The following is a 113,962-nucleotide window of genomic DNA, read 5'->3' as shown; positions in this document are numbered from 1 at the left end:
ACCGCCGACGACCTCGACGCCGGCCTCGCGCAGGCGTGCGCCGCCGCCGGCCGAGTGCGAGCCCGGGTCGGTGACGCCGTAGACGACGCGGGAGATGCCCGCGCCGATGAGGGCGATGCTGCACGGCCCGGTGCGGCCCCAGTGGTTGCACGGCTCGAGCGTGACGACGGCCGTGAGCCCGCGGGCGTCGCCGCCGACCTTCGCGAGTGCGTCGATCTCGGCGTGCGGGGTGCCCGCACCGCGGTGCCACCCCTCGGCGACGGTGCGGCCGTCGGCATCCAGCAGCACGCACCCGACGCGCGGATTGCCACCGGTCAGCGGGCCGAGCTCGGCGAGCTCGAGGGCGCGACGCATCGCGGCGAGCTCGTGCTCATTCGCTGTCGCCTGGCTGCTCATCCCGGTCTCCGTCACTTCAGAGGACGGTCCGGGATGCCGCGACAACCGGAAAACGGCTGCCGCCGCCATGCTCCTCTCATCCGGACTCTGACCGTCGGTCCCGGAATTCCACCGGATCGGCCCCGCGTCCTCCGGACCTCTCGGCCCAGCGACGCCGGGTTCGCGGACTTTCACCGCCGGTGCGGAATTCCACCGCCCCCGGAGCACGTGCTCTGCATCCGAGTGTAACGGCGCGCGCGCAGCGGTATTCCCGGCACGATGGAGCCATGACACGGATCGTCATGCTGGCCACGGGTGGCACGATCGCGTCGCGTGCGGCGGCCGGTGCCGAGGCATCCGCCGGAGCCGTCGCGCGGGACGCCGCGGCCGACCTGCTCGCCGACCTCGCGCCCGCGGGTGTGGAGGTCGAGGCGGTCGACGTGCTGCGCCGCAACTCGTTCGCGATCACGCCGGCCGACCAGCGGACGATCGCGGAGGCCGTCCGCGCCCAGCTCGACCGCCCGGAGGTCGACGGCATCGTCGTCACCCACGGCACGGACACGCTCGAGGAGACGGCGTTCCTGCTCGACATCGCCCACGACGACCCACGGCCGGTCGTGTTCACGGGCGCCCAGCGCGCTGCCGATCATCCCGATGCCGACGGCCCCGCGAACCTGGCCGGCGCCCTGGCGGTGGCGGCCGCGCCGACCGCGCGCGGCCGCGGCGTGCTCGTGGCCTTCGGCGGTGCCGTGCTCGCCGGGCGGGGAGTGCGCAAGGTGCATACGCTCGCTCCCCAGCCCTTCGCCGATCCGGAGGCCGGGCCGATCGGCACCGTGACCTCCGGCACCGTCGACCTCTGGGGCCGGCGCGACCGGCCGCTGCTCGGCCCGCCCGACGAGCGCTACGACGCGACGGTCGTCGAGATCGTGAGCGCGTTCCCCGGCGCGGGCGACGGCCAGCTGCGGTCCGCGGTCGATCGGGGCGCGCACGCGATCGTCATCGCCGGCTTCGGCGCCGGCAACCCGACCCCGGGCATGACCGGGGCGATCGCCGAGCTGTTCGAGGCCGGCGTGCTCGTCGCGCTCGGCACCCGGGTCGCCGCCGGTCCGGTCGCCGCGATCTACGGCGGAGGAGCGGTCGACGCGGTCGCGGCCGGTGCCGTTCCGCTCGGCACCCTGGGCCTGTCGCAGGGTCGGGTGGCGGCGGCGCTGCTGCGGTCGCGGCATCCGGCGCCGGAGGCCGCCCGGCGGCTCGCGGCGTTCGTCGCCGGCGGCGCTTCCTAGGCTGGAGGTCGTGCCGCCCGACGTCTCCGCCCGCGCGCGGATCGGCGCGGGCATGCTGGTGCTCGGTGAGCTGATCGTGCAGGACGGCGGCGCGGCCATCGCCGTGCGGATCTTCCCGTCGGTGGGCGTCTTCGGCGTCATCGCGTTGCGCGTCGCGTTCTCCGCTCTCGTCCTGCTGCTGGTCGCCCGCCCGCGCCCGCCGCGACGGCTCGCGGAGTGGGGCGTGATCGCGGGATTCGGGCTCGTCATCGCGGTGATGAACACGTCGTTCTACCTGGCGGCCGCGCGCATCCCGCTCGCGACGACGGTCACGATCGAGGTGCTCGGGCCGCTCGTGCTGTCGGTGGTCATGGCCCGTCGGCCGATCGCCTGGCTCTGGGCGGGGCTCGGCGTCGCCGGGGTCGTGCTGCTCTGGGGGCTCGACCTGCACCGGCTGGACCCCCTCGGCGTCGCGTTCGCGGCGGTGTCGGCGCTCTCGTGGGCGGCGTACATCCTCGCGTCCGCGGAGTCCGGGCGGCGCTTCCCCGTCCGCTCGACGGCCTCGCCTGGGCGATGGCGATCGCCGCGGTGCTGACCCTGCCGGCCGGGATCGCGACGGCGGGTGCGCGGATCGTGCTCCCCGTGAACCTGGGGCTCGGCCTCCTCGTCGCGGTGCTGTCATCGGCGATCCCGTACGGCGTCGAACAGGTCGCGCTCCGCCGGCTGCATCCGTCGCCGTTCGGCGTGCTCATGAGCATGTCGCCGGGCATCGCGGCGGGGGTCGGCTTCGTCATCCTGGCGCAAGCGCTGACGATCGCCGACGCCATCGCGATCGTGCTCGTCGTGGCCGCCTCGGTCGGCGCGGTGCTCACCGCTCCGCGCCGGCGCCCCGCGATCGCCGAGCCCGTCGCCTGACGCCCGCGGCCCCTCCTGCCCCCGCCGCCCCACGTCGCGCCGCCGCCCGCGTCACCCCGCCGCCCCGCGTCGCCCCGTCCGCACCGCGGCATGTCGAAACTCCAGGAGCTCGTCGCGGGTCCCGTCGGATCTGGCCATGACGCGCGGTTGGGTTCCTGCTCTTTTGACGGGCAGCGGGCCTCGGGCGGGCGGGAGCGCCCTCCTGCCAGGCCGACCGCGACCCCCGGATGCCGTGGCGTCCCCCGAGGGTCCGTGTCGCGCGTCCCGCGTTGGCCCCGCGACTCCTCCACTGCCGCGTCGGCAGCGTCGACACCACCGATGCACCCGCCACGGAGGCATGGCCGCGGTGCTGGCGGCAGCGTCATCGGGATGGATGAGCGATTGGCCCGTCGTTTCTCACGGGATGTCGTGGTGACTCGCGCTGAGATCGTCGCGTTCGGTGGAAGCGACCGATGGATCCGGAGCGCGGTCCGCGTCGGGGAGATCGTTCGCCTTCGTTACGGCGTCTTCTGCCTCCCCGGCCTGGATGCGCTGACGCGTCGGGCCGTTGCTGCCGGGGGACGGCTCGCCTGCGTCTCGGAACTGCGACGGCTGGGCGTGTGGGTGATCGAGAGGAACGTCGTTCACATCCAATTCGCTCCACACGGGTCGCGACGTGCTCCTTCGTCGGCCATCTGCCATTGGCGCACGCCGGATTCCTCCGCCACGCGCACGGCGGTGTCCCCGGCCGAGGCGATCACCCAGGCGGCGTCCTGCATCCCATTCGGCGAGCTCGTGGCGGCCATCGACAGTGCCCTCCGGCAGGATCTCGTCCAGGCGGGCCAGCTCGCCGGACGCTCGACGACGATCGACCGCGCGCTCGCCATGGCGGATGCCCGCGCGGAGTCGGGGCTCGAGTCGCTGATCCGGATGCTGTTGGTCGAGCTCGGGCTCGGATTCCGCCTCCAGGCGGTCATCACCGGAGTCGGCCGCGTCGACTTCCTCGTCGAGGAACGGGTCGTGGTCGAGGCGGACGGGGACGAGTTCCACGGCTCGGCGCCGGCACGCGCACGTGATCGCATCCGCGATGCGGCGGCTGTCGCCGCGGGATACTCGGCGCTCCGATTCGACTACGCGCAGATCGTCTTTCAGCGTGAACTCGTCGCCCGCGCGATCGTGAACGCCGTCCGCATTCATCGCGGCGTCAAAGGTGCAGGACGACGCACGCGATCCGGGCAGAAACGGATCGATGTGCGGCGATTCTCCTGAACTTTTGACCGGGGCCGGGCCGGGCACCGGGGGCGGGGCGGGGATGCCGGCACGTGGTGGGCCGGGGGAACGGCGCGCGGGTCAGATCGGCCAGCCGGGGCGCGGCATGCGGGGCGCGATGGGGGTGAGTTCCGCGTGCCAGGCCGGCGGGCGGGTGCCGTCACGAGCGATGACGTCGGCGGGCGCCTCGCCGGTGAAGCGGAAGCCCGCCGCGCGCGCGGTCGCGGCAGAGGCGGCGTTGCCGACGACGCATTCCCACCGGATGACGGGAACGTCGCGCGCGAACAGCCAGTCCGCGACCGTCCCCAGTGCCTCGCCCATGAACCCCTGCCGGCGATGCGGGGCGCCGAGCCAGAACCCCACGTCGCTGCGCGCGCTGCGCCAGCCGATCACGCCGAGCAGAGGACCGCCGTCCGAGCGGCGCAGCGCCCAGGTGTACTCGCGCTCGGTCTCCCAGCCGGAGGGCACGTACTCGCGCACGAACCGCTCCGCGTCGGTGCGGCGGTACGGCCAGGGCGTCGTCAGGTACAGCGCGAACACCCGCTCGCGGCAGTACCGCACGATGTCGTCGACGTCGGTCTCGACCGGCTGGTCGAGCACGAGCCGGGCCGAGCGCAGTTCGACGGGCTTCACGCGCGTGACAGGAATCCGACGCGGTCGTACACCCGTGCCAGGGTCGCGTCGGCCACCTCGTTGGCCCGGTCCGCGTTGACGCGCAGCACGCGGTCCAGCTCCGCGGGGTCGGCGAGCAGTTCGAGCGCGCGCTCCCGCACGGGGAGAACGCCGCGACCACGGCATCCGCCGTCGCGCTCTTGAGGTCGCCGTAGCCGCGACCCGCGAACTCGTCGACGAGCGCCGGGATCGCCGTGCCGCCGAGCGAGGACAGCAGGGTGAGCAGGTTCGAGACGCCGGGCTTGCGCTCCGGGTCGTACGCGACGACGCCGTCGGTGTCGGTGACCGCCGACTTCACCTTCTTGGCGATCGCGCTCGGCTCGTCGAGCAGCCACAGGATGCCGCGGTCGTTCGGCCCCGACTTCGACATCTTGGCCTCGGGGTTCTGCAGGTCGTGGATCTTGGCCGTCTCGGGCAGGATCGACAGCTCCGGGATCACGAAGGTCTCGCCGAAGCGCTGGTTGAACCGCTGCGCGAGGTCGCGGGCGAGCTCGAGGTGCTGGCGCTGATCCTCGCCGACGGGCACGATCTCGGTGTCGTAGAGCAGCACGTCGGCGGCCATGAGCATCGGGTAGACGAGCAGGCCAATGGAGGCGGCGTCCGAGCCCTGGCGTGCGACCTTGTCCTTGTACTGCGTCATCCGGCGCGCCTCGCCGTCACCGGTGATGGTGTCGAGCACCCAGGCGAGCTGGGAGTGCGCCGGCACGTGCGACTGCACGAACAGGGTGGATGCCGACGGGTCGATCCCGGCGGCGATGTACTGCGCGGCGGTGCGCCGGGTGGCCTCCCGGAGCTTCGCCGGTTCCTGCGGCACCGTGATCGCGTGCAGGTCGACGACGCAGAAGAAGGCATCGTGGTCGCGCTGCATGGTCTTCCACTGCAGCAGGGCGCCGATGTAGTTGCCGGCGTGCAGCGAGTCGGCGCTCGGCTGCATGCCCGAGAACAGCACGGGCTTGGTCATGAGGAGGTCCTTCGCGGATCGGGAGGTCAGAGCTGGTAGTCGACGACGACGGGCGCGTGGTCCGACCATCGCTCGCTGTAGCTCGGGGCCCGGTCGATCTCGTAGCGCACGGCCTTCGCGGCGAGGTCGGGGGTCGCGAGCTGGTAGTCGATGCGCCATCCGGTGTCGTTGTCGAACGCCTGCCCGCGCTGCGACCACCAGGTGTACGGGCCCTCCACGTCGGGGTGGAAGCGCCGGTGGATGTCGACGTAGCCGAGCCCGGCGCCGTCGTTGTAGCGCGGGTCGTCCTCCGCCCCGACGAAGCGGTCGAAGTAGGCGCGCTCGCGCGGCAGGAACCCCGCGCGCTTGACGTTGCCCTTCCAGTTGCGGATGTCGAGGGTCCGGTGCCCGACGTTGAGGTCGCCCACGACGACGGCGAGCGGGTTGTGCTCGCGCAGCTTCGGCAGCCGGGCCTCGAACGCGTCGAGGAAGCGCCACTTCTCGTCCTGCTTCGGGGTGTCGGCCTCGCCCGAGTTCACGTAGCACGACACGACGGTCACGATCGTGCCGTCGACGTCGTAGTCGGCCTCGAGCCAGCGGCCTGCGGTGTCGTGATCCTGCTCGATCGCGAGGTCGACGCGGTGGATCTCCGCCTTCCGTCGCGACGCGATCGCGACACCGGCGCGGCCCTTCGCGGTCGCGGGGTCGTGCAGCAGCGCCCACTCGTCGCCGAGCAGGGCGGTCACGTCGTCGGAGCTCGCCCGCACCTCCTGGACCGCCAGGATGTCGACGTCGCGCCGCGCGAGCCACTCACCCATGCCCTTGCGATACGCCGCACGGATGCCGTTGGCGTTCACGGACGCGATGCGCAGGGGGCGGGCCACGCCTCCAGGCTAGCCAACGACGAGGGGCGGGGATCTCCCGGAGCGACCGGGTGACGGAGCAGCCTGCGGCGCGCGAGGCGGAGCCGTGGTCGAGCAGGGTGTCGTCGAGGTCGAACAGGACGAGGTCGGTCGCCGTCATCCGCGGGGGTCGGAGGGCGTCGGCGCGGTCGGGATGGCTCCCGTCTCGTCGTCCGCCCCTCCTCGATCCGCCGGTGCCGCCGTCGCACGAACCAGCGCACCCCGGGCGGCAGCGCCTCCTCGACCTCGCGGCGGATCTGCCGCTCGAGCTCGATGCGCAGCCGCACCTCGGTGTTGCGGGCACGGCGCTCGCCGATGGGATCCAGCGGCACACCGCGGTCGGTCGCCGTGACGATGACCCAGGACGCCGCGATGAGGATGACCTGACAGATCAGGTTGAACCAGATGAGCAGCCCGACGATGACGGCGAACGACGCCAGCAGCGGATTGCGGGTCGCGCCGCCGAGCAGGCTCGAGCCGAGCACCTTGAGCACGCCCAATGCGAGCGCGCCGAGCAGCGCCCCCTGCCAGAGCGGCCCGCGCGGGATGGGCACCCCGGCCAGGACCCGGTACAGCGCCGCGAGCACGCAGGCGTCGAGCGCGAACATGAGCAGCAGGCCGACGGCGCGCGCCGCGAGAATCGCGCCGAGCGAGCGGCGGTCCACGTCCAGGAGGTCGAGGGTGGCATCCATCGCGGCGGTGCTGAAGACCGACAGGGTCGCCGAGACGATGAGGGCTGCGCCGAACGCGATCGCGAGTCCCAGGTCCTTCAGCTTCAGCAGGGCGAAGTTGGTGGCCGGTGCGGCGAGGCCCGCCAGGTCGCGCACCGCGTCCCGGGCGGAGCCGAGCCAGCCGACCGCGGTGAAGAGCGTGCCGGCCAGGGCGATCGCGCCGGTCCAGCTGAGGGCGGGCGTGGACAGCAGGGCTTTCTCGCTGATCGCCCCATCCGACCCGGCCCGGTCGATGAGGCCCGGCACCGCGGTGCCGATGAGGTCGAACAGCGCGTTGCGCAGCGCCGGATTCGCCTCGAGCGCGAGCCCGGCGATCGAGAACGCGACCCAGATCGCCGCGAACACGGCGAACACCGCCTGGAAGGACAACCCCGCCGCGAGGAGCGCCCGCGCCGGTCGCTGTAGCGCCGGAACACGCGGACGGGCTTCCAGGTCTGCACCCGATCCACGATGCGGTGCACGCGCGCCATCAGCGGGCCGGGCGCCTTCGCCGGGGCAGCGGCGGGGCGGGGCGGGCGGTCGCCACGGGGACGATCCTGCTGCGACGCGGTCCGGGTCCTGCGGGCCATGCGCTCAGCCTAGGGCGGGGTCAGGGCGGGCTAGGCTCGCGTACGGCAGGCATCCAGATGACGTGGAACGGGATCGGCATCGGCGAGGGCGTCGCCGTCGGTCCGGTGCGGTGGATGCCGTTACCGGCATCCACGCCGCGCGCGGTCCAGGGCGATGCCGCATCGCGTGTCGCCGCCGCCGTGGACGCGGTCGCCGAGGAGCTGCGGCGTCGTGTCGCGATGGCGCGCGGACCCGGGCGGGGCATCGTCGAGGCGGGTGCCGCGATGGCCCGCGACCCGATGCTCCGTGCGGAGATCGATGCGCACCTCGCCGCGGGTGCCGAGGCGGGGAGGCCGTCACCCGCGCCGTGCACGCGATCGCGGAGCGCCTCGCCGCCGCCGGGCCGCCCGCCGCGGACCGGGTGACGGATCTGCTCGACGTCGGGCGACGCCTCGTCGCCCGGGTGCGCGGCGTCGATCTGCCGACCCTTCCCGACTCCGACGCACCGTACATCCTGCTGGCCGACGATCTCGCGCCGGCCGACGCGGTGCTGCTCGACCCGTCCCGGGTGCTCGGGCTGGTGTGCGCGCGGGGCGGGTACACGGGGCACACGGCGATCATCGCGCGAGCGCGCGGGATCCCGGCCGTGCTCGGCGTCGGCCCGATCGACGCGCGCGACGGCGAGATGCTGCGGGTGGATGCCGCGGCCGCAACGGTCGCGCGCGACGCCGGCCCGGCGACCGCTCCCCGCACGATCCCGCACCGCGGCCCGGCCGCCCTGGCCGACGGAACGCCCCTCCCGGTGCTCGCCAACGCGGGCGGAGCCGACGAGGTGGTGGTCGCGGTGGCGCAGGGCGCCGAGGGGTGGGCCTGTTCCGCAGCGAGCTGCTATGGCTCGAGGCCGGCACGGCTCCGGCACGCACCGAGCAGGCGGCGGCCTACGCGGCCGTCCTGCACGCGGCGGGCGGGCGGCCCGTCGTGATCCGCACGTGGGATCCGAGCGAGGACAAGCCGCTCGCGTTCCTGCCGGCCGGCGTGCGCGGGCCGCGCGCCGACGAGCGGCTGTTGCGCGAGCAGCTCGCGGCGCTCGCCGACGCGCAGTCGCAGGGCGATCTGCACGTCATGGCTCCCATGGTGCGCGACGCCGCGGAGGCGGCCTGGTTCGCCGACCTCGCCCGGAGCGTCGGCATCCGGTCGGTGGGCGTCGTCGTGGAGCTCCCGTCGCTCGCCCGCGAGATCTCGCTCCTCGAACACGTCGTCGACTTCGTCTCGGTCGGCACCAACGATCTGACGGCGCAGGTGCTGGGTGTCGTCCGCACGCGCTCGCGCGCGACCGACGCGGGCGATCCCCGGGTGCTGGAGCTGGCCTTCCGGGCGATCCGGGATGCCCGGGCCGCCGGCCTGCAGGTCTCCGTGTGCGGCGAGGCGGCCTCCGATCCCCGTCTCGCCGTGCTGTTCGCGGGCATGGGGGCGACGAGCCTCTCGGTCGCCCCGCCGGCCCGCGCCGCTGTGCACGCGGCGCTCGCGGCCGTGACGGCGCAGCAGGCGCGCACCGCCGCGGAATCCGCGATCGCGCACCGCTGAGCCCGGATCTCGACCGAACTCACCCGTGCGCTCGCGCCCGGAGGGTGTCACCATGGGTGGACTGCGTGCCGGAGGGGTCCGGCCGCCCCCGAATGGGGGTGAGGACCGGGTGATTCCGGCGTCATAGTGAAATGAATCGGGCGTCTCTATCAATGAGGACGTCACTGAGGGGCAGCATCTTCCGCCGCTCGGCCGTCTTCGATTCCCACAGGGAGAGAGGCCCGGGAATGGATCAGGGGATGAGCAGCCAGGAATCGAAGCTCACCACTTCGGATGCGGAGCTGATCGAGAGCGCGCGATCGGGGGATACGCGCGCCTTCGGCGAATTGTGGCAACGCCACTACCGCTCGGCTGCTCGCGTCGCCCGTCAGTGCACGTCGTCGATCGACGCGGATGACCTCGTCAGCGAGGCCTACGCGAGGATCTTCCAACGTGTGCTGGCGGGCGGCGGGCCTGATGGCGCCTTCCGCCCCTACCTCTATACGACGATCCGCAACCTCGCGGCGACCTGGGGCGCCCAGCAGTCGCGCGACATCCAGGTCGACCTGATCGACGACTTCGAGGACGAGCGGATCCCGGATGACCCGGCCGCTTGGGCCCTCGACCGCACGCTCACGGCGCGTGCGTTCCGCAGCCTCCCCGAACGCTGGCAGACGGTGCTCTGGTACACCGAGGTCGAGGGCATGGACCCGCACGAGGTCGCGCCCCTCATGGGCATGACCGCCAACGGTGTGGCCGCGCTCTCGTACCGTGCCCGCGAGGGGCTCCGGAAGGCGTGGCTGCAGGCGCACATCAACGACGCCCAGGCCTCCGGCGAATGCCAGTTCGTCATGGGCAAGCTGGGCGAGCACAGCCGCAACGGTCTCGGGGAGCGCGACCGCCGCCGCGTCGAGGAGCACCTGCTCACCTGCACGAAGTGCGCCATCGTCTCGGAGGAGGTGGAGGAGGTCGGTTCGCACCTGGCGTTCATCCTTTTGCCGCTCATCCTGGGCGGCGCGATCGGCGGGGGCTCCTCGCGGCGATGTCCGCTCCGGCGCCGGCGACGGCGGCCGCCGCGACCATCCCGGCTCTGCCCGCCGCCGTCAACACGGTGGGCGCGGTCGCCACGGCGGGGTCCACCGTCGCGGGCCCCGCCGTCGTCGGCGGCCTCTCGTTCGCGGCGGGCACGTCCGCTCTGGTCGGTTCGCTCGCGGTCGCCGCCGTGCTCGGCGGGGGACTCGCCGCCGGGGTGAGCGCGTCCGCGCCGGATCCGCACACCATCACCCCGCCGAGCGCCTCGCAGGTGCTCGATCCGCAGCAGGCGAGGAACTCCTCTCGGCGCCGGCAGTCGGCACGGGCTCCGGTGCCCGCTCGGACGGCAGCCTGCTCGCTCCCGTCGTCGGCTCGGGCTCAGCCCTCGGCGGCGTGGGTGACACGGTCTCGCAGGTCGTGGACGGCGTCGGGGGCACTCTCGGCGGTACCGTCGGCGGCCTCGGTGACGCCGTGGGCGGCCTGGTGGGCGGCGGACTCGGCCAGACCCTCGGCGACACGGTCGGCGGTGTCGGGCAGACGGTCGACGGCGTGGTCGGCGGTGTCGGGCAGACGGTCGGTGGCGTACTCGGCGGCTCCGGGCCGGCGCCCGTGACGATGAACCTCGACCTGTCCGGGAAGGGAACCCCCGGCGCCACGGTCTCCGCGCAGGTCGCCGGCGCCGTCTACACCACGGTCATCGCCCAGGACGGCACCTGGTCGCTGCACCTGCGCGGCCTGCCGCAGGGAACCGACTCCGCGAAGCTCAGTCAGTCGCTCGGCGGCCTGGTGGGCGGTCTGCTCAGCACTCTCGGGATCAACGTGCCGCTGTCGCTCGACCTCGCGCCCCTCGGAATCTCTGTTTCGCTGCTCGACTGAAAATATTCGCGGAAGTCGCGTCATAGCCGGGCACCTGCGCCGTCTCTTCTGGTGAGGCCGCGAGGTCTCCGCCCCATGTGACGTCCAACTAATTGGGGCGACAGGCCGGTGCCCGTGGTGATTCCCAGCCGCTGCGAGCACCGGCCATACTCATCTTCCGGCGCGCCAGCGGCCGGGCGCTTCGAGCTGTGCAGGGCTGCGCGGGCGTTACGCGCGCTGCGGCGTGGGGGCGAGGTCGGAGACGGGGATGTCGGCCGATCCCCGCATGATCGCGTTCTTGACCTCGGCGATCGCCTTCGTGACCTGGATGCCGCGCGGGCACGCCTCGGTGCAGTTGAAGGTCGTGCGGCAGCGCCACACGCCCTCCTTGTCGTTGAGGATGTCCAGGCGCACCTGGGCGCCCTCGTCGCGGCTGTCGAAGATGAAGCGGTGCGCGTTGACGATCGCGGCCGGGCCGAAGTACTGGCCGTCGGTCCAGAACACGGGGCACGACGAGGTGCACGCCGCGCACAGGATGCATTTGGTGGTGTCGTCGAATCGCTCGCGCTGGGCGGCCGACTGGATCCGCTCCTTCTCGGGCTTGTCGCTCGCGATGAGGAACGGCTGGATCTCGCGGTACGACTCGAAGAACGGCTCCATGTCGACGATGAGGTCCTTCTCGAGCGGCAGGCCCTTGATCGCCTCGACGTAGATCGGCTTGCTGATGTCGAGGTCCTTGATCAGGGTCTTGCACGCGAGCCGGTTGCGCCCGTTGATGCGCATCGCGTCCGAGCCGCACACCCCGTGCGCGCAGGAGCGCCGGAAGCTCAGCGAGCCGTCCTGCTCCCACTTGATCTTGTGCAGGGCGTCGAGCACGCGGTCGGTGGCGTACAGCTCCACGTCGAAGTCCTGCCAGTACGGCTCGGCGTCCTTCTCCGGGTCGAACCGGCGGATGATCAGCGTGACCGTGAAGGCCTGGATGGGCGCGGGCGCCTGCGCGGCGGACGATCCTTCGGCGACGGCGGTTGCCATGACTAGTACTTCCGTTCCACTTGGTGACCAGCCTGGTAGTTCGTGACCCGCATGTCAGTACTTCCGTTCCATGGGCTGGTAGTTCGTGATGACGACCGGCTTCCAGCCGAGCGAGATGTGGTCGGCGGCGTCGGCCGAGTGCGGGTCGCCCGTGAGGTAGGCCATCGTGTGCTTCATGTACGTCTCGTCGTCGCGCTTGGGGTAGTCGTCGCGCTGGTGGCCGCCGCGGCTCTCCTTGCGGTTGCGGGCCGAGTACACGACGACCTCGGCGAGGTCGAGCAGGAAGCCGAGCTCGATGGCCTCGAGCAGGTCGGTGTTGTACCGGTGCCCCTTGTCCTGGATCGAGATGTTCTGGTACCGCTGGCGCAGCTCGTGGATGGTCTCGGTGACCTTCGCGAGCGACTCGTCGGTGCGGAACACCTGGGCGTTGCGATCCATCTCGTCCTGCAGCTCCTTGCGCAGGGCGCCGATGCGTTCGGTGCCGGATGCCGTGCGCACCTGGTCGACGAGTCCCGTCACGAACGCGGCCGGGTTCTCGGGCAGCGGCACGAACTCCGCGGTCTTCGCGTACTCGACCGCGTTGTTGCCCGACCGCTTGCCGAACACGTTGATGTCGAGCAGCGAGTTGGTGCCGAGGCGGTTGGAGCCGTGCACGGAGACGCACGCGCATTCGCCGGCCGCATAGAGGCCGGGCACGATCGTGTCGTTGTCGCTCAGCACCTCGCCCTTGACGTTGGTCGGGATGCCGCCCATCGCGTAGTGCGCGGTCGGCATGACCGGCACGGGCTCGTAGACCGGGTCGACACCGAGGTAGGTGCGCGCGAACTCGGTGATGTCGGGCAGCTTGGTCTCCAGCACCTCGGCGCCCAGGTGCGTGCAGTCCAGCAGCACGTAGTCCTTGTTCGGACCGGCGCCGCGGCCCTCCGCGACCTCCTGCACCATGCAGCGCGAGACGATGTCGCGCGGTGCCAGGTCTTTGATCGTGGGGGCGTAGCGCTCCATGAACCGCTCGCCGGAGGCGTTGCGCAGGATCGCGCCCTCGCCGCGCGCCCCTCGGTGAGCAGGATGCCGAGCCCCGCCAATCCGGTCGGGTGGAACTGGAAGAACTCCATGTCCTCCAGCGGCAGGCCCTTGCGCCAGATGATGCCGACACCGTCGCCCGTCAGGGTGTGGGCGTTGGAGGTGGTCTTGTAGATCTTGCCGAAGCCGCCGGTGGCGAAGATGATCGACTTCGCCTGGAAGATGTGGATCTCACCCGACGCCAGCTCGTAGGCGACGATCCCGGCCGGCTTGCCGTCGTTCATGATCAGGTCGAGCGCGTAGTACTCGTTGAAGAAGTTGACGCCGAGCTTGACGCAGTTCTGGAACAGGGTCTGCAGGATCATGTGGCCGGTGCGGTCGGCGGCGTAGCAGGCACGGCGCACGGGCGCCTTGCCGTGGTCGCGCGTGTGGCCGCCGAAGCGCCGCTGGTCGATCTTTCCCTCGGGCGTGCGGTTGAACGGCAGGCCCATGTTCTCGAGATCGAGGACCGCGTCGATGGCCTCCTTCGCGAGGATCTCGGCGGCATCCTGGTCGACCAGGTAGTCGCCGCCCTTGACCGTGTCGAAGGTGTGCCACTCCCAGCTGTCCTCCTCGACGTTCGCGAGGGCGGCGGCCATGCCGCCCTGCGCCGCGCCCGTGTGGGAGCGGGTCGGGTAGAGCTTGGTGATGACGGCGGTGCGGGCCTTCGGCCCGGCCTCGATCGCGGCGCGCATGCCGGCACCGCCGGCTCCCACGATCACGACGTCGAACCGGTGGTAGTGGACGCCGTCGATGACGTCCCCGTCTTCGAATTCCACGCTCAGCTCGCCTTGCACTGCGGGATCTGGGACGCCACCGAGGCGTCGAGGCACGGGTCGAAGGTGGTCAGCACGAGGGTCCCCAGGATGAGCAGGACGACGGTCACGGCGACGAGCAGCACGAGCAGCACGATCCGGAACCGACGTCGGGTGTAGTCGTTGATGAGCGTGCGCATGCCGTTGGAACCGTGGATGAGGGCGAGCCACAGCAGCAGCAGGTCCCACACGATCCAGAACGGGTTGGCCCACTTGCCGGCGACGAACGCGAAGTCGATCGCGCGCACCCCTGGCCGAGGAACAGGTTGGTGAAGAGGTGGCCGAAGATCAGCACGACGAGCACGACGCCCGACGCCCGCATGTAGATCCAGCCCCACTTCTCCCAGTTGGTGGTGCGGCGGGCGGCGCGGGCTGAGCGCGGCGGCTCGATGGTCTGGGTGGTCATGCGTTCGGCATCCCCTGGAACTCGAGGGCGATGTTGACGAACTGACGCGGCAGGAATCCGGCCAGCAGGATCACCCAGAGCACCAGCACGATCCAGTACATGACCCGCTGCCAGCGCGGTCCGAGCTTCCAGAAGTCGATCAGGATGATGCGCAGCCCGTTGAGGGCGTGCAGCCCGATGGCGCCGACCAACGCTGCCTCGCCGAGGCCCATGATCGGCTGCTTGTAGGTGCCGATGACGGCGTTGTACGCGTCGGGGCTGATCCGCACGAGCGCGGTGTCGAGGATGTGCACCAAGAGGAAGAAGAAGATCGCGACGCCGGTGATCCGGTGCAGCACCCACGACCACATGCCCTCGCGGCCCCGGTACAGCGTTCCGGCCGGGCGCCGGGGACCCCGGATCCGCTCGGCCGCCTCGGCTCCGGGTCTGACGACCTGGCTCGACACGGGCTCCTCCTCGTACCTCGGCGACGGGGCGGGTGGCACGCCAAACGCTCGCGATCGGACGTTCCTCACCCTACGCCCGCGCCGATCCACCCGCAGGCAAGGCGTGCCTAACTGTCTCGACATCAAGACAGTGCCGCGGGTGCCGCGCATAGGGTGGTCGCCATGGCGCAGACCCTGCGGCGGTTCTACTCCGTCATCCCCGCCGGCGGCATCGGGTCGCGGCTCTGGCCGCTGTCGCGGGCGGATGCGCCGAAGTTCCTGCACGACCTCACCGGATCGGGGTCGACGCTGCTGCGCGGCACCTGGGATCGACTGGCCCCGCTGAGCGGCGAGCAGCGGATCATGGTCGTCACCGGCCGTGCGCATCGCGCCGCCGTGGAGGCGCAGCTGCCCGAGCTGCGCGACGCCAACGTGGTGCTCGAGAGCGAGCCCAAGGACTCGTCGGCCGCCATCGGACTCGCCGCGGCGATCCTGAAGCGGCGCGAGCCGGATGTCATCATCGGCTCGTTCGCGGCCGATCACGTCATCGACGACGTGCGCGGGTTCCGCCGCGCGGTGACCCAGGCGGTCGCGGCGGCCGACGCCGGCTGGATCGCGCTGGTCGGCATCACGCCCACCGAGCCGGCGATCGGCTTCGGCTACATCCACTGCGGGTCGCCCATGCAGATCGAGGGGCGCACGACGCGCGCGAGGTCGTCAGCTTCGTCGAGAAGCCCGATCTCGAGACCGCGCGGCGCTATCTCGACGACGGCGGCTACCTCTGGAACGCGAGCATGTTCATCTCCCGCGCCGACGTGCTGCTCGAGCAGATGCGCATCGAGCACCCGGCTCTCGTCGACGGGCTCGAGGAGCTCGCGGCCGCCTGGGACGATCCGGCCACCCGCGGGCCCGCCGTCGACCGGATCTGGCCGGGCCTGGAGAAGATCGCGATCGACTACTCCGTCGCGGAGCCGGCGGCGAGGGCCGGCCGGCTCGCCGTCATCCCGGGCGACTTCGACTGGGACGACGTGGGCGACTTCGCCTCGATCTCCAAACTCCGCTCCGGGGGCCGCAGCAACGAGCTCGCGATCATCGGGGACGGCGCGACCGTGCTCTCCGATCACGCCAGCGGCATCGTCGTGACCCAGTCGAAGCGGGTGATCTCGCTCATCGGCGTGCGCGACATCGTGGTCGTCGATACGCCGGACGCGTTGCTGGTCACCACCACCGAGCATGCGCAACGCGTCAAGAGCGTCGTCGACGCCCTCAAGCTCAGCGGCCGGAGCGAAGTGCTCTGATCAGGCGATCCGACAGCGGGCGCCCTCTTTTGTAACTGTTGGGATGCGGTCGGCCACAACACGCTGGTGCCGAACGTCATATTGAGTAACGTGTCCTCATTCGCCGGGCCCCTTGCCCGGTAGAGAACCTGGAGGACACAGTGACACTCACCACGCGGAAGGCCGCGCTGGGCGGTCTCACGGCTCTCGCCGTGAGCGCGTTGACCCTCGTCGGCTGTTCGGCGGCTCCGACCGGCAACGGCGGCTCGACGGACGCCAAGTCGAGCTTCCTGCCGTGCATGGTCTCGGACGATGGCGGCTTCGACGACCACTCGTTCAACCAGCTGGGTCTGCAGGGCCTCGAGTCGTCGGCGAAGAGCCTCGGCATCAAGGAGAAGCACGTCCAGTCGAACAGCGCGGACGACTACACGCCGAACATCAACAGCCTGCTGAGTGCGAACTGCAACCTGATCGTCACGGTCGGCTTCAACCTGTCGCAGGCGACCGACGCCGCCGCCAAGGCGAACCCCGACGTCAAGTTCGCGATCGTGGACGACGGCCTCGACAACGAGGGCGCCAAGGACAAGGACGGCAAGCCCACGGGCGACGGCAAGGTCGACGTCGACAACGGCAAGCCGATCCTGTTCGACACCGTCCAGGCGGCGTTCCTCGGCGGCTACGCGGCGGCCAGCTACTCGAAGACCGGCGTCGTCGGCACCTTCGGCGGCCTCCAGATCCCGCCGGTGACGATCTTCATGGACGGCTTCGCCGAGGGCGTGAAGTACTTCAACCAGCAGAAGGGCAAGGACGTCAAGGTCGTCGGCTGGAACGTCGACACGCAGACCGGCGTCTTCACCGGAGGCTTCGCGGCCGGTGTCGAGGCGAAGACGGCCGCGCAGGGTCTGCTCGACCAGAACGCCGACGTGCTCATGCCGGTCGGCGGTCCGATCTACCAGAGCGCCGCCGAGGCCATCAAGGACCAGAACAAGGGTTCTGTCCTGATCGGCGTCGACGCGGACGTGTTCAACACCGACAAGACGGTGGACGACATCATCCTGACGTCGGTGCAGAAGGGCGTCGACGCAGGCGTCGAGGCGGTCGTGAAGGCCGCCAAGAACGGCGACTTCGACAACACGCCGTACGTGGGCACCCTGAAGAACGGCGGCGTGAAGCTGGCGCCGTTCCACAACTTCGAGTCGAAGGTCGACCCGGGGCTGGCGGGCGAGCTCAAGAAGATCGAGGCCGGCATCGAGGACGGCTCCATCAAGGCGACCTCGAAGTCCTCGCCTCAGCAGTAACGGCATCACCGACGGGGAGGCCGGTCGAACCGGCCTCCCCGTCGCCATTCCGGCAGCGCTGCCGGCGCACATAGATTGGCTCCCATGAAGCTCGAACTCCGCGGCATCACCAAGCGGTTCGGCGCTCTCACCGCGAACGACCACATCGACCTGACGGTCGAGCCCGGAGAGATCCACTGCCTGCTCGGCGAGAACGGAGCGGGCAAGTCGACCCTCATGAACGTGCTCTACGGGCTCTACCAGGCCGATGAGGGCGAGATCCTGCTCGACGACGACGTCCAGCACTTCTCCGGCCCGGGCGACGCGATGAACGCCGGCATCGGCATGGTGCACCAGCACTTCATGCTCATCCCCGTCTTCACCGTCGCCGAGAACGTCATGCTCGGCCACGAGCCGACGCGACTCGGCGGGCGCCTCGACCTCGCGGCGGCGCGCGCCAAGGTGCGCGAGATCTCCGAGCGGTTCGGCTTCGACGTCGACCCCGACGCGGTCGTCGAGGAGCTGCCGGTCGGCGTCCAGCAGCGGGTCGAGATCATCAAGGCACTCTCGCGCGACGCGAAGGTGCTCGTGTTCGACGAGCCCACCGCGGTGCTGACCCCGCAGGAGACCGACGAGCTCATGGCGATCATGCGCCAGCTCCGCGACACGGGTGTCGCGATCGTGTTCATCACGCACAAGCTGCGCGAGGTGCGCGAGGTCGCCGACCGGATCACGGTGATCCGGCTCGGGAAGGTCGTCGGAGAGGCGCAGCCCACGGCGAGCAACGCCGAGTTGGCGTCGATGATGGTCGGTCGTGCCGTGGACCTGTCGATCCACAAGGACCCACCGAAGATCGGAGCCGAGGCGTTCGTCGTGCACGACCTGACGGTCATCGATGCGGCGGACCAGGTCGTGGTCTCCCACGTCGGGTTCACCGTCCACGCCGGCGAGGTGCTGGCGATCGCCGGGGTGCAGGGCAACGGGCAGACAGAGCTCGTCGAGGCGATCCTCGGCGTGCAGAACAGGGTCGAGGGCTCCATCCGGCTCGACGGCCGCGAGCTCCTGGGCCGCAGCGTGGGCGGGGTGCTCGATGCGGGCGTCGGCTTCGTGCCCGAGGACCGCACCGACGACGGCCTCGTCGCCGAGTTCACGATCGCCGAGAACCTCATGCTCGACCGGTCGACCGGTGCCCCGTTCGTGCGCGGCGGCACCCTGCAGCTCACCGAGCTCGAGAGGTTCGCCGAGGAGAAGATCGCCGAGTTCGACATCCGCGCCCAGGGCGTCACCACGCACGTCGGGCGCCTGAGCGGCGGCAACCAGCAGAAGGTCGTGCTCGCGCGCGAGCTGAGCCGCGAGCTGCGGCTGCTCGTGGTGTCGCAGCCGACACGCGGGCTCGACGTGGGTTCGATCGAGTTCGTGCACACCCGGATCGTGCAGACCCGCGACTCCGGCATCCCGGTGGTCGTCGTCTCGACCGAACTCGACGAGGTCGTGACCCTCGCCGACCGGATCGCCGTGATGTACCGCGGCTCGATCGTGGGCATCGTGCCCGGCGACACGTCGCGCGAGGTGCTCGGCCTCATGATGGCCGGCGAGAAGCCGGCGGAGGTGGCCGCATGACCGACGTCGGCACGGGATCGGCCGGCGGGGCCGAGCCGATCCACTCGCAGTCGTCGAAGCTCGACACGATCGAGCCGGGCCAGCAGCCCAACGCCCGGCGCGATCCGGAGGCGCCGTTCGGCAACAACCTGCTCCGCGAGATCATGTCGGGCGGGGCGGTGCTCACGGTGCTGGCGATCGTGCTCGCCCTCGTCGTCGCGGCGGTGCTCATCGCGGCGACGGACTCCGGCGTCCAGGCCGCCGCCGGCTACTTCTTCGCCCGCCCGAGCGATCTGTTCGTGGCGGTCTGGAACGCGGTCAGCGGCGCGTACGTGTCGCTGTTCCAGGGGTCGATCTGGAACTTCCAGCGCACCGGGTTCCTCGTGCAGATCGCGCCGCTCATGAGCACGCTGACCTTCGCCACACCGCTCATCGCGGCGGGCCTCGGCGTTGCTCTCGCCTTCCGCGTCGGCATGTTCAACATCGGCGGCCGCGGGCAGCTCATCATCGGCGCCGCGGTCGCGGGCTGGATCGCATGGTCGTTCCCGATGCCGCCGGTCATCGCCTTCCTCGTCGCCACGATCGGCGGTCTTGTCGGCGGCGCGCTGTGGGGGGCGATCGCGGGCGTGCTGAAGGCGACGACGGGCGCCCACGAGGTGATCGTCACGATCATGCTCAACTACGTCGCGTTCTACCTCGTGGCGTACGGCCTGCGCACGCAGGGTCTGCTGCAGGCGCACGGCTCGAACAGCCCGGTCTCACCGGGCGATCTGCCCAACGCGACCTACCCCAAGCTCAGCGATCTCATCACCGCGCTCGGCGGGCCCGCGACCTCGTACACGGTGAACATCGGATTCCTCCTCTCGATCGTGGCGACGGTGGCCGTCTGGTACCTGTTCAGCCGGTCGAGCACCGGATTCCGCTTCCGGGCCGTGGGCGAGAACCCGCGGGCCGCGCGCACGGCGGGCATCAACGTCAAGTGGGTGTACACCCTCGCGATGATCTTCTCCGGCGCCCTCGTCGGCCTCGCCGGCGCCGATCAGGTGCTCGGCACGACGACCACGGGCTTCAACTCGGGCGTCGATGCCGGCATCGGGTTCAGCGCGATCACGGTCGCGCTTCTCGGTCGCTCGCGGCCGTGGGGCGTCTTCTTCAGCGGCCTGCTGTTCGGCGCGCTGCAGGCGGGCGGTTACACCATGCAGGCGCTGCAGCAGATCCCGATCGACATCGTCGACGTCATCCAGTCGGTGGTCGTGCTGTTCATCGCGGCGCCGCCGCTCGTGCGGGCCGTGTTCCGGCTGCCGAAACCCGGGTCCACCCGGAGGGTGCGGCGAACGCCCGCAGCCGTCGCCGAAGGGAACGTCAAGTGACGACCGCCACGCTGACCCCGTCCGCGGCGCCGATCGTGCACGAGAAGGTGATCGTGCGCAGCCTCAAGGTGCCGATCATCCTCGACGTCTTCGCGATCGCCGCCCTCGTCTTCGCGTTCGGGATCCCGCGCCGGGGGCAGAGCTCGTTCCGGCTCTCGACCAGCACCGACTTCTTCCAGATCCCCACCGTGGTGCTGCCGACGGTCGCGACCGTCGTCACCGTGGCGATCCTGCTCGTGGTCGTCGCGATTCTCACGCACCTGCTCGTCGCGTTCTCGTCGCGCGGGCGCTCGCCGCTCTGGCTGAGCGCCGTGTTCACGGTCCTGTTCCTGTTCCTGTTCCTCACCTGGGCGGGCGCGGATCTGCGCGGCATCCCGATCCCGGGTCTGCTGGTCGGCGGGCTGGCTCTCGCGACGCCGCTCGTGTTCGGCTCGCTCGGCGGCGTCCTGGGCGAGCGCGCGGGCGTGGTCAACGTCGCCATCGACGGGCAGCTGCTGTTCGGCGCCTTCTCGGCCGCGCTCGTCGGCTCGGCGACGCACTCGCCGTGGGCGGGGCTCGTCGCGGCGATCGTCGCGGGGGTGCTCGTCTCGTGGGTGCTGGCGGTGTTCGCCCTGCGCTACTGGGTCGACCAGGTCATCGTCGGCGTCGTGCTCAACGTGCTGGTCGGCGGCCTCACGAACTTCTTCTACACGAAGGTGTTCGCGCAGGTGCCGAGCCTCAACCACACCACCAAGTTCGACACCATCGATATCCCGGGGCTCTCCCAGATCCCCATCATCGGGCCGGTGTTCTTCCAGCACACGATCATCATCTACATCATGTACATCGCGGTGTTCGTGGTCTGGTACGCGCTGTTCAAGACCCGCTGGGGTCTGCGCGTCCGCTCGGTGGGCGAGCACCCGCAGGCGGCCGACACGGTGGGCATCAACGTCAACCGCACGCGATTCTGGACCGTCACCGTCGCTGGTGCGGTGGCCGGGATCGGCGGGGCCTTCTACACGCTCGACTCGGTGTCGAAGTTCGACAAGGACATCACGCAGGGTGCGGGCTTCATCGCGCTGGCCGCCGTGATCTTCGGCCAGTGGCATCCGATCAAGGCGGCGCTGGCCGGGCTGCTGTTCGGCTTCGCGGAGAATCTGCAATCCACGCTCGGCATCATCGGCTCGCCCGTGCCGAGCGAGTTCCTGTTGATGCTGCCGTACGTCGTCACGATCGTCGCGGTCGCCGGGCTGGTGGGGCAGTCGAGGGCCCCGGCGGCCGACGGCACGCCGTACATCAAATCGTGAGTCCCATCGACGACGGCGCCATCGACTGGGACGGCCTCCGTGCCGCGGCGAACGAGGCCGCCACCCACGCGTACGTGCCCTACTCGCGCTTCCCGGTCGGCGCGGCGGCGCTCGTCGACGACGGTCGCGTCATCTCAGGCTGCAACGTCGAGAACGCGTCGTACGGTCTGACCCTGTGCGCCGAGTGCGCCCTCGTCTCGTCCCTGCACATGACCGGCGGCGGCAAGCTCGTCGCGTTCACGTGCGTCGATGGGGACGGCGCGACGCTCATGCCGTGCGGCCGCTGCCGGCAGCTCCTGTTCGAGCACTCGGCCGAGGGCATGCTGCTGGAGACCGTGTCGGGCATCCGGACCATCGACGAGGTCATCCCGGACGCGTTCGGTCCCCGCACGCTCGAGAAGTACCGCGAGGAGCATTAGATGGTCGAGCAGTTCGACGTCGTCGACCTGATCAAGACGAAGCGCGATCGCGGCTCGCTGAGCACCGCGCAGCTCGGCTGGCTCGTCGACGCGTACACCCGGGGCTACGTCGCCGACGAGCAGATGTCGGCCATGACGATGGCGATCTTCCTCAACGGGATGTCGCGCGACGAGATCCGCGACCTCACGATGGCGATGATCGCCAGCGGCGAGCGGCTCGACTTCTCCGGTCTGTCGAAGCGAACCACCGACAAGCACTCGACCGGGGGCGTCGGCGACAAGATCACGCTGCCGTTGGCGCCGCTCGTCGCGTCGTTCGGCGTCGCGGTGCCGCAGCTGAGCGGCCGGGGGCTCGGCCACACCGGTGGCACGCTCGACAAGCTCGAGAGCATCCCGGGCTGGCGGGCGAACCTCACGAACGACGAGTTCATGGCGCAGCTCGAATCGGTGGGCGCCGTGATCTCGGCCGCCGGATCCGGGCTCGCGCCCGCCGACGGCAAGCTCTACGCACTGCGCGACATCACCGGCACGGTGGAGGCGATCCCGCTCATCGCGTCGTCGATCATGTCGAAGAAGATCGCCGAGGGCACCGGGGCCCTCCTGCTCGACGTGAAGTTCGGCTCGGGCGCCTTCATGCAGGATCCGGCTCGGGCGCGCGAGCTGGCCGAGACGATGGTGGCGCTGGGGCAGGATGCCGGGGTCGCCATCCGGGCCCTGCTCACCAACATGAACGTGCCGCTCGGCCGCGCGATCGGCAACGCCAACGAGGTGCGCGAATCGGTCGAGGTGCTCGCGGGCGGCGGACCGGCCGACGTCGTCGAGCTGACCGTCGCGCTCGCGCGCGAGATGCTCGAGCTCGCGGGAGTGCCGGATGCCGACGTCGAGGCGGCGCTGGGCGATGGGCGGGCGATGGACGCCTGGCGCGCGATGATCGCGGCGCAGGGCGGCGATCCGGATGCCCCGCTGCCGATCGCGAGGAGTCCGAGACGGTGCGCGCCGACCGCGCCGGCGTCGTCGTCGCGATGCCGGCGCTCCCGTTCGGGATCGCGGCGTGGCGGCTCGGCGCCGGTCGTGCGCGCAAACAGGACCCGGTGCAGCACGCCGCCGGCATCGACCTGCACGTCAAGCCGGGCGACGCGGTCGCGGCGGGCGACCCGCTCTTCACCCTGAGCGCCGACGAGCCGGAGCGCTTCGCCCGCGCCCTCGAGGCGCTCGCCGGCGCCTACCGCGTCGGCGCCCCGGGCGACCCCGTCGACGACGGCGGCCCGCTCATCGCGGCCCGCATCCCGTAACCCTCTCGCGAGGTGACACCTTTCGTCGCCTCTCGCCCTCGCTCGGCGACATCAGCTGCCCCCTCACGTGGTCGTGCGGGTGCGCATGAGGCGCTCGAGGTTCCGGATGATGCGGGTCGTATCGGCCAGGTCGGGGTCGGCTGCGCGCGTCACGTGCCATCCCTCCTCCTCGAGGCGGGGAACCCGTTGCAGGTCGCGATGCCACTGCGCGGCATCGGTGCGATGCTGGTCGCCCTCGTATTCGAGCACCATCCGGTATTGCGGCCAGCAGAGGTCAACCCGGGCGACGAATGCCCCCGACCGCGAGCGGATGACCGGATTGACGACGGGCGCCGGCAGGCCCGCGGACAGGATGCGCATCCGGATGACGCTCTCCGCCGGCGAGTCTGAGCGATCGCTGAGGAGGGGAGCGCGGCGTGACGATTCCGCCGCCCGCGCCGTCCGGGATGCCGTCGCGCGACCGCTCGCACCTCCGCGAGGCCGGCGAGCGGGTCGCGACGCCACAGCACCCGATCGCCGGCCGCAACCAGGTGCTCGAGGTCGAGGATCGTCGCGAGATCGCACCAGGTGCGCGCGGGGCTCGTGACGCGGAGGCCATCGAGGTCCACGAGGTCCCGGGGTCGATCTGGAGATGGTGGCTGATCACGCCTGCCATGCGGGCGCCGCGACGATCAGTCGGGCGGGCGACGTGGATCGCGAGCCCGCCGCGCGCGACCGGCAGCCCCCAGAGCTCGGCGGCCGTCGCGTGGGAGAAGAAGGCGTCGGGCGGCGCGAGCTCCCGATAGGCGAGGCATCTGCGCCGCACGTCGTCGATGCTCGACGTGGTCCTGACACCTCGGAACGGCGTCTGGAGATCCTGGCGGCGAAGGCGCTCCGGATGCACGCCCCGCGCCCTCGCGGCACTGACGCTCCACACGGGTCCCAGTTCCGGGGGCAGCGGCGCGGGTCGCATCCCGAGACTCTGCGCCTCGCCCCCAGCCCGACATCCCCTTCCCTGCCCACTGTGCACTTCCCCACGCACCCGACTCTGTGCACGGCTCGTGAGGTGACAGTTTTCGTCGGATCGGACGCCCGTCACCCGACGAAAAGTGCCACCTCACGAGAGAGCGGGGTCGCCGAGGTTGCGGATCGCGTCGATGACGAGAGCCCAGAAGCGGGCGTGGTCGAGCTCGAGCGCGACCTTCGTGCGAGTGCCCGCCGGCGCGGGCCCGCGCAGGTCGACGACGGTCATGCCGAGCGTGTGCTCGCCGCGCATCTCGACGACGATGGGCGCCGGCACCGCCCGCACGATCGTCGGGTCGATCACGTAGGCGACCGCGCACGGGTCGTGCACGGGCGGGTGCTCGAAGCCCTGCACCTCCTTGTAGCTGGAGGCGAAGAAGTCCATGACCTCGTCGGCGAAGCGCGCCGGTCCGGTGCCGATCGCACGGATCGCCGCCACGACGTCGTCGGTCGCGAGCGCCTGGTGGGTGAGGTCGAGGCCGACCATCGTCACGGGCCAGCCCGCCTCGAAGACGATCGCCGCGGCCTCCGGGTCGACGACGATGTTGAACTCGGCCACCGCGCTCCAGTTGCCCAGGTGCGCGCCGCCGCCCATGAGCACGACCTCGCGCACCCGGTCGACGATGGCCGGCTCGAGCCGCAGCGCGAGGGCGATGTTGGTGAGCGGGCCGGTGGGCACGAGCGTGATCTCGCCGGGCTCGGCGGCCATGACCGTGTCGATGATGAGCTGGGCGGCGTGCCGCGGGTCGAGCTCGAGCGTCGGCTCCGGCAGGACGGGGCCGTCGAGTCCGGAGTCGCCGTGGATCTCGCCCGCGACCTCGACGGGACGCAGCAGCGGGTGCGCCGCCCCTCGCGCGAACGGGATGCCGGCGATGCCCGCGATCCGCGCGATCGACAGCGCGTTGCGGGTCACCTTCTCGATCGTCTGGTTGCCCCCGACCGTCGTCACGGCGACGAGATCGATCTCGGAGGAGCCCCACGCGAGCAGCAGGGCGATCGCGTCGTCGTGGCCGGGGTCGCAGTCGAGGATGATCTTGGTCGGCATCGCTCCAGCCTAGCGCGATCTGCGTATATGAAAGTCAGGTTCATATATGCGAGACTGCCCGCATGACGCCGACCCGTGCCGACACCGACCTCGCCGATCGCGGCGCCGACCGCGTGCGCTGGATCCGCTCCCGGATGCCCCTGCTCGCCGCCGCCCGCGAGGCGTTCGCCGCCGACCGCCCGTTCGCCGGGCATCGCATCGGCATGTCGCTGCACCTGGAGCCGAAGACGGCCGTGCTGCTCGAGACGCTCGCCGCCGGCGGAGCGGAGCTCGTGGCGACCGGCAACCACGGCTCGACCCAGGACGACGTCGTCGCGTTCCTCCGCGGCCTGGGCATGACCGTGTTCGGCGCCCGCGACGACACGATGCAGCAGCACCACGCGAACGTCGCGGCCGTGCTGGATGCCGAGCCCGACATCCTGCTCGACAACGGCGCCGACCTCGCGGCCGGTGCGATCTCGCGCGGCGGGGACGCGCTCGAGCGCCTGGTCGGCGGCACCGAGGAGACGACCTCGGGCGGCGACCGGCTGCGCGGCGAGCTCGCCGGCCGCGTGCCGTTCCCGGTCATCGTCATCAACGACTCGCTGCTCAAGGCGATCGGCGAGAACAAGCACGCGGTCGGCCAGTCGGTGGTCGAGAGCTTCATGCGCCTGACCAACCTCATGGTGCCGGGCCGCCGGTTCGTCGTCGCGGGCTACGGATGGTGCGGCCGCGGGGTGGCGCACTACCTGCGACAGCTCGGCGGCAAGGTCGCCGTGGTCGAGGTCGACGAGCTGAAGGCGTTCGAGGCGGCGCTCGACGGGTTCAGGGTCGGGGGCACCGAGGCGCTGAACGGCGAGTTCGCCCGCTGGGGCGAGGTCTTCATCACCGCGACCGGCCACGCCGACATCCTGACCCCCGCCTTCTTCGAGGTCGTGGCCGATGGCGCCGTGCTCGCCAACTGCGGCCACTTCCCGTGGGAGATCGACGTCGCCGCGCTGAAGGCCGGCGCGAGCGGGGTGGAGCGCCTCGACGACGCGATCGAGCGCGTGGACCTGCCCGACGGCCGGCACGTCGTGCTGCTCGCGGACGGGCGCATGATGAACCTCGCCGGGCGCGAGCCCAAGGGCAACTCGCTCGAGGCCATGGACCTCGGATTCCTGCTGCAGTCGCTCTCGCTCGAGCGCGTCGCGCGCGACCCGGGCTCGCTGCGCGACGGCGCCCAGCCCGTGCCCGACGAGATCGACCGCGAGATCGCGCGCCGGATGCTCGCCGCGATGGGCGCGGACCGGTGATCGCCGACACGGCGACGAGGGGCTGACACGGTGTCCGCCGACTACGCCGTCCCGGCCCTCGACAAGGCGTTCGACGTGCTCGAGCTCGTCGCCTCGAGCCCGCACCCGCTCGCCCAGAACGAGATCGCGGAGGGCACCGGCCGCACGGTCGGCCAGCTGTTCCGGGTGCTGGTCGCGCTCGAGGCGCGCGGCTGGCTCGTGCGCGACGAGGACTCGGGCCGCTACACGCTCTCGATGGCGGCGTTCGATCTCGCGCACCGGCAGCCGGCGATGCGCGGGCTGCTGGTCGCCGCGACACCCGCGATGCGCGAGCTCGCGGATCGGCTGCGGCAGTCGTGCAACCTGAGCGTGCTCGACATGGCGGCGGTGCGGGTCGTCGCGCAGGCGGAGAGCCCGGCCGACTTCGGCTACCGGGTGCGGGTCGGCGCCCTGTTCCCGCTGGAGAGCGCGACCGGCACCGTGCTCGTGGCCCTGGGCGACGCGGACGTGCGGGCGCAGTACGACGCGCGACTCGATCCAGGAGGTCGCGGCGGCCACGCGGGACGGGATGCTGCGCCGCGCCGACCCCGTGCAACCGGGCATCACCGACGTCGCCGTCGCGGTGCGCGACCGTCTCGGCGTCGCGCGCGCCGTCCTCACGGTGCCGTATGTCTCCACCTCGCTGAGCGCCCACGGCATCGACGACGTGATCGAGCACGCGCGGGTCGCGGCGGGCCGGATCTCCGAGCGGATCATCGGGGTCGGCGCGATAGGTTGAGGGCATGAGCGACGCCAGCGACGACGCCGCGCTGCCCGGCAGCCGCGTGCCCCTCCGTGAGCTGCCCAAGATCTCCCTGCACGACCACCTCGACGGCGGTCTGCGGCCCCAGACGATCCTCGAGCTCGCCGATGCGATCGGCTTCGAGGCTCCCGCCCCGGACGCCGCCGCACTCGGCGCCTGGTTCGCCGCGCAGAGCGACTCGGGCTCGCTCGTCGAGTACCTCAGGACCTTCGACGTCACGCTCGCCGTCATGCAGACGGCCGAGGGCCTCACCCGCGTGGCGCGCGAGTTCGTCGAGGACCTCCACGCCGACGGCGTCATCTACGGCGAGATCCGCTGGGCGCCGGAGCAGCACCTGACGCGCGGGCTCTCGCTCGACGCGGCGGTCGAGGCCGTGCAGCACGGGATCGACGAGGCCGTCGACGCGGTGGATGCCGCGGGCGGCTTCATCCGGGCCGGCCAGCTCGTGAGCGCGATGCGGCAGAACGACCGCGGGCGCGAGATCGCGGAACTCGCGCTGCGCCACCGCGGGCACGGGGTCGTCGGGTTCGACACCGCGGGACCGGAGGCCGGGTTCCCGCCGAGCCGCAACCGCGCGGCGTTCGACCTGTTGGCATCCGAGTGGATGCCGGTCACGATCCACGCGGGCGAGGCGGACGGTCTCGACAGCATCCGCTCCGCACTCCTCGACGGCCGCGCGCTGCGGCTCGGTCACGGGGTGCGCATCGCCGAGGATGTCGAGATCTCCGACGGCGAGGCCGGGCTCGAGGTCACGATGGGCCCGCTCGCGCAGTGGGTGCGCGACCGGGGCATCGCGCTCGAGACCAGCCCGAGCTCGAACCTGCAGACCGGAGCGATCGCGCAGTGGGGCTCCACGATGGGCGACCACCCGTTCGACCTGCTGTACCAGCTCGGCTTCCGGGTCACGGTCAACACCGACAACCGGCTCATGAGCGCGACGACGCTCACCCGCGAGCTCGCCCTGCTGGCCGACGCCTTCGGCTACGACATCACCGACGTCGAGGCCTTCCAGCTGAACGCCGCCGAGGTCGCGTTCCTCCCGCTCGAGGATCGCGAGGAGCTCGTCGAGCGGATCGGGGCGGGGTTCGGCCGCTGATGGAACTGCCCGCCCTGCCCGACGACGCGGTCGAGCTCGGAGCCACGGTCGCCGATTGGCGTGGGGCGATCGAGCTCGCGGGCTCCGTGCTGACCCGGATCGGTGCGGCGCGCCCCGGGTACACCGCGGCGATGGTCCACATGGTGCAGGAGCGGGGTCCGTACATCGTCATCGCGCCCGGGCTCGCGCTCGCGCATGCGCGCAGCGACGTGGAGGTGCAGGCCGACGGCCTCGCGGTGGTGACGCTCGCGCAGCCGGTCGCGTTCGGGCATCCGCACAACGACCCGGTGCGCGTCGTGCTCGCGCTCGCCGCCGCCTCGCCGGAGCGGCACCTGCCGATGCTCGCGGCGATCGCCAACGCCTTCAACGCACGGGGTGCCGTCGAGCGCATCGCCGCGGCGACGACGGCGGCCGAGGTGCGCGCCGCGCTCGGGGCTCAGACGCCGGCCGGATAGCCGGTCGCGTAGAGCGCGGCGGCGGACCCGGTGCGCCCGAGATCGCCGGTGGCCAGCAGGTCGAGCAGCAGCCCGCGCAGCACGGCGAGCTGGAGAGTGGCGGCGATCGGATCGCGCTCCGGGATGATCAGGGCGAGCCAGTCGTCGACGGTGCGCGCCGCCCATCCGGCCCACAGTCCGTCGGGCTCCGCGATCGACAGCGCGTAGCACTGCGTCCAGAGCGCCATCAGCCGGCGATGCCCGGGGTCGCTCAGCCAGGCCCAGACGGCGGCGACCGAGGTCGGTCCGTTCGCGCCGAGCGCCCCGAGTTCGTCCGCCCGGGCTCGCGCGAGGATCTCCCGGATGAGCCCTTCCTTCGAGCCGAACAGGAACAGGAGCACGCGCGGGCTGCTGCCGATCGCCGTCGCCAGCGGGCGCAGCGAGAGGCCGATCAGCCCGTGCTCGAGCACGTACCGGTAGGAGAGCTCGCGCAGCTCGCCCCGGCGCGCGGACTCCGGATCGGGTTGCGGTGCCGCCATGCCCTCAGCATACTGAAACGAGTGTTTCAGTGGAAGGGGAGCGATGAGCGACGTCATCATCCGTCCTGCCGACCGCCCGGGCGACCTGGGCTGGATGGTGCGGGCGCACGGCGAGCAGTACGCGGCCGAGTTCGGCTGGGACCAGGGATTCGAGGCCTCCGTCGCCCGGATCGTCGCCGACTTCGGCGAGGGGACGCCATCCGGCGACCAGGCGGGCTGGATCGCGGAGCTGGACGGCCGCCGGGTCGGGTGCGTGCTCTGCGTCCGCGGCGCCGACGGCGACGCGCAGCTGCGGATCCTGCTGGTCGACGAGCACGCCCGCGGCCACGGGGTCGGCGGTGCGCTCATCGACACCTGCCTCGACTTCGCGCGCTCCGCCGGCTACCGGCGCATGTGGCTGTGGACCAACGACGTGCTCGCCGCCGCACGATCGCTCTACCTCGCCCGCGGCTTCCGGCTGTTCGCCGAGGAGCGCCACCACAGCTACGGCGCCGACCTCGTCGGCCAGTTCTACGAGCTCGACCTCGCCGCCGCGCCGTCGCGCCGGCTTCAGGCGAGCAGCGACCGCATCCCGGAGTCCAGCACCGCCACCACGGCCTCCGCCCGTGCGATCCGCTCCGCGGCCTCCCCTCGGTCGACCAGGCGTCGAGGTAGCACTTGAGCTTCGGCTCGGTGCCGCTCGGCCGCACGATCACGCGGGCCCCGCCCTCCAGGTGCAGCCGCAGGATGTCGTTCGGCGGGAACGGGGCGAATCCGTCGGCGAAGTCGTCGATGCGCTCGACCCGGATGCCGCCCACCTCCGCCGGCGGACGCTCCCGCAGCCGCGCCATCATGCGCCCGATCTCGTCGTCGAGCTCCTGCACCCGGATCGAGATCTGCCCCGACGCGTACCCGCCGAACTCCGCGGCGAACGCGAGCAGCTCGTCGGCGAGCGTGCGGCCCTCTGCGCGCAGTGATGCCGCGAGGTCGAGCACCGCGACGGCCGCGGAGATACCGTCCTTGTCGCGCACCTTGTCGGGGTCGACGAGGTAGCCGAGGGCCTCCTCGTAGCCGAACACGAGCCGTGCGACGCGCGAGATCCACTTGAACCCGGTGAGCGTCTCCTCGTAGTCCAGCCCGGTCTGCCGCGCGACCTCGCCGAGCGCGGGGAGCTGACCAGCGACGCCGCCAACGTGCCGTCGCCGCCGTCGGGGGTGAGCGCATCCACGCGGCGCGCGGCCTGCCATCCCAGCAGCCAGCCGACCTCGTTGCCCGCCAGCCGGCGCCACCCGGTGTCGGCGGACGAGTCCGGGATGCCGACCGCGAGCCGGTCGGCGTCCGGGTCGTTCGCGATGATCAGCTGCGCTCCCGCGTCGCGTGCGGTCGCCACCGCGAGGTCGAGCGCCCCGGGCTCCTCCGGGTTGGGGAAGGACACGGTGGGGAAGGCCGGGTCGGGGTCCTGCTGCGCGCGCACGGACACCGGCGGCGGGAACCCGGCGGCCGCGAACACCGCCGACGCGGTCTGCCATCCGACGCCGTGCATCGCCGTGTAGACGTACGGCGGCACCGCCGTGTGCTCGGCCGGGGCGGCCGTGCGGCGCACGTACTCCGCGACGAGGTCCTCGCTCGCGATCGTGTAGTCCTCGTCGCGGGGCAGGTCGGCGATCGAGCCGGCGGCGACCCTCAGGATCTCCGCCTGGATCGCCGCGTCGGCCGGCGGCACGATCTGCGACCCGTGGTCCAGACCCCCGAGGTACACCTTGTAGCCGTTGTCGCGGGCCGGGTTGTGGCTGGCAGTGACCATGATGCCGGCGCTCGCGTCGAGGTGCCGCACGGCGAAGGCGAGCACCGGCGTCGGCAGCTCGCGCGGCAGCAGGGTGGCGTGAACGCCCGCGCCCTGCAGCAGGGCGGCCGAATCGCGCGCGAAGACGCCCGAGTTGGTGCGTCCGTCGTAGCCGATCACGACGGTCGGATGCTCCTGGCGCGCGCGCAGGTAGGCGGCGAGTCCGGCGGCCGCCTGGGCCACGAGCACGCGGTTCATCCGGGTCGGTCCGGCGCCGAGCTCGCCCCGGAGGCCGGCGGTGCCGAAGTCCAGCCGCCCCGCGAAGCGCTCCTCGAGCTCCGCGGCGGCCGCGGGATCGGAGGCCGCCGCGTCGAGCAGCGCCTGCAGCTCGTCCCGCGTCTGGGCATCCGGGTCCTGGGCGATCCAGGCGCGTGCCTCCTCGACCGCGCCGCCGTCCTCCGCCTGGTCGAGGGTCACAGCTGCGCCACGACCCTCGCGAGAAGGGCCGAGATCACGGGCTCGGCATCCCGGCCCGCCTGCAGCACCTCCGCGTGGTCCAGCGGCTCGTCGGAGATGCCCGCCGCCGGATTCGTGATGAGCGAGAAGCCGAGGATCTCCATGCGGGCCTCGCGCGCGGCGATCGCCTCGAGCGCGGTCGACATGCCGACGATGTGGCCGCCGACCGTCTTCGCCATCTGGACCTCGGCGGGCGTCTCGTAGTGCGGACCCCGGAACTGCACGTACACGCCCTCGTCGAGCGACGGATCCACGGTGCGGGCCAGGTCGCGCAGCCGGCGCGAGTAGAGGTCCGTCAGGTCGATGAACGTGGCGCCCTCGAGCGGCGAGGCGGCGGTGAGGTTGATGTGGTCGCTGATGAGCACCGGGGTGCCCGGACCCCAGGTGCTCCGGATGCCGCCGGCTCCGTTGGTCAGGATCATGGTCGTCGCGCCCGCCGCGGCCGCGGTGCGCACCGAATGCACCACCCGCCGCACGCCGTGGCCCTCGTAGAAATGGGTGCGGGCACCGATGATCAGGGCCCGCTTGCCGTTCGGCAGCAGCACGCTGCGCAGGGTGCCGACGTGGCCGGTGAGCGCGGGCTTCGAGAATCCGACGATCTCGGTGGCCGGCACGGTCGCCGTCGTCTCGCCGATGAGGTCGGCGGCCTGGGCCCAGCCGCTGCCGAGGGTGAGCGCGATGTCGTGCCTCGGGACGCCGGTCGCCTCGGCGAGCTGGGCTGCGGCCTGCCGGGCGATCTCGAAGGGGTCGGCCGCGGGATCGTCCAAGGGGTTGTGCCCGGTGGCGGGGGTGCTCATTGCGGAAGAATAGCCGCATGCCCTACGAGTTCGAGCGGACGCAACGCATCGCCATCCTCGGGGGCGGGCCCGGCGGCTACGAGGCCGCCCTGACCGGCGCCCAGCTCGGCGCGGAGGTCACGCTCGTCGAGCGCGACGGGGTCGGCGGCGCGGCCGTGCTGACCGATGTCGTGCCCTCGAAGACGCTCATCGCGACGGCCGATGCGGCGGCCGCGGTGGGCGAGGCGGCCGATCTCGGGGTGCAGTTCTTCGTGCACAACGCGTCGGGGCGCGCCGTGCGGCCGGACATCACCGTGAACCTCGCCCAGGTGAACCAGCGCCTCCTGCTGCTGGCCCGGCAGCAGTCCGAGGACATGAAGTCGCAGCTCATCAAGGCGGGCGTGCGGATCGTCACGGGCGACGGCCGCCTCGACGGGCCCACCCGCATCCTGGTCTCGACCGGATCGGGCAAAAAGCGGACCGACTTCGACGAGATCGACGCCGACACGCTCGTCGTCGCGGTGGGCGCCCGGCCGCGGGAGCTGCCGTCGGCCAAGCCGGATGGCGAGCGCATCCTGACCTGGAAGCAGCTCTACACGCTCGAGGAGGTGCCCGAGCATCTCATCGTGGTCGGCTCGGGCGTCACGGGCGCCGAGTTCGCGTCGGCCTACCGCGCGCTGGGCGCCGGGGTCTCGCTCGTGTCGAGCCGCGAGCAGGTGCTGCCCGGCGAGGACAGCGACGCCGCGCGGGTGATCGAGAACGTGTTCACCCGCAACGGCATGGACGTTCTCTCCAAGAGCCGCGCCGCCAAGGTCGAGCGCTCCGGAGACGGGGTCGTCGTGACGCTCACCGACGGCCGCACGGTCGAGGGCTCGCACTGCCTCATGGCGGTCGGCGCGGTGCCGAACACCGAGCACATCGGCCTCGAGGAGGCCGGGGTTCAGCTGCTGGAGTCGGGCCACATCCGCGTCAACCGGGTCGCGCGCACCTCGATGCCGTCGGTGTACGCGGCGGGCGACTGCAGCGACTTCCTGCCGCTGGCTTCCGTCGCCTCGATGCAGGGCCGCACGGCGGTGTTCCACGCGATGGGCGATGCGGTGACGCCGACCGAGCTGCGCAACGTGACGTCGAACATCTTCACCCAGCCCGAGGTCGCCACGGTCGGCTGGTCGCAGCGCCAGATCGAGGAGGGGATCGCGCAGGGCGAGGTCTACAAGCTGCCGCTCGCGTCCAATCCGCGCGCGAAGATGATGGGACTGCGCGACGGATTCGTGAAGCTGTTCGCCCGCACCGGATCCGGCACCGTCATCGGCGGCGTCGTGGTGGCTCCCAAGGCGTCGGACCTCATCCTGCCGATCGCGCTCGCCGTCGAGCACCGCCTCACGGTCGACCAGCTCGCCTCGGCGTTCAGCGTCTACCCGTCGCTGTCGGGCTCGGTCACCGACGCGGCCCGCGCGATGCACATCGTGAGCTGACGCCGCGCTGCGGCCGGGTTCGTGCGCGGGCCCCCGGCGCATCCGATCGACGTTTCGCCATCCGCTCGATCCCGCGCGGGTACCACCGGATGGCGAATGCGGCATCGGTCGCGAGGGGTCTCGTCCCCACTGGCTCCGGCATCCGATCATCCACCGACGGAGCGGGGCGGATCCGAAGCCCCGCGGCGCCTGCGTGACGCTGTCGCGATGCTCGACATGGTCCCGTCGGAATGGCGCTGGCGACTCCTTCTCGCTCGTGACGCCCGCACGGAGAGCGCGCGCCGCCGACTCGCCGAGCGTGCGAAGGCCGGCGAACTCGTTCGAGTCGTCCGCGGGGCATATCTGCCGCAGGATGACTGGACCTCGCTCGACGCCGAAGAGCGATATGGGATGCGCATCCGCGCGATCTGCGCGACGCATCCCGGCATCGTGCTCGCTCACGGTGCCGCGGCCGCCGCCTGGGGGCTGCCCTGGATCGGGCCGCGAGCTTCGAGGTTCGACGTGCTGACGGAGGGCCGCGCCGGGTCGACCTCGAACATCCGCCGGCGCATCGAGCCGCGGGGCGAGGTCGTGACGATCGACGGGATGCTGGTCACGGGGCTCGCCCGCACCGTCGTCGATGTGGCACGTGACGGCGATCTCTCGCGCGCGGTCGCCGTCGCGGATGCAGCCCTCAACCCTCGAACCCGAGCCCAACTGGCTGTTCGGACAGGAGCTCCCGACCTGGAGAGCGAGCTCGCCCGTGTGCCGTTTCGGCACGGAGAGGTACGCGCCCGGCATGTGGTCGACTTCGCGGATGGCCGCAGCGGCTCGGCGGGCGAATCCGCCAGCCGCGTGACGATCGATCGCATCGGCCTGCCGTCCGCGATCCTGCAGCAGCCGTTTCCGCGATCCGCGGGCGGCTGTTGGCTCGTCGACTTCTGGTGGCCCGAGTTCGGCCTCATCGGTGAATTCGACGGACGTCAGAAGTATCTCGACCCGGCATTCCGCGATGGGCGCAGCGCTGACGAGGTGGTCTACGACGAGAAACGGCGAGAGGACGAGCTGCGTCGGCAGTGCCGGGCCTTCGTGCGGTGGGGCTGGCGCGAGGCGCGGAATCCCGCCTCACTCGCCGCGCTCCTGCGTTCGGTCGGGGCGCACTGACCGAACCGATCGCGCTTTCGCCATCGGATCGCTCCCGCGCGGATGCGATCCGATGGCGAAACGGCGGTCTGATGTGGAGAACGGGGGCGCGGAGCGCGCACGCGACGCGCGAGGGGTCAGCCCTCGATCGCGAGGAGCTGGTGCCCGGCGGAGACGGTGGAGCCGACCGTCGCGGCGAGCTTCGCGATCGTGCCGTCCTTGTGGGCCGTGATCGGCTGCTCCATCTTCATGGCCTCGAGCACGAGCACCAGGTCGCCCTTGACGACCTTGTCGCCGTCGGCGACGGCGAGCTTCACGACGGTCGCCTGCATGGGCGCCTTCACCGCATCCCCGGTGGCGGCGGCGCCGACGGTGCCCCCGCCGCGTCGCTTCGGGATCGGGGTGGATGCCCGCCCCGCCCCGCCGCCGCGCGCACCGCCCGGCAGCAGCCTGGCCGGCAGCGAGACGCCGATGCGCTTGCCGTCGACCTCGACGACCACCTCATGACGCTCGTCGGCCGGAGCGCCCTCGGGCAGCATCCCGCCCCACGGCTCGATACGGTTGTCGAACTCGGTCTCGATCCAGCGGGTGTAGACGCCGAAGTGGCCGTCGGCCGCGACGAAGGCCGGATCGCGCACGATCGCCCGGTGGAACGGCAGCACCGTGGGCAGTCCCGACACCTCGAACTCGTCGAGCGCGCGGCGGGAGCGCTCGATGGCGTCCTTGCGGTCGGATCCGGTGACGATGAGCTTGGCGAGCAGCGAGTCGAAGGCGCCCGAGATGACGTCGCCGGTGGTGACGCCGGAGTCGACGCGCACGCCCGGGCCGCCGGGGAACCGCAGCACCTGCACGGGGCCGGGCGTCGGCAGGAAGTTGCGGCCCGGGTCCTCGCCGTTGATGCGGAACTCGATCGAATGCCCGGTCGGCTCCGGGTCGGGGTAGTCCAGCGTGCCGCCCTCGGCGATCCGGAACTGCTCGCGCACGAGGTCGATCCCGGTCACCTCCTCCGAGACCGGGTGCTCGACCTGCAGGCGCGTGTTGACCTCGAGGAACGAGACCGTGCCGTCCTTGCCGATCAGGAACTCGCAGGTGCCGGCGCCGAGGTAGCCGACCTCCTTGAGGATCGCCTTGGACGCCGTGTACAACAGCTTGCGCTGCTTGTCGGTGAGGAACGGCGCCGGCGCCTCCTCGACGAGCTTCTGGTGCCGGCGCTGCAGCGAGCAGTCGCGCGTCGAGACGACCACGACGTTGCCCTTCGCGTCGGCGAGGCACTGGGTCTCGACGTGCCGGGGCTCGTCGAGGTACTTCTCGACGAAGCACTCGCCGCGGCCGAACGCCGCAGTCGCCTCGCGCACCGCCGAGTCGAACAGCTCGGGGATCTCCTCCAGGGTGCGGGCGACCTTGAGGCCGCGGCCGCCGCCGCCGAACGCCGCCTTGATGGCGACCGGCAGGCCGACCTTCTTGGCGAACCGGGTGATCTCGGCCGCGTTCTTCACGGGGTTGAGCGTGCCGGGCGCGAGCGGGGCGCCGACCTTCTCGGCCACGTGCCGCGCGCTGACCTTGTCGCCGAGGCGCTCGATCGAGTCGGGCGAGGGTCCGATCCAGGTGATGCCCGCCGCGATCACGGCGCGGGCGAAGTCGGCGTTCTCGGCGAGGAAGCCGTAGCCCGGATGCACGGCGTCGGCACCCGAGCGGCGCGCGACCGACAGCAGCTTGTCGACCACCAGGTAGGTCTCGGCGCTCGTGGCGCCCTCGAGGGCGTACGCCTCGTCGGCGAGCTTGACGTGGCGGGCGTCGCGGTCCTGGTCCGCGTAGACGGCCACCGATGCGATCCCCGCATCCCGGGCGGCGCGGATGACCCGCACCGCGATCTCGCCCCGATTCGCGATCAGGACCTTCGTGATGCGCGCCATGAGAACCCAGCCTATGGGGCCCGGAGCGGGCTCCCTTGTCGGAGCTCGACAGAACGGGCCCGCGGGGCTTGTTCACCGGTTCCAGAGCGAGGGCCACTCGTAGCCGAGACGCCGCACCAGGGTGCGCAGCAGCTGCACGCTCAGCCCGACGACGGCATGCGGGTCGCCGTCGACCTCGCGGATGAACCCGGCGCCCTTCGAGTCGATCGTGAACGCGCCCGCGACCTCGAGCGGTTCGCCCGTCGCGACGTACGCGTCGATCTCGTCGTCGGTGATGTCGTCGGCGAAGCGCACGGTGGCGGAGGCGACGCCGGATGCGCTGCGGCCGTCGGCGGCATCGATGAGCGTGTGGCCGGAATAGAGGATGCCGGACTGGCCGCGCTGCGCCATCCATCGCTCCCGCGCCGCCTCCGGCCGGTGCGGCTTGCCGTAGACGACCCCGCCGAGGTCGAACGCCGAGTCGCCACCGAGCACGAGGCCGTCGCCGACCCGCGCGGCGACCGCCTCGGCCTTCAGCCGGCCGAGCAGGGCGACGGTCGCGAGCGCGTCGAGCGGGCCGTGGTCGAGGGAGGCGGCGGCGACCGCGGCGTCCTCGTCCACCTCCGGCGCCATCGTCACGGGCTCGATGCCGACCGCGCGCAGGGTAGCGAGGCGGGCGGGCGAGGTGGATGCCAGGTAGAGCCGGGTCACGCTCCCTATTGTCGAGGGGTGAGCCGGTCTTCCGAGAAAGCGCAGTCGCCGGGGCTCGAGGTCGAGCTGGAGCCGCAGCGCATCGCCCACGGCGGTGTGAGCGTGGCGCGGCTCGACGGGCGCGTCGTGTTCGTCGCCGACGCGATCCCGGGCGAGCGGGTGCTCGCCCGCATCACCGACGACTCGAAACCGTCGTTCTGGCGGGCGGAGACCGTGCGGGTGATCGAGCCGAGCCCGCACCGGCGCCCGCACGTCTGGCCCGAGGCGGCGCTCGAGCGCGACCCCGACGACCGCGCCGGCGGCGCCGAGTTCGGCCACATCGCGAACGAGCACCAGCGCGAGCTCAAGGCGGCGGTGCTCGCCGAGGCGCTGCAGCGCTTCGCCGGGATCGAGCGGCCGACCGAGGTCGAGGCGCTTCCCGGCGAGGCCGACGGCACGCGCTGGCGCACGCGGGTGCGGCTGCACGTGGATGCCGATGGCACGGTCGGCCCGTACGCCGCCCGGTCGCATCGCGTCATCCGCACCGCCGGCCTGCCGCTGGTCACCGCGGCGATCGAGGAGATCGCCCCGATCCGCGAGCCGTTCGCGGGCGCCGACACGGTCGACGTGCTCGCACCGAGCGAGGGTGAGGCGCGGCTCGTCATCGGCCGGCAGGCGCCGACCGCGATCCGCGAGCGCGTCGGCGGCCGGGAGTTCCGGCTCGACGACGGAGGGTTCTGGCAGGTGCACGCCGCGGCGCCCGAGACGCTCTCGGCCGCAGTGCGCGACGCTGTCGATCCCGACCTGTTCGACCCACGGGCCGCCAACCTCGACCTCTACGGCGGCGTCGGGCTTCTCGCGGCCGCGCTCGGCGACCTGGCCGGGCCGGCACTGCGGATCACGAGCGTCGAGTCCGACGCGCGCGCGACCGAGCATGCGGCCGGCAACCTCGCCGAGTGGGTCGGTGCACGCGCCGAGACCGCGCGTGTCGAGCGCTGGGTGCGCGGGCTCGCGGATGCCGGGGCCGCCGAGCGCGCTCGCCTGGCCGACGCGACGGTCATCCTCGATCCGCCCAGGTCCGGTGCCGGCCGCGCCGTGCTCGAGGCGCTCGCCGAGGTGCGGCCCGCGCAGATCGTGTACGTGGCGTGCGATCCGGTGGCCTTCGCCCGCGATGCGGGCACGCTCGCGGGGCTCGGGTACACGCTCGGGCCGCTGCGCGCCTTCGACCTGTTCCCCAACACCCACCACGTCGAAGCCGTCGGTCGTTTCGTCCGCGAAGGACACGCCTGAATTCGGGGTGCCCGGGGACCCTGCGGGGTACCATGAGGCGGGGGTCCGTTCGCCCCTCGGAAACCCGGAGAACAGCATGAGCGCACCGACCCTCGAGCGCCCCGCAGCTCATGACACCGTGCGCGTCGCGATCGTCGACGACCACGAGTCGGTCCAGCTGGGACTGCGCGCCGCCTTCGCCGACGACGGCTTCGACGTGGTCGAGACCGCGGCGACCGTCGACGAGCTCATCAACGGGCTGCACGGTCGCGAGGTCGATGTCACGGTGCTCGACCTCTCCCTCGGCGACGGGTCGAGCGTGACCGAGAACGTCAAGCGCGTCCAGGCCGCCGGCTCGGCCGTGCTGGTCCACTCGATCGCCGACCGGGTCGCGCTCGTGCGCGAGGCGCTCGCCGCCGGCGCCGCCGGCGTCATCCCGAAGTCGGCCGCCACGAAGACCGTGATCGCCGCCGCCGCGACGGTCGCACGCGGTGACGTGCTCAACAACCTCGAGTGGGCGACGGCGATCGATGCCGACCGCGACTTCGCGAAGGCACAGCTCGGCCGGCGGGAGCGCGAGATCCTGCATCTGTACGCGTCCGGCCTGCCGCTCAAGCTCGCCGCCGAGCAGCTGGGCATCGGCTACTCGACCGCACGCGAGTATCTCGACCGCATCCGTGTGAAGTACGTCGAGGTCGGGCGCCCCGCCCCCACGAAGGTCGACCTGCTGCGCCGGGCCGTCGAGGACGGCATCCTGCCGGGGCTCGACGTCGACGGCGATGGACGCTAGCCCGGCTCGCGCCGTCCCCCGCCCGCTCGCCAGGTCCGCGCCCCGCTCAGCCTGGCGCGCGTCGATGCCGCGATCTCGCGCTCCGCGGCCGCCATCGGCCTGGTGTTCTTCCTGCAGTCGGCGCCGGTGCTCGCCGCCCAGGCCGGCGACACGCGTCCGGGCTGGACCTGGGCCGTCGTGAGCCTGCTCGTGCTGTCGCTGCTCGCGGCCCTGCTCGCCGCGATCCTGCGCCGGCACGTGCAGGTCGCGAACGTCGCCTTCGCCGCCGTCTATCTGCTGGTCGTGCTGACCTGGCCCTTCGTGGTCGTGCATCCGAGCACCGACAGCCCGTGGATCTACTACCTCATGACCGTCGCCACGGGCATGGCCGCCATCGGCCTCACCGTGCCGTCGGCGACCGTGTACCTGATCGCCATCCCCGCGCTCTACGCGGGACTCCGGCTCACCGAATCCGGCGGTGCGCTCTCGCCGCTCAAAGCGGCGCTCGACTCGGTCTACTCCGTGATGCTCGGCGGGGCGATCCTCATCCTGATCACGATGCTGCGCTCCGCCGCCTCCCACGTCGACACGGCGCAGGCGCTCGCGCTCGACCGCTACGCGCGCGCCGTCCGGGAGCATGCGACGGAGGCTGAACGGGTGCGCATCGACGCGATCGTGCACGACAGCGTGCTCACCACCTTGCTGACCGCGGCGCGCGCCGATACCGCGAGCGCGCAGACCTTCGCCGCCGGCATGGCGTCGGCGGCGATCGCGCACCTGCGCGAGGCGGCGCTGGTGACCCCCGACGACGGTTCCGCCGTGCGCATCGCGCTCGTCGCCGACGGCATCCGGGATGCCGTCAAGCAGCTCAGCGCGCCCTTCGCGATCTCCGTCGCCCGCCTCGGCCCACGGGCGATCCCGAGCGTCGCCGGGGAGGCGATGCATGCGGCCGCGGTGCAGGCCGCAGTGAACAGCATCATCCATGCGGGGGACGGGGCGCGCCGTCGGGTGCGCATCACCGACCGGGACGGCGCCCTGTACGTCGAGGTCACCGACGACGGCAACGGATTCGATCCCTCCCGGGTCTCTCGGGAACGGCTCGGGTTGCGCGTGTCGATCATCGAGCGGCTCGCGAACGCCGGCGGACGCGCCGAGGTGCGCTCTCGACCCGGCGAGGGCACGACGATCCTGCTGCGCTGGCCCGCAGAGGACGCGCCGGCCAGCGCGGCGATCGACTCCGGGGAGGCCGCGTGAACGTCGGAGTGCCCCGCTGGATCATCGTCGGCATCGCCGGGCTGTTCTGCGCCTACGTGCTCGTGCTCGGCGTGTACGCCCTCGACCGGGTGAGCTCGCCCTACCCCGTGATCGTCGCGATGGTGCTGTTCGGCATCGCGGTCGCGCTCACCCTGCTGCCGATCGGCCCCAACCGGATGCCGGTCTGGCTCGCCGCCTTCAGCATGTCGACGCTCATCGCCATCACGCTCCTCGTGAGCAGCCAGGTCGACCTCGGCGATCTGCGGGGCACCGGCTACGCCACCTGGTACATCGCGGGCGACGGCGCCCTGATGACGATCGTCTGCACCCGGCTGCGACCCGGATGGGCGTGGGGCGGGATTGCGTTCCTCGCCGCCCACACCGCGCTCTGGGCCGGGCCGCTCGGCCTCGTCACCTTCGGCGTCATCGGCAGCGCGAGCTGGGTCACGGTCGCGCACGTCATCAGCTCCGCGCTCACCCGCGCGGCCCGGGAGACCCGGCGGTTCGCGCTCGCCGAACGCGAGACCGCCGACTGGCAGGCCGCGCAGGAGGCGCACGTCATGGAGCGGCAGTTCCGCCTGGACCGCACGGGCCGGATGGCGCTGCACATGCTCGAGACGATCGAACGCTCCGGCGGCGACCTGACCCCCGAGCAGCGCGAGGAGTGCCTGCACCTGGAGGGGGCCATCCGCGACGAGATCCGCGGGCGGCGGCTGCTCAACGACGCCGTGCGGGAGCAGGCGATGCGGGCACGGCGGCGCGGTGCCACAGTCGCGCTGCTCGACGAGGGCGGCATCGACGACCTGAGCGGCGACGACCTCCATCGGGTGCTCGACCGGCTGGCCGCCGCGATCCGCGACACCGATGCCGACCGGATCATCGCCCGCACCGTGCCCGAGGGCTCGGATGTCGCGGTCACCGTCGTGGGCCTGCGCAGCCCCGACGAGCACGCGCGCGCCCTCGGCCTCGAAGACGACGACGACGAGTCGGTCGCGCTGTGGCTCGAGATCCCGCGCACCGTGCCCGCGGACGAGGGTCAGCCGGCGAGCGCGGCCTCGGTCGCGAAGAGGTAGTTGCGAGTGGCGGGGTCGACCGTCCCGGTCTCGATCCAGTGCGCACCGTCCCAGGTGTGCATCCGGTACTCCGGCCAGCGCTCGTGCAGCTCGGCGAGGAATCCGGCGGCGTCGCGCCCGTAGCGCACCAGATGCCGGTCCTCGATCTCCAGCAGCAGGCTCGGACGGTCGCGGTCGATGATCCGGCGCGCGCCCTCGATGACCGAGGGCTCGAAGCCCTCGACGTCGACCTTGATGAAGGCGACGCGGTCGATGCCGTGGGCGGCGCACCACGCGTCGACCGTGTCGATGTGCGTGCGGCTCTGGTGCAGCCGGTGCTGCCCGTCGTCGGCCCCTTCCGCGATGTGGCCGTGACCGAAGATCGGGAACCCTCGCCGGAACGGGACGGCGATGTGCCCGTCGCCGGCGTTCGGGCCGAGCGCGACGCGACGGGTGGTGCCCTGCCGCGCGCCGGTGAGGACGCGCAGGAGCCGCACCGTGAGGACGCCGCGGCGCTGGGGCTCGAAGGCGAAGACGCGGCCGTCGCGGCCCACGATGTCGGCGAGCGGCACGGTGTACATGCCGAGGGCCGCTCCGATGTCGAGCACCGCGTCGCCCGGCCGGACGACGGCTCGCAGCCCGTTGAGCTCGGGCTCCGCCCAGTGCAGCCGGGTCGCCAGGCGGTACAGGGCGTGGCCGGCGCGCAGCCGCCAGCCGCTGCGACGCACGGCGGAGGCTCTCGGCAGAGGGGCGGATGCGGCGTCGACGGTCACGTGCACCTTCTTCAGGGGAGTCCGAGAGGACGCGGCAGGCGGGGGTAGAACAGATCGTATCGGCGCGCGGCCGGCGCGAGATACCCGGGCACGCGACGAGGGCCGGTGCTCTCGCACCGGCCCTCGTGACGTTCCGGGTCAGGGCGACAACCCGAATATCGCCCTGACCCGCCCCCACGTCATCGGCTCGCTTACCCTTGTCAGCCGATGAATGGCGGCGTGCACTGAGAGGCACGCCTGACATGACCACTATGCGCGATCCGGGAAATCCTGTGCAGTCATCATTTCGGGGGACACGTCGCCCGGAATTCCGGGGAAGTCGGCGAAACCGGGGGACAGGGTGCCCGGGGACCGTGCAGATGGACGGCCGACCGGCATCTGGACAACCGGATCCGTCGCAAAGTCGACGGAAACCGTTGTCAGCGGATGGGATGCCGCCAGTCTCCGCGGTTCAGCGGGCGCCGTACCCCGCGCCGGCTGAGTTCCCAGGGGTGGGCGTCTCATCCTCGCGCCGCCGGTCCTCCTCGGCCAGCTGCTCGAGGGCCGCGGCGACGACGGCGGTGACCGCCGCGACCTCCACGGGGGTCGGCGATCCGGATGTCACACGGATCCGCGCCGCGTAGTCGACGGCATCCGGATCGTCCTGCGGGATCGTCATCGTGCGCTCACAGCGGGACCGATGCGTGCGCTCACAGCGGGATGTTCCCGTGCTTCTTGGGCGCGCTGGAGCTGTAAGCGGACGTCCTTTCGGACGTCCGCCGCGACGCCAGCGCCGACGCCCGTCCCGGGCGGCGGGTACGGATGCGCGCTCACAGCGGGATGTTCCCGTGCTTCTTGGGTGGCTGTTCCGCGCGCTTGGTGCGCAGCGCCCGCAGCGCCTTGACCACCACGATGCGCGTGGCCGCCGGCTCGATCACGCCGTCGAGCTCGCCGCGCTCCGCCGCGAGGAACGGCGACGCGACGTTGTAGAGGTACTCGTTCGCGAGCCGGGAGCGCACGGCCGCGATGTCCTCGCCCGCCGCCTCCGCCTGCTTGATCTCGTTGCGGTACAGGATGTTGACCGCGCCCTGACCGCCCATCACCGCGATCTCGGCGGTCGGCCAGGCGTAGTTGAGGTCGGCCCCGAGCTGCTTGGATCCCATGACGATGTACGCGCCGCCGTAGGCCTTGCGGGTGATGACGGTCACGAGCGGCACGGTCGCCTCCGCGTAGGCGTACAGCAGCTTCGCCCCGCGCCGGATGACGCCCGTCCACTCCTGGTCGGTGCCGGGCAGGTAGCCGGGCACGTCGACGAGGGTCAGGATCGGGATCGAGAACGCGTCGCAGAAGCGCACGAAGCGCGACGCCTTCTCACCTGCCTCGATGTTGAGGGTGCCGGCCATCGCCTGCGGCTGGTTGGCGATGATCCCGACCGAGCGGCCCTCGATGCGCGCGAACCCGATGACGATGTTCGGCGCGTACAGCGGCTGCACCTCGAGGAAGTCGGCGTCGTCGACGAGGTGCTCGATGACCTCGTGCACGTCGTACGGCTGGTTCGGCGAGTCGGGGATGATCTGGTTGAGCCGCTGGTCGGCATCGGTGATCTCGAGCTCGACCTCGGTCTCGTAGTGCGGCGGGTCGACGAGGTTGTTGTCGGGCAGGAACGACACGAGGGTGCGCGCGTAGTCGAGCGCGTCGTTCTCGTCCGAGGCGAGATAGTGGGCGACCCCGGAGGTCTTGTTGTGGGTGAGGGCCCCGCCGAGCTCCTCGAAGCCGACGTCCTCGCCCGTCACGGTCTTGATGACATCCGGGCCCGTGACGAACATGTGGCTGGTCTTGTCGACCATGATCACGAAGTCGGTGAGCGCGGGGAGTAGACGGCACCGCCCGCGGCCGGGCCCATGATGATCGAGATCTGCGGGATGACGCCCGAGGCCTTCGTGTTCAGCCGGAAGATCTCGCCGTACTTGCCGAGCGCGACGACGCCCTCCTGGATGCGCGCCCCGCCCGAGTCGAGCATGCCGATGATCGGCACGCCGGTCTTGAGGGCCAGCTCCATGACCTTGATGATCTTCTCGCCGGCGACCTCGCCGAGCGAGCCGCCGAAGATGGTGAAGTCCTGTGCGTAGACGGCGACCTGGCGGCCGTGGATGGTGCCCGTTCCGGTCACGACCGCGTCGCCGTATGGGCGGTTGCGCTCCATGCCGAAGGCGTGGGTGCGGTGCCGCACGAACTCGTCGAGCTCGACGAAGCTGCCCTGGTCGAGCAGCTCCTCGATGCGCTCGCGGGCGGTCTTCTTGCCCCGCTTGTGCTGCTTCTCGATCGCGGCCTCGCCGCTCGCCGTCACGGCCTCGTGGTACCGGACCTTGAGGTCGGCGATCCGGCCCGCGGTGCTGGACAGGTCGGGCGTCGGGGTGGCGTCGGGGGTCACCCGGTCAGCCTAGCGAGCGCTCTGCGGCCGATCCGTTGGAGGTTCTCGACAAGGATCGGGGCCGGAACCAGCGGCGCAGGCCCCACTGCGTCACCCGCAGCATCGCCTCCGCGACGATGCCCGAGCTCATCTTCGAGGTGCCGCGCAGCCGATCGCGGAACGTGATCGGCACCTCGGCGACACCGAAGCCGGCATCGAGCGTGCGCAGCGTCATGTCGATCTGGAAGCAGTAGCCGTGCGAGTGCACGTCGTCCAGCGGGATGGCGCGGAGGGTCTCGGCGCGGTACGCGCGGTAGCCGGCGGTCGAGTCGCGCACCCGGATGCGCAGGGCGATCCGCGCGTACGCGTTCGCCCCTCGCTCAGCCACCGCCGGCGGGCGGGCCAGTCCACGACCTCGCCCCCGGCGACCCAGCGCGAGCCGATCACGACGCCGGGGCGGTCGGCGGCATCGAGGCGGGCGAGGAGCGCGGGGAGGGCCGATGCCGGGTGCGAGCCGTCGGCATCCATCTCGACCAGCACCTCGTGGCCGGCGGCGAGCGCGGTGCGGAAGCCCGCGAGGTAGGCCTGGCCGAGCCCGGCGCGCTCGGTGCGGTGCAGCACCGTGACCCGGGGATCGGCGGCGGCGAGCCGGTCGGCCAGGGCGCCGGTGCCATCCGGGCTGTCGTCGTCGACGACGAGGATGGCGACATGCGGGTCGGCTGTGAAGACCGCCGCGACCGCCCCCTCGAGATTCTCGATCTCGTCGAAGGTGGGGATGATCACGACGGTACGGGCGGGAGCCGATCCGGGGACCATGATCCGTTCAGCGTATGGGAACGACTCACGGCATGATGGACGATCGTGATCATCTCCGTCATCGGATGCGGCTACCTCGGTGCGGTCCATGCGGTCGCCATGGCCTCGCTGGGTCACCAGGTGATCGGCGTCGATGTCGACGGTGAGAAGGTCGCGAGACTCTCCGCGGGTCGAGCACCATTCTTCGAGCCCGGTCTTGATGAGTTCCTCACCCAGGTGATGGCCACGGGCCGCCTGACGTTCTCGACCGACATGGCGCAGATCCATCCGGCTGAGGTGCACTTCGTCGCGGTCGGCACACCCCAGAGCGCGACCGGGGCCGCCGACTTGCAATACGTGGACGCCGCCGTGGACGCGGCCCTGCCGCACGTTGTGGCGGGATCGCTGTTCGTCGGCAAGTCCACGGTGCCGGTGGGAACGGCGGATCGCCTCGCGACCGCGATCTCGCCGAGCGGCGCCCGGGTCGCCTGGAATCCCGAATTCCTCCGCGAGGGCCATGCCATTCAGGACACGCTCAGGCCGGATCGGATCGTCTACGGGGTCGGAACGGGTGACGAGGAGTCGGTGCGGATGCTCGATGCCGTCTACGCCGACGCTCTCGCGCACGGCGTTCCCCGCATGGTCACGGACTTGCGCACGGCGGAACTCGTGAAGGTCGCGGCGAACGCCTTCCTGGCGACGAAGATCTCGTTCATCAACGCGATGGCCGAGGTCGCCGAGACGGTGGATGCGGACGTTGTGGCGCTGGCCGACGCCATCGGGCAGGACGCGCGGATCGGTCGGCGCTTCCTCGACGCCGGCGTCGGTTTCGGCGGGGGTGCCTGCCGAAGGACCTTCGGGCGTTCATCGCGCGCTCCGAGGAGCTCGGCTCCGGCGAGGCCACCTCCTTCCTCCGAGAGGTCGATCGGATCAATTCGCGCCGCCGTCAGCGGGTCGTCGACGTCCTCGCCGAGGAGCTCGGCGACCTGAACGGTGCGAGGATCGCCGTGCTCGGCATCGCGTTCAAGCCCGAATCCGACGATGTGCGCGACTCGCCGGCGCTCGAGGTCGTGCGTCGACTCGTGGAGGCGGGCGCCCATGTGACGGCGACGGACCCGCGCGCCATCGCATCGGCTCGTCGCGCTCATCCGGAGCTCACTGTGGACTACCGGGAATCCGCGGAGGAGACGATGCGCGACGCCGACGCGGTCGTCCTCCTCACGGAGTGGGTCCAATTCCGCGACCTCGATCCTCGCGCGGCACGGGCGCTTGTGCGCCGCGCCCTCCTCGTCGACGGACGCAATGCTCTCGACGCGACGGTCTGGGCAGACGCCGGCTGGCGTGTCCGCGGATTGGGCCGAGCTGCCGTCGGCCCCGGCCGGTGAACCTCAGCCGCGCCCGTCATTGTGCGCCCGAGCTCATCGTGCTCGACGAGGCCGGGTCGACCAACGATGAACTCGCCGACCGGGCGGCCGTCGAAGCTCTGCCGCCGTACACGGCGCTCGTCACTGCGCACCAGACCGCGGGCCGCGGGCGGCGCGATCGCGGATGGAGCACTCCGGCCGGCCGGGGCCTGGCGATCTCGGTGCTCCTGCCGTCGCCGCCGCCCGGTGAGGCGGCGTGGCTGCCGCTCGCCGCGGGACTCGCGATGCGCGACTCCGTGGCGGCGCTGCTGCCGCACTCCGACGTGAACGTGAAGTGGCCGAACGACGTACTCGTGGGTGAGCGCAAGGTGTGCGGGGTGCTCGGTCGGCTGACGGCGCAGGGCGTCGTCATGGGTGCCGGCGTGAACGTACGGCTGCGCGCGGACGAGCTGCCCGTCCCCACCGCGACCTCGCTCGTGCTGGCGGGGGCCGCGGACGGGCCGGACCTCGACGACCGGCTGCTCGCGGGTTACCTGGCGCGGATCACCGAGCTCGTCGGCGGGCTGCTCGAGCGGGGTGCGGAGGCGTCGGGGCTGCGCTTGGCCGTCACCGCCGCGTGCGGCACCCTCGGCCGCGAGGTGCGGGTGGAGCTGCCCGGCGGCTCCGAGTTCCGGGGGCGGGCGGTCGCGATCGCGCCGGATGCCCGCCTCGTCGTGCGCACGGCATCCGGCGATGAGAGCGTCGCCGCGGGCGATGTCGTGCACGTGCGCCCGGCGTCGTCGTAGCGCGGGCGAACCGATCGACCCCTCGCCATCCGATCAGGCCCGCGCGGCCTCGATCCGATGGCAAACCGGCGATCGGTTTCTGGAGACCGGGGGCCTGCAGGAGTCAGGCAGCGGGCTCCCCGGTGGCGGGAGCCGGATCGGGGTCGTCGGCGCCGACGGGCGGGAACACGGCGGGCGCCGGGTCGCCCCGGCGGGGGCTGAACACCCACAGCCGGTAGAACGTGAACCGGAAGATCGTGCCGAGCCCGAGGCCGACGACGTTGTTCGCGATGTTGTCGGCGAGCTTGCTCTCGAACCCCAGCACGCGGTGCGAGATCCAGAGGCAGGCGAGCCCGATGAGCAGCCCGCCGAGACTCACGAGGCCGAACTCCACGCCCTCGCGCAGGAGCTGGCGGCCCCGGTGGGCGCGGAAGGTCCAGTGCCGGTTGCCGATCCAGTTGACGACGATCGCGACGAGCGTCGCGATGACGTTCGCATAGAGCTCGCCGTACGCGACCCGCTTCGGGTCGAAGACCGTGAAGAGCAGCAGGTTGAAGACGCCGAGGTTGACCAGGAAGCCGACGGCTCCGACGACGCCGAAGCGCGCGAACTGGCCGAACAGGGTGCGCATGGGGCAGGGGTCTCGATCCGGGATGATGGGGATGTCCGCGCAGTTTAACGACGTCAGGAGGAGCGCGTGCGCGTCGGGGTGATCGGGGGCGGCCAGCTCGCCCGCATGATGGTGCCGCCGGCGATCGCGCTCGGGATCGACATCCGGGTGCTCGCCGAGGCCGAGAACAGCTCGGCCGCGATCGCTGCCACGGCCGTCGGCGACTACACGGATGCCGCGACCGTGCTCGCATTCGCCCGCGATGTCGACGTGGTCACCTTCGATCACGAGCACGTGCCGCAGGACGTTCTCGCCGCCCTCGTCGCGGACGGCGTCGTCGTTCGTCCCGCACCGGATGCGCTGGCGGTGGCGCAGGACAAGCTCGTCATGCGCCGCCGGCTCACGGCGATCGACGCACGCGTGCCGGACTGGGCGGAGGTCGCCGACGCGGAGCAGCTCGGCGCGTTCCTCGCCGATCACGGCGGCCGCGCCGTCGTGAAGACCCGCGCGGCGGCTACGACGGCAAGGGCGTGCGCGTCGTCGATGCTGCCGACGGCGCGGACGACTGGTTCGCGACCGGCGGCACGCTGCTCGCCGAGGAACTGGTCGACTTCCGCCGCGAGCTCTCGCAGCTCGTCGCGCGCCGCCCGTCCGGCGAGGTGCGGGCGTGGCCCCTCGTGGAGACGGTGCAGCGCGACGGGGTGTGCGCCGAGGTCTTCGCCCCGGCACCGCGGGCGGGCGAGCTGCCCGAGAGGGCGCGCCGCCTGGCGACCCGGATCGCCGAGCGGCTCGACGTCACGGGGGTGCTCGCCGTGGAGCTGTTCGAGACCGCGGAGGGCGGCCTCGCCGTCAACGAGCTCGCGATGCGCCCGCACAACACCGGCCACTGGTCGATCGACGGCGCCGTCACGAGCCAGTTCGAGCAGCACCTGCGGGCGGTGCTCGACCTGCCGCTCGGCGACCCGTCGCCGACCGCGCCGTGGAGCGTCATGATCAACGTGCTCGGCGGCCCCGAGGGGCAGACGATGCCGGAGCGCTACCCGGGTGCCATGGCCGACCGGCCCGAGGTGAAGCTGCACTCCTACGCCAAGACGTCGCGGCCGGGGCGCAAGGTGGGGCACGTCACGGCGACCGGCGACGAGCTGGACGACGCGCTCGCCCGGGCGCGCGCGGCTGCCGCGTTCTTCCAGGGCTGACCCGTACCCTGAGGGGCGTGACCGCCCCCTCGATCGCACGCCGGCCGGCTCGAGCCCCTCGACCCGTCGTCGCGAGGCCTCGCTCCGCAGGTCAGTGTCGTCATGGGCTCCGACTCCGACTGGAGCGTCATGGCCGACGCCGCCGCCGCGCTCGACGACTTCGGCATCGCGCACGAGGTCGAGGTCGTCTCGGCGCACCGGACGCCGCGGAAGATGATCGACTTCGGCTCCGAGGCCGCGGGCCGCGGCATCCGGGTCATCATCGCCGGCGCCGGGGAGCGGCCCACCTGCCCGGCATGCTCGCCTCGGTCACGACGCTGCCGGTCATCGGGGTGCCGGTGCCGCTCGCGAAGCTCGACGGCCTCGACTCGCTGCTGTCGATCGTGCAGATGCCGGCAGGCATCCCCGTCGCGACGGTGTCGATCGGGGGCGCCCGCAACGCGGGGATCCTCGCGGCGCGGATCCTGGCATCCGGAGATGCCGCCCTCACCGCCCGCCTCGCCGCCTACGCCGCCGACCTCGAGCGCCTCGTCGCCCAGAAGAGCGAGGCGCTGAAGAACGCGAAGCTGCAGCCCGACCGGTGAGCCAGAACGCGCTCCGCGCGGCGGATCCCGCGTCGCCCGAGGTCATGAGCAAGCGGGCCTGGTGGCTCGTGGGGCTCAACATCCTCGTGCCCGGGTCGGCGCAGACCCTCGCAGGCAACCGGCGGTTCGGCCGGTTCGCGATGGGGCTGTCGATCCTGTTCTGGATCCTGCTCGCGGCGACGATCGTCGCCGCGCTCGTGCTGCGCGGGCAACTGCTCCTCGTGCTCGCGAACCCGATCGTGCTCTGGGCGCTCGCGGCCGTGCTGGGCCTCTACGGGCTGCTCTGGGTCGTCTGCACGCTCGACACGGTGCGGCTCAGCCGGCTGGTGCGGGTGCGACCCGCGTCGCGGGCGGGCGTCGCCCTGCTCGCGATCGTGGCTCTCGTCGCGACCGGCGGTGCCGCCTTCGCCGGGGCCGCGTTCGCGGGGCGTGCGGCCCACGTGCTGGCCGAGGTCGGCTCCAACACGATCCAGATCATCGGACCCGACGGCAAGCCGATCCAGGTGGGACCGTTCACGGGCAGCGCGAACGTGCTCCTGGTGGGCAGCGATTCGGGCGATGGGAACCCCGCGTACGGGGAACGCGGCGAGGCGCTCAACGACGTCACGATCCTCATCCACCTCTCGACGAAGTCGCAGTCGGCGACGGCGGTCAGCATTCCCCGTGACCTCTACGTGGGTCAGCCCGCGTGCCGCAAGCCGGATGGCACGACCGTCCCCGCGGTGCAGCAGGCCCGCTTCAACACGGCCCTCTCGCGCGGAGGGCTCAGCTGCGTGGTGGCCGCCGTGCAGCAGCTGACGGGCCTGACCATCCCGTACGCGGCTCTCGTGCAGTTCGACGGGGTCGTCGCGATGAGCGACGCCGTGGGCGGCGTGACGGTGTGCCTCGCGGCGCCGATCGACGACCCGTACACCGGGCTCAAGCTGCCCGCGGGGGCGAACACGCTGCAGGGTCAGACCGCGCTGTCGTTCCTCCGGACGCGACACGGGCTCTCGACCGGCAGCGACCTGCAGCGGATCAGCAATCAGCAGGTCTTCCTGTCGGCGCTCGTGCGGCAGATCACGAGCGGGAACACCCTGGGCGACCCGAACAAGGTGCTCGGCCTCGCCGATGCCGCCGCCAAGAACATGCAGCTCAGCACGCAGCTCGGCCAGACCGGCACCCTCGTCTCGATGGCGCTCGCACTCAAGAGCATCCCGTTGGAGCGGATCGCGTTCGTGCAGTACCCTCCGCGCCCACCTACATCAACGGGCAGAGCGTGACGAGGCCGCTGGCCGACGACGCCGCCGTGCTCACCCAGGCTCTCGCGGACGACAGGGCCGTCGCGGCGGGCGGCCTCGGCGGCGCCGCGGTCGAGAACCCGGCGCCGCCGACCTCCCCGTCGAAGAACGCCTCGGCGAGTCCCAGCCCGACGCCCACCGGCGCCGCAGGGCAGACGCCCGTCAAGCTGCCGTCGTCGATCTCGGGGCAGTCGGCGCAGCAGCGGACCTGCTCCGCCGGCCGCGGCTGAACGGGCGACGCGGCGTTACAGGTCGGCGTGCAGCTGCCAGACCTTCTCGCCGGCGTCGCGCCAGCTGAACAGGCGGGCGCGGTCCGCGGCGGCGACCGCGAGCCGCTCGCGCAGGGCGTCGTCGTCGAGCACCCCGCGCAGCGCGTCGGCGAGGCGGGCCGGGAAGCGCCCGGCGTCGCCGCGCTCGACGACGAGGCCGGCATCCGCGGCCACCTCCACGAGCGCCGGGGCGTCGGAGAGCACGACGGGCAGTCCGAACGCGAACGCGTCGATCATCGCGAGGCTGAAGCCCTCGGCGAGGCTGGGCTGCACGAAGACCTCCGCGCCGTCGAGCACGGCCCCGAGGTCGTCGTCGCCGAGCCGATCGAGCACGTGCACGCGCTCGACCGCTCCCGCCTCGGTGGCCGCGGCCAGCACCTCGTCGTGGGCGGCGGCGGCGCCCACCACGACCAGGTCGCGGTCGCGGATGCGGCTCATCGCCGTCAGCAGTGCCGCCAGACCCGTGCGCGGCTCCCACCCGGTGACCGCGAGCACGTAGCGCGCGGGCAGTCCGAGGGCGCCGCGCCGTGCGGACGCGTCGACCGGGCGGCTCAGGGTCGTGCTCGGTGCCCCGCCGATGACGCGCAGCCGGTCTCCGAGTCCGAGCTCCTCGTCGAGGTCCGCGGCGACGGCGTGAGTGGGGACGACGACGGCATCGGCATACCGCTCGGCGCGCCGGGCCATGGCGCGCGTCCACGAGACGGTGCGTGCCGGGAGCAGGTCCGGCTGGGTCCAGGCGATCGCGTCGTGGATCGTCACGGCGATCTGGGATGCGGGATCCGCCGCGCGGTCGTGTCGTCGCAGCGGAGCGAGCAGGCTCGTCGCGTGCACCATGCCCGTCCCCGGCAGGACCGTGATCCCGCGCTGCCAGGCGGCGGCGAGTTCCCGGCGGGCGAGGGCGCTCTTGCGCAGCGGCAGCCCGGGCAGGCGCTCGGCGAGCAGCCGGTCCGCCTCCGGCGACGACGCGACGATGCCGGTCACCTCGGTGCCGGGCGGACGCGTCGCGACGACGGCGCGGGTGAGCTCCTCGGCATAGCGCGCGACACCGGCCGTGCCGTTCACGATCTCGTCGACGATCACCCGCAACGGGATCATGCGCTCATCGCAGAGCCGCGCGGGCCTTGAGCGGCTCCCACCACGCACGGTTGTCGCGGTACCACTGCACCACGTCGGCGAGCCCCTGCTCGAACGCCACCTGCGGCTCGTAGCCGAGCTCGGCGCGGATCTTCGAGATGTCGACGGAATAGCGCAGGTCGTGGCCCTTGCGGTCCTCCACCTGATCGACATACGACCAGTCGCGTCCGGTCGCCTCGAGCAGCTTCTGCGTCAGGTCTCGGTTGCTGAGCTCAGTGCCGCCGCCGATGTTGTAGGTCTCACCGGCCCGCCCGCGAGCCGTGACCAGCGCGATCCCGCGGGTGTGGTCGTCGACGTGCAGCCAGTCGCGGATGTTCTCTCCCGTGCCGTAGAGCGGCACGTGCGCGCCGTCGATGAGGTTCGTGACGAACAGCGGGATCAGCTTCTCGGGGAAGTGGTAGGGCCCGTAGTTGTTCGAGCAGCGCGTGATCGAGAGGTTCATGCCGTGTGTGCGGAAGTAGCTGCGGGCGAGCAGGTCGCTGCCGGCCTTGCTCGCGGAGTACGGGGAGTTCGGCTCGAGCGGGCGGTCCTCGGCCCAGGAGCCCTCGGCGATCGAGCCGTACACCTCGTCGGTGCTCACGTGCACGAATCTCCGGATGCCGGCCCGCAGGCTCGCATCCAGCAGCCGTTGGGTGCCGAGCACGTTCGTCTCGACGAAGATGCCGGAGTCGCGCACGGAGCGATCGACGTGCGACTCGGCGGCGAAGTGGACGACCGTGTCGATGCCGGGCAGCACGTCGTCGAGGGCACCGGCGTCGCGGATGTCGGCCTGGACGAACGTGTAGCGCGGGCTGTCGGCCACGGGCGCGAGATTCGCGAGATTGCCCGAGTAGGTGAGCGCGTCGTACACGACGACCTCGGCTCCCTCGAACCCGGGATACGCGTCTTCGAGGGTGCGTCGGACGAAGTTGGAGCCGATGAATCCGGCTCCGCCGGTGACGAGGATCTTCACGACGGGATGCTCTCTTTCCAGGGCGGGGGCCGCCCGGAAGTCTATCGGGAGGCCGTTGCTAGGATCGCCGGGTGCAGATCCGAGAGCTCTCGATCCCGGACGCCTACGAGATCACCCCGGTACAGCACCGTGACGACCGGGGGTCTTCCTCGAGTGGTACCGGTTCGATCGACTGGCGGAGGCGGTCGGGCACTCGCTGGACCTCCGGCAGGGCAACACCTCGGTGTCCCGTCGGGGATCGGTGCGCGGCATCCACTTCGCCGACGTCCCGCGCGGTCAGGCCAAGTACGTGACCGCCACCCGCGGCGCGGTCCTCGACTACGCCATCGACATCCGGGTCGGCTCGCCGACGTTCGGGCGGTGGGACAGCGTGCTGCTGGATGACGTCGACCGCCGGGCCATCTACGTGGCCGAGGGTCTCGGGCACTGCTTCGTCGCCCTGACCGACGACGCGACCGTGAGCTACCTCGTGAGCGACACCTACAGTCCGACGGCTGAGCACGGGGTGAACCCCTCGACGAGACGATCGGCCTCGTCTTTCCGCCTGAGGCCGGTGAGCCGCTCCTGTCGCCGAAGGACACCGAGGCACCCGGGCTCGAGCAGGCGGTCGCCGCCGGCCTGCTCCCCGACTTCGCCGCCGTGCGCGCCTACTACGAGGACCTGAGTCGGTGAAGGGCATCATTCTCGCCGGAGGCACCGGCAGCCGACTGTGGCCGATCACGCAGGCCATCTCCAAGCAGTTGATGCCCATCTACGACAAGCCGATGGTCTACTACCCGTTGTCGACCCTCATGATGGCGGGCATCCGCGACATCCTGATCATCACGACCCCCGAGCATCACGAGCAGTTCCGCGGTCTCCTCGGGGATGGGTCCCGGCTGGGCATCGAGGTGCAGTACGCCGTCCAGCCCTCACCCGACGGTCTCGCCCAGGCATTCATCATCGGCGAGGACTTCATCGGTGAGGACTCCGTGGCCCTGGTGCTCGGCGACAACATCTTCCACGGCGCCGGTCTCGGCTCATCGCTGCGCGGCAACCTCGACCTCAGCGGGGGACTGATCTTCGCGTACCAGGTGGCCGATCCGGAGCGGTACGGGGTCGTCGAATTCGACGACCAGTTCACGGCGCTCTCGATCGAGGAGAAGCCGGAGCATCCCAAGAGCCAATACGCCGTGCCCGGCCTGTACTTCTACGACAACGAGGTCGTCGGGATCGCGAAGACGGTCGAGCCCAGCGCGCGCGGCGAGATCGAGATCTCGACCGTCAACGAGCGTTACCTCCAGGCCGGACGCCTGCGGGTGCAGGTGCTCGACAGGGGCACCGCGTGGCTCGACACGGGCACCTTCGAATCGATGATGCAGGCGTCGGAGTACGTGCGTGTGATCGAGGACCGCCAGGGCTTCAAGATCGGCTGCATCGAGGAGATCGCCTGGCGCAACCGCTGGATCGATGACGAGCAGCTCGCCGCCCTGGCGTCGCCGCTCGCCAAGAGCGGCTACGGGCTCTACCTCGAAGGGCTGCTGGGCGGTCGGTGAGCGTGGCCCAGCGGATTCTCATCGTCGGGAGGGGCACGGCTGGCACCTCTCTCGCGCGGAGCATCCGCGAATCCGGCGGCGAGGTCGTCGGATTCCTCGATGACGCCGTCGTCGACGACGAAGTGCTCGGCACGCTCGCCGACGCGTCGCGGGTCATCGCGCAGCACGAGGTCGGGATGGTGTACTTCGCCATCCCATCCGTCGATGCGGGAGTGCTGCGGTCGTTCCTCGACTCCGTCGATTCGGATCACGTCGAGATCGCGATCGTGCCGCGCACGTACCGCACCCTGGCCAAGGAGCAGGTCGATCTCTCCGACTTGACGGATGTCGACGTCCTCGACCTCGTCGGACGTAAGCCGGTCAAGCACGACCTCCTCGAGTCGGCCGCCTTCCTCCGCGGACAGCGTGTGCTCGTCACGGGTGCGGCCGGATCGATCGGCTCGACGCTCGTGCGTCAGATCGCGACCATGGATCCCGATGCGATCGTCTGTGTCGACTGGTGGGAGAACGGGATGTTCTTTCTCGAGCAGGAGTTCGCCGACGATCCGCGGATCTCCTATCATGTCGCGGACGTCAAGAGCTCCGCACGCCTGAAGGCCGTCTTCGCCGAGATGCGGCCGACGGTGGTGTTCCACGCAGCCGCCTACAAGCACGTGCCGATGATGCAGCGTGACCCGGTCGAGGCCATCAACAACAACATCGGGGGCAGCGTCGCCGTCATGCGCACGGCGGTCGAGGCCGGCGTACGGCACGTCGTCTATGTCTCGACCGACAAAGCCGTCAATCCGGTGAATGTCATGGGCGCGACCAAACGCATCGGCGAGATCGCCATGACGGACCTCGCGCGCCATTCGTCCGCCACTTCGTTGACCGCGGTGCGGTTCGGAAATGTCATCGAGAGCAACGGAAGCGTCATGCAGACCTTTCGGAGCCAGCTCGCGCGCCGCGCTCCCCTGACGGTGACGGATCCCGAGGTCACCCGGTTCTTCATGACGCTCGACGAAGCGGCGCAGCTCGTGATCCAGTCCGCGTTCATCGGCGCCAGCGGCGACATCTTCGTGCTCGACATGGGCGAGCCGGTGCGGATCATGGACCTGGCGGCGAGCCTGTCGAGACTCGTCGATCCCCCGCCGACATCGAGATCATCGGGCTGCGGCCGGGCGAGAAGATGTACGAAGAGCTGAGTTACGAGCCCGATCGCATCGCGCCGACCCGGAATCCCAAGATCTTCGCCGTCACCGACGACGTCGTCACCGACCCGACAGCATTCATGCTCGGCGTCGCGGATCTGCTGGAGCGCGCACAGCGGTTCGAGATCAGCAGGGCGGAGATCGTCGACGCCCTCCGGGTCCTGGGCTTCGCGATCCGATGACGGTTCGGGTGCTCGTGACGGGCGCCGACGGCCGCATCGGCGCCCGACTGCCGCAGACGCCGGGCGTCAGCTGGATCCGCGCTTCTCATGCCGAGCTCGACGTGGCCGATCGTGCAGCCTGGCGTGAGGCGCTCACGGCGAAACGGCCGGAGGTGGTCGTGCAACTCGCCGGAATGACGAGCGCAGGCACGGATCCCGGCGCGATGCGCCGCGTGAACGTCGACGCCGTCCGCCTGCTCGCCGAGGAGGCGGCGAGGGCCGGTGCCGGCATCGTGCTCGCGTCGTCGGCCGCCGTCTACGGCGACCGCCACGAGCGTCCGGTCGACGAATCATCGGCCCTCGACGGCGTCGGACCCTACGCCGAGTCGAAGATCGCCGCCGAGGAGCTGCTCTCGACCGCCGTCGTACGCGGTGACCTGCGCGCAGCCGCAGCGCTGCGGATCTTCAACGTGTTCGGCCCCGGGATGCGGGACTCACTGGTCAACAGGCTCCAGTCGGCCGTCGCCGGTCCGCCCGTCCCACTGCGCGGTCCACGCGGTTTCGTCCGCGACTACGTGCACGTCGACGATGTCGGCGAAGCGCTGGCGCGTGCGGCTCGTGGCCTCGAGCCCGGATGGCTGCCGGTCAACGTCGGCCGAGGCATCCCCGTCGACAATCAGGACCTCGCCGGATCGCTGGGGCTGACCGAAGGCGTCGCGTTCGTCTGGGCGGACGGGCCGCCGAGTTTCAGTTGCGCCGTGGTCGACCGCGCGGCCGCGGTGTTCGGGGTCCGTCCCGCGCGCGGACCCACCGCAGTCGGTGGAACACTCTAGGCTCGACGCGTGCGTGCGCGACTGAAGCACATCGCCGCCACGACGGTCCGGCTTGCGCTCAGACACGGGATGTTCACCTCCCGTGGCACCAGGTGGTCGTTGACGGGGCATGAGACCCCGGTGCTCATGTGCCTGTGGAATCGTCCGGAGCGGATCGGCGCCGTGCTCGAGCAGCTCGACCGGCAGGACCATCCCGACGGCGTGCGTCTCTATCTCTGGAACAACCGCCGATCGGACCACGGCCGATATCTCCAGGCCATCGATGCGTTCCGGCCCGCGGGCTCCTCCATGCCGTCGACATCGCGAAGAGCCCGTTCAACCTGGGGTCGATCGCCCGCTTCTACTGGGCGCGCCGGCTGCAGCGCCGGGGGCGTGATGCACCCGTGATCGTCCTCGACGATGACGAGCAGATCCCCGACGATTTCGTCTCCATCGCTCTCGCGGCCTATCGGCCCGACGAGGTGGCCGCGTTCTGGGCGTTCAGGGTACTGGGCGACTATTTCGACCGAGCGCCGGTGGCTCCCGGCGAGGAGGCCGACCACGTCGGGCCGGGTGGCATGGTCTGCTCGCTGCGGCTGTTCTCCGACCTGCGCTTCTTCACGAAGATCCCGGCGCGCTACTGGATGCTCGACGACATCTGGTTCACCCACTTCGCACGTCACTCCGGTCGCCGTCTCGTCAAGCTCCCGGTCGAACTCGAGTTCGTGCTCGAGGAGACCAATCAGCACTGGGGCCAGTCGGGGGAGAAGATCGAGTTCTACCGGGAGCTGCAGCGAGCATCGCCGCTGGACTGAGGAGCGCTCGAGTGGATTGACGCGCCGCGCTCCGCGCCGCAGGTGTCGGGATCGCCGGGTACTGTCGGGCGGGGATGCGATCGGCGGGGATCATGGCGGTAGGAGACGGCAGGACGAAGCGGCGGCGCGCTCGGGGGCGGCGCGCACGCGGGTTCGGATTCGTCACGATGGTCGCGGCACTGGCGACCGGAGCCGTCATCGCGCTGGTCCCGGTGACGCCGCTGACGTCCGCGGCTCCCGCTCAGGCGGCGGTCGCGAGCCAGTTCAACCCGGGCTTCATCGTGACGGATCAGAACTTCTACGACGGCAACGCCATGTCGATCGCGGACGTGCAGAACTTCCTCAACTCGAAGGTCTCCTCGTGTGCGGCGGGGTACGTCTGTCTGAAGAACTACGTCGACACGACACGAACCGTGCCGGCCACACCGATGTGCTCCCAGTACAACGGCGGGGTCCCGGAGAGCGCCGCCACGATCATCGTCAAGGTCGCGCAGGCGTGCGGCGTGAGTCCGAAGACCATCCTGGTCACCCTCCAGAAGGAGGAAGGGCTCGTCACCAGTACCGCCCCCAGCGCGGGGCGTTATCGGATTGCCATGGGGTACGCCTGTCCCGATACGGCGGCGTGCGACTCCCAGTACTACGGCTTCTTCAATCAGGTGTTCGCCGCGGCGTACCAGTTCAAGCGATACACGATGCCGCCTGGCACCGGCGCCGGCACGATCTACGACACGCGCTGGGATCTCTCCTACCCGGTCGGCAAGGTCTCCGCCGTGTACTGGAGCCCCAATCACGCCTGCGGCGCCAGCAATGTCTTCATCCAGAATCAGGCGACCCACGCGCTCTACCTGTACACGCCGTACACACCGAACGCCGCGGCGCTCGCGAATCTCTACGGGACGGGCGACGGATGCTCGTCGTATGGCAACCGGAACTTCTGGGTCTACTGGAGCGACTGGTTCGGCTCCCCCACCAACAACAACTCGCCGTACGGCGAGATCACGGCGACGACGCCGAAGCAGAACGCGATCGGGGTGCACGGCTGGGCGGTCGACCCGGACACCGGGGCCAACTCCGACGTCTCCCTGTCGGTGCGCCTGTACGTCGACGGCGCCGACGCGGGACTCTACGTGGCCGACAAGACCGACGCGGCTCTCGCGCAGCGGTACGCGTACTACGGAACCAAGCACGTCTTCGACGTGACGCTGTCGGGCGTCTCACCGGGCATCCACTCGATCTGCGCCCGTGCCGTCAACATCGGCGCCGGCGCCAACAACACGTTCGCCTGCACAACGTCGGTGTCCCAGTTCTGCGGCACGAATCCCGTGTGCCCGAGCGCCCAGCGCACGGCCGATGACAACCGGTTCTCGCAGGCGGTCGCGATCTCGCGCGCCGCGTTCCCGACCGGCGCGCCGGTCGTCTATATCGCGAGCGGTCTCAACTACCCCGACGCGCTGAGCGCCGCTCCGCTCGCGGCGAGAGCCGGCGGACCGCTGCTCCTGTCGGCGAGTACCTTCCTCCCGCCCGAGACGTCCGCCGAGATCTCCCGGCTGCACCCGTCGTCGATCGTGATCGTGGGCGGACCGAATTCGGTGAACGCGGCCGTCGAGTCGTCCTTGAACGCGATCGCGCCGACCACCCGGATCACGGGAGCCGATCGGTACGAGGTCTCTCGCAACGTGGCGTCGAAGTTCGGCACCTCCATCCCGGACCTCTACATCGCGACAGGTGACAACTTCCCCGATGCGCTCAGCGCCGACAGCGTCGGCAGCTATCTCGGGCGCCCCGTCATCCTCGTGCCAGGCGGCGCGGCGACGCTCGACCCCGCGACGGAGCAGTTCATCCGGACGCACGGGGTGCAGCGCGTGACGATCGTCGGGGGACCGGTGTCGGTGACGCCGGGGATCCAGACCGCGCTCAACGCGATCGTGCCGACCACTCGCGCCACCGGGTCCGATCGATTCGAGGCGTCGGAGGCGGCGAACCACGCGGTGTTCACGAACGCATCCCAGATCTATCTGGCGACGGGGCTGAACTTCCCCGACGCGCTCGGAGGCGCGGTCCTGGCGGCGAAGAAGGGGCGCCGTTGTTCCTGGTCGCGACCAACTGCATCCCGGCATCCATCACGCAGGACATCGTGTCGATGCACGCGACCACCGTCACGCTGCTCGGCGGCGTGAACTCGCTGGCGCCCACGGTGCAGCAGCTGGCGCGCTGCAACAGCTGAGCGCCGGGACGCCGGCGGCTCAGTGCGAGCGGCTCAACCAGCGGCTGCGCGCCTCGAGACCGATTCGAAGCGCCGCTCGCAGCGGCAGCAGATACCACGAGGCGTACTTCCGCGACAGATAGCGGTACGCGCTCTGGTGATGCACCCGCTCCATCGCGCGGGAGTCGTTCGTCGTCGAATGCGCGCCGGTGTGGGTGACGATGGCACTCGGAAGGTAGACGTTCTGCCAGTGCGCCTTCTGCATCCGGGCGCCGAGATCGACGTCCTCGAAGTACATGAAATACTCGGCGTCGAATCCGCCGATGGCGTCGTAGGCGGAGCGGCGCAGAAGCAGGCAGGCACCCGAGAGCCATCCGGTCGCCCGCTCGCGCGTCACGTCCGGCGTCGCGCGATAGACCCGCGTCCACGGGTTGGCGGGCCACATCCGTACGAACAGGGCGTGTCCGAGCCCGACCCGTAACGAGGGCAGCGGACGCGCCGAGGGGTACAGGGCGCCGTCGCCCTCGAGCACCCTGGGTCCGAAGGCACCGCCCTCCGGGTGGGCCGCGGCTCGATCGAGCAGCTCGTCGAGGGCGCCGGGAGTGAACGTCACATCGGGATTCGACGCGAGCACGAACGGGATCTCGGGGTCGAGCTCCTCGATCCCGGCCTCGATGCCGGCGCCGTACCCGACGTTCCTGTCGAGCACCAGGAATCGTGCCCCGTGCTCGGTCGCGATCGCGCGAGCCGGCTCCGGATCCGCCGACGCGTTGTCCACGACGACGACGTCGACCTCGCGGCCGGTCGCCGAGGCCAGTGACGAGAGGAACGCGCGCAGCGTCTCGCCGGTGTTGTAGGTGACGGTGACGACTCCCACGGCGGCCGGGCTCACGGGACCTCGCGGAATTCGGGGGTGGAGTGGACGACACCGACGGACAGGCCGTCGTCGCTGGTGTTGAAGTCGGCCACCTGGCTCGCGTCGTGCAGGTGTCGTCCCGCGAAGTCCATGACCGAGACGTTGATGAAGTACTTTCCGGGGCCGAGTCGCAGGTCATCGAGCACGAGCTGGACCGTGCGGCGGCCGTCGAGCGGTCCGAAGAGCGTCCCCGTGCGCTTGGAGGTGGTCGCATAGACGATCTGCCCCAACTCGCTGCCGATCTGCACGGCACAGATCCAGTCGGCGAGGCCGCTGCGGTCGTCGATGACGGCGCGCACCACGAGGCGGTCGCCGGGCTGTACGGCATCGCCCGCCTGCCGTCCCTGTGCGATCGCGGAGACCTCCACGATGCCTCCGCGCCCCTCGACACCCAGCTCCTCTCGCCGGCGCGATTCGAGGAGGTCGCGGAAGAGCCGCACGGCCACGCTCGGATCCCCGTCGTGCACGACCTCGCCGCGATTGAGCAGAACGACGCGGTCGCACAGCTCCTGGATCTGCGCCATCGAATGACTGACGACGATGATCGTTCGTCCCTCCTCCTGGAAGGACCGGATCTTGTCCATGCACTTGCGTTGGAACGCCTCATCACCGACGCTCAGCACCTCGTCGACGAGGAGCAGATCCGGGTCCGAGTGCACGGCCACCGCGAATGCCAGGCGCACGTACATCCCCGAGGAATAGAACTTGACCTGCGAGTCGATGAACTCGCCGATGGACGCGAACGCGAGGATGTCGTCGAGTCGCGCGTCGGTCTCGGCGCGGCTGAGCCCCAGTATCGAGGCGTTCAGGTACACGTTCTCGCGGCCGGTGAGATCCGGGTGGAATCCGGCGCCCAGTTCGAGCAACGCGGCGATCCGCCCGCGACGCTCCACCGATCCGGTCGTCGGGTCGATGATCCCGCCGAGCACCTTGAGCAGCGTGCTCTTGCCGGAGCCGTTGTGCCCGATCAGGCCGACCGTCGCTCCCGCCCGGATCGTGAGATCGATGTCCCGCAGCGCCCAGAAGTCCTCGCGGTGGCGGCGTCCCAGACGCCCGAGGGTGACCAGCCGCTCCTTGAGGGAGTTGTCCTTGCGCACAACGAAGCGCTTCGATACGTTCTTCGTGCGCACGATGTCGGGGCGCTCGACGGCGGTCACCGGATCAGTCATCGGGGTCGCCTCACAGCTCCTGCGCGAAATTGCCCTGCAGCCGCGAGAACACGCGCTGGAAGACGACCAGCAGCACGAGCCCGACTACGAAGGCGATGACGAGACGCATCAACAGGAGGCCGGGGTAGGGCGTGCTGTCACTCGAGGTCCAGAAGGCCTTCTGGAATGCGAGCACCGACAGCGTGACGGGGTTGTCGGTGTAGATCTCCAGTAGCACTCCGTTGCCCAGCACGTCGCGCACGAACCGCCACGCGTAGACGATCGGCGATGCCCACAGGAGCAGGAGCAGGAGCACCTCGACGAGGTAGCCGATGTCGCGCAGGTAGACGTTGACCGCCGAGAGCAGCAGCCCGAACGCGAGCCCGTAGACGAGGAGCACGAGGATGCCCGGGATCGCGTACAGCAGGTCGACATCGAACGGCACGTGCCAGGTGACCACCGTCGCCAGCAGCAGGATCGCGAGCTGCATGATGAAGTTGAACAGGGCCGAACCGACGCTCGCGATCGGGAACACCTCGCGCGGGAGGTAGACCTTCTTGATCAGGCCCGAGTTGCCGACGATCGAGCTGGTGGCGCTGCCGATGACCTCCGAGAAGAGGCTGTAGGCCGTGAGTCCGGCGAAGATGTACACCGCGAACTCCGGGATGCCCCGCTCCGCCTGCAGGAACTTGCCCACGACGACGTAATAGATGACGAGCTGGGTCAGCGGGCGGATCAGGGTCCAGACGAAGCCGAGGGCGCTGTCCTTGTAGCGCGACTTGAGGTCGCGTCGCACGAGCAGCCCGAGCATCTCGCGGTGCCGCAGGATCTCGCGGAGCGAATGGATCGTGCCGGCCAGCGAGGTGACCGATGCCGTCGAGACGAAGGGTTGCTTGTCGAGCAGTCGGTAGCGATCCTCGGCAGTGGTCATCAGCTCTTCTCGGCCAGGTGGCGGGCCGGGCAAGTATAGCCTCGGGCACTCCGCGAACGTCGGGCGCCCCCTTGGTAGAGTGGGGCGCGTTTTGTCCGCCGTCGAAGGGCCGCCATGCCACAGGCACGACCCGACGTCGTCTCGGTCGTCCTCGTCAACTTCCGCGGTTCCGCCGACACGATCGAGGCGGTCGCGCGGCTCCGCGAGCAGAATTGGCCGGCCGAGCGGCTCGAGATCGTCGTCGTCGAGAACGGATCCGGTGACGACAGTCTCGAACGGCTGCGCGCCGGCGCCCCCGGCGTCGTGCTCGTCGAGTCGGCCGACAACCTCGGGTTCGCCGGCGGATGCAACCTCGGCGTGGCCCGCAGCTCCGGCGGTGTGATCGCCTTCCTCAACAACGACGCGCGTCCGGACCCGGACTGGATCGCGGCCGCGATGCGGGAGTTCGACCGCTCGCCCCGAGTCGGTGCCGTCGCGAGCCGGGTGCTCGACTGGGACGGCAAGCTGGTCGACTACATCGGCTCGGCGATGACCTGGTTCGGCCAGGGGTACAAGCCGTTCACGGCGGAGCCTGCGCCGACCCGGCCGGACGCGGCGCGGGACGTGCTCTTCGGCACGGGATCGGCGATGTTCGTCCGCCGCTCGGCCTACGACGAGCTCGGGGGCTTCGACGAGCGCTTCTTCATGTTCTTCGAGGACGTGGACTTCGGCTGGCGCCTGAACCTGCGGGGATGGCGGTTCGCCTACGTCCCGGAGTCGCTGGCGTTCCACAAGCACCACGCGTCCATGACCTCGTTCGGGGCGCACAAGGAGCAGTACCTGCTCGAGCGCAACGCGCTCTTCACCCTGTACAAGAACGCGTCCGACGAGACGCTCGCCCAGGCGCTCCCCGCGGCCATGGCGCTCGCGGTGCGCCGCGGCATCACGCGGGCCGGCCTCGACTCGGCCGAGTTCGAGCTCACCCGCGGCGGTCCCGACGACGCCGCCGAGACGGTGCCGCGCCAGGGTCTCGTGCCGCTGTACGCCATCGACCGGTTCGTCGAGGAGCTACCCGGCCTGAAGGCCGCGCGCGACGCCGTCCAGGCGAGCCGCGTGGTCTCGGATGCCGCGATCTGGCGGCTGTTCGGCAGCGCCGACGAGCCGGTGCTGCAGGACCCCGACTTCCTGCGCGGATACGAGAACATCGCCGGTGCGTTCGACGTCACCGAACCGCCGACCGCGACGCGCGTTTTGGTGGTGACCGGGGATCCGATCGGTCCGCTTCTGGCCGGCCCTGCCATCCGGGCCTGGAACATCGCCGAGCGCCTGTCGGCCGACAACGACGTGACGCTGCTCACGATGAGCCGTCTGGAGCGGGTCCCGGCGCCGTTCGAGCTCGCGCGCGTGCTGGCCGGCGACGACCGGGCGTTCGCCCGCTACGAGCGCTGGGCCGACGTCATCGTCTTCCAGGGCCAGGCGATGGCCGTCTTCGAGCCGCTGCGCACCACCGACAAGGTCGTCGTCGTCGACATCTACGATCCGATGCACCTCGAGCAGCTCGAACAGGGACGCGAGCTCGGCTCCGTCAACTGGGCCAAGGCGGTCGAGGACGCCACAGACGTGCTCAACCAGCAGCTCGAGCGCGGGGACTTCTTCCTTGTCGCGTCCGAGCGCCAGCGCCACTTCTTCCTGGGCCAGCTCGCCGGGCTGGGCCGGGTGAACCCTCGACCTACGAGGGCGATCCCGATCTGCGCGGCCTCGTCGACGTCGTGCCCTTCGGGCTGTCCCCGGAGCGCCCCGCGCATCGCGAACAGGTGCTGAAGGGCGTGCGGCAGGGCATCGGCGCCGACGATGCGGTCGTGCTCTGGGGCGGCGGGCTCTACAACTGGTTCGACCCCGCCACCCTGATCCGTGCGGTCGCCGACCTCGCGACCCGGCGCCCGAACGTGCGCCTGTTCTTCCAGGGCACCCGGCATCCGAACCCCGATGTGCCCGAGATGGACATCGTCGCGTCGTCGCGGGAGCTCGCGCAGCAGCTGGGCGTGCTCGACCGCAACGTGTTCTTCAACGACGCCTGGGTCGCCTACGCGGATCGGCAGAACTACCTGCTCGAGGCCGACGCGGGGGTGAGCACCCACTTCGCGCACGTCGAGACCACGTTCTCGTTCCGCACCCGGATCCTCGACTACCTGTGGGCCGGATTGCCCATGGTCGTGACCGCCGGCGACCACTTCGCGGAGCTGGTGGAGCGCGAGGAACTCGGGGTCGTCGTCCCCGCGGAGGACGACGCGGTGCTCGCCGACGCGCTCGAGAAAGTCCTGTTCGACGATGCGTTCCGCGCCCTCGCCCGCGCGAACATCGAGCGGGTGCGCTCGGACTACACCTGGGACCGCGTGCTCGAACCCCTCGTGCGGTTCGTCGCTGAGCCCCATCCCGCGCGCGACCGTGGCGGTGTCGTCAGCGCGTCCGCGCAGCGGGCGCGGCGCCGCCGGTCCCGAAGCGGTCTGCGGCACGACGCCGGACTGGTGCTGCACTACCTGCGTCACGGCGGTCCCCGGGTCGTCCTCTCCAAGGTGAGCCGCCGCCTGCGACGGCGACGGTGAAGGAGAGCGTCCGCACGCGGTGGACGCGGTGGGTCGAGCCGCGATCCGACGGGCTGCCCAACTGGCGGGTTCTCGCGTGGTTCCCCGCGCTCGCAGCGCTCGCGACCGCCGTGCTGATCCTGCTGCGCATCAGCGGCACGTCGTCCGGCATCCACTTCCGCACCTTCGGAACGGGGCACGATCCTCGCCTGCTGCTCGGCACGCCGCGGCTGATCCGCTCCGACGAATGGCTCGACAACCAGGGGTGGACGGTCTCCCAGGCGCACTCGGGGTTCCCCGTCGTCAATCCGGTCTTCCCCGGGGGCATGGATGCCACGGTCCTCCAGGAGCTGCCCACCCGCGACTGGTCGACGGTGTTCCGTCCTCACGAGTGGGGTTACCTGCTGTTCGGCCTCGACACGGGCATCGCCTGGTTCTGGTGGGTCCCCGCACTCGCGCTCGTCGTGGGGGCGTACCTCGCCATCATCACGTTCCTGCCCCGCCGACCTCTGAGCGCGGCTCTCATCGCCGGCGCGGTGTTCTTCTGCCCGACGTTCCAGTGGGACTGGGGGCCCAATGTGCTCTGGCCCGCCGCCTGGGCGCTCCTTGCGATGGCCGCGATCCGGTGGACGCTCGCGACCTCGAAACGCCACGGCGGCTGGGTCTGGGCGGCGATCATCGGCTGGTCCGCCGTGACGACGGCCATGGGGCTGTACGTGCCGTTCATCGTGCCGTGCGTCGCGGTGGTCGTCGCGTTCGCGATCGGCGCGATCGCCCAGCACCGGTCCGAGACGCGCGAGAGCTTCCTCGCCATCGGCCGCCGGCTCATCCCTCTGGCGATCGCGGCGGTCGTCGCGGCCGGGGTGCTGGCCGCCTGGGTCGCGACGCGGGCCGCGACCTTCGCGGCCGCCACCGGGACCTTCTACCCCGGACAGCGCTCCGTGCCATCCGGCCAGCTGCCCGCCGCCGACCCCGGCCTCGCGGGCTCCCTCGGCGCGGTGTTCGGGCAGTCGCTCAACGACGATTCCCTGAACACCGTGCTCGGATCGAGCGCCTCGATCGCCGCCACGGTCCCGCTGTTCGCGGCCTTCGTCATCCCGGGTTTGGTTGTGCTGGTCGTGCGCGGGTTCCGACGCGACCGTCGGATCGACTGGCTTGCCGTCGCCGTGATCGCCATGTGCGTGGTGGTCGCGGTCTACCTCCTCGTGCCAGGCCTGGACTTCGTCGGCAAGGTGCTCCTCTTCGACCGGGTGACGCCGACGCGATGGCGCGTGATCCTCGCCGTGCTGCTGCCCCTCCTCTTCGTCCTGGTGGTACGCCACGTCGATCGGGAGCGGTCCCGGTGGTTCAGCCTGTCGGGGCTCGCGGGTGCCCTCCTCGTGGTCGGCTCGACCGCGTGGGTCGGGCGCGAGATCCTCCGTCACAGCCCGCAGCTGCTGGCGGCCGGTCCGCTCTGGCCCGTCGTCCTGGTGGCCTTCGCCGGCGCGTGCTACCTCGTCTTCGTGCGTCGCGGCGTTCCGGTCGCCGCTGCTCTGCTGCTCGTGACCTGCGTCGGGATCGGCGGTGGCGTGAACCCCGCGTACGTCGGCGTGTACGACCTGAACGACACTCGCACGGGCCAGGCCATCGATCGCATCGACGCGCGAGATCCCGGCACCTGGGTCGGTGTGGGCGGCGCTGAGATGATGGCGCTCGTGATGGAGACCGGCGTCCGGGGGTACAGCGGCCTGCAGACGTATCCGCCGGCGAAGATGTGGTCTCAGATCGACCCCGACCGTTCGGAGTACTCGGTCTGGAATGCACTTGCCCACGTCTTCTGGCAGTGGGGACCGGGCGCGCCGAAGGTGCAGCAGTACCGCCAAGACACGATCGTGAACACCCTGGATCCCTGCTCGGCCTTTGCGCAGCGGCACGTCGACTACGTCGTGAGCGACACCGCCGCCCCGGATGCCACCTGCCTCACCCGGATCGGCCGCATGTCGGAGGGGGCCTCCCGGGTCTGGATCTACGAGGTGACGAGGAGGTGAGGCGAGTGATCGAGGGCTACCGCCGATGGGTGGAGCCGCGCGCCTGGGGCCTGCCGAATTGGCGGGTCGTCACGTGGTTCCCCTCCTCGCGGTGCTCGGCTCGGTGCTGTTCATCGTGCTCGAGATCAGCGGGACCTCGTCGGGCGCCTACTGGATGTCGTTCGGCACCGGCACGGACCCCAACGCGCTCCTCGGCGGTCCGCGGCTGATCCGCTCCGACGAATGGCTGGTGCAGCAGAGCTGGATCATCTCGCAATCCCGCCAGGGCTTTCCCTCGGTCAACGAGACGTTCCCCGGCGGCATGGACGCGACGGTGCTCATGGAGCTGCCGAACACGGACTGGTCGACCCTGTTCCGTCCGCACATGTGGGGCTACCTCCTGCTCGGGCTGCAGCACGGCTCGGCATGGCAGTGGTGGATCCCGGCCCTCGGACTCGTGAGCGGCGCCTACCTGCTCCTCGTCGTGCTGATGCCGCGTCGCCCGCTCACCGCGGCCCTGGTGGCGACCGCGGTGTGGCTCTCGCCGATCTTCCAGTGGTGGTACGGACCCAACTCGCTCTGGCCGACCGCGTGGGCCCTTCTCGCACTCGCCGGAACGATCTGGATGCTGCGGGACGACCGCCTCTGGCCCCGGATCGTCTGGGCGGTGGTGATCGGGTGGCTCGCGGTGACGGCCGCGATCGGGCTGTACGTGCCGTTCCAGGCCCCGCCGGTGCTGATCTTCGTGTTCTGCTTCGTCGGGCTGGTCCTCAACGAGAGGCCCTGGCGGAAGGGCCGGCTGCGGCGCGCCGTGACGCGACTCGCGCCCCTGCTGATCGCCGGGGCCGCGGCGATCGGCGTCGTCGTGACCTGGGCGCTGACGCGCTCGTCGGTGCTCACGGCCGTGCAGTCGACCGTCTACCCCGGCGCCCGTTCCGACCCCACCGGCCAGCTCCTGAACCAGGACCCGACCCTGCTCGGGATCGCGGGCGCGCCGTGGGGGCAGACCTTCTCGACGGTCGGAGCGCCGACCGCGCTGGGCCCGAATCCATCGGAGTCGGCGACCGCCATCCTGCTCGCGGTGTTCGTCGTGCCCGGACTGATCTACCTCGTGGTGCGCGCCGTGCGCCGCGGGAGCCGGGTCGACTTCCTCGACATCGCGGCGATCGCGGTCCTGCTCGTGGTGCTCGCGTTCCTGCTCGTGCCCGGCTGGGATCCCGTGGCTCGTCTGCTCCTGCTCGACAAGGTGCCGGTCGCGAGACTCCGAGTGGCGTTCGCGGCGCTGCTACCTCTGTACTTCGCGCTCGTGGTTCGGCGGGTGGACGAGATGCCATCGCGCCGGCTAGCGATCGTCGGGGGATCTCGGGGCTCGCCGTCGCGATCCTCACGGTGGTGCTGTGGCGGGAGCTGGCGGCCGTGAGCCCCGCCGTCCTCCAGGCCGCGCGACTCTGGCCCGTCGCCGCTGTCGCGATCGTCGCGACGGTGTGCCTGACCTTCGTCCCGCGTGCCGCCCCGGTCGCCGCCGGGACGCTCCTCGTCGCGTCGCTCGTGATCGGGGCGGCCGTCAATCCGTTCTACCGGGGCGTCTACGACCTCAACACGACCCACGTGGGCAAGGCGATGGATGCGGTCGAGAAGGCGAAGCCCGGAACCTGGGTCGGAGTCGGATCGTATCTCACCATGGCCCTCGTCATGCAGACCGGGGTGCGGGGTTTCGACGGCGTGCAGACGTATCCGCCCGAGAAGATGTGGCACGAGATCGACCCCGGCGATACCGACGAGCAGGTCTGGAACCGGCTCGCCCATGTGCGGTGGACCTGGGGCTCGGGGAGCCCGACTTCGCGGACCCCCAGCGCGATCAGATCCTCGGTAACTTCGACGCGTGCTCGGCGTTCGCCCAGAAGTACGTCGACTACGTCGTCAGTGACGAGGCTCCGCCCGCCCGGTCGTGCCTGAAGGTGCTCGACGACGTCGACCAGGGCGCGACCGAGATGCAGATCTACCGCGTCGTCCCCGGCGTGCGAAAGGGAGCACCATGAGTTCGAGCCCGAATGTCCTGGTGACCGGCGGCGCCGGCTTCATCGGCTGCGCCCTCGCCGAACGCTGGGCGGACCGGGCCGATCGCTGGGTCGCCTTCGACAACCTTCACCCGCAGGTGCACGCGGGCCGGCGACGGCCCGAGGCTCTCGCGCAGCGAGCGGAGCTGGTGATCGGGGATGTGACCGACCCGGGGAGTGGGACCGGCTGCTCGAGGGCTTCCGTCCCGATGTCGTGATCCACCTCGCCGCCGAGACCGGCACGGCGCAGTCGCTCTCGGAGGCGACCCGTCACGGCATGGTCAACGTCGTCGGAACGACGGCGATGCTCGACGCCTTCGGGCGAGCCGGGTGGACCCCGGGGCACGTCGTGCTCGCCAGCAGTCGCGCCGTGTACGGCGAGGGCCAGTGGCGACGCTCCGACGGCTCGCTGTTCTCGCCCGGCCAGCGCTCGCACGCCCAGCTCGCGGCGGGCGAGTGGGATTTCGCCGACGCGACCCCCTGCCCAGCCGCGCCGATCGCACGCCCCCGCGCCGACCAGCGTGTACGGGGCCACCAAGCTCGCGCAGGAGCACCTGCTGATGGCGTGGGCCGGCGCGCACGACGTGATCACGACCGTCTTCCGGCTGCAGAACGTCTACGGTCCGGGCCAGTCGCTCACGAACAGTTACACCGGGATCGTCTCGCTGTTCTCGCAGCTCGCGCGCCGCGGGGAGTCCATCCCGCTCTACGAGGACGGCGCGATCACCCGCGACTTCGTGCTCATCGACGACGTCGCCGACGCGATCGCGTCGGTGCTCGATCGTGCCGATGCGCCCGCGGGGCCGCTCGACATCGGCACCGGAGTGGCGACGACGATCAGCGACCTGGCTCGTTCGATCGCCGAGTTCCACGGGGCACCGGCTCCGCACCTGACCGGAAAGTTCCGGGACGGCGATGTGCGCCACGCGGCCTGCGAGATCGCGCCGACCGAGGAGGCGCTCGGCTGGGCGCCGCGGTTCGATCTCACCGCGGGTGTCGCCGCCCTGCAGGAGTGGATCGACCGGGTCGATCCGCGCTGAATCTAGACTCGACGTGCCCGCGAACGGAAGAGACATGAGCGAAACCCCCGCAAGAAGGCCGTGATCACTGGCATCACCGGCCAGGACGGCAGCTACCTCGCCGAGCTTCTGCTCGACAAGGGCTACGAGGTGCACGGCTTCATCCGCCGCGCCTCGACGTTCAACACCGAGCGGATCGACCACATCTACCAGGATCCGCACGTGCAGGACCACCGCCTCTTCCTGCACTTCGCCGACCTCACCGACGGGTCGCGCCTGACGACGCTTCTGCATGAGATCAACCCCGACGAGGTCTACAACCTCGCAGCCCAGTCGCACGTGCGGGTGAGCTTCGACGAGCCGGAGTACACGGGGCAGTCGACCGGCCTCGGCACCGTCCGTCTCCTCGAGGCGATTCGCGCGGCGGGGGTCTCGCCGCGGTTCTACCAGGCGTCGAGCTCAGAGATGTTCGGGGCGACACCGCCGCCGCAGAACGAGCTCACGCCCTTCTACCCGCGCTCGCCCTACGGGGTGGCGAAGGTCTACTCGTACTGGATCACCCGCAACTACCGCGAGGCGTACGGGCTGTTCGCGGTCAACGGCATCCTCTTCAATCACGAGTCGCCGCGCCGTGGCGGTACGTTCGTCACCCGCAAGATCACCCGGGCGGTCGCGCGCGTCGCCGCCGGCGTGCAGTCCGAGCTCTACCTCGGCAATCTCGACGCCGTGCGCGACTGGGGCTACGCCCCCGAGTACGTCGAGGCCATGTGGCGCATGCTGCAGCACGACGAGCCCACCGACTACGTGGTCGCCACGGGAGCGGCCTACACCGTGCGCGACTTCCTCCGGTTCTCGTTCGAGCACGCCGGGCTGGACTGGGAGAAGTACGTGCGCTTCGACGAGCGCTACCTGCGGCCGACGGAGGTCGACTCGCTCATCGGCGACCCGACGAAAGCGGCCGAGCTGCTGGACTGGGTGCCCAAGATCCACACGCCGCGCCTGGCGCAGATCATGGTCGACGCCGACCGTGCCGCCCTGGAGATCGAGGGCGCGCACCACGTCGACGTCGTCGCGACCCGGTGAGAGTCGTCCTCACCGGGGCCGGTGGGATGCTCGGCTCCAGCATCGTGCGGTCGTGGGCGAGGCAGCGTCCCGGTGACGAACTCGTGCCCTTCACGCGCGAGCGCGTCGACCTGTGCGACGCGGCGGCCACGGCGGCGGCGCTCGCCGAGGAGCGGCCGGATGCCGTCATCCACGCCGCCGCTCGCGTCGCCGGCATCGCCGACAAGCTCGCCGGACCCGATCGCTTCCTCGCGGAGAACCTCCGCATCGACGACGCGGTGATCTCGGGCGCGGTCGCCGCCGACGTGCCCGAACTCCTCTACGTCTCGAGCGGAGCCATCTATCCGGCGGACGCCGAGCAGCCGATCCGGGAGGACGCGGCTCTCACCGGCTCCCTGGAGCCGGCCAACGAGAGCTACGCCTTGGCGAAGATCGTCGGGGGCCGCCGCTGCGCCTACCTCAGCGCCCAGCACGGATACGCCTACCGGGTCGCCATCCCCAGCAACCTGTACGGGCCCGGCGACGACTTCTCCGCGGGACGCGCGCACCTCGTGCCCGCGGCGATCGCGAAGGCGCACGCCGCGGTCGTCGACGGCTCGTCGTCGATCGAGGTGTGGGGCGACGGCACGGCGCGTCGCGAGTTCACCTACGCGGGCGACCTCGCAGACTGGCTGGTGACCCAGATCGGAGGCCTCGCCGGATGGCCGGCGGCGCTGAACCTGGGCGCCGGAGCCGACCACACGGTGCGCGAGTACTATGAGCTGGCTGCGGAGGTGACCGGGTTCACGGGAGACCTCGTCTTCGATTCGACCAAGCCCTCCGGAGTCGCCCGCCGCCTCCTCGACTCATCGGCTGCGGCCGCCCTCGGCTGGACGGCGCCCACACCGCTCCCGGCCGGCTACGCCGAGTCCTACGCCCAGTACCTCGCCTCGGAACGGAAGGCCTCGCGATGACCGACCCCGCTCGGGAGACCCACCCCGCCCTCCCGCTCGCGACGTCCTCGTGGGACGACGCCGAGTACGACGCGATCCGGCAGACCGTCGACAGCGGCCGCTTCACGATGGGCCCGAAGGTGCGGCAGTTCGAACGCCACTTCGCCGATCTGTTCGGCGCTCGGCATGCCGTCATGGTCAACTCGGGTTCCAGCGCGAACCTCCTCGCGGTCGCGGCGGCGGTGCTCGACCCCCGTATCGACCTGAACGCCGGCGACGAGGTGCTCGTGCCCGCGGTGTCCTGGGCGACCACCTACTCGCCCCTCGCGCAGTACGGGCTGCGGATGCGCTTCGTCGACGTCGACCTCGACACCCTCAACATCGACCTCGACCTGGTCGAGACGGCGGTGACGCAGGCGACCAAGGCGATCTTCGCGGTCAACCTGCTCGGCAACCCGATCGCATTCGGCCGGCTGCGCGAGATCGCGGACCGGCATTCGCTCGTGATCCTCGAGGACAACTGCGAATCGCTGGGCGCGCGGGCCGACGGCGTCTGGGCGGGCACGGCGGGGCTGATGGGCACATTCAGCGCGTTCTTCTCCCACCACATCTCCACCATGGAGGGTGGGGTCGTCCTCACCGACGACGAGCAACTGCACCAGGAGCTCGTGTCGCTGCGCGCCCACGGATGGACGCGGGAGCTGCCCGAAGACAACCACGTGTTCCCGAAGACGGGCGAGGAGTTCGACGACCTGTTCCGTTTCGTGCTCCCCGGATACAACGTGCGCCCGCTCGAGATGAGCGGTGCCATCGGAATCGAGCAGGCCAAGAAGATCCCGGGCCTCGTGGCCGGTCGCCGCGAGAACGCGGCCCATTTCGTCGACCGGTTCGCGGATGCGCCGTTCGTGCGCATCCAGCGCGAGACCGGAGAGAGCAGCTGGTTCGGCTTCTCGTTCATCCTCGAGGGCCCTCTCGCCGGCCGCCGTCCCGAGGTCGTCGAGGCACTCGTCGCCGCGGGGGTCGAGTGCCGCCCGATCGTCGCCGGCAACTTCACCCGCAATCCCGTCATGCGCCACTACGACGCCGTCGTGCCAGAGGCACTGCCCGCGGCCGACCGCGTGCACGTCGACGGACTGTTCATCGGCAACCACCACTTCCCGGTCCACGAGGGGATCGACCGGGTGCACGAGGTGCTCGCCGGCCTGGCGCGGTGACGTTCCACATCCTCCTGCCGTTCTACGGCCGGCCGGATCACCTCCGGCTGGCGGTCGAGAGCGTGCTCGCGCAGACCGACCCGGATTGGCGTCTCACCGTCGTCGACGATCGGTATCCCGACGAGGCACCCGGAGAGTGGGTGCGCTCCCTCGGCGATCCGCGGATCGAATACGTGCGCAACGAGCAGAACCTGGGCGTCAGTCGTAATTACATCGAGTGCGTCTCCCGCATGGAGGGCGAGTTCTCCATGCTCTTCGGTTGCGACGACATCATGCTGCCCGGCTTCGTGGCACGTGTCACGGAGCTCCTGCGCGAGCATCCGGATGCGGCGATCGTGCAACCGGGCGTCGAGGTCATCGACAGCGACGGCTCCGTCTACCTGCCGCTGCCGGACAGGTTGAAGTGGATGCTGCGGTTCCGGGGCACGGGAGCGCGTGTCTACGCGGGGGAGGAGCTCGCGGCGAGCCTGCTGCGCGGCAACTGGACGTACTTCCCGTCGCTCGTCTGGCGGGTGTCGGAGCTGCGCCGATATGGATTCGAGCCCGACCTCGACGTGGTGCAGGACCTCATCATGCTGCTGGACATCGTCGCGGACGGGGGTTCGCTCGTGCTCGACGACCGCGTGGTGTTCCAGTATCGGCGGCATCGCGCGAGCGTGTCGTCGGCGAAGGCGGTGGATGGCAGCCGCTTCGTGCAGGAGCGCCGGCTATTCGACTCCGAGGCCTCACGATTCGCCGCGCTCGGGTGGAACCGGGCGGCCGCGGCGGCCCGGCGTCACTGGTCGTCGCGACTGCACGCGCTCACCCGTCTGCCGGCGGCGATCCGGGGCGGATCGGCGAGCGGCGTGCGCATCCTGCTGCGTCACGGGCTGGGCGGACGCGACCCGGGAGCGGCCTGAGCCGCGGAATGTACCCCGGTCGGGTGCGGAGCGAACTTCCCGTAATTGCTCTAGGACGACGTGGTTGCCGGCCCACATGAACGGCGCCGTGCCCCTCGTGAGCGGATCGGCGTCGACCCGGCCGGGCGGTGTTCGGCCGGTCGCTGCACGAGTCGCAGCGACTCTCGGGCTCGGACCGGTTCGAGACCGGCGATAAACCACGAGGCCCACACGGCCGACACCGTCTCCCTGGCGACGGGCTAAACCTCTCCGACGAGGCCGATACCCGGAGAGGACACCACACAGCACGCCTAAATCTTCGTCAACGGCGGGGCCTTCGCCAGGGCTGCCGCCCACCGCGATTGCTCCGCGCTGCCGCCGGCGAACACAACGCCGACTGCAATGACTCGCCACCTGGCCTCAGGCGCAGGCCTGGGTCCAGCTCTACCACCCGCACTGCGGCGACAGCGTCGACTCTGACGCGGACAATGATCACATCGAGTGCGAGAGTCCTCCTGGTCGCAAATCCTTGAGGGTGTTGCGCGCGATGCTCGGGTTCCCAATCGCCGCGAAGCGTCAAACCCTACGCCAACCGGGCAGGTTGCTACCCGATCGAGACCTTGGGGTAAAACGGTGTCTCGCTCCCGTAGAAGACCCGACCGGTAACGACCAGCGTTGGCGGCGTGCCCGCCCACTCCGCACAGCCCACACTCTGAGCGAGCTGGCGGATCGTGTTGCCGGGCACCGCGGCGAGTCGCAACGGGACCTGGGAACCGGTGGGAGCGCCCCCGCCCGCGTTGCCGTTGTCGTCGTAGCCTCCGAACCAGAGCAGGTTGTGTCGCTGGTAGGCGGTCAGGGGCCGGATCGGGCCAATGCCGCTGTCGAGAAATGCCCATCCGCTGGGAATCACCCCGTCAGTCGATGCGGAGGTGGTCAAGTAAAGGACGCTCATGTCGTCATCGTCTCCTGTCAGTTGCGGTTCGCTGGACGAGTAAGCAGGCCGGCGATAGACCGGCGAATCGAAGTTGTTGCCTTCATTCACGCGAGTCCCCATTGGCGGGGCCCCTGTCGAGACCCGGTTGCCGTCGAGGATTCGGATTCCGCCGCTGACCTGAGACACGAAACCGATGTGGTACGTGCCGAAGACCGCCAGGTCTCCGACCTGCGGCGATGCGCTGGCTGGAAGGAAATTGAAGTCCGTTGCGTACGTGCGTTCGCCATATCCGAGCCCTCGAAGGCACCAGGACACGTACCACGCGCACCAATCCGCGTCTGGGTAGTTGGACCAGGGAGGCGTCGTAAGGGGTCGCATCTGAGACAGGGTCATATTCAAGTACGAGCGGCCTGCCGCAATGACACCAGCCGCGCTTACCGATGCCGCAAATGCGGGGGACGCCAGCGTTCCTAAGCCAAGGACCGTCCCTGTGATGGCCGCGGTTCCGCCGACGAGCAGCGTGCGACGTGAGAGTGGGAGTCCAGGCTCAACCATAAGGCTTCATTTTTTCATGAAGGCCGAACCTGTCTACCCCCTTCGGGGCCAGGTAGGCACGGAGCTCGCTGTAGTGCCCAGGGACGTTGTTTGATCTGGATGCCCTGATGTGACGAGAACCTCCTCGGCAAAGTGGAGCGGCTACTACTCGCTCTGGCCCAGGAGGTTCTCGTGTCTCACGGTGATGCGACCCTGACGCCGCGTCATCGGCTTCGTCTTGCTCGCCAGATCGTTGATGAGGGGTGGTCAGTCGCGGCGGACTTCTTCCGGGTGTCGTATCCGACCGCGGCGAAGTGGGCCAAACGCTATGTCGAGCTCGGCGCTGACGGGATGGCTGACCGATCGTCGCGTCCGCATTCGCATCCGAACAAGACTCCGCAGCCGGTGGAAGAAGATCGTGCATCTGTCGATCCGGAAGCGGCTGGGTCCGGTGCAGATTGCCGGACGGCTCGGGATGTGGCGTCAACCGTTCACGCGGTGCTGGTCCGTTGCCGCCTGAACCGGCTCTCGCATGTCGATGTGAAGGCCGGAGAACGGGCCCGCCGTTACAAGCACGAGTTGCCAGGTTCGTTGATACATGTCGATGTGAAGAAGCTCGGCATCATTCCCGATGGCGGCGGCTGGCGGGTCGTCGGCAAGCAGCAAGGCGACCGGAACCGGGGCGGCGACTCCGGGCAAGGCCTGCAGCAAGCATCGCGGTGTGCTGATGCGGCACGTATTCGTGCACACCGTCATCGAGGACCACTCCTGCGCCGCCTACGACGAGATCCACGACAACGAAACCGCAGCCACCGCGATCGGAGTCCTCCAACGAGCCGTGTCATGGTTCGCCGACCGCGGCATCACGGTCCAGAGGGTGCTGTCCGACAACGGCTCCGCCGACAAATCCCACGCCTGGCGCGACGCTTGCATGGGCCTCCACATCACCGCGAAAAGACCCGTCCCTATCGCCCGCAAACCAACGGCACGATCGAACGGTTCCACCGAACCCTCGCCGACGGCTGGGCCTTCAGCCGCCACTGCAACAAACGAATCAGCCCGCCGAGCCGCACTCCCAGCCTGGCTGCACTTCTACAATCACCACGACCCCCGCCACCGGCAAGCTCCCGCCCATCAGTAGACTCAACAACCTGCCTGGGCACTGCAGCTAGCCGAATTCGGCCATGATCCGGCGGATGTCGCCGGCATCGCCCCAGGTGCCGGGCGAGTCGTACGGCCGATCCGGGTAGGCGCCGAACTCGAGCGTGATCGGCAGCCGGTTGGTGTCGATGAAGCCCTGCACCGCGTCGGCCAGCGACATCGGATCGCCGGTGCAGCAGTTGATCGTGCCGGTCACCCCGGGCGCAGTGGCGGCCACGGCGATCTGGCGGCCGAGTTCGGCCACGTCGATGAAGTCGTAGAGGTTCTTGCCCGACGTGAACGGGAACGTCGTCTGCCCCCGGTCGACGGCTTCGAGGATGCGCGTGAAAATCGACTGGTTGTTCCGGTCATCGCCGTAGATGTAGTAGCAGCGCAGCCACTGCAGCTCGACACGGTCTCGCAACGCGATGTCGGTGGAACGGCGGAGCGCGTCCTTCGCGACCCCGTAGAGCGAGAGCGGGTTCGTCGGAGTGTCCGCCTGGATGGCTCCCTCCCAGTAGCCGACCTCGTGCATCGTGCCGAGAACGGCGATCCGTCCCACGCCCGAGTCGGCCAGCCCGGTCAGGAAGCGGAAGTGATCGGTGAGCCGCAGCAGGTGCGACGGCGCATTGTGGGTGAAGCCGTCCTGCCAGGCGAGATGGATGGCGGTCGCGGGTGCGGGGCTCCCGAGGTCGGCCAGCCGGAAATCCGGATCGAGCACGTCGGCGGCGACGACCGTCGCACGCGGGTCGACGTCGGCCCTCGAGCCGGGTCGCACGGTGGCGACGACCTGCGCACCGCGATCCAGCAGCGCTTTCACGACGTGACGTCCGACGTATCCGGCAGCGCCAGTCACCAGGACGGTGGTGGCAGACATGGTGCTCCTGATCGCTTGCGGCGGGCGGCGCAGCAATCCCGCAGGTGCGCCTCGCGTACGATCAGACTATCGATCGGCGTCGGCGCGCCCTCCTGTCGCCACAGCCCCCTCTCTTTGGAACCATGCATCTATGAGGACTGAGACGACGTTCCCGCCCGGAAGGCGACGCGTCCTCTTCTACCTCTTCTACGACGTGCGCGGTGTCGTCGACGACTACATCCCGTACAAGCTCGAGCGGTTGCGGCCCTTCGCCGATCACATCGTCGCGATCGTCAACGGGATCATCACCGCCGAGAGCCGCGGGCGACTCGCAGCCGTGACCGACGAGATCTTCCAGCGCGAGAACGTCGGGTTCGACGCCTGGGGCTACAAGGAGGCTCTTGACGCCTTCGGAGAGGATCGGCTCGCCGACTACGACGAGGTGCTGCTCGTTAACTACACCTGGTTCGGGCCGGTCCGCGATCTCGCGCCTCTCTTCACGCAGATGGATGGTCGCGAACTCGATTTCTGGGGGATCACCGACCATGGCGCGGTGGAGTCTCACCCGCGCAATCCACGCCTCGCGCTGCCGGTGCACATCCAGTCGCATTGGATCGCGGTCCGGCGCCGCATGGTCGCCTCCGATGCGTGGCGGCGCTACTGGCGCGACATGCCGCGCGTCGTGTCGTACGACGACTCGATCACGCGGCACGAGACCCGATTCACCCCTATTTCGCCGAGGCCGGGTTCACATGGGCAGTCGCCTACCCGCACGAGAACTACGCGGCCACCCCGCACCCCGCGTTCGACGCCGCCCTGCAGCTGCTGTCGGACGGCTGCCCCGTGCTCAAGCGCCGGCCCTTCTTCCACGATCCGCTCTATCTCGATCGGGAGGCGATCATCGGGCGCTTGCTGCTCCAGTCGGCGACCGCGGAGGGCTATCCGGCCGACCTGATCCTGCAGAACCTCGCCCACACGGCAGCGCCGAAGATCCTCAACACCTCTGCGTCGCTGCTCGAGATCCTTCCGGACCGGATGGACGGCTACGATCCCCGGAAGCCGTTCCGGATCGCCGCCGCCGTGCACGTCTACTACCTCGACCTCGCCGACGAGCTGCTCGACCGCCTGGAGATGCTGCCGTCGAGCTATGACCTGTACGTCACCACGAGCGACGAGGAGAAGGCCGAGACTCTGCGGGGAATCCTCGATCGCCGCGACGATGTGCGGAGGGACAGGACCGAGGTGCGGGTCGTTGGATCCAACGACGGCCGCGACATCAGCGCCCTCTTCGTCGGCCTGCGCGACGTCCTGATCGGTGGTCGCTACGACCTGATCGTGAAGGTCCACTCCAAGCGCTCGACGCAGGAGAAGGCGGCGGTGGGCGACTTCTTCCGAGCGCAGCAGCTGGATAATCTGCTCAAGTCGCCGGGCTATGCGGCGAACCTGCTGGGCCTGTTCCAGCGTGAGCGCGGGCTGGGTCTCGTCTTCCCTCCCACCGTGCACATCGGGTTCCCGACGCTCGGCGGCGCCTGGTTCACCAACAAGGATCGGGCGGCCGAACTGCTCGCCCGGCTCGACGTGCACATTCCGCTCGATGAGATCTCACCGCTTGCGCCGCTGGGATCGATGTACGTCTTCCGCCCGCAGGCTCTGCTGCCGTTGACCCGCATCGAGTGGACGTGGGACAACTACTCCGACCAGGGCTACGCGGATGGCGGCCTTGCGCACGTGCAGGAGCGGATCCCGGCGTATGTCGCCGGTGAAGGCGGGTACCACGCGCGCACGGTCGCCAATGCCGAGTACGCGGCGATCAGTCACACCTTTCTCGAGTACAAACTCGACCAGCTCAGCGCACCTGTGCAGGGGTACGCCATCGACGAGGTGGTGGACGCCCGGTTGCACGCGGACACCTACCGCCGGGTCGGGACCCGGCTCGGCTATCTCAAGGACTATCTCGTGCGCTACCACCCGTCGACGGTCCGGGCACTCGTCCGGCTCCGCAACGGGCTGCGATCGATGGCCGGTCGCTCGGTGCGAGAGACGACGGTGCGATGACGGCGACCCAGGCTGCGACCACCGAGCGGCCCGCCGCGGCTCGCCCGCGTCCGCGCGAGAAGACCCTCCTCGAGGTCCAGGCGCTCCGCGCGCTCGCCGTCCTGCTTGTCGTCGCTTACCACCTCTGGCCCGGCAGGATCGGCGGCGGGTTCATCGGCGTCGACGTGTTCTTCGTCATCTCGGGTTTCCTCATCACGGCGCACCTCCTGCGGGAGTACCAGCGCGACGGTCGGATCCGGATCACCGCCTTCTGGGGTCGCCGCATCCGCCGCCTGCTGCCGGCAGCGTTCCTCGTCCTCGCCGCGTGCGTCGTGGCGGCGTTCACCGTCCTTCCCGCCGTCGTGCGGGAGCAGACGCTTCGCCAGGTCGCCGGAGCGTCGGTCTACGTGCTCAACTGGCTCCTCGGGTTCGACTCGGTCGACTACCTGGCCCAGAACAATCAGGCCACGGTGGTCCAGCACTATTGGACGCTCTCGGTCGAGGAGCAGTTCTATGTCCTGTGGCCGATCCTCCTGATCCTCGCCGGGCTGCTTCTCACGCGCGTGTTCCGCGTCCGGGTCCGCCCGGCGACGTGGTTCGGCGTCCTCGCGTTCGCGGTGGTGATCGCCTCACTCGCCTACTCGATCTACTTCACGTTCGTCACGCCCGCGTTCGCGTACTTCTCGACGTTCACCCGTGCATGGGAATTCGCGGCCGGCGCGTGCCTCGCCGCCCTTGTCGCGCGACGGCCCGAGGCGCTGCATCGGCTGCGCGCAACGCCCGTGATCGGGTCGGGCCTGCTGACCGTCGTCGGCGGCCTCGTGATCCTCGTCTCCGCGTTCGTGCTCAATGGCCAGATGCCCTTCCCGGGATGGCTCGCCGCGATCCCCGTGGTGGGCACGCTTTTCGTGATCACGGGCGGCATGCCGCGGTGGCGCCCCGTGGCGGGCGTGGTCGCCTGGAGGCCGACGCAGTTCGTCGGCGACATCTCCTACTCGCTGTATCTGTGGCACTGGCCGATCGTGACCGCCCTCGTACTGGTGCTGGGACGCCGCCCGCACTGGTACGAAGGTCTCGTCATCCTCGCGGCGAGTCTCGTGCTCGCCACCCTCTCGAAGTACCTCGTGGAGGATCCGGTACGACTCAGTCGTCGTTTCTCTCGCCGAGTGCTCCCCGCATTCGTCTTCGCGGTGTGCGGCGGCCTGCTGTTCGGCTCGGTGGTGGTTGGAGATCGCGTCGTCTCGGCCCAGCAGCTCGTGGCGCATCAGGCGGTCATCACCCACGAGGTCAACGATGGCTCCGGGTGCTTCGGCGCGAACGCGCTGCTCGGCGACGGTCATTGTGCGAACACGTTCAAGCTCACGCCATCGGTGGACCTGAACGCCGCCAGCAAGGACCTCGACACGGCGCACTGGTGCCTCACCTGGTATGACAAGGACTGGTCCAGCTGCGTGTTCGGCGATCCGAAGGCGACCAAGGGGACGATGGCGGTCGTCGGAGACTCGCACGCGGCGGCGATGATCTCGGCGCTGAGCGACTACTACGCCCAGAAGGGCTGGAAGATCGTCAGCTACACCCGGTTCGGGTGTCCGGGCCTGTTCCAGACCATCCCCGCCGTGGAGGGACCGACTCTGGAGGATCAGCAGCAGTACTCGTGCCGGGTCTGGACCAAGCGGGTGCGTGACGAGCTTGCCTCGCGCACCGACATCACGAAGGTGCTGTTCCTGAACTTCACGAGCGGCTATCTCGTGCCGCAGCAGCACTACAGCCTGACCACGAACGACGTGGTGGAGACCTGGAAGCAGATCCTGGCCGAGGGCAAGTCGGTGTACGTGATCAAGGATTGGCCTCGCACAGTGGGCGAGAGCATCCCGGTGTGCCTGGCCTCGCATGTGGGAGAGACGGCGCCGTGCTCCGTACCGCGCTCACAGGGCATCGTGCCCACACCGGAGGACGCGGCGCTCCAGCAGCTCGGGTCCGCCGTGAAGAGCGTCGACATGAGCGACGCGTTCTGCGACGCCGCTCGCTGCTACTCGGTGATCGGCGGCGTCGTCGTCTACGCCGATGTCAACCACATCTCGGGGACGTACGCGCGCACGATCATGCCCTATCTCGGCAAGCGGCTCGGCATCTCCTGAGCCGCTTCGGATTCCACGCGAGGCCGCAGTGACGCACGCGCGGCCGCGTCAGCGCCGGCCGACCAGCCGTCGCGCCAGTCCGAAGACCGGGACGATGACCCGGCGTGTGATGCGATACGAGGACGAGGAGCGGATGTCGTCGAGCTCGGCACGGACGCGGCCGTAGTCGTCGACGACGTCGAAGTACCGCGTGCGCCACTCGTCGCGCTCGACCTCCAGCTCTCTTCGCTTCTCGCGTTCCAGGGTGACCCAGCGGATGAGAGACGAGCGCCTTCCGGGATGAACCGACTCCGCGAGGGCCGTCTCCAGCAGGGGCCGCACCAGTTCCGCCCGCGCCACAGCGCTGTGCTGCGCCACGACCACGTCGCGCAGTCGTGCGGCCCGTGCGCGCGTCGCCGCGGGGTCGGCCACGAGCTCGCCCACGATGCGCGCGAGATCCTCGGGGTCGCGATACACCGGCACCTCGTCGAGTCCCAGCTCGGCCAGGCCGTTCCCGGTGTTCGTCACGACCATCGCGCCGCAGGCGAGGGCGTCGAAAAGCCGGCTGTTCTGATTGCCGTAGCGCGCCGCCGAGTCGATGACGTCGTCGACGACGACGAGCCACCGCGAGTAGATGCCGGGCAGCGAGAAGTAGTCGACGGCATCCCGGTGGTCGATGCGGCCGCTCAGCCGGAGGTGCCGCGAGTTGGCGCCGAACCAGGTGACCGGGTTCTGCTCGGCGACGTGCTCCAGGGCGGCCGTCAGCCCCCGCTCCACCCCCAGAAGTTCGCCGTCGCCACGATCTCGGGGGCGCGTGAGTCCTCATCCGACGGGCGGAAGAGCTCGGTGTCGGTCGCGATCGGCACGACGTGCACGGGACCGTCGAAGCACTGCCGCATGCGCTGCGCCGACGCCTCGGAGCTGCACCAGATCTGCGAGAACTCGTCGAGGTAGGGCAGCTCCGCCCAATGGTCCGCCCAGTTGCGCACCCAGGCGATCGCCTTGGTGCGCGGACGGATCATGCCGGGAACGAACGACTCGATCATGACGATCGCGACGTCGACGTCGTCCGGCGACTCGTCGACCAACCGCGGCGTCGGCCACAGCGAGACGCCCCACCCGGCCGCGAGCAGCCCGCGCCCGAGACTCAGCGCGACGAACAGGTCGCCGCGACCGTCGGACAGCTCGTCGGTCGACACGCAGAACATGACGTTGCCGCGGTCACCGGCTCGGTGCTCTCCGTCGACGATCGACTGGTAGAGCTCGCGGGCGGCGTCGTCGAGCGGGAGATCCGACGACGGATCGCTGCGAAGGGGCATCGGCGCCGTCCTGCTCAACTGTGGGGGTGCTGCATGCTATCGCACGGCGCGACGGCGCACGGACATGGCTCGACGGGGATCGGCGAGCGCCCGATCGAAGGCGCTCAGGGTCGCATCGGCGGTCTTCTGCCATGTGAAGAGGGCCGTGCGGGCACGGCCGAGGGTCGAGAGCTCGGCGAGCCAGTCGGGCTCCGCGGCCGCCTTCAGCATGGCCGCGGCGATCGAGCGGTCGTCCGTCGGGTCGAAGTAGCCGACGGCCTCGCCGCCCACCTCGTGATAGACGGGGATGTCGGACATCAGCACGGGTAGCCCGACCAGCATCGCCTCGAGCGCCGGCAGGCAGAAGCCGTCGCAGTAGTTCGGCACCATCAGCGCGCTGGCGTGCTCGTACAGCCACTGGAGCTCGGTCTCGTCGACCCAGCCCTTCAGCTCGACGGCGTCCCCCACCCCGAGATCGTCGACCAGGGGACGCAGCGGGTCGTCGCCGCGGCTGCCGGTGATGATCAGACGGGGCCGCTGGTCGACCGGGATCGTCGCCATGGCTCGCACGAGGCCTGCGAAGTTCTTGTGGGGCAGCCGGTTGCCCACGGCCAGCAGCAGGTCGCGCTCGCGCGGTCCCGGATCGCCGGAGACCTGCACCGGCATCGTGCCGGCGAGCGGGATGACGTCGACGGCATCCCGCGGGAACCTCAGGTAGCGCCCGATGTCCTCCGCCGACGCGACGCTGTCGGTGAGGATCAGGGTCGCGTTGCTCGCCGCCCGCTTCTCGAGCCAGCGCATGGGGCGGGTGTAGAACGGCGTCGCCATCAGCTCCGGCGCGCGGAAGTACAGCATGTCGTGCATCGTGTAGACGGCGGGCATGCGCGAGCGCCACGGTCCGAGGGTCGCCGGCGCGTGGATGAGGTCGGCTCCGCGCCGCCGGGCGGCACGCGACACCATGAACAGCTCGGCGAACGCCCACGCGTAGCGGTTCTCGCCGCTGAACCCCGAGGAGATGACCTCGCCGGGGAACCAGCTGTGGTCGCGCTCCATGAACTCGGTGCTGCCGAAGCCGATGAACTCGTGGCCCGTGTCACGGCGGCCGAACTCCCGATAGAGCTCACGCGCGTACGTCTCCATACCGCCCTTCGTGCCGGTGTACGACATGAAGTTGACCAGAACGCGCGCCACGGATCAGCTCTTGTGGTCGATCGAGAGGATGCCGAGGAACATGCCGGCCATGATGGTCTGGGCGCCGAGGATCATCAGCAGCGCTCCCGGCACCGCGAGCCGGACGGTCTGCGCCGTGTCGAGGGCGCCGAAACCGGACGCGGCCCAGGCGATGAACTGCGCGACGGCGATGCCCAGCCCCACCACGAACGCGATCACGCCGACGAGCACGCTGCTCTCGACCGAGATGCGCTGGGCGATGGCCGAGAAGAGGCGGCTGCGCGGCAGAGCGAATCCCTCGCGCTGGCCGTACGCCTTGGTGAGGAACCAGAACACGACGCCCTGGTACCCGACGATCGCCAGCGCGGAGAGGTAGAGCTGACTCGAGACGTCCAGGCCCACACCGCCCACGGCGACCGGACCGAACAGGAGCGCCAGCGAGCCCACCACGCCGAGGATGAGGGCGACCATCCCGGGGTACAGGAACAGCCACTTGGGGCTGAAGATCAGCAGGAACCGCAGGTGCCGCCACCCGTCGCGCCAGCTGCGCAGGTGCGGCGGGCGGCTGCGCCCGTCCTTCTTGAGCGTCGTGGGGACCTCGCCGATGCGGAGCCCCGCGAGCGTCGACTTGACCACGAGCTCGCTCGCGAACTCCATGCCGGTGGTGCGCAGCCCGAGGTCGAGGATGGCGTCGCGATCGAAGCCGCGGAGGCCGCAGTGGAAGTCGCGGATCCTGCTGCGGAACAGCACGCGGCCGAGCCAGGAGAGCACCGGATTGCCCAGGTACCGGTGAAGGGGCGGCATGGCCCTGGGCGCGATGCCGCCGCGGAAGCGGTCGCCCATGACGAGCTTGTCGCCCGCGCGGAGCGCCTCGACGAACAGGTCGAGGTGCGCCAGGTCGTAGCTGTCGTCGGCGTCGCCCATGATCACGAACCGGCCGCGGGCGGCCTCGATGCCTCCCATGAGCGCGCTGCCGTAGCCCTTGCGCGGGATGTCGATGACGCGGGCGCCGTGATCGGCGGCGATGCGCTGCGATCCATCGGTGGACCCGTTGTCCGCCACGATCACCTCGCCCGCGACGCCGGAGCGCTCGAGATAGGAGCGCGCCTTGTCGACGCAGATCGCGAGCGTCTCCGCCTCGTTCAGGCACGGCATGACGATCGACAGTTCGAGCTGATCCGTCGCCATGTACCTGCTCCTCAGAGGTCCCGGGGCCGCAGCGGGCACACCATCTGCAACTATAATTCATGGGGTCCCGGCCCTCCGCCGGTTGGAGAGGAGGCCCGGATGTCGCTGCGCGAGGCGCTCAACGGCCACCGGAACTCGCTCGGCATCATCCGACTCGTGCTGGCGGCGTTCGTCATCCTCGACCACGCGTTCCCGCTGGGCGGGTGGGGCGAGGCGCCCTTCCTCGCGATGACCCGCCAGCAGCAGTCGCTCGGGGAGTGGCCGTGCTCGGCTTCTTCGCGATCAGCGGCTACCTGGTGACCAAGAGCGCCCAGTCCAGCGACGCGCTGCAGTTCGTCTGGCGCCGGTTCCTCCGGATCTTCCCCGGCTTCTGGGCGGTGCTCCTGGTCGGCGCCTTCATCGTCGGTCCGATCTACTGGATGCTCGAGGGGCACGCGCTCGGGGCCTACTTCGGCTTCGGCCCGGGAAGCCCGTGGGCCTACCTGTATACGAACGCTCTCTTGAACATCGGGCAGTACCAGATCTGGGACATCTGGTCGGCGACGACGCCGTACGGCCTGGCCGGCAACGGCGGGCCGATCAACGGCTCCATCTGGACTCTCGTGTACGAGTTCACGTGCTACCTGCTGATCGCCGGGCTCCTCTTCTTCCTGGTGCTCAAGCGCGCGAAGGTGCTCGTGCCGATCATTGCGGCGTGCTTCCTCCTGCTGCAGGTCGTCAACCTGCTGAGCGGCGAGGGCACCGGCTCCTCCGAGGCCGCCCGGATCGTGCCGTATCTGGGTTCGTACTGGCCGACGAACTTCGGCCTCATCTTCTTCCTGGGCGCCACCCTCGCCATCTATGCGGATCGGGTTCCGTACTCGAACTGGCTGGGGGCCGGCGCAGGCCTCGTGTCGCTCGTCACCCTGCGCTTCGGCGGCTTCAACACGCTCGGGTACTTCACGACGGCGTACTTCGTCCTGTTCCTCGCGGCGCGGCTGCCCAAATTGTTCCAGCGGGTGGGCGCGCGCAACGACTACTCCTACGGCGTCTACCTCTACGGGTGGATCATCGAGCAGGTGCTGGCGTATGCCGGTGTGAATCGCTGGGGCTATGTTCCCTACGTGTTCCTCTCCCTCGTCGGAGCCGGAGCCTGCGCCGTCGTGAGCTGGCACCTCGTCGAGAAGCAGGCGCTCAAGTTGAAAGACGTCGGCCCCGGGGTCGGCTTCGCCGGAATCGCGACCGCCGCCCGCTCCATGGCAAACCGCCGCCGACGGGAAGAGGGCGACCTGCCGGCATCGCAGCCCGTGGAGCCACGGGCGCAGCCCGCTGAGCCGCGGGAGACGTCGGCGTGAGCCCCGTGGCCGCGCGCCTGGCCGGACCCGCCCTCCTGCTCCTCGCCGCGACCGTGGTCTCCGGAGGATGCGGCTACCTGGTCGGTGCCCTCGTTCCGCTCCGAACCGGTGTCGGCGTCTACGCCGCGTTCGCGGCGCTGTGGTCGGTGCTGTTCTTCCTCGTCAGCGCCATCGGGGGATTGCAGCAGGAGCTGTCCCGCGCGACCACCCCGGCCTCCGGGCTCGTGGTCCCCCGGGCCGCCGGCCGTGGCCGTTCGCGCTGGTCTCCGCGCTCATCGTAGCCGTGGTGGTGTTCGCCTCGGCGTCGCTCTGGGGCGCGCTGCTGCCGGGTGGCGTGAGCGTCGTCGTCGTCGTCGCGGTCGCCCTCGGTGTCGCCTTCTACGCCGTCGTGGCGGTCGTCTGCGGCGCGCTCTACGGTGTGCAGAGCTGGCGACCGCTCGCCGCGATGATCGGGCTCGACGGCGCGCTGCGATTGGCGGGGGTCGCGATCGTGCTCGCCGCCGGGGGCGGGATCGGGCCGCTCGCGGTGGCGCTCGTGGTGCCCTTCCCGCTCGCCCTCGTGCTTGTCGTGCCCCTGGTGCGCGTGCGGTTGCGCACGGCCGTGGTGGACGTGACGACGGCGCGGCTGGGGTGGAACGGGCTGCGACTGATCGCGACCGCGGCGGCGACCGGGATGCTGGTGAGCGGCGCGGTGCTGGTGATCCGGATCGGCATCCCCGATATTCGCGCGCACGACTTCGCGCCGCTGGCTCTCGCCCTGACGCTCACGCGGGCGCCGCTGGTGATCCCGGCGCTGGCACTCCAGAGCTATCTCATCGTCCTGTTCCGCGAGCGCGGTGCCGCCCGCGCGCTCCCCTGGAGCGGTCTCGTGTTCGGCGCCGCCGTCGCGATCGCGGCTCTGGTCGCCCTCGTCGGCCCGCCGGTGATCCGCTGGATCTTCGGCCCGGCCTATGCCATCGATCCCGTCACCCTCGGCCTCATCGTCGGAAGCTCAGGGGCCTCGCCGCACTCATCGTCGTGGGTGCTGCGCTCGTGGCGCGCGGTCGGCACGGATTCACGACCATCGCCTGGCTTGTCGCGGTAGCCGTGACCTTCGTCCTGATGCCCGTGCCCCTCGCGCATGGCACCGCGGTTGGAGTCGCGTTCGGCGGCGGAGCGATCGCCGGATTCGTGGCCGGGTGCGTCCTGCTAGTCGTCGCGGGGCGGCGCGCGGCCGCCGAGGTGCGGGCATGACCCGCGTCTCGGTCGCGATGGCGACGTTCGATGGCGCACGATTCGTCGAGGCGCAGGTACGCAGCATCCTCGACCAATCGCGGGCGCCCGACGAGGTCGTCGTCGGCGATGACGGATCGCGCGACGGCACTCTCGACCTCGTGCGGCGCATGGTCGATGAGCACGGCGGCAGCGCGATGCTGCGGATTCTGAGCCCGGGCGATCGCCTGGGCGTGGCCGGCAACTTCGCGCGGGTGCTCGATGCGGTGTCGGGCGAAATTGTGGTGTTGGCCGATCAGGACGATGTCTGGCGCTCCGACCGCATCGCCGTCGCGCTCGACGCGCTCGCCGATCGCGCCGCCTCCCTGGTCTTCGGGGACGCAGACCTCATCGACGGCGAGGGGGCGGTGCAGCCCGAGACGCTCTTCGGCACGCTTCCCGTGCATCAATCGGAGTTGCAGAGAGTGGACGCGGGGGACGCGTTCGGCGTACTCCTTCGTCGCAACATCGTGACGGGTGCAACCGTCGCGGTGCGCCGTTCTCTCATCGAGAGCGCCCTGCCGATCCCGCCCGAGTGGCTCCACGACGAATGGCTCGCGATCTGGGCGGCGGCGTTCGGCGGGGTGCGGCGGACGCCCGAGCGCCTCGTCGGCTACCGCCTTCACGGAGCCAACGTCATCGGAGTGTCCGCACCCACGCTCACGCGTCGGATCCGTCGCGTGCTCGAGCCCCGCGGGGAGCGCACCCGGACGCTGGCCCTTCGCTCCGCCGCCCTGGCGGCGCGGCTGGCGGCGGCTGGCGCCGATCCGGAGCGTGTGCGTGGCGCCGAGGGCAAGGCGCGGTTCGAGGCGGCGCGCGCGGAGCTGCGGCCGGCCCGGCTCCTGCGGCCCCCGGCGTCATCCGGATCGCCGCGACAGGGGATTACGCGCGTTTCGCGAGCCAGGGGTCGCTCGACATGGTTCGCGATCTGCTGCAGCCGGCTCTTTAGGTGGTCGGCCGACGCAGCGCGGTGCGCCAGGACAGCTCCTGCGAAGCCTTCAGACAGCAGATCACGAAGCACATCCACGCGAACTCGGTGAGGATCGAGCTCTCGGCCAGCGACAGCACGCCGAGCGCGATCATGATGGCAGCCGGCCACGCGTAGACGACACTGCGACGGCGTCCGGCGAGAAGCCAGGAGCGGGAGAAGGTCAGGCCGACCATCCCGGCGAAGAGCACGAGGCCGATGATGCCGAGCTGGAACCACACGTCGACGAATGCGTTCAGCGCGGTGTTGGTCGGTCGCGAGGCGCTGTCGAGCGTGCTGAAGGGTGCGATCTGGGTCTGCCACTGGCCGATCCATCCTGTGCCCTGCAGCGCGGTGCCCTGCGTGCCCATGGCGGCGACGATGCGCTGCCACAGCTCGAGGCGGAAGTTGAGCACCCCCGATGCGTTGAACAGCCGGACGATGGGTCCGCGTAGGAACCAGGCTGCGATGAGGGCGACGATGGTCAGGCCCAGGATGATGAGCTGCAGCATCCGCCGGCGCTCGACCGGAACACGACGCACGACGTAGATGAGCGCCGCAGCGACCGCGACCACGACCGTCGCCCCCGCGACGATCGGCGAGAACGTGAAGACGATGCATGCCGTCGCGACGGTGAGCGACAGGATCGAGATGCCGCGGCGCACGGACTGGGTTCGCAGCTCGGTGGCGAAAGTGATCGCGGCGACGACGGCGAGCAGTCCGAGCTGGTCGCGCGCCGAGGTCAGGGCCGCGATCGGCTGGAGGAGGGCGATGCCGCCTTTGGCCCCGAGCGCCGGAATCGGCGCGTTGATCACGATGCCCGACAGCACCTCGAGCACGAGCGAGCCGACGAGCACGACGCGGAGGACATCGCCGAAGGCACGCACGATCTGAATGGTGTCGCGCGACAACGCGATGTAGAGCCCGACGAGGGTGAACGCGAGCAGGTAGGCGAGTCCGCCGACGGTCGCCCACTGATACTGGCTCCAGACAAGGGAGCAGGTCGCCCAGACGAGATAGGCGAGCAGCGAGATCGGCAACAGGCCCCGCCACTCGAGGTGCTCACGTCGGGCGACGAAGGAGGTGCCCATCAGCCCGAGCAATGTGACGAGCGCGGCGATGAGCCCCGGCCATCCGATGAGCTGCTGCAACGGGAAGACCAGCGCGGCGAGCGCGATGCCCGTCGTCGCCAGAGCCTGGGCCATCCGCGGCGACGCCAAGAGCTCGACGAGGGGATGAGACTCCGCGCGGGTGCTCATCGGCCCACCGGCACGGGATCGCGCGGCGCGGTCCGAGCGGACTCGTGGCGAGCGGTGAGCACGCTGCAGATGACGAGCAGGGCGAACCCGATCTCGATGAGCATCCGGCTCTCGGCGATGCTGTGGACGAGCAGCAGCACGAGCACCAGGAGAGGAAGACATCGACGACGTCGCCGACCGGGCGGCTGCGGATGGCGAGCGCCCACGAACGCACCAACGTGGCGAGCACGAACAGACCGAAGACGACGAGGCCGATGACCCCGAGCTGGAGGAGGACGTCAAGCCACGCGTCGTGCGCCTGCGAGTACTGCACGCCCTTGATCGTGAAGGCGGGATCGTCGAAGGGGGAATGGTCGGCACCCAGTAGCTGATCCACCCCCACCCGGCGGCCGGGCGCTGCGCTGCGTAGTGCAGGACGGTCTGCCAGATGTGGGTGCGGCCGGTGAGCGTGTCCGACTTGCCGAGCACCTCGAGGAGTGGCCCGTGGGCCAGCACCGCCACGGCCCCGCCGAGGACGACCGCGGTCGCCCCCCGAGGTAGGTCACTCGTCGGGCTCGCCCGGTCGTGCGCCGCAGGATGATGAGGAACGCCCCCACGAGGAGCACCGCCGCCGCGGCGACGAGCACCGTGCCCGACCGGGTGAGCGCGAGCACGCCGATCGCGATGATGATCCAGAACCCCAGCCAGAAGCGCGACGCGGAGCGGGCGGCGAACTGGATCGCGAACACGAGGAGCGCGAGGAGCGCGGCGAACGCCAGCAGATTGGCGTTGCCGACGATCCCCTGGATGCGCCCGCCCGAGAGCAGCAGGTCGCGCGACCAGTAGAACGCGGCCGGGATCCTGTGCACGTCGGCGTAGTCGATCCCGGGGGCCGGGAACAGCGGCAGAACGTGCCGGCGGATGACGAGCGAGACGACGAGCTCGAACACGAGGGAGAGGGCGAGGATCCAGCGCAGGGCGGACCCGAGGCAGCGCAACAGCGTGCGCAGGTCGAACGCGGCACCGAGAAAGATACCGAAGGTCGTGGTGACGAGGGTGGCGACGACCGCGACCGCCGTCCAGCCCTGGTAGGCCGACCAGGCGACCGAGACCAGGATCAGCGCGAGGAACGCGAGGAGGGTCACGGGCATCCGGCGGACGTCGAACCGCTCCCGCACCAGCTCGATCACGGCGAGCACGAGGAGCACCGCGACGATCGCGCCCCACCCCCACCAGCTCAGCAGGAATCGCCAGAAGTCGCCGGCGGCGAGGGTGAAGAAGCCGAGGGTGGCGAGGAGGCGGCGATACAGCGAGACCTCGGGCATGACGCAAGGCTACTGATGGCACACCTCTCGGGCACCGGTGCGCGCCCCTGCTGGGGGTACCGTGCGGCACCCCCAGGGTTAGCCTGGGCCCAGCCGGAGCGGGGGTTCCGACGGTCCGTGTGACGCTGGGGGGCTCACATGCTGAGAGGGCGTGGCCGCGCGGGCCTGCTCGCGTTCGGAACGCTGATCGTGGCCGGCGCGCTCCTCGCGGCGACCATGGCGACGCCCGCCGCGGCTGCCGGGATGGTCGACGCGCCGACGGCGGTCGCCCGGATCCTGGCCGATACCAACGCGCTGCGCGCAGCCAACGGCAAGGCCCCGCTCGTCGAGAACGTCGACATCGACCGCGTCGCCGCCGCCTGGGCGCAGCGGATGTCGGTCCCGACCTCGCAGGGCGGGCCCGGGTTCGTCCACAACGCCTCGTTCTTCACGCAGATGCCGTCGGGCGCCACCTCCGGCGGCGAGAACATCGCGGCCGGCTTCACCTACCAGAACGTCGTCAGCGCGGGCTGGGCGAAGTCGCCGGGGCACCTCCAGAACATGCTCGGCGACTGGACCGACATCGGCATCGGCTACTGGCAGTCGGCCGACGGATCGACCACCTACTTCGTGCAGGACTTCGGGTACTACCCCGCGCACGTGGGCGTGGCTCCGGCGGCGCCCCGGCATCCACGTCGACCGCGCCGATCCCCGAGGTGGTCGGGAACTCGCTCGTCGACAGCCGGACGGGAGCCCGCTGGGTCGCGCACGCCGTCAACTGGCCGAGCTTCGAGTACGCGTGTCAACAGGGCTGGGCCGATGCTTCGGGAGGTCGCTCGACGGCCGCGGCACAGGCCATGGTGTCCTGGGGCGTCACCGCGGTGCGCCTGCCGCTGAACCAGGATTGCTGGCTCGGCACCGACGGTTCGCCGCGCTTCGGCACAGCCGCGGGCTATCAGGCTGCCGTGCGGAGCTGGGTCGACATCCTCAACGCAGCAGGCCTCGTGGTCGTGTTCGACCTGCACTGGTCGGCGCCCGTCGGCGTCGACTCCGACGGGCAGCGCGCGATGGCCGATCCGCAGTCGATCGAGTTCTGGAGGCAGGTGGCCGGCGCGTACTCGAAGGTGCCCTCGGTCATGTTCGACGCCTTCAATGAGCCGTACTCGCGCCAGTCTGCGGTGCTCTCTTGGAGCTGCTGGGCGGATGGCGGCTGTGCGATGCCGTCCTCCGCCGACACCCAACCGATCGGCACGTCCACCTTCACCGCGGTGGGGATGAGGCAGATCGTCCAGACCATCCGGGCTGCGGATGCGGCGCAGCCCATCCTGCTCGGCGGCCTCGACTACTCCAACGATCTCCGCGGCTGGGTGGCCGCTACGCAGTCGTTCGGCGACGACCAACTCGTCGCGAGCTGGCACAACTATCCCGGTCAGCGCTGCGACGACGTCACGTGCTGGAATGCGGAGGTCGCTCCCGTCGCCGCCCACGTGCCCGTCATCGCCACGGAATTCGGCGAGACCGACGGCGGAACATCGTTCCTCACGACCTTCATGGACTGGGCCGATCAGCACGGCATCGGCTACGCCCCGTGGGCGTGGTGGTGGACCGACTCATCCGACGGGGCGGAAGCCAACGCCTACGCGCTGGTACAGAACGGCACCTTCACCCCGAAGGCGCCCGAGGGCACCACCTACCACGATCATCTGGCGGGGCTCGCCGTGGGTCGGGTCGATCGTGTCTCGGGTGCCGACCGATATGCGGGCAGCGTGGAGGTGTCGCAGCGCTCGTATCCCGACGGCGCCTCGACGGTCTACGTCGTCACCGGCCTCACGGCTCCCGACGCGCTGTCGGCCGCCGCCGCGGCCGCGACGACCGGGGGCCGGTGCTGCTCACCCCGCGGGACGCGCTCCTGACGAGGTCGCCGCCGAGATCGTCCGACTCGCGCCGCAGCACATCGTCGTGGCTGGTGGCCCCGCCTCGGTATCGCCCTCGGTGTTCGACCGGCTGAGCGACCTCGTGCCCGACACGATCCGGATCGGCGGGGCCGACCGGTACGAAGTGTCGCGCAACGTACTGGCCCACGCGGTATCATCCGTCGCGTCGCTCTACGTGGTGACCGGCGAGACCTTCCCCGACGCGCTCTCGGCATCGCCGGCCGCCGTCGCGGAGGGCGGTGCCGTGCTTCTCGTGCCGGGTCGAGCCGCCGGGCTCGACGCCGCGACGACGACGCTGATCCGCTCGCTGAGTCCCGCGCGGATCCGCATCGTCGGGGGACCGCCTCGGTGTCCCCGTCGATCGAGGGGCAACTGAATCGGATCGCGCCCACCACACGACTGGCGGGGGCCGACCGGTATGCGGCATCCGTCTCGGTCAACGCCGCCGTGTTCCCGCACTCCGACACGGTCTATCTGGCCACGGGCGACAACTTCCCGGATGCGCTCACGGGCGCCGCATGGGCAGCGCGGGGCCCGGCGCCGCTGCTGGTCGTGCCGTCGACGTGCGTGCCCACGGCGACGCTCGCCGAGATCCGCGCGTTGGGTGCGACGAAGGTGACCCTCCTGGGTGGGCCGAAGTCGCTGACGGAGGCCGTGCGGGGGCTGACGCCCTGCGGGTGACCGCGCTCAGACGAACGCGGCCTTTCCCGTGATGGCGCGCCCGACTATGAGTGTATTCATCTCGCGTGTGCCCTCGTAGGAGTACATCGCCTCGGCATCCGCGAAGAATCGGATGACGTCGTTGTCGAGCACAATGCCGTTGCCGCCCATCGACTCCCGCGCCCACGCCACCGTCTCGCGCATCCGGGAACCCGCATACTCCTTCGCGAGCGCCGCATGCTCGTCGCGCTGGATGCCCTCGTCGAGCATCTCGGAGACGCGGGTGCACATCGCGATCGAGGCGGTGATGTTGCCGAGCATCTTCGCGTAGTGCTCCTGGATGAGCTGGTGCGAGTCGATCGTCTTGCCGAACTGCACCCGCTGTGAGCCGTATGCGACGGCCGTCTCGTACGCGCCCATCGCGTTGCCGACGGTGGCCCAGGCGACCTCGGCGCGGGTGAGCCGCAGCACCGCGGCCGTCTCGCGGAACGAGTTGACGTTCTGCAGCCGGTTCGCCTCCGGCACGCGCACCTCGTCGAGCGTGATGTCGGCGTTCTGCACGATGCGCAGCGCCTGCTTGTTCTCGATCTTGGTGGCCGTCCACCCGGGAGTGTCGGTCGGCACGATGAAGCCCTTCACCTGGCCGTCCTCGGCCGACTTCGCCCAGACGATCGCGTGGGTCGCGATGGTGCCGTTGCCGATCCAGCGCTTGCTGCCGGAGATCAGCCAGTCGTCGCCGTCGCGGGTCGCGACCGTGCGCAGGCCCTGCGCGCTGTCGGACCCGGACAGCGGCTCGGTGAGCGCGAAGCAGCCCAGCAGCTCGGCGCTCGCGAACCTCGGTAGCCATTCGGCCCGCTGCTCCGCCGACCCGCCGACGCCGATAGCGCCCATCACGAGGCCGTTCTGCATGCCGACGAGCGTCGCGACCGACGCATCGACGCGGGCGAGTTCGAGAGCGACCCAGCCGCGGAAGACCGCCGAGTTCTCGAACGGGCGGGTCTCCTCCCACGGCATCCCGAACATGTGCAGCTCGGCGAGCCCGTCGACCACGAAGCGCGGGAAGAACTCGGCGCGCGCCCAGTGGTCGTTGACGATCGGCTTGACCTTGCTCTCGAGGAACTCACGCAGGCGCGCGAGCACGCCCTTCTCCTGGTCGGTCAACAGCGACTCCGACTGGTAGAAGTCGGCGGCGAGGGGCGTGAGGGTCGACGGCATGTCCGGGACGATACGCGGCCCGCAGGATGCGGCCCAACGCGGTTGGTACGTTGCTCCAAGCGATGCCTAGGAGGCCGAATACGTGTTCGTGGAGATCACCAACACTCCGCGCGATTACGCGTGGGGTTCCCCAGTGCCATCGCCGAGTTGCTGGGTCGAAGGCCCAGCGGGCGCCCCGAGGCGGAGCTCTGGCTCGGCGCGCATCCCGGATCGCCGGCGCGGCTGGTCGGGCGCGACGGCACGCTGCTGGACGTCGTGCACGGCCGGCTGCCCTTCCTGCTCAAGGTGCTCGCCGCCGAACGGCCGCTCTCACTGCAGGCGCATCCGACGCCGGAGCTGGCGGCCGCGGGATTCGCGCGCGAGGAGGCGGCCGGCATCCCGATCGACGCGCCCGAGCGCAACTACAAGGACCCGTTCCACAAGCCGGAGCTGATCTACGCGCTGTCGGATCCGTTCCGGGCGCTGTGCGGGTTCCGGCCGGTCGCCCAGACCCGCACGCTGCTCGAACCGGTCGCGGGCGACGAGCGGATCGCGCCGCTGCTCGACCGCCTGCGCACCGACGCCGACCTCCGGCCGGTGTTCGAGTGGCTCGTCTCCCGCGGCGACGACGTCGACGACCTGGTGGTGGCTCTGGTCGAGACCTCATCGGTCGCCGACGACGTGTCGTGGGATGCCGTCCGCCGGCTCTCCGAGACCAACCCCGGCGATCCGGGTATCGCGATCTCGCTCCTGCTGCACACCGCGGTGCTGCGCCCGGGCGAGGCGCTCTACTTGCCGGCGGGCAACATCCACGCATATCTGGATGGTCTTGGGATCGAGCTCATGGCCGCGTCGGACAACGTGCTGCGCGGCGGGCTGACCTCCAAGCACGTCGACGTGGCGGAGCTGGTCTCGGTGCTGGACTTCACGCCCCGGCGGGTGCCGCTTCTGCGGCCGGAGGAGCCGCGGCCGGGGGTGCGCGTGTTCCGGCCCGATGTTCCCGATTTCGTGCTGACGGTGGTCGACGGGGTCGCGGCGGAGGTGCCGCTCGGCGGTGCGGCGATCGCGTTGTGCGTGCGGGGGAGACGCGGGTCGACGGCGGGCCGACGCTCGGCCGCGGGCAGGCGGCCTATATCGACGGGGAGTCGTCGGTGCGGCTCGACGGTGACGCGCTGACGTTCGTTGCGACCAGCGGTGTCGGGGGCGGGACGCCGGTCGGCTCCACGTAGGCGACGTCGATCTGTGGGTCGGCCGCGGATGCGTACGTGAGGCTTCGGTGCCCCTCCACAACCCGCAGTCGGTCGACTTCTCTACAGAATGGGCGTTCTAGCTTTCGAAGGTGTCTTCGATTGCGGGACTATTGACGCATGTCGACGGCCCCCTTCTCACGGCGATGCGCGGTGCGCTCGCCGTGCTGGAGGCCGCGCCGGGCACGGACCTGTCGACGGCATCCGACGCCGACCTGGGCGCCCTCGTCACCGTTGAGACCTCGTTGCGGCGGATCGTCGAACGCCATGCCGCTCTGACGACGGGAGAGGTCTCCCGGCGCTCCCGGCCGGAGCTCGGCCTGAGCGGGTTCGCGCAGCGCGCCGGGCACCGCACGGTCGAGGAGTTCCTGAAGGTCGAGACCGGGATCTCGGGGCGGGACGCGGCGGCGACGGTGCGCGTGGGCGTTCTCGCGACATCCAGCGGCGTCCTCGGCGACGCCGTGCGCGACGGGCGGGTCAGCGTCGCGGCGGCGGATGCGATCCACGCAGGGCTCGGCGCCCCGACCGATACCCTTCCGGCGGAGGTGCTGGAACAGGCATCCGACCGACTGTGCGACGAGGCGGACGCGCTCGACCCCGATCGGCTCCACAGGCGTGCTCGCGAGGTGCGGGACGAGTTGGACGAGGCCGGCATCGCGGATCGTGAGCGTGCCCGTCGTGCGGCGCGATCCTTGCGGCTCGTGCGCCAGCCCGATGGCATGACCCGCATCGTGTGGCTGCTCGATCCGGAATCGGCGGCGATCGTGACCACCGTCTACGATCGCGCGACATCGCCGCGACGAGGCGGTCCTCGGTTCGTCGACCCGGCGGCGCGCGAGAAGGCGGCGCGCGTCGCCGACGACGAACGCACGACGGAGCAGCTCGCCTCCGATGCGTTCACGGAGCTGCTGCGGCAGTCGGGCACGTCCGACCACGACGTGCTGGTCGGCGGAGACGAGCCTGCGGTGCGGATCCTGGTCGCGGCGAGCTCGCTCACCTCCGGCGACGGGCACGGAACCTTGGATTCGGGCGAAGCAGTCTCCCTGACGACGGTGCATCGCCTCGCCTGCGCGGGCGGCACGGTGTCGATCATTCTCGATTCAGCGGGGCAGGTGCTCGACATGGGCCGCGAGCAGCGGTTCTACACCCGGCATCAGCGCCGGGCATTGGTCGCCCGTGACGGTGGATGCATGTGGCCGGGCTGCGACCGGACGCCGTCCTGGACCGAAGCGCATCACACCCGACGATGGAGCGACGGCGGCAGAACCGATCTCGCAGACGGGATCCTCCTCTGCCGACATCACCACCTCCGGTTGCACGACGAGGGGTGGACCATCAGTCGCCGGGCAGGCCGCTATTGGCTCGAGCCCCCGCCCGGCAGCGGGAAGACGGGCGCCCTCCTTCACACCAAGTCGCGGGCGGTCCGTGAGCTGCTGCGCGCATGACGCCGACCGCAGCGGGCTCAGCTCGACCGGGTGGGCGCCACCGGCGCACCGCTCGCGATCGACGCGTAGGCCGCGAGCACGACCTCGAGCGCACGCAGCCCGTCGCGCCCGCTCGGCACGGGCTGGCGTCCTTCGGTGATCGCGCCGAGGAACTCGTCGATCATCGCGGCGTCGAGGTCGGAGCCGTAGGAGAGCCAGAGGGGAGCCCGATCCGTTTCCGAGAAGCCGTCCACCCGCTGGGCGAATGGCGCCAGCTCGGCCACGCCGCCCTCGGCGATCACCCGCATCGTCAGGCCGCCCCAGGTCGGATAGTGGTCGGGCACCGACCAGCTGCAGTCGATCACGGCCGTGACGCCGTTGGAGTAGCGGATCGAGACGAACCCGGCGGTCTCGGCCTCGCGGTCCGGGCGCAGCAGGCGGTTCGCGACGGCGTAGACCTCCTCGGCCTCGGCATCCGGGAACAGGCCGAAGACCAGGTCGGCGATGTGCACGGTGTGGTCGGCGACCGCACCGCCGCCCGCGAGGGACGGGTCGGCGAACCACGCGCGTTCCACGGGCAGCTGGCCGTTGTTGGCGCCGCTGATGCTCATGACCCTGCCGAAGCCGCCGCCCTGAATCCGGTGCCGCAGCTGCGCGTACTCCGGCGTGAAGCGCACGGGGAAAGCCGTCATGAGCCGCACCCCGGCCGCATCGCACGCGGCGATGATGCGCTGCGCGTCGTCGAGCGTCGTCGCCAGCGGCTTCTCGCACAGCACGTGCGCGCCCGCCTCTGCCGCGCGCACCGCGTATTCCCCGTGCCGGGTGTTCTCCGAGCAGACGACCACGGCATCCGGTCGCCACGCCAGCAGCTCGTCGAGCGTGTCGACGTAGGGCACGCCGAGCGTCTCGGCGAGCGGGCGTCCGCCGGACTCGCCCGCGGGACGGTCGGCGTGATCCGGATCGGTGGTCAGCAGCTCGACGTCGGGGCGATCGCGCAGGATGGCGGCGTAGCTGAACGCGTGAGTGTGGGCGAACGAGATGATGCCGACCTTCATCGCACGTCCTCCAGGGGGATCGCCCGGCCCTCGTCGAGCGAGCGGTTGACGGCCGCCGCGATGCGCACTGCCTCGAGACCGTCGCGGGCCGTGACCCGTGCGTCGTCGCCGTCGCGGATGGCTCGGGCGAAGTCGGCGAGCTCGGCCGTGTACGGGCTCGTCGCGGCATCGACCGGCGGCAGATACCCGTCGTCGCCGTCGTCCGCGACGATGCCGTCGAATTGCAGCACCGGATGCCGCAGCGAGTCGTGCTCGAGCAGGCCGCCCGGCCCGGCCACCGAGAATCCGGTGTGGAACCCGAGCGTCGCCGCCCCCACACGCCGTGGACGTGGCTGATGGTGCCCGAGCGGTGCCGTAGCACCGCCTGCACGGTGGTAGGGCCGTCGCCGGCGTCGTCGCCCACCCGGGTCGCGTAGACCGTCGCGACGTCGCCGGCCGTCCAGCGCGCCAGGTCGAGGTCGTGGATCATCTGGTCCATCGCGATGCCGCCGGAGCGCGCCGGCTCGCGGAACCACCGGCGCTGCGGCGCGGAGCCGATGCGGAAGAAGCGCTGGACGGCCGGGGTGCCGAGGCGTCCGCCGGCGACCGCCGCCCGCATCGCGGCATACGCGGGGAAGTACCGCACGACGTGCGCCGGGAACAGCCGCACCCCCGCCGCGTCGCACGCGGCGATCGCGGCGCCCGCGTCGGCGACCGAGATCGCCAGCGGCTTCTCGCACACGACGTGCTTGCCGGCGGCGGCGGCTCGCTCGACCATCGCGCGATGCGTGTCGGTGGGCGTGGCGACGTCGACGATGTCGACGTCGGCGATGAGCTCGTCGAGGAGTCGACGGCGCGCCCGCCGTACCGGCTCGTGATCACCGGAGCCTGGTCGTCGATCGAGTGGACGATGACGTCGTAGCCGAGCGCGAGCCATCCCGGCAGGTGCTCGTGCGCGATGGTTCCCGCACCGATCAGGCCGACCGTCGTCACGCGCCGGCTCCGGACCGATAGGGCGCCTCGTCGACGGTGCCGTTCCAGCTGTGCCAGTGGCCGCCGCCGTCGAGCTTGTCGATGATCGCGCGCTGCAGCGTGGTGTCGCGCGGCAGGGTCGAGCGGTCGGTCACGTTGCGCCGGCGGAACGTGAAGAACACGGCATCCTCGTCGGCGTCGTGCCCTCGCCCTCGAGCGTCCAGCGCTGCTGGAACCTCACCATGTTCGACTCGGGCGCGAGCACCTCGGCCAGCTGCGGGTCGAGCAGCCACGAGCTGCAGTGCAGCACGGTGGTGGGGTGGTCGGCGAAGTGCCGGCCGAAGAACGCCACCGCCTGCCGGAACGCGTCATCGACCGACTCGGGGGTGAGCGGTCCGACCTCCGGGATGTGGGTCGAGATGGCCCACGCGTCGCCGCGTCGGACGAGGTTGAACTGCAGCCGGCCCAGCCAGTAGAGGTTGCCGCCGAAGCAGACCGGCATCCACAGGTAGGTGTGCAGGCCGAACGCGCCGAGGGTGCGGCGGTTCACCCAGGCCTGCTGGCCCAGGTCGGCGAGCGAGCGGTCGGAGATCTCGGGCGGGATGCCGCGCGAGCGGTGGAAGGCGCGCACGTCGTCGGCGACCGCGAGCAGGGCCAGCAGCGGGAGCACCCCGACCCCCGCCAGTCGCTGCGGGCCGCGGGAACGTCGAGGGGTTCGGCCCGTCGGAGCCGATCGCGCCGATGTTGGCCTGCAGGCGCTCGACCATAGACTGCAGCTCGGCGAGCCGATCCGGATCGGCCAGCGCCGCGTCGATCGCGCGCCGGGTGTCGGCGCGGTCGTCGTCGCGGAAGCCGAGCGTCGCGAGGGCGGCGTCGTCGCCGGCGGCCGCGAGCCGCGCCGAGAGCTCGGGGATGTCGATCATGCGGCGGCCCCCACGGATTCGGCCTCGCGGCCGGCGTTCTCGGCGGCGACGTGGCAGGCCACCTGGTGGCCGGGTCTCAGCTCGAGCAGCGGGGGAGTGACCACGCGGCAGACCTCCTTGGCGAGCGGGCAGCGGTCGGCGAAACGGCATCCGGGCTTCGGATCGATGACCTTGGGCGGCTCGCCCGCGGCCTGCTCCGCGGTCACCGTCAGCTTCGCACGCGGGTCGGGCACGGCAGCGACGAGCAGCTGGGTGTACGGGTGCAGCGCCGCCTGCAGCACGTCGTCGACGGGACCCGACTCCACGATCCGCCCCGCGTACATGACCATCATCCGGTCGGCGACGTAGCGCGCACTCGCGATGTCGTGCGTGATGTAGAGGAGCGAGACGTGCTCCTCGTCGCGCAGCTTCGCCATGACGTTGAGCAGGCCGATCCGGATGGAGATGTCGAGCATGGAGACCGGCTCGTCGGCGAGGATCACCTTCGGCCGGTACGCGAGCGCCTGCGCGAACCCGATGCGCTGGCGCTGACCTCCCGACATCTCGTACGGGTATTTCTCGAGCGCCTCGCGGGCCGGGTTGAGGCCGACCGCCTCCGCCACCCGCTCGGTCTCGGAGCGCCGGCCCTCGGCGTCGAGCTCCGGGCGGTGCAGCTTGAGCCCGCGCACGATCCCGTGCGACACCCGGTACGACGGGTTGAGCGAGCTGAACGGGTCCTGGAACACCATGGGCACCGCCGCGCGGTAGCGCATCTGATCGGAGCGGCTGCGCAGGGCCGTCAGCGGAGTGCCCTCGAACAGGATCTCGCCGGAGGTCGGCTTGTAGACCTGTGCGAGCAGGCGCGCGATGGTCGACTTGCCGCTGCCGCTCTCGCCGACGAGGGCGACGATCTCCGACCCGTTGATGACGAAGTTCGCGTCGTCGACGGCGTGCAGCTCGCGCCGGCTCGTGAAGCCGCCGACGCGGAAGACGCGCGTGAGGTCCTTCGTCTCGAGGATGGGCGTGCTCACGGTCGGGCCTCCTCGGCGCGGTGGCGTTCGCCGGACGGTGATCGGGCGAGTACAGCAGGCAGCGCGCCTTCACCCCGTCGGCCTCGTAGAGCGCCGGCTCCACCTCGACGCAGTCCGCGTAGACGAGCGGGCAGCGCGGCGCATAGCGGCACCCGTGCGGCATCGCCGAGAGGGCGGGCGGAGATCCCGGGATGCCGACCAGCGGCAGCTTCGGCCCGCGGATCGACGGGAAGGCCTCGAGCAGACCCTTCGAGTACGGGTGCGCCGGCGTGTCGAACACGGTGCGCGTCTCGCCGAGCTCGACCTCCTGCCCCGCGTACATGACGAGCAGCCGGTCGGAGAAGTGGCTCACGAGCGACATATCGTGCGTGACGAACAGCACGGCGAAGCCGAGCCGCTGCTGCAGCTCCTTGATCTGGAGCATGAGCGAGCGCTGCGCGACGACGTCGAGCGCCGAGGTCGGCTCGTCCATGATGACGAGTTCCGGCGAGAACAGCAGCGCCATGGCGATCATCGCCCGCTGGCGCATGCCGCCCGAGAGCTGATGCGGATAGCTCGTCAGGTGGATCGTGTCGATGCCGACGAGCCCGAGCACCTCCTCCGAGCGGCGCCGGATCTCGGCCTTGTCCCGGATGCCGTGCTCGCGCATCGTGTCGGCGTACTGCGCCGCGATCCGCTTCACCGGGTTCAGCGCGTTCATCGCCGACTGCATGACGACCGACATGTTCTGCCAGCGCACGGGCGCGAGCTGCTTCTCGTTCATGGTCACGAGGTTCCTGCCGCGGAAGATCACCTCGCCCGACGAGATCCGCGCGGGCGAGCTCAGCAGCTGGGCGATGCCGAACAGCATGGTCGACTTGCCGCATCCGGATTCGCCGACCACCGCGACGAACTCGCCGCGACCCACCGTCAGGTCGACGTCGTCGACCGCGGTCACGGGGCCGGCGGGGGTGTCGTAGACGACGCTGAGCCCTCTCACCTCCAGCAGCGGGGCATCACTGTCCGTCACGGTTCCTCCTGTTCCGGCGCACCGGCCGCAGGGCCGGGTTCGAGATCTCGTCGAAGGCGTAGTTGAGCAGGGCGAACGCGGCCCCGAGCAGCGCGATGCAGAGCCCCGGCGCGATGATCCACCACTGCTGCCCGGTCTGCAGCGCCTCGGCCGACTGCGCCCAGTGCAGCATCGTGCCCCAGCTGACCGAGCTGGGTGAGCCGAGGCCGATGAACTGCAGGCCGGCGGCGGTGAGCACCGCGTACAGCGCCGCGCCGAGGAAGTTCGCCGCGATGAGCGAGATCATCGTCGGCAGCATCTCGAACACCACGACGTAGAGCCAGTTCTCGCCCCGCACCCGAGCCGACTCGAGGAAGTCGCGCCGTCGCAGCGACAGCGCCTGGGCCCGCAGCTGGCGGGCGCCGTACGACCATCCGGTCACGACGAGCACCCCGATGATGACCCAGAGGTTGCCGCCGTTGGCGTACGCGGCGATCACGATGATGAGCGGGAACGCCGGGATCACCAGGAACACGTCGATGAGCAGGGACAGCACGTTGTCGGCCGCGCCGCCGAGATAGGCGGCCGCCACCCCGATGAACACCGACAGGATGCTGGCCAGCGCCCCGGCGACGACCGCGACGATGAGGGTCTCGCGGGTGCCCCAGACCAGCTGGCTCCAGATGTCCTGGCCGAAGGAGGTCGTGCCGAGCAGGTGGTCCGGGCTCGGCGGCAGGCTCAGGGCGTACGCCCGGTCGTTGGGCTTCGTCACGGGCGTGAAGAGGTTCGGGAAGATCGCCGCGATGAGGAAGATCAGCAGCAGGATGGCACCGGCCATGGCCTTGCCGTTGCCGCGGATCGCGCGCCAGACCGCGAGGCCCGCGCTGTTGGGGCGCCGCCCCTTCTTGCGCGGGGCGATGACGGCCTGGTTCGTGGTCGCGTCGGTCGGGAATGCGGTCATGATCAGCCCTCCGTCCGGGCGCGGGGATCGAGCAGCACCGTCAGGAAGTCGCAGACCAGGATCGCGATGAGCACGGTGACGGTGATCATGACGAACATCGCCTGCATGAGCGGGTAGTCCTGGTTGTTGACGGCCTGCAGCAGCATGTAGCCGATGCCGGGGTAGTTGAAGGTGTACTCGACGAGGATCGAGCCGGAGACGACGAAGCCGAGCGACATCGCGAAGCCCGCGAGGTTCGGCAGCACCGCGTTGCGCGCCGCATAGCTGTACATGATCGTCGAGTTCGACAGGCCCTTCGCCCGGGCCATGCGGATGTAGTCGTCGGCGAGGATCGTCACGACGTTGTTGCGCATGGTCAGGATCCAGCCGCCGATCGAGATGACCAGGATCGTCACGGCCGGCAGGATCGCGTGCGAGAGCACGCTGCCGATGAAGTCGGGGTTCCAGCCGGGGATCAGCGTGACCTCGAACGCGCCGTCGTTGGGCAGCACGTTGAGCACCACCGAGAACAGCAGCACCAGCAGCAGACCGACCCAGAAGAACGGCAGCGCGCCGGTGATGACGAAGACCGGGGGCAGCACGCTGTCGAGCGCACCGCCGCGGCGCCAGCCCGCGACCAGACCGATCAGCGTGCCCGCCACGAAGGCGATGACCGTGGTCAGCCCGACCAGGCCGAGCGTCCACGGCAGCGCCGTGGCGATCACGGTGCCGACCTGCTGCGGGAAGAAGGTGAGCGAGACGCCGAAGTGTCCCGTGAAGGTGTTGCCGAGGTACTCGAAGTACTGCACCACGAGCGGTTGCTGGGTGTTGATGCCGAAGGCGACCTCGAGCGCCTTGAGGGCGGACGGGTTCACGCGGCCGTGGAACCGCGCCATCATCGCCTCGGCGGGATTGCCGGGCATGAGCCGGGGGATGAAGAAGTTGACCGTCAGCGCGATCCAGAGCGTGATCACGAACAGGACGAGCCGTCGCAGCACGTATCTCATGCCGGTCCTCTCAAGCGTGTCGCGGATGGCCGCCGGCGTGCGGCGGGTCGGGGCCCGTCCCGGCGGACCGCGGGTGCGGCGCCGCCGGGACGAGCGTCCGGGATGGTGCGGTTACTTCACGGGCTTCAGGTGCAGCAGCACCTGCTCGACGTCCGGGATCGAGTACGGCGAGGGCAGGGCGTACTGGTCCTGCTCCGTCGGCCAGCCCGAGAAGGACTTGGTGTTGTACTGGAACCAGTTGACCGACTCCGTGATCGGGATGACGGGCACCTGGGTCAGCATGACCTCCTGCAGCTTGTCGACGATCTGGTGCTGCTCGTCCTCGCCGGCGCCGGCGTACTGCTCGAACAGCGCGTCGACGGCCGGGTCGGAGAACCGCATGTAGTTGGTCGAGGCGTTCTGCCCGAGCGGCGCGGTGTTGCCGCTGTACAGCATCTGCCGCAGCTCGTAGTACGGCGCGGGGCCGCCCGTCTCCGCGATATACGCCAGGTCGAAGTCGCCCTTGTAGATCCGGGAGTCGTAGGTCTGCCCCGCGACGTCCTGCACGGTCAGGTCGATGTCGACCTTCGCGAGCTGCTGCTTGATCTCCTGGAGCGAGGCGTCCCAGTCGGTGTACCCGCTCACCGTGAGCACGGACAGCTTCAGCGGATTGCTCGAGGAGTACCCCGCCGAGCTCAGGAGCTGCTTGGCCTTGTCGAGGTTCGTCGTGTAGTCGTGCTGGCTGGCGAGGTCCTTGTCCAGCCAGCTCTGGAACGTCGGCAGCACGATCCCGGACTGGTTGCCCGCGGGCTGCTGGCCGTCCTCACCGACCTTCGACACGTTGTCGCGGTTCACGGCGTAGGCGATCGCCTGCCGCACCGCGAGGTTGCCGGAGACGGGGTGCTTGAGGTTGAACGCCAGGCTCACGTTCGCCACGGGCGGCTGCCAGTAGTGGTTGTGGGCCTTGTCGCGCGCCACGTAGTACTTGTCGATCGAGGGGATGAACTGACCCCCACTGCGCCTTGCCGGTGGCGAGATCCTGGTTGGCGGGCGAGTTGTCGGTGTACGACGGGTAGTTGACCGTCTTGACCGCGGGGGCGCCCTTCCAGAAGTCGGGATTGGCCTGGTACTGGATGTTCTGCGGCGTGCAGTTGGTCATCGTGTAGGGGCCGGTGCCGATGGGCTTCTGGTTGGCGAAGTTGACCGGGTTGCTCGCGGCCTTGCCGGTCGTCCAGATGTGCTTCGGGACGATGGGGGTCTGGTCGGCGATGTAGTAGAAGTACGGCTCGGCCGGCGAGGCGAACTTCATGACCACCTGGTCGGAGCCGGACGTCTCGACCGACTGCAGGCCGGATGACCAGATGGCCTGGAGGTCGAGGCCCTTGTTCTTCTTGAGCAGGTTGAAGGTGAACGCGACGTCGTCGGCGCTGAAGGGCTTGCCGTCGCTCCACTTGACGCCCTTGCGGATCGTGAAGGTGAGCGTCTTGAAGTCGCTCGACCACTCGGACTTCGTGGCGAGCATGGGGGTCGGCGCGCTGTTCTTGAGGGTGTTCTGGTAGATCAGTGGCTCGTAGACGAAACCGATCGCCTGCTGGAAGACCGCGGGGTTGAACGGGTTGAACCCGCAGGTCCAGGTGGCGCCGCCCACGTTGGCGATGGTCAGCGCGGTCCCGGAGCCGGAGGATCCGCCGCCACCGGAGCATCCGGCGACGGTCAGGGCGATCGCGGCCGCGGCCGCGACGGTGGCACCGAGGCGGCGCCACCTTGTCGAACGTGATGGATTCATTGGTGTCCCTTTCCCGAGCCCGTGCCGAGGAGGTCTGCGGCACGAGAGGTCGATTCAGTGGAGCGGTGGATCGGGTCGGCGGGCCGGTGGTGCCGGGCGTCCGCGAAGACCTTCTCCCGGAGCCGTCGCAGGGACTCGTCGAGAGCCCCTTGACGGACGGAGTTGTCGTAGCCGGTTCCGGCGACGATGCGCGGCCGGTGCACGAGCCGCTGGTGCAGGCGGGTGCGCACCCGGGCGGCGAGCTCGTCGCCGCCGGCGAGGCCGTGGTCGCCTGCCAGGATGACGAGGTCCGGGTCCACGAGCGCGACCGGGGAGGCGAGCACGTCGACCACCAGGTCGGCCAGCGCCGAGAGGAAGCCGTCGTGCGGCGGGTCGGCGTCGGGCGACGCCGCTCGCGCCACGAGTCCGGCGGGGTCGGCATCCGGGAGACCGTGCTCCCGCGCCAGCGCCGCGATCCCCACCGTGGCCAGGAGGTCGCCCGCGAAGGGTCCGTCCGCCGAGACCGGCACCACGCCCATCTCGCCCGCGCTGCCGTGCGAGCCGCGCAGCAGGCGTCCGTCCGCGATGATCGCGATCGCGACGCCCTGACCGATCCACAGCAGCAGCACGTCGCGGCAGCCGACGGCGCGGCCGCGGATCGACTCGTCGCTCAGCACGAGCTTCACGTCGTTCTCGACGGCGACCGGCACCTCGAGCACCTGGGTGAGGCGTTCGCGCACATCGAAGCCGTTCCACTCCGGGATGTGCTCCGCATGGCTCAGCCGGCCGGTCGCGGGGTCGACGGAGCCGCTGATGCCGACCACGACCTGTCGCACGTCGGCGCGGGTGAGCCCGGCATCCGCCGCGACGGTCTCGAGGAGGTCGCGCACCGCGGCCGCCGGGTCGTCGCCCGGTGCGAGCCGGGACTTGCCCGTGCCGACGGGCGCGCCGCCGAGGTCGGCGATCACCGCGTCGATGCCGGTGTCGTTCACGTCCAGACCCGCGGCGTATGCGGCTCCCTCGGCGATGCTCCAGAGCTGCGCCTGCGGGCCGGGGCCACCGGGACGGTAGCCTGCGCGCCGGGCGAGCCCGGACTCCTCCAACCGGCGCAGCAGCTCCGCGGCGGCGGGGCGCGAGACGCTGATCGCCTGCTCGAGGTCGAGGCGCGTCAGCGGCCCGGACTCGAGCAGCGCGTACAGCGCCGCCCGGTCGTTCAGCTTGCGCAGAGCACTCGGACTTCCCACGCCACTCCCCACCCGGTCGGGTCCGGCACATCGGTGTACCGGGGTTGTGGTGGCAAGCTAGCGCAAGAACGGAAAATCGTCTAGGAAGTTCACAGTTCGTTAACGCAGGTCGACTTGAAGGGATCGGGATGAGCCCCGACATCACGCTGGGCGTGAGCTCCTACAGCTTCCATCAGCGCCTGAGCACCGGCGCCATGGACATCTTCGACGTCATCGACTGGATCGCCGCGAGCGATGCGGAGCACCTCGAGCTCGCGGTCCTGTCCGACGACGCCGACTCGCCGATCCCCAGCATCGGGTGGGATGCCGACCGCCTCGACCGCGTCCGCGCGGCCGCCGAGGCGGCGGGCGTCACCCTCTCCAACCTCGCCGTCGGCGCGAGATTCTGGTCGCCCGAGGGCGAGGACGTGCCCGCGGCGATCGCGCGCGTCACGGCCTACGTCGACGTGGCATCCCGTCTCGGGATCGCGCGGATGCGGCACGACGTCGCCGCGCATCCCGGTCTGCCGGGTGACGACACCCCGATGTTCGAGGCGGCGCTGCCCGTGATCGTCGCGGCGTCGAAGCAGATCGCGCAGTACGCCGCGACCCGCGGGATCACGACGAGCCTGGAGAATCACGGCTTCTTCGTGCAGGCGGCCGAGCGGGTGCGCCGGATCGTGCTCGGGGTCGACGAGCCGAACTTCAAGACCACCCTGGACGTCGGCAACTTCGTGTGCGTCGACGAGGACCCGGCCGCGGTCGTGCCGCAGAATCTGCCGTACGCGATGATCGTGCACCTCAAGGACTTCTACATCCGCGGCACCGACCCCGGGAGGGCTGGTTCCGCAGTCGCGGGGGCAAGTACCTGCGCGGCGCGATCGTCGGCAACGGCGACCTCGACCTCGTCTCGGTGGCCCGCTCCCTCCGCGAGGCGGGCTATTCCGGCTATGCCTCGATCGAGTTCGAGGGCGCCGAGGACTGCCTGCTCGGCATCGAACGCGGTCTCGCCAACGCTCGTCGCCTGCTCGCGGCGAGCTGACATCCGGCCGCATCCCGCGCATCCTGCACCCCGCACAACGAGGAGACACCCCCATGGCACGTGTGAAGATCGGCGTGATCGGCACCGGCACCATCGCCCAGTTCCATCTCGACGCCTACGCCCGCAACCCCGAGGCCGAGCTCGTCGCGGTGGCCGACATGAACCTCGACCGGGCCCGCGCCGCGGCGGACGCATTCGGGGCCCGGCGGGCCTACGCCGACCCGGCCGAGCTGCTCGCCGATCCCGAGGTCGAGGCCGTGAGCATCTGCACCTGGAACGACAGCCACACCCGCTGGGCGATCGCGGCCGTCCAGGCGGGCAAGCACGTGCTCGTCGAGAAGCCGATGAGCCGCACGCCCGAGGAGGCCGCCGAGCTCCAGCGGGTCGTCGAGGGCAGCGACCGGATCCTGCAGGTCGGGTTCGTGCGCCGGCACTCGCCGAACGCGCAGGTGCTCAAGACGTTCATCGACAACGGCGACCTGGGCGAGGTCTACTACGCCCGGGCCAGCCTGATCCGCCGGGCCGGCAATCCGGGCGGCTGGTTCGCCGACAAGTCGATCTCGGGCGGCGGGCCGCTCATCGACATCGGGGTGCACGTCGTCGACCTGTGCTGGTACCTCATGGGGTCGCCGACCGCCGTGACGGTGAGCGCGAACGCGTACACGCGACTGGGCAACCGGTCGAACGTGACGACCCTGCCGCGCTACACGGTCTCCGACTACGACCCGACGACCAACAGCGTCGAGGACATGGTGAACGCCCTCGTGCGGTTCGACAACGGCGCCTCGATGCTCCTGGAGGTCAGCTACTCGCTGCACGCTGTGCGCGACTCGATCGACGTCTCCGTCTTCGGCGACAAGGGCGGCGCGCAGCTGGAGCCGGAGCTCGAGATCGCGGCCGAGCGCTACGGCTCGATCGTGAACCAGATCCCGCAGATCGCGTCGCGGACCTTCGAGATGGACCCGGGATTCCCGAACGAGATCGCGAACTTCATCGACACGATCCAGGGCCGCGCGCAGAGCGTCGCACCCGTCGCGCACGGGGCCCAGATCACCCGGATCCTGGCCGCGATCTACGCGTCGGCCGAGGCGGGGGCCGAGATCCGGCTCTGAGCGCGGACCGGTCATCGCGCCGGATAGCGTGGTCGCCATGACCTGGCTCGTGACCGGCGGTGCCGGCTACATCGGTGCGCACGTGGTGCGGGCCCTGCTCGAGGCCGGCCTCCCGCCGGTCGTGCTCGATGACCTGTCGAGCGGGCACCGCGAGTTCGTGCCCTCCGGCGTGCCGTTCGTGCAGGGCAGCGTGCTCGACGGCGCCCAGGTGCTGCACGTGCTCGAGCAGCATCACGTCACGGGCGTCATCCATGTGGCCGGCTTCAAGTACGCGGGCGTCTCGGTGCAGCGACCGCTGCACACCTACGAGCAGAACGTGACCGGGATGGCGACCCTCCTCGCCGCGATGGCCGAACGCGGCGTCGATCGCCTCGTGTTCTCCTCCAGCGCCGCCGTCTACGGCACCCCCGACGTCGATCTCGTCACCGAGGACACCCCGAAGAATCCCGAGTCGCCCTACGGCGAGACGAAGCTCGTGGGGAGTGGCTGCTGCGCGACCAGGGTGTCGCCGCCGGGTTGCGGCATACGTCGCTGCGCTACTTCAATGTGGTCGGCTCCGGCGATCCGGAGGTCTACGACACGAGCCCGCACAACCTCTTCCCGAAGGTATTCGACGCGCTCGTGGCCGGGCGCACGCCGATCGTCAACGGCGACGACTACCCGACGCCGGACGGCACGAACGTGCGAGATTACCTGCACGTCGCCGATCTCGCCCACTCGCACGTGGCGGCCGCGCGCCGACTCGACGACGGGAAGCCGATCGAGCCCGCCTACAACCTCGGCAGCGGCGACGGCGTCTCGGTGGCCGAGATCATGGCCGCCATGTCGCGGGTGACGGGGATCGTGTTCACCCCCGAGATCGGGCCGCGCCGCCCCGGCGATCCGGCTCGCATCGTCGCCAGCGGCGACCTCGCGGCGCGCGACCTCGAGTGGGCGATGCGGCACACGATCGACGACATGGTGCGCAGCGCGTGGGAGGCGCGGCTCGCCCACCGCGACTGACCCCGCGCAACCCCTGCGGACCCCCGTTCGAGGGGATTTCCGGCGCGTCGTGACGACACGCCGCGGCGCGCAGGAAATATCATCCGGCGACTTGACTCCCGGGAATGACACGGCTGTAATTACTGCAATGAGCGGCGTTCGCATGGGGGCATCGTCGCCGGAGATGAGGGAGAGGGACATGACGAGGAGCGAGTACCGCCCGTCCGTCCCGGAGGACTGGTTCGTCGACCCGGTCCGGCTGGGCATGCCGACCATCCGGCCGTCGGTCGTCGTCGAGGAGGACGACGCCCTCGCCTGGCAGGCCGACGCGCTGTGCGCGCAGACCGATCCCGAGGCGTTCTTCCCGGAGAAGGGCGGCTCGACCCGCGACGCCAAGCGCATCTGCACGACGTGCGAGGTCAAGGCGCAGTGCCTCGAGTACGCCCTGCAGAACGACGAGCGCTTCGGCATCTGGGGCGGTCTCTCCGAGCGCGAGCGCCGTCGGCTGCGCCGGAGCCGCTCCGCATAACGCGCCGCGCCCCCGAACGGGGCGCTTTTGGGCCCGGCGCGCGCGTCATGACCGTCTGGTCACGATCGCCGCCTAGCCTCGACCCGATGCAGCCCCGAGTCACCGCGATCGTCGTCGTGCGCAACGGCGCCCGGTGGCTCGATCGCACGATCGAGGCGCTCGGCGCGCAGACCAGGCCGGTCGACGCCACGGTGTGGCTCGACGCGGGGTCGACCGACGAGGCGCGCGACCGGATGCCGGCCGGCGCCATCCGTGCCCCCGCCCAGTCCTTCGGCGCCTCCGTCGCGAGCGCGCAGCGCTACGTCACCGGGGACGGCGGTCCCGACGAATGGCTGTGGCTGCTGAGCGCCGACACGGCGCCCGAGCCGGATGCCCTCGCCCGGCTGCTGGCGGCCGTCGAGGTCGCGCCCTCGGTCGCGATCGCCGGCCCGAAGCTGGTCGACGCCGACGATCACGACCTGCTGCGCTCCTTCGGCGAGAGCGTCACGCCGCTCGGCGCCACCGTGCGGCTCGTCGAGGACGAGCTCGACCAGGCCCAGCACGACGGCGACGCCGACGTGCTGGGGGTGACGAGCCGGGGCATGCTGGTGCGGCGCGGCGTCCTGGCCCAGCTCGACGGGTTCGATCCCGGGCTGCCGACCGCCGACGCCGGGCTCGATCTCTCGGTCCGGGCGCGCCTGGCGGGGCACCGCGTCGTGCGCGTCGCCGACGCCCGGGTCGCCCGCGCGCTGGCACCGGAGGACTTCGGTCGCCGCCGTCCGCGCGGCCGGAGTGCGCGCCGCCGCATCGCGCGCACCGCACAGCTGCATCGGCGACTGGTCTACGCGCCGCCCGGCGCGCTGCCCATCCACTGGCTCTCGCTGCTGCCGCTGGCGGTGCTGCGCTCGATCGGGCAGCTGCTGGCCAAGCGTCCCGGCGCCGTCGGCGGGGAGCTCGCGGCCGCCCTCGCCGCCGCGTTCTCGGGCGGTGTGCCGGCCGCGCGGCGACGGCTGCGCCGCGCCCGGCGCACGGGGTGGGCCGCCATCGCGGCTCTG

100 protein-coding genes, 25 pseudogenes and 1 riboswitch (2 of these 126 running past the window's edge) are annotated in these 113,962 nt (G+C 70.6%); of the genes and pseudogenes, 76 read left to right on the top strand and 49 right to left on the bottom strand.

The features are described 5' to 3' along the window. Positions 1–396 (bottom strand): annotated as a pseudogene (gene ribD, locus QQK35_RS05570) (bifunctional diaminohydroxyphosphoribosylaminopyrimidine deaminase/5-amino-6-(5-phosphoribosylamino)uracil reductase RibD); it reaches 643 nt to the left of the window's first position. A 64-nt stretch (positions 397–460) separates the two neighbouring features. Beyond that, positions 461–606, bottom strand: a riboswitch (FMN riboswitch). Positions 607–662: 56 nt separating this feature from the next. Here ribD and QQK35_RS05565 point away from each other — a divergent pair. The 4 genes from QQK35_RS05565 to QQK35_RS20275 all read left to right on the top strand — a co-directional run bounded on the left by QQK35_RS05565 (position 663) and on the right by QQK35_RS20275 (position 3,800). Beyond that, complete coding sequence (locus tag QQK35_RS05565; protein WP_284253298.1) at positions 663–1,658, top strand: asparaginase; 996 nt, start codon at positions 663–665, stop codon at positions 1,656–1,658. Positions 1,659–1,668: 10 nt separating this feature from the next. Continuing rightward, positions 1,669–2,232: an EamA family transporter gene (locus QQK35_RS05560; RefSeq protein WP_284253297.1), complete on the top strand. Its 564-nt coding sequence runs from the start codon at positions 1,669–1,671 to the stop codon at positions 2,230–2,232. Beyond that, entirely contained in the window at positions 2,211–2,552 is a 342-nt protein-coding gene (locus tag QQK35_RS05555; protein ID WP_284253296.1) for a DMT family transporter, read from the top strand. The genes QQK35_RS05560 and QQK35_RS05555 overlap by 22 nt, the downstream gene beginning before the upstream one ends. Before the next feature lie 90 nt (positions 2,553–2,642). Continuing rightward, positions 2,643–3,800 carry a DUF559 domain-containing protein gene (locus QQK35_RS20275; RefSeq protein WP_431311795.1) on the top strand — a complete coding sequence of 386 codons (1,158 nt, stop codon included), beginning with the start codon at positions 2,643–2,645 and terminating at the stop codon, positions 3,798–3,800. 81 nt (positions 3,801–3,881) lie between these two features. Here the strand turns inward: QQK35_RS20275 and QQK35_RS05545 are convergent, their stop codons facing one another. From QQK35_RS05545 to QQK35_RS05530, 4 genes and pseudogenes are all read right to left on the bottom strand, one after another. Further along, positions 3,882–4,433 (bottom strand): GNAT family N-acetyltransferase, encoded by a 552-nt coding sequence (locus tag QQK35_RS05545; RefSeq protein ID WP_284253294.1) that lies wholly within the window; start codon positions 4,431–4,433, stop codon positions 3,882–3,884. Further along, positions 4,430–5,433 (bottom strand): annotated as a pseudogene (trpS, locus tag QQK35_RS05540) (tryptophan--tRNA ligase). The gene QQK35_RS05545 and the pseudogene trpS overlap by 4 nt, the downstream one beginning before the upstream one ends. 26 nt (positions 5,434–5,459) lie before the next feature. After that, on the bottom strand, positions 5,460–6,296 hold the full coding sequence (locus tag QQK35_RS05535; RefSeq protein ID WP_284253293.1) for an exodeoxyribonuclease III: 837 nt from the start codon (positions 6,294–6,296) through the stop codon (positions 5,460–5,462). After that, a complete protein-coding gene (locus QQK35_RS05530; protein ID WP_431311794.1) occupies positions 6,266–7,399 on the bottom strand; it encodes a YihY/virulence factor BrkB family protein in 1,134 nt (377 codons plus the stop codon). Before QQK35_RS05530 ends, QQK35_RS05535 begins: the two co-directional genes overlap by 31 nt. Positions 7,400–7,671: 272 nt before the next feature. Between QQK35_RS05530 and QQK35_RS05525 the strand changes: the two genes are divergently transcribed. From QQK35_RS05525 to QQK35_RS05505, 5 genes are all read left to right on the top strand, one after another. Continuing rightward, a complete protein-coding gene (locus tag QQK35_RS05525; protein ID WP_284253292.1) occupies positions 7,672–8,019 on the top strand; it encodes a phosphoenolpyruvate-utilizing N-terminal domain-containing protein in 348 nt (115 codons plus the stop codon). Further along, positions 7,962–8,576 carry a PEP-utilizing enzyme gene (locus QQK35_RS05520; protein WP_284253291.1) on the top strand — a complete coding sequence of 205 codons (615 nt, stop codon included), beginning with the start codon at positions 7,962–7,964 and terminating at the stop codon, positions 8,574–8,576. Before QQK35_RS05525 ends, QQK35_RS05520 begins: the two co-directional genes overlap by 58 nt. Further along, a complete protein-coding gene (locus tag QQK35_RS05515; RefSeq protein ID WP_284253290.1) occupies positions 8,459–9,178 on the top strand; it encodes a putative PEP-binding protein in 720 nt (239 codons plus the stop codon). Before QQK35_RS05520 ends, QQK35_RS05515 begins: the two co-directional genes overlap by 118 nt. A gap of 239 nt (positions 9,179–9,417) precedes the next feature. Continuing rightward, positions 9,418–10,410, top strand: a complete 993-nt coding sequence (locus tag QQK35_RS05510) for a sigma-70 family RNA polymerase sigma factor (RefSeq protein WP_284253289.1) — start codon at positions 9,418–9,420, stop codon at positions 10,408–10,410. A 172-nt stretch (positions 10,411–10,582) separates the two neighbouring features. Beyond that, complete coding sequence (locus tag QQK35_RS05505) at positions 10,583–11,065, top strand: hypothetical protein (RefSeq protein WP_284253288.1); 483 nt, start codon at positions 10,583–10,585, stop codon at positions 11,063–11,065. 207 nt (positions 11,066–11,272) lie between these two features. Here QQK35_RS05505 and QQK35_RS05500 read toward each other — a convergent pair whose 3' ends face one another. The 4 genes and pseudogenes from QQK35_RS05500 to sdhC form a co-directional block, all read right to left on the bottom strand. Then, entirely contained in the window at positions 11,273–12,076 is an 804-nt protein-coding gene (locus QQK35_RS05500) for a succinate dehydrogenase iron-sulfur subunit (RefSeq protein ID WP_284253287.1), read from the bottom strand. Between the two features lie 54 nt (positions 12,077–12,130). Then, positions 12,131–13,920: pseudogene (gene sdhA / locus QQK35_RS05495) on the bottom strand (succinate dehydrogenase flavoprotein subunit). Next, positions 13,917–14,356: pseudogene (locus QQK35_RS05490) on the bottom strand (succinate dehydrogenase/fumarate reductase transmembrane subunit). Before QQK35_RS05490 ends, sdhA begins: the two co-directional pseudogenes overlap by 4 nt. Continuing rightward, a complete protein-coding gene (sdhC, locus tag QQK35_RS05485) occupies positions 14,353–14,802 on the bottom strand; it encodes a succinate dehydrogenase, cytochrome b556 subunit (RefSeq protein ID WP_425564974.1) in 450 nt (149 codons plus the stop codon). Before sdhC ends, QQK35_RS05490 begins: the two are co-directional and overlap by 4 nt. Positions 14,803–14,964: 162 nt before the next feature. Here sdhC and QQK35_RS05480 point away from each other — a divergent pair. The 7 genes and pseudogenes from QQK35_RS05480 to QQK35_RS05450 all read left to right on the top strand — a co-directional run bounded on the left by QQK35_RS05480 (position 14,965) and on the right by QQK35_RS05450 (position 23,301). Then, positions 14,965–16,079, top strand: a pseudogene (locus tag QQK35_RS05480) (mannose-1-phosphate guanylyltransferase). 140 nt (positions 16,080–16,219) lie between these two features. Continuing rightward, positions 16,220–17,356, top strand: a complete 1,137-nt coding sequence (locus QQK35_RS05475) for a BMP family lipoprotein (protein ID WP_284253286.1) — start codon at positions 16,220–16,222, stop codon at positions 17,354–17,356. A gap of 84 nt (positions 17,357–17,440) precedes the next feature. Beyond that, positions 17,441–18,955 (top strand): ABC transporter ATP-binding protein, encoded by a 1,515-nt coding sequence (locus QQK35_RS05470; protein WP_284253285.1) that lies wholly within the window; start codon positions 17,441–17,443, stop codon positions 18,953–18,955. Continuing rightward, positions 18,952–20,304 carry an ABC transporter permease gene (locus tag QQK35_RS05465; protein ID WP_284253284.1) on the top strand — a complete coding sequence of 451 codons (1,353 nt, stop codon included), beginning with the start codon at positions 18,952–18,954 and terminating at the stop codon, positions 20,302–20,304. Before QQK35_RS05470 ends, QQK35_RS05465 begins: the two co-directional genes overlap by 4 nt. Further along, positions 20,301–21,590, top strand: a complete 1,290-nt coding sequence (locus tag QQK35_RS05460) for an ABC transporter permease (RefSeq protein ID WP_284253283.1) — start codon at positions 20,301–20,303, stop codon at positions 21,588–21,590. The genes QQK35_RS05465 and QQK35_RS05460 overlap by 4 nt, the downstream gene beginning before the upstream one ends. Beyond that, entirely contained in the window at positions 21,587–22,009 is a 423-nt protein-coding gene (locus tag QQK35_RS05455; RefSeq protein WP_284253282.1) for a cytidine deaminase, read from the top strand. The genes QQK35_RS05460 and QQK35_RS05455 overlap by 4 nt, the downstream gene beginning before the upstream one ends. After that, positions 22,010–23,301, top strand: a pseudogene (locus tag QQK35_RS05450) (thymidine phosphorylase). It begins immediately after the preceding gene. Between the two features lie 63 nt (positions 23,302–23,364). On the opposite strand, the gene QQK35_RS05445 reads toward QQK35_RS05450, so the two are convergent. Beyond that, complete coding sequence (locus tag QQK35_RS05445) at positions 23,365–23,661, bottom strand: DUF559 domain-containing protein (protein ID WP_284253281.1); 297 nt, start codon at positions 23,659–23,661, stop codon at positions 23,365–23,367. A 56-nt stretch (positions 23,662–23,717) separates the two neighbouring features. Here QQK35_RS05445 and QQK35_RS05440 point away from each other — a divergent pair, with 56 nt between their 5' ends. After that, on the top strand, positions 23,718–24,086 hold the full coding sequence (locus QQK35_RS05440) for a hypothetical protein (protein WP_284253280.1): 369 nt from the start codon (positions 23,718–23,720) through the stop codon (positions 24,084–24,086). A gap of 311 nt (positions 24,087–24,397) precedes the next feature. Here the strand turns inward: QQK35_RS05440 and uriH are convergent, their stop codons facing one another. After that, positions 24,398–25,348, bottom strand: a complete 951-nt coding sequence (gene uriH, locus QQK35_RS05435) for a uridine-preferring nucleoside hydrolase UriH (protein WP_284253279.1) — start codon at positions 25,346–25,348, stop codon at positions 24,398–24,400. Positions 25,349–25,410: 62 nt separating this feature from the next. On the opposite strand from uriH, the gene QQK35_RS05430 reads away from it, so the two are divergent. The 4 genes from QQK35_RS05430 to QQK35_RS05415 are packed head-to-tail and all read left to right on the top strand — an operon-like array spanning position 25,411 to position 28,954. Then, positions 25,411–26,622 (top strand): adenosylhomocysteinase, encoded by a 1,212-nt coding sequence (locus QQK35_RS05430; RefSeq protein ID WP_284253278.1) that lies wholly within the window; start codon positions 25,411–25,413, stop codon positions 26,620–26,622. A 30-nt stretch (positions 26,623–26,652) separates the two neighbouring features. After that, the gene (locus tag QQK35_RS05425; protein ID WP_284253277.1) at positions 26,653–27,387 is read left to right on the top strand and encodes an IclR family transcriptional regulator; all 735 of its coding nucleotides are present in this window, start codon (positions 26,653–26,655) and stop codon (positions 27,385–27,387) included. Beyond that, entirely contained in the window at positions 27,384–28,499 is a 1,116-nt protein-coding gene (locus tag QQK35_RS05420) for an adenosine deaminase (RefSeq protein WP_284253276.1), read from the top strand. Before QQK35_RS05425 ends, QQK35_RS05420 begins: the two co-directional genes overlap by 4 nt. Further along, entirely contained in the window at positions 28,499–28,954 is a 456-nt protein-coding gene (locus QQK35_RS05415; RefSeq protein ID WP_284253275.1) for a PTS sugar transporter subunit IIA, read from the top strand. The genes QQK35_RS05420 and QQK35_RS05415 overlap by 1 nt, the downstream gene beginning before the upstream one ends. Here QQK35_RS05415 and QQK35_RS05410 read toward each other — a convergent pair. Further along, positions 28,936–29,472, bottom strand: coding sequence for a TetR/AcrR family transcriptional regulator (locus QQK35_RS05410; RefSeq protein WP_284253274.1), 537 nt, complete (start codon positions 29,470–29,472; stop codon positions 28,936–28,938). The genes QQK35_RS05415 and QQK35_RS05410 overlap by 19 nt on opposite strands. Positions 29,473–29,515: 43 nt before the next feature. Here QQK35_RS05410 and QQK35_RS05405 point away from each other — a divergent pair. After that, a pseudogene (locus tag QQK35_RS05405) lies at positions 29,516–29,935 on the top strand (GNAT family N-acetyltransferase); the annotation flags it as partial. An 86-nt stretch (positions 29,936–30,021) separates the two neighbouring features. Here QQK35_RS05405 and QQK35_RS05400 read toward each other — a convergent pair. Beyond that, positions 30,022–31,711, bottom strand: a pseudogene (locus QQK35_RS05400) (phospho-sugar mutase). Next, a complete protein-coding gene (locus QQK35_RS05395) occupies positions 31,708–32,547 on the bottom strand; it encodes a purine-nucleoside phosphorylase (RefSeq protein WP_284253273.1) in 840 nt (279 codons plus the stop codon). The pseudogene QQK35_RS05400 and the gene QQK35_RS05395 overlap by 4 nt, the downstream one beginning before the upstream one ends. 17 nt (positions 32,548–32,564) lie before the next feature. Between QQK35_RS05395 and QQK35_RS05390 the strand changes: the two genes are divergently transcribed. Both QQK35_RS05390 and QQK35_RS05385 read left to right on the top strand, forming a co-directional pair. Further along, positions 32,565–34,001 (top strand): NAD(P)H-quinone dehydrogenase, encoded by a 1,437-nt coding sequence (locus QQK35_RS05390; RefSeq protein WP_284253272.1) that lies wholly within the window; start codon positions 32,565–32,567, stop codon positions 33,999–34,001. Positions 34,002–34,208: 207 nt separating this feature from the next. After that, a complete protein-coding gene (locus QQK35_RS05385; protein ID WP_284253271.1) occupies positions 34,209–35,144 on the top strand; it encodes a hypothetical protein in 936 nt (311 codons plus the stop codon). Between the two features lie 116 nt (positions 35,145–35,260). On the opposite strand, the gene QQK35_RS05380 is transcribed toward QQK35_RS05385, so the two are convergent. Further along, complete coding sequence (locus QQK35_RS05380) at positions 35,261–37,036, bottom strand: acetyl/propionyl/methylcrotonyl-CoA carboxylase subunit alpha (protein WP_284253270.1); 1,776 nt, start codon at positions 37,034–37,036, stop codon at positions 35,261–35,263. A 72-nt stretch (positions 37,037–37,108) separates the two neighbouring features. Further along, positions 37,109–37,726 (bottom strand): Maf family protein, encoded by a 618-nt coding sequence (locus QQK35_RS05375; protein ID WP_284253269.1) that lies wholly within the window; start codon positions 37,724–37,726, stop codon positions 37,109–37,111. An 18-nt stretch (positions 37,727–37,744) separates the two neighbouring features. On the opposite strand from QQK35_RS05375, the gene QQK35_RS05370 reads away from it, so the two are divergent. The 4 genes from QQK35_RS05370 to QQK35_RS05355 all read left to right on the top strand — a co-directional run bounded on the left by QQK35_RS05370 (position 37,745) and on the right by QQK35_RS05355 (position 42,070). Further along, positions 37,745–38,995 (top strand): class I SAM-dependent RNA methyltransferase, encoded by a 1,251-nt coding sequence (locus QQK35_RS05370; RefSeq protein WP_284253268.1) that lies wholly within the window; start codon positions 37,745–37,747, stop codon positions 38,993–38,995. Between the two features lie 76 nt (positions 38,996–39,071). After that, positions 39,072–39,764, top strand: coding sequence for a response regulator transcription factor (locus QQK35_RS05365; RefSeq protein ID WP_284253267.1), 693 nt, complete (start codon positions 39,072–39,074; stop codon positions 39,762–39,764). A 102-nt stretch (positions 39,765–39,866) separates the two neighbouring features. Continuing rightward, a complete protein-coding gene (locus tag QQK35_RS05360) occupies positions 39,867–40,997 on the top strand; it encodes a sensor histidine kinase (protein WP_284253266.1) in 1,131 nt (376 codons plus the stop codon). Continuing rightward, positions 40,994–42,070, top strand: coding sequence for a hypothetical protein (locus tag QQK35_RS05355; RefSeq protein ID WP_284253265.1), 1,077 nt, complete (start codon positions 40,994–40,996; stop codon positions 42,068–42,070). Before QQK35_RS05360 ends, QQK35_RS05355 begins: the two co-directional genes overlap by 4 nt. Here the strand turns inward: QQK35_RS05355 and QQK35_RS05350 are convergent. From QQK35_RS05350 to QQK35_RS05335, 4 genes and pseudogenes are all read right to left on the bottom strand, one after another. Next, complete coding sequence (locus QQK35_RS05350) at positions 42,034–42,822, bottom strand: FkbM family methyltransferase (protein WP_284253264.1); 789 nt, start codon at positions 42,820–42,822, stop codon at positions 42,034–42,036. The two genes, QQK35_RS05355 and QQK35_RS05350, sit on opposite strands and share 37 nt — an antisense overlap. Positions 42,823–43,273: 451 nt before the next feature. Further along, positions 43,274–43,480 (bottom strand): acyl-CoA carboxylase epsilon subunit, encoded by a 207-nt coding sequence (locus QQK35_RS05345; RefSeq protein WP_284253263.1) that lies wholly within the window; start codon positions 43,478–43,480, stop codon positions 43,274–43,276. Positions 43,481–43,631: 151 nt separating this feature from the next. Then, positions 43,632–45,232, bottom strand: a pseudogene (locus QQK35_RS05340) (acyl-CoA carboxylase subunit beta). A 4-nt stretch (positions 45,233–45,236) separates the two neighbouring features. Then, positions 45,237–46,027, bottom strand: a pseudogene (locus QQK35_RS05335) (polyprenol monophosphomannose synthase). A 45-nt stretch (positions 46,028–46,072) separates the two neighbouring features. Here QQK35_RS05335 and QQK35_RS05330 point away from each other — a divergent pair. Continuing rightward, a pseudogene (locus tag QQK35_RS05330) lies at positions 46,073–47,391 on the top strand (UDP-glucose dehydrogenase family protein). Next, positions 47,388–48,155: a biotin--[acetyl-CoA-carboxylase] ligase gene (locus tag QQK35_RS05325; RefSeq protein WP_284253262.1), complete on the top strand. Its 768-nt coding sequence runs from the start codon at positions 47,388–47,390 to the stop codon at positions 48,153–48,155. Before QQK35_RS05330 ends, QQK35_RS05325 begins: the two are co-directional and overlap by 4 nt. Before the next feature lie 103 nt (positions 48,156–48,258). On the opposite strand, the gene QQK35_RS05320 is transcribed toward QQK35_RS05325, so the two are convergent. Then, on the bottom strand, positions 48,259–48,765 hold the full coding sequence (locus QQK35_RS05320; RefSeq protein ID WP_284253261.1) for a GtrA family protein: 507 nt from the start codon (positions 48,763–48,765) through the stop codon (positions 48,259–48,261). 105 nt (positions 48,766–48,870) lie between these two features. Between QQK35_RS05320 and QQK35_RS05315 the strand changes: the two are divergent. The 4 genes and pseudogenes from QQK35_RS05315 to QQK35_RS05300 all read left to right on the top strand — a co-directional run bounded on the left by QQK35_RS05315 (position 48,871) and on the right by QQK35_RS05300 (position 52,034). Then, positions 48,871–49,940 (top strand): annotated as a pseudogene (locus QQK35_RS05315) (5-(carboxyamino)imidazole ribonucleotide synthase). 102 nt (positions 49,941–50,042) lie between these two features. Further along, a pseudogene (purE, locus tag QQK35_RS05310) lies at positions 50,043–50,524 on the top strand (5-(carboxyamino)imidazole ribonucleotide mutase). A 44-nt stretch (positions 50,525–50,568) separates the two neighbouring features. Further along, the gene (locus tag QQK35_RS05305) at positions 50,569–51,786 is read left to right on the top strand and encodes an LCP family protein (protein ID WP_284253260.1); all 1,218 of its coding nucleotides are present in this window, start codon (positions 50,569–50,571) and stop codon (positions 51,784–51,786) included. Then, positions 51,783–52,034 carry a hypothetical protein gene (locus QQK35_RS05300; protein WP_284253259.1) on the top strand — a complete coding sequence of 84 codons (252 nt, stop codon included), beginning with the start codon at positions 51,783–51,785 and terminating at the stop codon, positions 52,032–52,034. Before QQK35_RS05305 ends, QQK35_RS05300 begins: the two co-directional genes overlap by 4 nt. Before the next feature lie 15 nt (positions 52,035–52,049). Here the strand turns inward: QQK35_RS05300 and QQK35_RS05295 are convergent, their stop codons facing one another. Next, positions 52,050–53,168 carry a glycosyltransferase family 4 protein gene (locus tag QQK35_RS05295; protein WP_284253257.1) on the bottom strand — a complete coding sequence of 373 codons (1,119 nt, stop codon included), beginning with the start codon at positions 53,166–53,168 and terminating at the stop codon, positions 52,050–52,052. 4 nt (positions 53,169–53,172) lie between these two features. Next, a complete protein-coding gene (gene rfbB / locus QQK35_RS05290; RefSeq protein WP_284253256.1) occupies positions 53,173–54,159 on the bottom strand; it encodes a dTDP-glucose 4,6-dehydratase in 987 nt (328 codons plus the stop codon). 71 nt (positions 54,160–54,230) lie between these two features. Here rfbB and QQK35_RS05285 point away from each other — a divergent pair. The 7 genes and pseudogenes from QQK35_RS05285 to QQK35_RS05255 all read left to right on the top strand — a co-directional run bounded on the left by QQK35_RS05285 (position 54,231) and on the right by QQK35_RS05255 (position 60,849). Then, a pseudogene (locus QQK35_RS05285) lies at positions 54,231–54,831 on the top strand (dTDP-4-dehydrorhamnose 3,5-epimerase family protein). Continuing rightward, entirely contained in the window at positions 54,828–55,694 is an 867-nt protein-coding gene (rfbA, locus tag QQK35_RS05280; protein ID WP_284253255.1) for a glucose-1-phosphate thymidylyltransferase RfbA, read from the top strand. Before QQK35_RS05285 ends, rfbA begins: the two are co-directional and overlap by 4 nt. Next, positions 55,691–57,066: pseudogene (locus QQK35_RS05275) on the top strand (polysaccharide biosynthesis protein). The gene rfbA and the pseudogene QQK35_RS05275 overlap by 4 nt, the downstream one beginning before the upstream one ends. Continuing rightward, the gene (locus tag QQK35_RS05270) at positions 57,063–57,878 is read left to right on the top strand and encodes an NAD-dependent epimerase/dehydratase family protein (protein WP_284253254.1); all 816 of its coding nucleotides are present in this window, start codon (positions 57,063–57,065) and stop codon (positions 57,876–57,878) included. The pseudogene QQK35_RS05275 and the gene QQK35_RS05270 overlap by 4 nt, the downstream one beginning before the upstream one ends. A gap of 9 nt (positions 57,879–57,887) precedes the next feature. Further along, positions 57,888–58,265, top strand: coding sequence for a hypothetical protein (locus QQK35_RS05265; RefSeq protein WP_284253253.1), 378 nt, complete (start codon positions 57,888–57,890; stop codon positions 58,263–58,265). After that, entirely contained in the window at positions 58,262–58,672 is a 411-nt protein-coding gene (locus QQK35_RS05260) for a hypothetical protein (RefSeq protein ID WP_284253252.1), read from the top strand. Before QQK35_RS05265 ends, QQK35_RS05260 begins: the two co-directional genes overlap by 4 nt. A gap of 167 nt (positions 58,673–58,839) precedes the next feature. Continuing rightward, positions 58,840–60,849 (top strand): cell wall-binding repeat-containing protein, encoded by a 2,010-nt coding sequence (locus tag QQK35_RS05255; protein WP_284253251.1) that lies wholly within the window; start codon positions 58,840–58,842, stop codon positions 60,847–60,849. 66 nt (positions 60,850–60,915) lie between these two features. On the opposite strand, the gene QQK35_RS05250 is transcribed toward QQK35_RS05255, so the two are convergent. The 3 genes from QQK35_RS05250 to QQK35_RS05240 are packed head-to-tail and all read right to left on the bottom strand — an operon-like array spanning position 60,916 to position 63,870. After that, complete coding sequence (locus tag QQK35_RS05250; protein ID WP_284253250.1) at positions 60,916–61,767, bottom strand: glycosyltransferase family 2 protein; 852 nt, start codon at positions 61,765–61,767, stop codon at positions 60,916–60,918. Next, on the bottom strand, positions 61,764–62,960 hold the full coding sequence (locus tag QQK35_RS05245) for an ABC transporter ATP-binding protein (RefSeq protein WP_284253248.1): 1,197 nt from the start codon (positions 62,958–62,960) through the stop codon (positions 61,764–61,766). The genes QQK35_RS05250 and QQK35_RS05245 overlap by 4 nt, the downstream gene beginning before the upstream one ends. A gap of 10 nt (positions 62,961–62,970) precedes the next feature. Further along, positions 62,971–63,870 carry an ABC transporter permease gene (locus tag QQK35_RS05240; RefSeq protein WP_284253247.1) on the bottom strand — a complete coding sequence of 300 codons (900 nt, stop codon included), beginning with the start codon at positions 63,868–63,870 and terminating at the stop codon, positions 62,971–62,973. A gap of 114 nt (positions 63,871–63,984) precedes the next feature. Between QQK35_RS05240 and QQK35_RS05235 the strand changes: the two genes are divergently transcribed. The 11 genes and pseudogenes from QQK35_RS05235 (at position 63,985) to QQK35_RS05185 (ending at position 75,620) form a co-directional block, all read left to right on the top strand. Beyond that, complete coding sequence (locus QQK35_RS05235) at positions 63,985–65,670, top strand: glycosyltransferase family 2 protein (RefSeq protein ID WP_284253246.1); 1,686 nt, start codon at positions 63,985–63,987, stop codon at positions 65,668–65,670. Further along, positions 65,619–66,452: a glycosyltransferase family 4 protein gene (locus QQK35_RS05230; protein ID WP_284253245.1), complete on the top strand. Its 834-nt coding sequence runs from the start codon at positions 65,619–65,621 to the stop codon at positions 66,450–66,452. The genes QQK35_RS05235 and QQK35_RS05230 overlap by 52 nt, the downstream gene beginning before the upstream one ends. Further along, a complete protein-coding gene (locus QQK35_RS05225) occupies positions 66,449–68,458 on the top strand; it encodes a DUF7657 domain-containing protein (protein WP_284253244.1) in 2,010 nt (669 codons plus the stop codon). The genes QQK35_RS05230 and QQK35_RS05225 overlap by 4 nt, the downstream gene beginning before the upstream one ends. A 73-nt stretch (positions 68,459–68,531) precedes the next feature. After that, the gene (locus QQK35_RS05220; protein WP_284253243.1) at positions 68,532–69,857 is read left to right on the top strand and encodes a DUF7657 domain-containing protein; all 1,326 of its coding nucleotides are present in this window, start codon (positions 68,532–68,534) and stop codon (positions 69,855–69,857) included. A 200-nt stretch (positions 69,858–70,057) separates the two neighbouring features. Next, positions 70,058–70,476 (top strand): annotated as a pseudogene (locus tag QQK35_RS20270) (DUF7654 domain-containing protein). After that, positions 70,473–70,825: pseudogene (locus QQK35_RS05210) on the top strand (NAD-dependent epimerase/dehydratase family protein); the annotation flags it as partial. The pseudogenes QQK35_RS20270 and QQK35_RS05210, both read left to right, overlap by 4 nt. 130 nt (positions 70,826–70,955) lie before the next feature. Further along, positions 70,956–71,534, top strand: a complete 579-nt coding sequence (locus QQK35_RS05205; protein ID WP_284255607.1) for an NAD-dependent epimerase/dehydratase family protein — start codon at positions 70,956–70,958, stop codon at positions 71,532–71,534. Between the two features lie 60 nt (positions 71,535–71,594). Beyond that, a complete protein-coding gene (gene gmd, locus QQK35_RS05200) occupies positions 71,595–72,596 on the top strand; it encodes a GDP-mannose 4,6-dehydratase (RefSeq protein ID WP_284253240.1) in 1,002 nt (333 codons plus the stop codon). Then, on the top strand, positions 72,593–73,528 hold the full coding sequence (locus QQK35_RS05195) for an NAD-dependent epimerase/dehydratase family protein (RefSeq protein WP_284253239.1): 936 nt from the start codon (positions 72,593–72,595) through the stop codon (positions 73,526–73,528). Before gmd ends, QQK35_RS05195 begins: the two co-directional genes overlap by 4 nt. Continuing rightward, positions 73,525–74,721, top strand: coding sequence for a DegT/DnrJ/EryC1/StrS family aminotransferase (locus tag QQK35_RS05190; RefSeq protein ID WP_284253238.1), 1,197 nt, complete (start codon positions 73,525–73,527; stop codon positions 74,719–74,721). Before QQK35_RS05195 ends, QQK35_RS05190 begins: the two co-directional genes overlap by 4 nt. Further along, entirely contained in the window at positions 74,718–75,620 is a 903-nt protein-coding gene (locus QQK35_RS05185) for a glycosyltransferase family 2 protein (RefSeq protein ID WP_284253237.1), read from the top strand. The genes QQK35_RS05190 and QQK35_RS05185 overlap by 4 nt, the downstream gene beginning before the upstream one ends. A 583-nt stretch (positions 75,621–76,203) precedes the next feature. Here the strand turns inward: QQK35_RS05185 and QQK35_RS05180 are convergent. Both QQK35_RS05180 and QQK35_RS20265 read right to left on the bottom strand, forming a co-directional pair. Further along, positions 76,204–76,641: a hypothetical protein gene (locus QQK35_RS05180; RefSeq protein ID WP_284253236.1), complete on the bottom strand. Its 438-nt coding sequence runs from the start codon at positions 76,639–76,641 to the stop codon at positions 76,204–76,206. A 48-nt stretch (positions 76,642–76,689) separates the two neighbouring features. Then, a pseudogene (locus tag QQK35_RS20265) lies at positions 76,690–76,911 on the bottom strand (CHAP domain-containing protein); the annotation flags it as partial. A 348-nt stretch (positions 76,912–77,259) separates the two neighbouring features. Between QQK35_RS20265 and QQK35_RS05175 the strand changes: the two are divergent. Beyond that, positions 77,260–78,239, top strand: a pseudogene (locus tag QQK35_RS05175) (IS481 family transposase). Here QQK35_RS05175 and QQK35_RS05170 read toward each other — a convergent pair. Beyond that, the gene (locus QQK35_RS05170; RefSeq protein WP_284253235.1) at positions 78,236–79,084 is read right to left on the bottom strand and encodes an NAD-dependent epimerase/dehydratase family protein; all 849 of its coding nucleotides are present in this window, start codon (positions 79,082–79,084) and stop codon (positions 78,236–78,238) included. The pseudogene QQK35_RS05175 and the gene QQK35_RS05170 overlap by 4 nt on opposite strands. On the opposite strand from QQK35_RS05170, the pseudogene QQK35_RS05165 reads away from it, so the two are divergent. The 3 genes and pseudogenes from QQK35_RS05165 to QQK35_RS05155 form a co-directional block, all read left to right on the top strand. Further along, positions 79,083–79,778: pseudogene (locus QQK35_RS05165) on the top strand (rhamnan synthesis F family protein); the annotation flags it as partial. The gene QQK35_RS05170 and the pseudogene QQK35_RS05165 sit on opposite strands and share 2 nt — an antisense overlap. Further along, the gene (locus QQK35_RS05160; RefSeq protein WP_284253233.1) at positions 79,712–81,118 is read left to right on the top strand and encodes a rhamnan synthesis F family protein; all 1,407 of its coding nucleotides are present in this window, start codon (positions 79,712–79,714) and stop codon (positions 81,116–81,118) included. The pseudogene QQK35_RS05165 and the gene QQK35_RS05160, both read left to right, overlap by 67 nt. Then, on the top strand, positions 81,115–83,235 hold the full coding sequence (locus QQK35_RS05155) for an acyltransferase family protein (RefSeq protein WP_284253232.1): 2,121 nt from the start codon (positions 81,115–81,117) through the stop codon (positions 83,233–83,235). The genes QQK35_RS05160 and QQK35_RS05155 overlap by 4 nt, the downstream gene beginning before the upstream one ends. 48 nt (positions 83,236–83,283) lie before the next feature. Here the strand turns inward: QQK35_RS05155 and QQK35_RS05150 are convergent, their stop codons facing one another. Genes QQK35_RS05150 through QQK35_RS05135 form a run of 4 tightly spaced genes read right to left on the bottom strand, consistent with a single transcriptional unit; the run spans position 83,284 to position 86,870 of the window. Then, positions 83,284–83,991, bottom strand: a complete 708-nt coding sequence (locus QQK35_RS05150; protein ID WP_284253231.1) for a glycosyltransferase family protein — start codon at positions 83,989–83,991, stop codon at positions 83,284–83,286. Next, positions 83,976–84,533 (bottom strand): hypothetical protein, encoded by a 558-nt coding sequence (locus QQK35_RS05145; protein WP_284253230.1) that lies wholly within the window; start codon positions 84,531–84,533, stop codon positions 83,976–83,978. The genes QQK35_RS05150 and QQK35_RS05145 overlap by 16 nt, the downstream gene beginning before the upstream one ends. A gap of 36 nt (positions 84,534–84,569) precedes the next feature. Beyond that, entirely contained in the window at positions 84,570–85,703 is a 1,134-nt protein-coding gene (locus QQK35_RS05140; RefSeq protein ID WP_284253228.1) for a glycosyltransferase family 4 protein, read from the bottom strand. A gap of 3 nt (positions 85,704–85,706) precedes the next feature. Then, the gene (locus QQK35_RS05135) at positions 85,707–86,870 is read right to left on the bottom strand and encodes a glycosyltransferase family 2 protein (protein WP_284253227.1); all 1,164 of its coding nucleotides are present in this window, start codon (positions 86,868–86,870) and stop codon (positions 85,707–85,709) included. A 99-nt stretch (positions 86,871–86,969) separates the two neighbouring features. Between QQK35_RS05135 and QQK35_RS05130 the strand changes: the two genes are divergently transcribed. From QQK35_RS05130 to QQK35_RS05110, 5 genes are all read left to right on the top strand, one after another. After that, positions 86,970–87,170: a hypothetical protein gene (locus tag QQK35_RS05130; RefSeq protein WP_284253226.1), complete on the top strand. Its 201-nt coding sequence runs from the start codon at positions 86,970–86,972 to the stop codon at positions 87,168–87,170. Then, a complete protein-coding gene (locus QQK35_RS05125; RefSeq protein ID WP_284253225.1) occupies positions 87,134–88,204 on the top strand; it encodes an acyltransferase family protein in 1,071 nt (356 codons plus the stop codon). The genes QQK35_RS05130 and QQK35_RS05125 overlap by 37 nt, the downstream gene beginning before the upstream one ends. Further along, positions 88,201–88,485 (top strand): hypothetical protein, encoded by a 285-nt coding sequence (locus QQK35_RS05120; RefSeq protein ID WP_284253224.1) that lies wholly within the window; start codon positions 88,201–88,203, stop codon positions 88,483–88,485. Before QQK35_RS05125 ends, QQK35_RS05120 begins: the two co-directional genes overlap by 4 nt. A 2-nt stretch (positions 88,486–88,487) precedes the next feature. Then, complete coding sequence (locus QQK35_RS05115) at positions 88,488–89,288, top strand: hypothetical protein (RefSeq protein WP_284253223.1); 801 nt, start codon at positions 88,488–88,490, stop codon at positions 89,286–89,288. A 145-nt stretch (positions 89,289–89,433) separates the two neighbouring features. Continuing rightward, complete coding sequence (locus QQK35_RS05110; protein WP_284253222.1) at positions 89,434–90,495, top strand: glycosyltransferase; 1,062 nt, start codon at positions 89,434–89,436, stop codon at positions 90,493–90,495. Here QQK35_RS05110 and QQK35_RS05105 read toward each other — a convergent pair. From QQK35_RS05105 to QQK35_RS05095, 3 genes are all read right to left on the bottom strand, one after another. After that, on the bottom strand, positions 90,401–91,681 hold the full coding sequence (locus QQK35_RS05105) for an O-antigen ligase family protein (RefSeq protein WP_284253221.1): 1,281 nt from the start codon (positions 91,679–91,681) through the stop codon (positions 90,401–90,403). The genes QQK35_RS05110 and QQK35_RS05105 overlap by 95 nt on opposite strands. Continuing rightward, positions 91,678–91,821, bottom strand: coding sequence for a hypothetical protein (locus QQK35_RS05100; protein WP_284253220.1), 144 nt, complete (start codon positions 91,819–91,821; stop codon positions 91,678–91,680). Before QQK35_RS05100 ends, QQK35_RS05105 begins: the two co-directional genes overlap by 4 nt. A 138-nt stretch (positions 91,822–91,959) precedes the next feature. Beyond that, entirely contained in the window at positions 91,960–92,985 is a 1,026-nt protein-coding gene (locus QQK35_RS05095; RefSeq protein WP_284253219.1) for a hypothetical protein, read from the bottom strand. Between the two features lie 138 nt (positions 92,986–93,123). Between QQK35_RS05095 and QQK35_RS05090 the strand changes: the two genes are divergently transcribed. The 5 genes and pseudogenes from QQK35_RS05090 to QQK35_RS05070 all read left to right on the top strand — a co-directional run bounded on the left by QQK35_RS05090 (position 93,124) and on the right by QQK35_RS05070 (position 95,579). Then, complete coding sequence (locus tag QQK35_RS05090; RefSeq protein ID WP_348534889.1) at positions 93,124–93,861, top strand: CAP domain-containing protein; 738 nt, start codon at positions 93,124–93,126, stop codon at positions 93,859–93,861. Further along, a pseudogene (locus QQK35_RS05085) lies at positions 93,798–94,505 on the top strand (glycoside hydrolase family 5 protein); the annotation flags it as partial. The gene QQK35_RS05090 and the pseudogene QQK35_RS05085, both read left to right, overlap by 64 nt. Before the next feature lie 9 nt (positions 94,506–94,514). After that, positions 94,515–94,877, top strand: coding sequence for a cell wall-binding repeat-containing protein (locus QQK35_RS05080; protein ID WP_284255604.1), 363 nt, complete (start codon positions 94,515–94,517; stop codon positions 94,875–94,877). 46 nt (positions 94,878–94,923) lie between these two features. Further along, a complete protein-coding gene (locus QQK35_RS05075; protein WP_284253218.1) occupies positions 94,924–95,274 on the top strand; it encodes a cell wall-binding repeat-containing protein in 351 nt (116 codons plus the stop codon). Beyond that, positions 95,247–95,579: a cell wall-binding repeat-containing protein gene (locus tag QQK35_RS05070; RefSeq protein ID WP_284253217.1), complete on the top strand. Its 333-nt coding sequence runs from the start codon at positions 95,247–95,249 to the stop codon at positions 95,577–95,579. Before QQK35_RS05075 ends, QQK35_RS05070 begins: the two co-directional genes overlap by 28 nt. A gap of 6 nt (positions 95,580–95,585) precedes the next feature. Here the strand turns inward: QQK35_RS05070 and QQK35_RS05065 are convergent, their stop codons facing one another. Beyond that, positions 95,586–96,773: an acyl-CoA dehydrogenase family protein gene (locus tag QQK35_RS05065; protein WP_284253216.1), complete on the bottom strand. Its 1,188-nt coding sequence runs from the start codon at positions 96,771–96,773 to the stop codon at positions 95,586–95,588. Between the two features lie 147 nt (positions 96,774–96,920). Between QQK35_RS05065 and manA the strand changes: the two genes are divergently transcribed. Both manA and QQK35_RS05055 read left to right on the top strand, forming a co-directional pair. Next, positions 96,921–97,928, top strand: coding sequence for a mannose-6-phosphate isomerase, class I (gene manA, locus QQK35_RS05060; RefSeq protein ID WP_284253215.1), 1,008 nt, complete (start codon positions 96,921–96,923; stop codon positions 97,926–97,928). 217 nt (positions 97,929–98,145) lie between these two features. Further along, positions 98,146–99,444, top strand: coding sequence for an HNH endonuclease signature motif containing protein (locus QQK35_RS05055; RefSeq protein WP_284253214.1), 1,299 nt, complete (start codon positions 98,146–98,148; stop codon positions 99,442–99,444). Positions 99,445–99,461: 17 nt separating this feature from the next. Here the strand turns inward: QQK35_RS05055 and QQK35_RS05050 are convergent, their stop codons facing one another. From QQK35_RS05050 to QQK35_RS20260, 3 genes and pseudogenes are all read right to left on the bottom strand, one after another. Beyond that, positions 99,462–100,478, bottom strand: a complete 1,017-nt coding sequence (locus tag QQK35_RS05050; RefSeq protein ID WP_284253213.1) for a Gfo/Idh/MocA family protein — start codon at positions 100,476–100,478, stop codon at positions 99,462–99,464. After that, on the bottom strand, positions 100,475–100,795 hold the full coding sequence (locus QQK35_RS05045; protein ID WP_284253212.1) for a Gfo/Idh/MocA family oxidoreductase: 321 nt from the start codon (positions 100,793–100,795) through the stop codon (positions 100,475–100,477). The genes QQK35_RS05050 and QQK35_RS05045 overlap by 4 nt, the downstream gene beginning before the upstream one ends. 50 nt (positions 100,796–100,845) lie before the next feature. After that, positions 100,846–101,274: pseudogene (locus QQK35_RS20260) on the bottom strand (Gfo/Idh/MocA family protein); the annotation flags it as partial. On the opposite strand from QQK35_RS20260, the gene QQK35_RS05040 reads away from it, so the two are divergent. Then, on the top strand, positions 101,242–101,379 hold the full coding sequence (locus QQK35_RS05040) for a hypothetical protein (RefSeq protein WP_284253211.1): 138 nt from the start codon (positions 101,242–101,244) through the stop codon (positions 101,377–101,379). The pseudogene QQK35_RS20260 and the gene QQK35_RS05040 sit on opposite strands and share 33 nt — an antisense overlap. 67 nt (positions 101,380–101,446) lie before the next feature. Here QQK35_RS05040 and QQK35_RS05035 read toward each other — a convergent pair whose 3' ends face one another. From QQK35_RS05035 to QQK35_RS04995, 9 genes and pseudogenes are all read right to left on the bottom strand, one after another. After that, positions 101,447–101,611 carry a hypothetical protein gene (locus tag QQK35_RS05035; protein WP_284253210.1) on the bottom strand — a complete coding sequence of 55 codons (165 nt, stop codon included), beginning with the start codon at positions 101,609–101,611 and terminating at the stop codon, positions 101,447–101,449. Beyond that, the gene (locus QQK35_RS05030; protein WP_284255603.1) at positions 101,581–102,219 is read right to left on the bottom strand and encodes an acyltransferase domain-containing protein; all 639 of its coding nucleotides are present in this window, start codon (positions 102,217–102,219) and stop codon (positions 101,581–101,583) included. The genes QQK35_RS05035 and QQK35_RS05030 overlap by 31 nt, the downstream gene beginning before the upstream one ends. Before the next feature lie 129 nt (positions 102,220–102,348). Next, entirely contained in the window at positions 102,349–103,362 is a 1,014-nt protein-coding gene (locus QQK35_RS05025; RefSeq protein WP_284253209.1) for an ABC transporter ATP-binding protein, read from the bottom strand. A gap of 115 nt (positions 103,363–103,477) precedes the next feature. Further along, a pseudogene (locus QQK35_RS20255) lies at positions 103,478–104,245 on the bottom strand (ABC transporter ATP-binding protein); the annotation flags it as partial. 112 nt (positions 104,246–104,357) lie between these two features. Further along, entirely contained in the window at positions 104,358–105,311 is a 954-nt protein-coding gene (locus tag QQK35_RS05010) for an ABC transporter permease (protein ID WP_284253205.1), read from the bottom strand. 2 nt (positions 105,312–105,313) lie between these two features. After that, the gene (locus QQK35_RS05005; protein ID WP_284253204.1) at positions 105,314–106,297 is read right to left on the bottom strand and encodes an ABC transporter permease; all 984 of its coding nucleotides are present in this window, start codon (positions 106,295–106,297) and stop codon (positions 105,314–105,316) included. 111 nt (positions 106,298–106,408) lie between these two features. Further along, complete coding sequence (locus QQK35_RS19635; RefSeq protein ID WP_348534888.1) at positions 106,409–107,203, bottom strand: ABC transporter substrate-binding protein; 795 nt, start codon at positions 107,201–107,203, stop codon at positions 106,409–106,411. Then, positions 107,100–108,062 carry an ABC transporter substrate-binding protein gene (locus QQK35_RS19630; protein ID WP_348534887.1) on the bottom strand — a complete coding sequence of 321 codons (963 nt, stop codon included), beginning with the start codon at positions 108,060–108,062 and terminating at the stop codon, positions 107,100–107,102. Before QQK35_RS19630 ends, QQK35_RS19635 begins: the two co-directional genes overlap by 104 nt. Next, entirely contained in the window at positions 108,059–109,285 is a 1,227-nt protein-coding gene (locus QQK35_RS04995; protein WP_284253203.1) for an ROK family transcriptional regulator, read from the bottom strand. Before QQK35_RS04995 ends, QQK35_RS19630 begins: the two co-directional genes overlap by 4 nt. A 128-nt stretch (positions 109,286–109,413) precedes the next feature. Between QQK35_RS04995 and QQK35_RS04990 the strand changes: the two are divergent. The 7 genes and pseudogenes from QQK35_RS04990 to QQK35_RS04965 form a co-directional block, all read left to right on the top strand. Continuing rightward, a pseudogene (locus tag QQK35_RS04990) lies at positions 109,414–110,022 on the top strand (sugar phosphate isomerase/epimerase family protein); the annotation flags it as partial. Positions 110,023–110,177: 155 nt separating this feature from the next. Continuing rightward, positions 110,178–110,306 (top strand): hypothetical protein, encoded by a 129-nt coding sequence (locus QQK35_RS04985; RefSeq protein ID WP_284253202.1) that lies wholly within the window; start codon positions 110,178–110,180, stop codon positions 110,304–110,306. A gap of 53 nt (positions 110,307–110,359) precedes the next feature. Further along, positions 110,360–111,418: a Gfo/Idh/MocA family protein gene (locus QQK35_RS04980; RefSeq protein ID WP_284253201.1), complete on the top strand. Its 1,059-nt coding sequence runs from the start codon at positions 110,360–110,362 to the stop codon at positions 111,416–111,418. A gap of 37 nt (positions 111,419–111,455) precedes the next feature. Beyond that, a pseudogene (locus tag QQK35_RS04975) lies at positions 111,456–112,141 on the top strand (NAD-dependent epimerase/dehydratase family protein); the annotation flags it as partial. 99 nt (positions 112,142–112,240) lie between these two features. Then, the gene (locus tag QQK35_RS20250) at positions 112,241–112,420 is read left to right on the top strand and encodes a hypothetical protein (protein ID WP_431311854.1); all 180 of its coding nucleotides are present in this window, start codon (positions 112,241–112,243) and stop codon (positions 112,418–112,420) included. A 178-nt stretch (positions 112,421–112,598) separates the two neighbouring features. Continuing rightward, positions 112,599–112,928, top strand: a complete 330-nt coding sequence (locus QQK35_RS04970) for a WhiB family transcriptional regulator (RefSeq protein ID WP_284253200.1) — start codon at positions 112,599–112,601, stop codon at positions 112,926–112,928. Positions 112,929–113,014: 86 nt separating this feature from the next. Beyond that, positions 113,015–113,962, top strand: the 5' portion of a protein-coding gene (locus QQK35_RS04965) for a glycosyltransferase family 2 protein (RefSeq protein ID WP_284253199.1). 543 nt of this gene lie beyond the right edge of the window; the window shows 948 of its 1,491 coding nt (coding positions 1–948); the start codon lies at positions 113,015–113,017; its stop codon lies off the right edge, out of view.

This window comes from Pseudolysinimonas kribbensis, from assembly GCF_030161895.1.
Lineage (GTDB): Bacteria > Actinomycetota > Actinomycetes > Actinomycetales > Microbacteriaceae > Pseudolysinimonas > Pseudolysinimonas kribbensis.
This window is presented reverse-complemented; position numbering and strand designations above follow the sequence as displayed.

Coding starts and splice junctions, on each gene's coding strand:
- QQK35_RS05565 (WP_284253298.1), top strand. CDS start 663: ATGACACGGATCGTCATGCTGGCCACGGGTGGCACGATCGCGTCGCGT.
- QQK35_RS05555 (WP_284253296.1), top strand. CDS start 2,211: ATGGCGATCGCCGCGGTGCTGACCCTGCCGGCCGGGATCGCGACGGCG.
- QQK35_RS20275 (WP_431311795.1), top strand. CDS start 2,643: ATGTCGAAACTCCAGGAGCTCGTCGCGGGTCCCGTCGGATCTGGCCAT.
- QQK35_RS05525 (WP_284253292.1), top strand. CDS start 7,672: ATGACGTGGAACGGGATCGGCATCGGCGAGGGCGTCGCCGTCGGTCCG.
- QQK35_RS05510 (WP_284253289.1), top strand. CDS start 9,418: ATGAGCAGCCAGGAATCGAAGCTCACCACTTCGGATGCGGAGCTGATC.
- QQK35_RS05500 (WP_284253287.1), bottom strand. CDS start 12,076: ATGGCAACCGCCGTCGCCGAAGGATCGTCCGCCGCGCAGGCGCCCGCG.
- QQK35_RS05470 (WP_284253285.1), top strand. CDS start 17,441: ATGAAGCTCGAACTCCGCGGCATCACCAAGCGGTTCGGCGCTCTCACC.
- QQK35_RS05465 (WP_284253284.1), top strand. CDS start 18,952: ATGACCGACGTCGGCACGGGATCGGCCGGCGGGGCCGAGCCGATCCAC.
- QQK35_RS05445 (WP_284253281.1), bottom strand. CDS start 23,661: ATGCGCATCCTGTCCGCGGGCCTGCCGGCGCCCGTCGTCAATCCGGTC.
- uriH (WP_284253279.1), bottom strand. CDS start 25,348: ATGCCGACCAAGATCATCCTCGACTGCGACCCCGGCCACGACGACGCG.
- QQK35_RS05430 (WP_284253278.1), top strand. CDS start 25,411: ATGACGCCGACCCGTGCCGACACCGACCTCGCCGATCGCGGCGCCGAC.
- QQK35_RS05420 (WP_284253276.1), top strand. CDS start 27,384: ATGAGCGACGCCAGCGACGACGCCGCGCTGCCCGGCAGCCGCGTGCCC.
- QQK35_RS05415 (WP_284253275.1), top strand. CDS start 28,499: ATGGAACTGCCCGCCCTGCCCGACGACGCGGTCGAGCTCGGAGCCACG.
- QQK35_RS05410 (WP_284253274.1), bottom strand. CDS start 29,472: ATGGCGGCACCGCAACCCGATCCGGAGTCCGCGCGCCGGGGCGAGCTG.
- QQK35_RS05395 (WP_284253273.1), bottom strand. CDS start 32,547: ATGAGCACCCCCGCCACCGGGCACAACCCCTTGGACGATCCCGCGGCC.
- QQK35_RS05390 (WP_284253272.1), top strand. CDS start 32,565: ATGCCCTACGAGTTCGAGCGGACGCAACGCATCGCCATCCTCGGGGGC.
- QQK35_RS05385 (WP_284253271.1), top strand. CDS start 34,209: ATGCTCGACATGGTCCCGTCGGAATGGCGCTGGCGACTCCTTCTCGCT.
- QQK35_RS05380 (WP_284253270.1), bottom strand. CDS start 37,036: ATGGCGCGCATCACGAAGGTCCTGATCGCGAATCGGGGCGAGATCGCG.
- QQK35_RS05365 (WP_284253267.1), top strand. CDS start 39,072: ATGAGCGCACCGACCCTCGAGCGCCCCGCAGCTCATGACACCGTGCGC.
- QQK35_RS05345 (WP_284253263.1), bottom strand. CDS start 43,480: ATGACGATCCCGCAGGACGATCCGGATGCCGTCGACTACGCGGCGCGG.
- QQK35_RS05320 (WP_284253261.1), bottom strand. CDS start 48,765: ATGCGCACCCTGTTCGGCCAGTTCGCGCGCTTCGGCGTCGTCGGAGCC.
- QQK35_RS05305 (WP_284253260.1), top strand. CDS start 50,569: ATGAGCAAGCGGGCCTGGTGGCTCGTGGGGCTCAACATCCTCGTGCCC.
- QQK35_RS05295 (WP_284253257.1), bottom strand. CDS start 53,168: ATGATCCCGTTGCGGGTGATCGTCGACGAGATCGTGAACGGCACGGCC.
- QQK35_RS05270 (WP_284253254.1), top strand. CDS start 57,063: ATGACGGTTCGGGTGCTCGTGACGGGCGCCGACGGCCGCATCGGCGCC.
- QQK35_RS05255 (WP_284253251.1), top strand. CDS start 58,840: ATGGTCGCGGCACTGGCGACCGGAGCCGTCATCGCGCTGGTCCCGGTG.
- QQK35_RS05245 (WP_284253248.1), bottom strand. CDS start 62,960: ATGACTGATCCGGTGACCGCCGTCGAGCGCCCCGACATCGTGCGCACG.
- QQK35_RS05240 (WP_284253247.1), bottom strand. CDS start 63,870: ATGACCACTGCCGAGGATCGCTACCGACTGCTCGACAAGCAACCCTTC.
- QQK35_RS05235 (WP_284253246.1), top strand. CDS start 63,985: ATGCCACAGGCACGACCCGACGTCGTCTCGGTCGTCCTCGTCAACTTC.
- QQK35_RS05190 (WP_284253238.1), top strand. CDS start 73,525: ATGACCGACCCCGCTCGGGAGACCCACCCCGCCCTCCCGCTCGCGACG.
- QQK35_RS05170 (WP_284253235.1), bottom strand. CDS start 79,084: ATGTCTGCCACCACCGTCCTGGTGACTGGCGCTGCCGGATACGTCGGA.
- QQK35_RS05155 (WP_284253232.1), top strand. CDS start 81,115: ATGACGGCGACCCAGGCTGCGACCACCGAGCGGCCCGCCGCGGCTCGC.
- QQK35_RS05145 (WP_284253230.1), bottom strand. CDS start 84,533: ATGCCCCTTCGCAGCGATCCGTCGTCGGATCTCCCGCTCGACGACGCC.
- QQK35_RS05135 (WP_284253227.1), bottom strand. CDS start 86,870: ATGGCGACGGATCAGCTCGAACTGTCGATCGTCATGCCGTGCCTGAAC.
- QQK35_RS05130 (WP_284253226.1), top strand. CDS start 86,970: ATGTCGCTGCGCGAGGCGCTCAACGGCCACCGGAACTCGCTCGGCATC.
- QQK35_RS05110 (WP_284253222.1), top strand. CDS start 89,434: ATGACCCGCGTCTCGGTCGCGATGGCGACGTTCGATGGCGCACGATTC.
- QQK35_RS05105 (WP_284253221.1), bottom strand. CDS start 91,681: ATGAGCACCCGCGCGGAGTCTCATCCCCTCGTCGAGCTCTTGGCGTCG.
- QQK35_RS05095 (WP_284253219.1), bottom strand. CDS start 92,985: ATGCCCGAGGTCTCGCTGTATCGCCGCCTCCTCGCCACCCTCGGCTTC.
- QQK35_RS05090 (WP_348534889.1), top strand. CDS start 93,124: ATGCTGAGAGGGCGTGGCCGCGCGGGCCTGCTCGCGTTCGGAACGCTG.
- QQK35_RS05080 (WP_284255604.1), top strand. CDS start 94,515: ATGGACTGGGCCGATCAGCACGGCATCGGCTACGCCCCGTGGGCGTGG.
- QQK35_RS05065 (WP_284253216.1), bottom strand. CDS start 96,773: ATGCCGTCGACCCTCACGCCCCTCGCCGCCGACTTCTACCAGTCGGAG.
- QQK35_RS05055 (WP_284253214.1), top strand. CDS start 98,146: ATGCGCGGTGCGCTCGCCGTGCTGGAGGCCGCGCCGGGCACGGACCTG.
- QQK35_RS05050 (WP_284253213.1), bottom strand. CDS start 100,478: ATGAAGGTCGGCATCATCTCGTTCGCCCACACTCACGCGTTCAGCTAC.
- QQK35_RS05040 (WP_284253211.1), top strand. CDS start 101,242: ATGCGTGTCGGTGGGCGTGGCGACGTCGACGATGTCGACGTCGGCGAT.
- QQK35_RS05010 (WP_284253205.1), bottom strand. CDS start 105,311: ATGACCGCATTCCCGACCGACGCGACCACGAACCAGGCCGTCATCGCC.
- QQK35_RS05005 (WP_284253204.1), bottom strand. CDS start 106,297: ATGAGATACGTGCTGCGACGGCTCGTCCTGTTCGTGATCACGCTCTGG.
- QQK35_RS19630 (WP_348534887.1), bottom strand. CDS start 108,062: ATGAATCCATCACGTTCGACAAGGTGGCGCCGCCTCGGTGCCACCGTC.
- QQK35_RS04980 (WP_284253201.1), top strand. CDS start 110,360: ATGGCACGTGTGAAGATCGGCGTGATCGGCACCGGCACCATCGCCCAG.
- QQK35_RS20250 (WP_431311854.1), top strand. CDS start 112,241: ATGTCGCGGGTGACGGGGATCGTGTTCACCCCCGAGATCGGGCCGCGC.
- QQK35_RS04970 (WP_284253200.1), top strand. CDS start 112,599: ATGACGAGGAGCGAGTACCGCCCGTCCGTCCCGGAGGACTGGTTCGTC.